101 protein-coding genes, 1 riboswitch and 1 other annotated feature (2 of these 103 cut by a window edge) are annotated in these 115,343 nt (G+C 37.5%); of the genes, 21 read left to right on the top strand and 80 right to left on the bottom strand.

The features are described from left to right. The 6 genes from IGL13_RS06055 to IGL13_RS06030 form a co-directional block, all read right to left on the bottom strand. Window positions 1-658, bottom strand: the 5' end (the start) of a protein-coding gene (locus tag IGL13_RS06055; protein ID WP_194180159.1) for a BglG family transcription antiterminator. The gene continues 824 nt to the left of window position 1, outside the view; 658 of the gene's 1,482 nt are visible here — the first part of the coding sequence; its start codon is at window positions 656-658; the stop codon falls past the left edge of the window. A gap of 240 nt (window positions 659-898) precedes the next feature. Further along, window positions 899-2,896 (bottom strand): N-acetylglucosamine-specific PTS transporter subunit IIBC, encoded by a 1,998-nt coding sequence (nagE, locus tag IGL13_RS06050; protein ID WP_002366661.1) that lies wholly within the window; start codon window positions 2,894-2,896, stop codon window positions 899-901. Between the two features lie 36 nt (window positions 2,897-2,932). Beyond that, the gene (locus IGL13_RS06045; protein WP_002357655.1) at window positions 2,933-3,766 is read right to left on the bottom strand and encodes a PRD domain-containing protein; all 834 of its coding nucleotides are present in this window, start codon (window positions 3,764-3,766) and stop codon (window positions 2,933-2,935) included. 309 nt (window positions 3,767-4,075) lie between these two features. Continuing rightward, the gene (locus tag IGL13_RS06040) at window positions 4,076-5,728 is read right to left on the bottom strand and encodes a peptide ABC transporter substrate-binding protein (protein WP_002378299.1); all 1,653 of its coding nucleotides are present in this window, start codon (window positions 5,726-5,728) and stop codon (window positions 4,076-4,078) included. Between the two features lie 17 nt (window positions 5,729-5,745). Further along, a complete protein-coding gene (locus tag IGL13_RS06035) occupies window positions 5,746-7,122 on the bottom strand; it encodes a transglutaminase-like domain-containing protein (protein WP_002366658.1) in 1,377 nt (458 codons plus the stop codon). 16 nt (window positions 7,123-7,138) lie between these two features. Next, window positions 7,139-8,203 (bottom strand): dipeptide epimerase, encoded by a 1,065-nt coding sequence (locus IGL13_RS06030; protein ID WP_002360381.1) that lies wholly within the window; start codon window positions 8,201-8,203, stop codon window positions 7,139-7,141. Window positions 8,204-8,478: 275 nt separating this feature from the next. On the opposite strand from IGL13_RS06030, the gene IGL13_RS06025 reads away from it, so the two are divergent. Next, window positions 8,479-8,823 (top strand): metal-sulfur cluster assembly factor, encoded by a 345-nt coding sequence (locus IGL13_RS06025; RefSeq protein WP_002357660.1) that lies wholly within the window; start codon window positions 8,479-8,481, stop codon window positions 8,821-8,823. A 97-nt stretch (window positions 8,824-8,920) separates the two neighbouring features. Here the strand turns inward: IGL13_RS06025 and IGL13_RS06020 are convergent, their stop codons facing one another. Together IGL13_RS06020 and IGL13_RS06015 are read right to left on the bottom strand one after the other, a co-directional pair. After that, complete coding sequence (locus tag IGL13_RS06020; RefSeq protein WP_002378300.1) at window positions 8,921-9,460, bottom strand: GNAT family N-acetyltransferase; 540 nt, start codon at window positions 9,458-9,460, stop codon at window positions 8,921-8,923. A 212-nt stretch (window positions 9,461-9,672) separates the two neighbouring features. Further along, entirely contained in the window at window positions 9,673-10,527 is an 855-nt protein-coding gene (locus IGL13_RS06015; protein WP_002378301.1) for a hypothetical protein, read from the bottom strand. A 285-nt stretch (window positions 10,528-10,812) separates the two neighbouring features. Between IGL13_RS06015 and IGL13_RS06010 the strand changes: the two genes are divergently transcribed. Then, on the top strand, window positions 10,813-11,346 hold the full coding sequence (locus IGL13_RS06010) for a hypothetical protein (protein WP_002360384.1): 534 nt from the start codon (window positions 10,813-10,815) through the stop codon (window positions 11,344-11,346). A 15-nt stretch (window positions 11,347-11,361) separates the two neighbouring features. Here the strand turns inward: IGL13_RS06010 and IGL13_RS06005 are convergent, their stop codons facing one another. Both IGL13_RS06005 and lysA read right to left on the bottom strand, forming a co-directional pair. Further along, a complete protein-coding gene (locus IGL13_RS06005) occupies window positions 11,362-12,354 on the bottom strand; it encodes an alpha/beta hydrolase (RefSeq protein ID WP_002401505.1) in 993 nt (330 codons plus the stop codon). A gap of 146 nt (window positions 12,355-12,500) precedes the next feature. After that, the gene (lysA, locus tag IGL13_RS06000) at window positions 12,501-13,811 is read right to left on the bottom strand and encodes a diaminopimelate decarboxylase (protein ID WP_002378303.1); all 1,311 of its coding nucleotides are present in this window, start codon (window positions 13,809-13,811) and stop codon (window positions 12,501-12,503) included. 197 nt (window positions 13,812-14,008) lie between these two features. Between lysA and IGL13_RS05995 the strand changes: the two genes are divergently transcribed. Together IGL13_RS05995 and IGL13_RS05990 are read left to right on the top strand one after the other, a co-directional pair. Continuing rightward, window positions 14,009-15,889, top strand: coding sequence for a fructose-1,6-bisphosphatase (locus IGL13_RS05995; RefSeq protein ID WP_002361779.1), 1,881 nt, complete (start codon window positions 14,009-14,011; stop codon window positions 15,887-15,889). 154 nt (window positions 15,890-16,043) lie between these two features. Next, window positions 16,044-16,931, top strand: coding sequence for a serine hydrolase (locus IGL13_RS05990; protein ID WP_002361778.1), 888 nt, complete (start codon window positions 16,044-16,046; stop codon window positions 16,929-16,931). Between the two features lie 110 nt (window positions 16,932-17,041). On the opposite strand, the gene IGL13_RS05985 is transcribed toward IGL13_RS05990, so the two are convergent. The 12 genes from IGL13_RS05985 to IGL13_RS05930 all read right to left on the bottom strand — a co-directional run bounded on the left by IGL13_RS05985 (window position 17,042) and on the right by IGL13_RS05930 (window position 27,770). Beyond that, complete coding sequence (locus IGL13_RS05985) at window positions 17,042-18,139, bottom strand: hypothetical protein (protein WP_002361777.1); 1,098 nt, start codon at window positions 18,137-18,139, stop codon at window positions 17,042-17,044. After that, entirely contained in the window at window positions 18,140-18,649 is a 510-nt protein-coding gene (locus IGL13_RS05980; protein WP_002378304.1) for an RNA polymerase sigma factor, read from the bottom strand. It abuts the gene before it with no gap. 138 nt (window positions 18,650-18,787) lie between these two features. Beyond that, entirely contained in the window at window positions 18,788-19,177 is a 390-nt protein-coding gene (locus tag IGL13_RS05975; protein WP_002357671.1) for a hypothetical protein, read from the bottom strand. Window positions 19,178-19,251: 74 nt separating this feature from the next. Then, complete coding sequence (locus tag IGL13_RS05970; RefSeq protein ID WP_002357673.1) at window positions 19,252-19,887, bottom strand: V-type ATP synthase subunit D; 636 nt, start codon at window positions 19,885-19,887, stop codon at window positions 19,252-19,254. Between the two features lie 4 nt (window positions 19,888-19,891). Next, window positions 19,892-21,268: a V-type ATP synthase subunit B gene (locus IGL13_RS05965; protein WP_002357674.1), complete on the bottom strand. Its 1,377-nt coding sequence runs from the start codon at window positions 21,266-21,268 to the stop codon at window positions 19,892-19,894. After that, on the bottom strand, window positions 21,261-23,042 hold the full coding sequence (locus IGL13_RS05960; protein WP_002378305.1) for a V-type ATP synthase subunit A: 1,782 nt from the start codon (window positions 23,040-23,042) through the stop codon (window positions 21,261-21,263). Before IGL13_RS05960 ends, IGL13_RS05965 begins: the two co-directional genes overlap by 8 nt. Window positions 23,043-23,059: 17 nt before the next feature. Next, a complete protein-coding gene (locus tag IGL13_RS05955; RefSeq protein WP_002357676.1) occupies window positions 23,060-23,371 on the bottom strand; it encodes a V-type ATP synthase subunit F in 312 nt (103 codons plus the stop codon). Next, window positions 23,361-24,362 carry a V-type ATPase subunit gene (locus IGL13_RS05950; protein WP_002363908.1) on the bottom strand — a complete coding sequence of 334 codons (1,002 nt, stop codon included), beginning with the start codon at window positions 24,360-24,362 and terminating at the stop codon, window positions 23,361-23,363. Before IGL13_RS05950 ends, IGL13_RS05955 begins: the two co-directional genes overlap by 11 nt. A gap of 16 nt (window positions 24,363-24,378) precedes the next feature. After that, window positions 24,379-24,960, bottom strand: a complete 582-nt coding sequence (locus IGL13_RS05945) for a V-type ATP synthase subunit E (RefSeq protein ID WP_002365627.1) — start codon at window positions 24,958-24,960, stop codon at window positions 24,379-24,381. A gap of 16 nt (window positions 24,961-24,976) precedes the next feature. Beyond that, complete coding sequence (locus tag IGL13_RS05940) at window positions 24,977-25,450, bottom strand: V-type ATP synthase subunit K (RefSeq protein WP_002363905.1); 474 nt, start codon at window positions 25,448-25,450, stop codon at window positions 24,977-24,979. Between the two features lie 27 nt (window positions 25,451-25,477). Continuing rightward, window positions 25,478-27,457 carry a V-type ATP synthase subunit I gene (locus IGL13_RS05935; RefSeq protein ID WP_002361772.1) on the bottom strand — a complete coding sequence of 660 codons (1,980 nt, stop codon included), beginning with the start codon at window positions 27,455-27,457 and terminating at the stop codon, window positions 25,478-25,480. Further along, window positions 27,447-27,770: a V-type ATPase subunit F gene (locus IGL13_RS05930; protein WP_002381927.1), complete on the bottom strand. Its 324-nt coding sequence runs from the start codon at window positions 27,768-27,770 to the stop codon at window positions 27,447-27,449. Before IGL13_RS05930 ends, IGL13_RS05935 begins: the two co-directional genes overlap by 11 nt. 116 nt (window positions 27,771-27,886) lie before the next feature. Beyond that, window positions 27,887-27,934, bottom strand: a sequence feature (sodium ion sensor (DUF1646 type); this cis-regulatory element may regulate processes involved in with the transportation of sodium ions). Between the two features lie 208 nt (window positions 27,935-28,142). Here IGL13_RS05930 and nrdI point away from each other — a divergent pair. Together nrdI and IGL13_RS05920 are read left to right on the top strand one after the other, a co-directional pair. After that, window positions 28,143-28,586 carry a class Ib ribonucleoside-diphosphate reductase assembly flavoprotein NrdI gene (gene nrdI / locus IGL13_RS05925; protein WP_002382293.1) on the top strand — a complete coding sequence of 148 codons (444 nt, stop codon included), beginning with the start codon at window positions 28,143-28,145 and terminating at the stop codon, window positions 28,584-28,586. 58 nt (window positions 28,587-28,644) lie between these two features. Next, window positions 28,645-28,824 carry a hypothetical protein gene (locus IGL13_RS05920; RefSeq protein WP_002357684.1) on the top strand — a complete coding sequence of 60 codons (180 nt, stop codon included), beginning with the start codon at window positions 28,645-28,647 and terminating at the stop codon, window positions 28,822-28,824. Between the two features lie 65 nt (window positions 28,825-28,889). On the opposite strand, the gene IGL13_RS05915 is transcribed toward IGL13_RS05920, so the two are convergent. Beyond that, window positions 28,890-30,239, bottom strand: coding sequence for a glucose-6-phosphate isomerase (locus IGL13_RS05915; RefSeq protein ID WP_002357685.1), 1,350 nt, complete (start codon window positions 30,237-30,239; stop codon window positions 28,890-28,892). 181 nt (window positions 30,240-30,420) lie between these two features. Further along, window positions 30,421-31,767: an NADP-specific glutamate dehydrogenase gene (gene gdhA, locus IGL13_RS05910; RefSeq protein ID WP_002378306.1), complete on the bottom strand. Its 1,347-nt coding sequence runs from the start codon at window positions 31,765-31,767 to the stop codon at window positions 30,421-30,423. Window positions 31,768-31,904: 137 nt separating this feature from the next. Between gdhA and IGL13_RS05905 the strand changes: the two genes are divergently transcribed. Then, a complete protein-coding gene (locus IGL13_RS05905) occupies window positions 31,905-33,191 on the top strand; it encodes an NAD(P)/FAD-dependent oxidoreductase (RefSeq protein ID WP_002357691.1) in 1,287 nt (428 codons plus the stop codon). Window positions 33,192-33,231: 40 nt separating this feature from the next. Here IGL13_RS05905 and abc-f read toward each other — a convergent pair whose 3' ends face one another. Then, complete coding sequence (abc-f, locus tag IGL13_RS05900; RefSeq protein ID WP_002378307.1) at window positions 33,232-34,698, bottom strand: ribosomal protection-like ABC-F family protein; 1,467 nt, start codon at window positions 34,696-34,698, stop codon at window positions 33,232-33,234. 245 nt (window positions 34,699-34,943) lie between these two features. Here abc-f and IGL13_RS05895 point away from each other — a divergent pair, with 245 nt between their 5' ends. Continuing rightward, entirely contained in the window at window positions 34,944-35,450 is a 507-nt protein-coding gene (locus IGL13_RS05895) for a hypothetical protein (protein WP_002357693.1), read from the top strand. Window positions 35,451-35,475: 25 nt separating this feature from the next. On the opposite strand, the gene IGL13_RS05890 is transcribed toward IGL13_RS05895, so the two are convergent. Beyond that, window positions 35,476-36,870 (bottom strand): 6-phospho-beta-glucosidase, encoded by a 1,395-nt coding sequence (locus tag IGL13_RS05890; RefSeq protein ID WP_002357694.1) that lies wholly within the window; start codon window positions 36,868-36,870, stop codon window positions 35,476-35,478. A 141-nt stretch (window positions 36,871-37,011) separates the two neighbouring features. On the opposite strand from IGL13_RS05890, the gene IGL13_RS05885 reads away from it, so the two are divergent. Then, window positions 37,012-38,010 (top strand): LacI family DNA-binding transcriptional regulator, encoded by a 999-nt coding sequence (locus tag IGL13_RS05885; protein WP_002378311.1) that lies wholly within the window; start codon window positions 37,012-37,014, stop codon window positions 38,008-38,010. A 35-nt stretch (window positions 38,011-38,045) separates the two neighbouring features. Here the strand turns inward: IGL13_RS05885 and IGL13_RS05880 are convergent, their stop codons facing one another. The 33 genes from IGL13_RS05880 to IGL13_RS05720 all read right to left on the bottom strand — a co-directional run bounded on the left by IGL13_RS05880 (window position 38,046) and on the right by IGL13_RS05720 (window position 74,605). Further along, window positions 38,046-39,308 carry an ABC transporter permease gene (locus IGL13_RS05880; protein WP_002357698.1) on the bottom strand — a complete coding sequence of 421 codons (1,263 nt, stop codon included), beginning with the start codon at window positions 39,306-39,308 and terminating at the stop codon, window positions 38,046-38,048. After that, the gene (locus IGL13_RS05875) at window positions 39,301-40,200 is read right to left on the bottom strand and encodes an ABC transporter ATP-binding protein (protein WP_002357699.1); all 900 of its coding nucleotides are present in this window, start codon (window positions 40,198-40,200) and stop codon (window positions 39,301-39,303) included. The genes IGL13_RS05880 and IGL13_RS05875 overlap by 8 nt, the downstream gene beginning before the upstream one ends. A gap of 104 nt (window positions 40,201-40,304) precedes the next feature. After that, window positions 40,305-40,562 (bottom strand): DUF3884 family protein, encoded by a 258-nt coding sequence (locus IGL13_RS05870; RefSeq protein ID WP_002378312.1) that lies wholly within the window; start codon window positions 40,560-40,562, stop codon window positions 40,305-40,307. 151 nt (window positions 40,563-40,713) lie between these two features. Continuing rightward, window positions 40,714-42,510 carry an excinuclease ABC subunit UvrC gene (uvrC, locus tag IGL13_RS05865; RefSeq protein ID WP_002357701.1) on the bottom strand — a complete coding sequence of 599 codons (1,797 nt, stop codon included), beginning with the start codon at window positions 42,508-42,510 and terminating at the stop codon, window positions 40,714-40,716. A 164-nt stretch (window positions 42,511-42,674) separates the two neighbouring features. Next, window positions 42,675-42,989 (bottom strand): thioredoxin, encoded by a 315-nt coding sequence (gene trxA, locus IGL13_RS05860; protein ID WP_002357703.1) that lies wholly within the window; start codon window positions 42,987-42,989, stop codon window positions 42,675-42,677. 97 nt (window positions 42,990-43,086) lie between these two features. Next, entirely contained in the window at window positions 43,087-45,453 is a 2,367-nt protein-coding gene (locus tag IGL13_RS05855) for an endonuclease MutS2 (RefSeq protein WP_002378313.1), read from the bottom strand. A 110-nt stretch (window positions 45,454-45,563) separates the two neighbouring features. Then, window positions 45,564-46,112 (bottom strand): CvpA family protein, encoded by a 549-nt coding sequence (locus tag IGL13_RS05850; protein ID WP_002357705.1) that lies wholly within the window; start codon window positions 46,110-46,112, stop codon window positions 45,564-45,566. A gap of 19 nt (window positions 46,113-46,131) precedes the next feature. Then, window positions 46,132-46,575 carry a cell division protein ZapA gene (zapA, locus tag IGL13_RS05845; RefSeq protein ID WP_002357706.1) on the bottom strand — a complete coding sequence of 148 codons (444 nt, stop codon included), beginning with the start codon at window positions 46,573-46,575 and terminating at the stop codon, window positions 46,132-46,134. A gap of 268 nt (window positions 46,576-46,843) precedes the next feature. Continuing rightward, window positions 46,844-48,946 (bottom strand): heavy metal translocating P-type ATPase, encoded by a 2,103-nt coding sequence (locus tag IGL13_RS05840; protein WP_002378314.1) that lies wholly within the window; start codon window positions 48,944-48,946, stop codon window positions 46,844-46,846. A 121-nt stretch (window positions 48,947-49,067) separates the two neighbouring features. Next, complete coding sequence (locus tag IGL13_RS05835) at window positions 49,068-50,072, bottom strand: ATP-binding cassette domain-containing protein (RefSeq protein ID WP_002401510.1); 1,005 nt, start codon at window positions 50,070-50,072, stop codon at window positions 49,068-49,070. Beyond that, window positions 50,069-50,740, bottom strand: a complete 672-nt coding sequence (gene modB, locus IGL13_RS05830) for a molybdate ABC transporter permease subunit (RefSeq protein ID WP_002360415.1) — start codon at window positions 50,738-50,740, stop codon at window positions 50,069-50,071. Before modB ends, IGL13_RS05835 begins: the two co-directional genes overlap by 4 nt. Before the next feature lie 8 nt (window positions 50,741-50,748). Beyond that, on the bottom strand, window positions 50,749-51,549 hold the full coding sequence (gene modA, locus IGL13_RS05825; protein WP_002357711.1) for a molybdate ABC transporter substrate-binding protein: 801 nt from the start codon (window positions 51,547-51,549) through the stop codon (window positions 50,749-50,751). Between the two features lie 18 nt (window positions 51,550-51,567). Continuing rightward, complete coding sequence (locus IGL13_RS05820) at window positions 51,568-52,539, bottom strand: molybdopterin-binding protein (RefSeq protein ID WP_002357712.1); 972 nt, start codon at window positions 52,537-52,539, stop codon at window positions 51,568-51,570. A gap of 3 nt (window positions 52,540-52,542) precedes the next feature. After that, complete coding sequence (locus tag IGL13_RS05815) at window positions 52,543-53,025, bottom strand: MogA/MoaB family molybdenum cofactor biosynthesis protein (protein ID WP_002415576.1); 483 nt, start codon at window positions 53,023-53,025, stop codon at window positions 52,543-52,545. Beyond that, a complete protein-coding gene (locus tag IGL13_RS05810) occupies window positions 53,018-53,452 on the bottom strand; it encodes an MOSC domain-containing protein (RefSeq protein WP_002357714.1) in 435 nt (144 codons plus the stop codon). Before IGL13_RS05810 ends, IGL13_RS05815 begins: the two co-directional genes overlap by 8 nt. 2 nt (window positions 53,453-53,454) lie before the next feature. Further along, window positions 53,455-54,429: a GTP 3',8-cyclase MoaA gene (moaA, locus tag IGL13_RS05805; RefSeq protein ID WP_074653131.1), complete on the bottom strand. Its 975-nt coding sequence runs from the start codon at window positions 54,427-54,429 to the stop codon at window positions 53,455-53,457. Further along, on the bottom strand, window positions 54,426-54,935 hold the full coding sequence (gene moaC / locus IGL13_RS05800) for a cyclic pyranopterin monophosphate synthase MoaC (protein WP_002378319.1): 510 nt from the start codon (window positions 54,933-54,935) through the stop codon (window positions 54,426-54,428). The genes moaA and moaC overlap by 4 nt, the downstream gene beginning before the upstream one ends. A 263-nt stretch (window positions 54,936-55,198) precedes the next feature. Further along, window positions 55,199-56,401 carry a molybdopterin molybdotransferase MoeA gene (locus IGL13_RS05795; protein ID WP_002366622.1) on the bottom strand — a complete coding sequence of 401 codons (1,203 nt, stop codon included), beginning with the start codon at window positions 56,399-56,401 and terminating at the stop codon, window positions 55,199-55,201. 17 nt (window positions 56,402-56,418) lie between these two features. Continuing rightward, window positions 56,419-59,139, bottom strand: coding sequence for a formate dehydrogenase subunit alpha (gene fdhF / locus IGL13_RS05790; RefSeq protein WP_002378320.1), 2,721 nt, complete (start codon window positions 59,137-59,139; stop codon window positions 56,419-56,421). 2 nt (window positions 59,140-59,141) lie between these two features. Continuing rightward, entirely contained in the window at window positions 59,142-60,440 is a 1,299-nt protein-coding gene (locus IGL13_RS05785; protein ID WP_002415578.1) for a complex I 51 kDa subunit family protein, read from the bottom strand. Between the two features lie 11 nt (window positions 60,441-60,451). Further along, window positions 60,452-60,940 carry an NAD(P)H-dependent oxidoreductase subunit E gene (locus tag IGL13_RS05780; RefSeq protein ID WP_002357722.1) on the bottom strand — a complete coding sequence of 163 codons (489 nt, stop codon included), beginning with the start codon at window positions 60,938-60,940 and terminating at the stop codon, window positions 60,452-60,454. Further along, window positions 60,928-61,509 carry a hypothetical protein gene (locus IGL13_RS05775; protein ID WP_002378323.1) on the bottom strand — a complete coding sequence of 194 codons (582 nt, stop codon included), beginning with the start codon at window positions 61,507-61,509 and terminating at the stop codon, window positions 60,928-60,930. Before IGL13_RS05775 ends, IGL13_RS05780 begins: the two co-directional genes overlap by 13 nt. Further along, window positions 61,499-62,323 carry a formate/nitrite transporter family protein gene (locus tag IGL13_RS05770; RefSeq protein ID WP_002361749.1) on the bottom strand — a complete coding sequence of 275 codons (825 nt, stop codon included), beginning with the start codon at window positions 62,321-62,323 and terminating at the stop codon, window positions 61,499-61,501. Before IGL13_RS05770 ends, IGL13_RS05775 begins: the two co-directional genes overlap by 11 nt. Window positions 62,324-62,338: 15 nt before the next feature. Continuing rightward, window positions 62,339-62,914: a molybdenum cofactor guanylyltransferase gene (gene mobA, locus IGL13_RS05765; RefSeq protein WP_002361748.1), complete on the bottom strand. Its 576-nt coding sequence runs from the start codon at window positions 62,912-62,914 to the stop codon at window positions 62,339-62,341. A gap of 139 nt (window positions 62,915-63,053) precedes the next feature. Then, window positions 63,054-64,082: a lysylphosphatidylglycerol synthase transmembrane domain-containing protein gene (locus IGL13_RS05760; RefSeq protein ID WP_002360426.1), complete on the bottom strand. Its 1,029-nt coding sequence runs from the start codon at window positions 64,080-64,082 to the stop codon at window positions 63,054-63,056. 19 nt (window positions 64,083-64,101) lie between these two features. Beyond that, window positions 64,102-64,368, bottom strand: a complete 267-nt coding sequence (locus tag IGL13_RS05755) for a DUF1294 domain-containing protein (RefSeq protein ID WP_002357729.1) — start codon at window positions 64,366-64,368, stop codon at window positions 64,102-64,104. A 145-nt stretch (window positions 64,369-64,513) separates the two neighbouring features. Beyond that, window positions 64,514-65,743 (bottom strand): peptidase T, encoded by a 1,230-nt coding sequence (pepT, locus tag IGL13_RS05750; RefSeq protein ID WP_002378325.1) that lies wholly within the window; start codon window positions 65,741-65,743, stop codon window positions 64,514-64,516. Between the two features lie 29 nt (window positions 65,744-65,772). Further along, window positions 65,773-66,891 carry a Nif3-like dinuclear metal center hexameric protein gene (locus IGL13_RS05745; protein WP_002378327.1) on the bottom strand — a complete coding sequence of 373 codons (1,119 nt, stop codon included), beginning with the start codon at window positions 66,889-66,891 and terminating at the stop codon, window positions 65,773-65,775. Next, window positions 66,875-67,591, bottom strand: a complete 717-nt coding sequence (locus tag IGL13_RS05740) for a tRNA (adenine(22)-N(1))-methyltransferase (protein WP_002357733.1) — start codon at window positions 67,589-67,591, stop codon at window positions 66,875-66,877. Before IGL13_RS05740 ends, IGL13_RS05745 begins: the two co-directional genes overlap by 17 nt. A gap of 202 nt (window positions 67,592-67,793) precedes the next feature. After that, entirely contained in the window at window positions 67,794-70,436 is a 2,643-nt protein-coding gene (alaS, locus tag IGL13_RS05735) for an alanine--tRNA ligase (RefSeq protein WP_002366615.1), read from the bottom strand. Window positions 70,437-70,781: 345 nt separating this feature from the next. Then, complete coding sequence (locus IGL13_RS05730; protein WP_002381934.1) at window positions 70,782-71,465, bottom strand: helix-turn-helix domain-containing protein; 684 nt, start codon at window positions 71,463-71,465, stop codon at window positions 70,782-70,784. A 546-nt stretch (window positions 71,466-72,011) separates the two neighbouring features. Next, the gene (locus IGL13_RS05725) at window positions 72,012-73,370 is read right to left on the bottom strand and encodes a DEAD/DEAH box helicase (protein ID WP_002385937.1); all 1,359 of its coding nucleotides are present in this window, start codon (window positions 73,368-73,370) and stop codon (window positions 72,012-72,014) included. A 53-nt stretch (window positions 73,371-73,423) separates the two neighbouring features. Then, window positions 73,424-74,605: a VanZ family protein gene (locus IGL13_RS05720; protein ID WP_002357739.1), complete on the bottom strand. Its 1,182-nt coding sequence runs from the start codon at window positions 74,603-74,605 to the stop codon at window positions 73,424-73,426. A gap of 55 nt (window positions 74,606-74,660) precedes the next feature. Between IGL13_RS05720 and IGL13_RS05715 the strand changes: the two genes are divergently transcribed. Continuing rightward, window positions 74,661-75,059 carry a hypothetical protein gene (locus tag IGL13_RS05715; protein ID WP_002382283.1) on the top strand — a complete coding sequence of 133 codons (399 nt, stop codon included), beginning with the start codon at window positions 74,661-74,663 and terminating at the stop codon, window positions 75,057-75,059. A 60-nt stretch (window positions 75,060-75,119) separates the two neighbouring features. Here IGL13_RS05715 and IGL13_RS05710 read toward each other — a convergent pair whose 3' ends face one another. From IGL13_RS05710 to IGL13_RS05690, 5 genes are all read right to left on the bottom strand, one after another. After that, on the bottom strand, window positions 75,120-75,458 hold the full coding sequence (locus IGL13_RS05710) for a zinc ribbon domain-containing protein YjdM (RefSeq protein WP_002357741.1): 339 nt from the start codon (window positions 75,456-75,458) through the stop codon (window positions 75,120-75,122). A gap of 113 nt (window positions 75,459-75,571) precedes the next feature. After that, on the bottom strand, window positions 75,572-76,525 hold the full coding sequence (locus IGL13_RS05705) for a DHH family phosphoesterase (protein ID WP_002357742.1): 954 nt from the start codon (window positions 76,523-76,525) through the stop codon (window positions 75,572-75,574). Between the two features lie 13 nt (window positions 76,526-76,538). Continuing rightward, on the bottom strand, window positions 76,539-77,858 hold the full coding sequence (locus IGL13_RS05700) for a DRTGG domain-containing protein (RefSeq protein WP_002357743.1): 1,320 nt from the start codon (window positions 77,856-77,858) through the stop codon (window positions 76,539-76,541). Between the two features lie 9 nt (window positions 77,859-77,867). Then, window positions 77,868-78,542, bottom strand: coding sequence for a metal-dependent hydrolase (locus IGL13_RS05695; RefSeq protein ID WP_002377640.1), 675 nt, complete (start codon window positions 78,540-78,542; stop codon window positions 77,868-77,870). A 204-nt stretch (window positions 78,543-78,746) separates the two neighbouring features. After that, a complete protein-coding gene (locus IGL13_RS05690) occupies window positions 78,747-80,180 on the bottom strand; it encodes an MFS transporter (RefSeq protein ID WP_002357746.1) in 1,434 nt (477 codons plus the stop codon). Window positions 80,181-80,371: 191 nt separating this feature from the next. On the opposite strand from IGL13_RS05690, the gene IGL13_RS05685 reads away from it, so the two are divergent. The 5 genes from IGL13_RS05685 to IGL13_RS05665 all read left to right on the top strand — a co-directional run bounded on the left by IGL13_RS05685 (window position 80,372) and on the right by IGL13_RS05665 (window position 85,108). Then, window positions 80,372-80,722 carry a helix-turn-helix domain-containing protein gene (locus tag IGL13_RS05685; RefSeq protein ID WP_002357747.1) on the top strand — a complete coding sequence of 117 codons (351 nt, stop codon included), beginning with the start codon at window positions 80,372-80,374 and terminating at the stop codon, window positions 80,720-80,722. 336 nt (window positions 80,723-81,058) lie between these two features. Beyond that, window positions 81,059-82,180 carry a hypothetical protein gene (locus IGL13_RS05680; protein ID WP_002357749.1) on the top strand — a complete coding sequence of 374 codons (1,122 nt, stop codon included), beginning with the start codon at window positions 81,059-81,061 and terminating at the stop codon, window positions 82,178-82,180. A 297-nt stretch (window positions 82,181-82,477) separates the two neighbouring features. After that, window positions 82,478-82,678, top strand: a complete 201-nt coding sequence (locus IGL13_RS05675; protein ID WP_002357750.1) for a cold-shock protein — start codon at window positions 82,478-82,480, stop codon at window positions 82,676-82,678. A 155-nt stretch (window positions 82,679-82,833) separates the two neighbouring features. Next, window positions 82,834-84,039 carry a YdcF family protein gene (locus IGL13_RS05670; protein WP_002382277.1) on the top strand — a complete coding sequence of 402 codons (1,206 nt, stop codon included), beginning with the start codon at window positions 82,834-82,836 and terminating at the stop codon, window positions 84,037-84,039. Between the two features lie 16 nt (window positions 84,040-84,055). Then, a complete protein-coding gene (locus IGL13_RS05665) occupies window positions 84,056-85,108 on the top strand; it encodes an AI-2E family transporter (protein ID WP_002357754.1) in 1,053 nt (350 codons plus the stop codon). A gap of 19 nt (window positions 85,109-85,127) precedes the next feature. On the opposite strand, the gene IGL13_RS05660 is transcribed toward IGL13_RS05665, so the two are convergent. After that, the gene (locus tag IGL13_RS05660) at window positions 85,128-87,539 is read right to left on the bottom strand and encodes a hydroxymethylglutaryl-CoA reductase, degradative (RefSeq protein WP_002393211.1); all 2,412 of its coding nucleotides are present in this window, start codon (window positions 87,537-87,539) and stop codon (window positions 85,128-85,130) included. Between the two features lie 185 nt (window positions 87,540-87,724). Here IGL13_RS05660 and IGL13_RS05655 point away from each other — a divergent pair, with 185 nt between their 5' ends. Next, window positions 87,725-88,876, top strand: a complete 1,152-nt coding sequence (locus tag IGL13_RS05655; RefSeq protein WP_002371220.1) for a hydroxymethylglutaryl-CoA synthase — start codon at window positions 87,725-87,727, stop codon at window positions 88,874-88,876. A gap of 72 nt (window positions 88,877-88,948) precedes the next feature. On the opposite strand, the gene IGL13_RS05650 is transcribed toward IGL13_RS05655, so the two are convergent. From IGL13_RS05650 to IGL13_RS05630, 5 genes are all read right to left on the bottom strand, one after another. Further along, window positions 88,949-89,731 (bottom strand): hypothetical protein, encoded by a 783-nt coding sequence (locus IGL13_RS05650; RefSeq protein ID WP_002394413.1) that lies wholly within the window; start codon window positions 89,729-89,731, stop codon window positions 88,949-88,951. A gap of 123 nt (window positions 89,732-89,854) precedes the next feature. After that, window positions 89,855-90,457 carry a dihydroxyacetone kinase subunit DhaL gene (gene dhaL, locus IGL13_RS05645; protein ID WP_002360441.1) on the bottom strand — a complete coding sequence of 201 codons (603 nt, stop codon included), beginning with the start codon at window positions 90,455-90,457 and terminating at the stop codon, window positions 89,855-89,857. 12 nt (window positions 90,458-90,469) lie between these two features. Continuing rightward, window positions 90,470-91,453 (bottom strand): dihydroxyacetone kinase subunit DhaK, encoded by a 984-nt coding sequence (gene dhaK, locus IGL13_RS05640; RefSeq protein ID WP_002357760.1) that lies wholly within the window; start codon window positions 91,451-91,453, stop codon window positions 90,470-90,472. Further along, the gene (gene dhaM, locus IGL13_RS05635; RefSeq protein ID WP_002357762.1) at window positions 91,454-91,852 is read right to left on the bottom strand and encodes a dihydroxyacetone kinase phosphoryl donor subunit DhaM; all 399 of its coding nucleotides are present in this window, start codon (window positions 91,850-91,852) and stop codon (window positions 91,454-91,456) included. Between the two features lie 12 nt (window positions 91,853-91,864). Further along, window positions 91,865-93,004, bottom strand: a complete 1,140-nt coding sequence (locus tag IGL13_RS05630) for a glycerol dehydrogenase (protein WP_002363858.1) — start codon at window positions 93,002-93,004, stop codon at window positions 91,865-91,867. A gap of 160 nt (window positions 93,005-93,164) precedes the next feature. Between IGL13_RS05630 and IGL13_RS05625 the strand changes: the two genes are divergently transcribed. Further along, window positions 93,165-94,151: a PocR ligand-binding domain-containing protein gene (locus IGL13_RS05625; protein ID WP_002382271.1), complete on the top strand. Its 987-nt coding sequence runs from the start codon at window positions 93,165-93,167 to the stop codon at window positions 94,149-94,151. A 113-nt stretch (window positions 94,152-94,264) separates the two neighbouring features. Here the strand turns inward: IGL13_RS05625 and lpdA are convergent, their stop codons facing one another. The 9 genes from lpdA to IGL13_RS05580 all read right to left on the bottom strand — a co-directional run bounded on the left by lpdA (window position 94,265) and on the right by IGL13_RS05580 (window position 109,006). After that, window positions 94,265-95,671, bottom strand: coding sequence for a dihydrolipoyl dehydrogenase (gene lpdA, locus IGL13_RS05620; protein WP_002357765.1), 1,407 nt, complete (start codon window positions 95,669-95,671; stop codon window positions 94,265-94,267). A 7-nt stretch (window positions 95,672-95,678) separates the two neighbouring features. Continuing rightward, on the bottom strand, window positions 95,679-97,298 hold the full coding sequence (locus IGL13_RS05615; protein ID WP_002357766.1) for a dihydrolipoyllysine-residue acetyltransferase: 1,620 nt from the start codon (window positions 97,296-97,298) through the stop codon (window positions 95,679-95,681). A 142-nt stretch (window positions 97,299-97,440) separates the two neighbouring features. Further along, window positions 97,441-98,418, bottom strand: a complete 978-nt coding sequence (locus IGL13_RS05610; protein ID WP_002357767.1) for an alpha-ketoacid dehydrogenase subunit beta — start codon at window positions 98,416-98,418, stop codon at window positions 97,441-97,443. A gap of 2 nt (window positions 98,419-98,420) precedes the next feature. Continuing rightward, a complete protein-coding gene (gene pdhA, locus IGL13_RS05605) occupies window positions 98,421-99,536 on the bottom strand; it encodes a pyruvate dehydrogenase (acetyl-transferring) E1 component subunit alpha (RefSeq protein ID WP_002357768.1) in 1,116 nt (371 codons plus the stop codon). A gap of 598 nt (window positions 99,537-100,134) precedes the next feature. Continuing rightward, window positions 100,135-102,747, bottom strand: coding sequence for a magnesium-translocating P-type ATPase (mgtA, locus tag IGL13_RS05600; protein WP_002388982.1), 2,613 nt, complete (start codon window positions 102,745-102,747; stop codon window positions 100,135-100,137). Window positions 102,748-102,970: 223 nt separating this feature from the next. Next, a riboswitch (M-box (ykoK) riboswitch) is annotated at window positions 102,971-103,138 on the bottom strand. A gap of 81 nt (window positions 103,139-103,219) precedes the next feature. After that, the gene (locus tag IGL13_RS05595) at window positions 103,220-103,801 is read right to left on the bottom strand and encodes a TMEM175 family protein (protein WP_002392546.1); all 582 of its coding nucleotides are present in this window, start codon (window positions 103,799-103,801) and stop codon (window positions 103,220-103,222) included. Window positions 103,802-103,971: 170 nt separating this feature from the next. Then, window positions 103,972-105,585, bottom strand: coding sequence for a glycoside hydrolase family 13 protein (locus IGL13_RS05590; RefSeq protein ID WP_002378331.1), 1,614 nt, complete (start codon window positions 105,583-105,585; stop codon window positions 103,972-103,974). 1 nt (window position 105,586) lies between these two features. After that, window positions 105,587-107,212, bottom strand: coding sequence for a glycoside hydrolase family 13 protein (locus IGL13_RS05585; RefSeq protein ID WP_002378332.1), 1,626 nt, complete (start codon window positions 107,210-107,212; stop codon window positions 105,587-105,589). Between the two features lie 27 nt (window positions 107,213-107,239). Beyond that, complete coding sequence (locus IGL13_RS05580) at window positions 107,240-109,006, bottom strand: glycoside hydrolase family 13 protein (RefSeq protein WP_002378333.1); 1,767 nt, start codon at window positions 109,004-109,006, stop codon at window positions 107,240-107,242. Window positions 109,007-109,265: 259 nt separating this feature from the next. Between IGL13_RS05580 and IGL13_RS05575 the strand changes: the two genes are divergently transcribed. The 3 genes from IGL13_RS05575 to IGL13_RS05565 all read left to right on the top strand — a co-directional run bounded on the left by IGL13_RS05575 (window position 109,266) and on the right by IGL13_RS05565 (window position 112,812). Next, complete coding sequence (locus IGL13_RS05575; protein ID WP_002382263.1) at window positions 109,266-110,516, top strand: extracellular solute-binding protein; 1,251 nt, start codon at window positions 109,266-109,268, stop codon at window positions 110,514-110,516. 85 nt (window positions 110,517-110,601) lie between these two features. Further along, window positions 110,602-111,945 (top strand): carbohydrate ABC transporter permease, encoded by a 1,344-nt coding sequence (locus IGL13_RS05570; RefSeq protein WP_002357775.1) that lies wholly within the window; start codon window positions 110,602-110,604, stop codon window positions 111,943-111,945. Window positions 111,946-111,948: 3 nt separating this feature from the next. After that, window positions 111,949-112,812, top strand: a complete 864-nt coding sequence (locus IGL13_RS05565; RefSeq protein ID WP_002378334.1) for a sugar ABC transporter permease — start codon at window positions 111,949-111,951, stop codon at window positions 112,810-112,812. A gap of 37 nt (window positions 112,813-112,849) precedes the next feature. Here IGL13_RS05565 and IGL13_RS05560 read toward each other — a convergent pair whose 3' ends face one another. Further along, window positions 112,850-113,359, bottom strand: coding sequence for a MarR family winged helix-turn-helix transcriptional regulator (locus tag IGL13_RS05560; protein WP_002365578.1), 510 nt, complete (start codon window positions 113,357-113,359; stop codon window positions 112,850-112,852). 124 nt (window positions 113,360-113,483) lie between these two features. Between IGL13_RS05560 and IGL13_RS05555 the strand changes: the two genes are divergently transcribed. Continuing rightward, on the top strand, window positions 113,484-115,343 hold the 5' portion of the coding sequence (locus IGL13_RS05555) for an ATP-binding cassette domain-containing protein (RefSeq protein WP_002360456.1). The gene runs 480 nt beyond the window's last position; 1,860 of the gene's 2,340 nt are visible here — the first part of the coding sequence; it begins with the start codon at window positions 113,484-113,486; its stop codon lies off the right edge, out of view.

Raw genomic sequence — 115,343 nt, 5'->3', positions numbered from 1 at the left:
AGATATAAAGATGCGAAAAGATGTTTACGTTATATGGATGTGGAATAGTAATATCCAGTTTTTTTTCAATGTTCCTGACTTGATCTAACGTAAAAAGGACATCATAATTATTAAAATTTAATGCTTTGTTGTTTCGAAGATCCTCAATATCGATAATGTTCAACAGTTGTATTCTATCGGAAATGGCTTTCCTGATAGCTCTTTCCTCACCGATAATTGCCAACGTTCGATTTTTCCGTTTGAGTGTTAAATCATATTTCTTTAAATCTTCGGATAATTGTTGTTCATCGCTAAATATCACAGAATCGCCAACATAATATCTTGCAAATAATTCATAAACATTTTTAGCTTGTGGAGAAGCTAACAACAATTCCTTCAGAATTCGATTGCGTCTTTCCCTTGGCGAAAAATCACTTTCTTTTTCGACTAAATGTCGATTCTGTTCCATAAATCGTTCATAGTCTAGCTTGTATCCTCGTCCTTTCTCAGATAATATGAGTGAACCTTCTGAAAATTCATCGTTAATTTTTTTTATCAAACGATAAACTGTCTTAGGAGAAGTACTTAGGCAGTTTGCCAATTCTTCTGCAGTCATATAATCTTGTTTTTTTGAGAGAAGTAACAACAATTTTTGTCCACGTTCTTTTTTCGAACTCATAGCAACCCCTCCTTGATATATTTATTATAATCCATATAAAAGAAAACGCTTCCTTGTTTTCTGTCCGTTACATTGGCCATTTTTGTGAGTGGTTGAAGTGTTCAATTATGCGAAACTTTCTAAGGCTATTTATAAATAAAAACCTGTAGAGCAAGAGATTTTTATTACTGGCTCTACAGACACTAACACTTTCAAAGAATACAAAAAAAGGGCTGCCTTGCGGCTAGCCCTTTTTTACTTTTATTTTACGGTAACATTTCCGATTACATCATTCATTGAAGTCGTTTGACCTGCTTTTTGTAAATCGTATTGAGCAACGATATCTTGATTTGTGAAAACAACAATTAAATCTGATTTTTTGCCAGCTTGTTCTAATGCCGCTAAATCAATGGTTGCAATTTTATCGCCTTGTTTTACAACTTGGCCTTCTTCAACATGTAATGTAAATGGTCCACCTTGTAACTCAACAGTATCTAGACCCATGTGTAATAATACTTCAATGCCTGAATCTGTTTGGATACCTAACGCATGTTTTGTTGGGAAAATGCTAGTAATTTTACCAGCAACGGGTGTTGAAACTTCGCCGTCTGTTGGTACGACAGCAAAACCGTCACCCATCATTTTTGCTGAGAAAACATCATCTGGTACTTCAGAAATAGGAATAACTTTCCCATTCGCTACAGAATATAATTCAGTTTCTTTTGTTGAAACTGGTGCTTTTTCTTCAACAACTGGTTTAGAAACAGGTGTTTCTTTGGCTGGTGTTGCTGGCGCTTGGTGGTTATATAATCGTTGCATTTCGTCAGCAACAAATTGTACTTCCGTACCAACGATCACTTGGATATTGGTGTCATCAATGACTTTCACACCTGGAACCCCAGTTGCTTTAATTTTTGCTTGATCCACTTTGCCTGTATCTTTCACTGTTAAGCGTAAACGAGTTGTACAGTTATCAATAGAAGTTACATTAGCATCAGCGCCTAAACCATCATAAATACGACGAGCTAGAGAAGCAAATTTGTTGTCACCTTCTGCAACATCTGGCGTTTCTTCGCCATCGCCTTCTTCACGTCCTGGTGTCATTAAGTTAAACTTAGTGATTGCAAAACGGAAACCGAAGTAGTAAATTGCCGCAAAGACAAGTCCTTGAACCACCAACATCATTGGGTGATTTGCGACTGGGTTTTTCAAACTTAAGAAGAAGTCTACAAAACCTGCACTAAAGGCAAAGCCAGCTGTCCAATGCATAAACGCAGCGAATGCTAAAGAAATACCTGTAAAGACCGCATGTAAAACATATAAAGGCCAAGCAACGAACATAAATGAGAACTCTAAAGGTTCAGTTACGCCTGTAAAGAAAGCCGCAAAACCAGCAGCTAACATTAATGAAGCTGTAACTTTTTTCTTCTCAGGACGTGCACATTGATAAATTGCAAACGCACCTGCTGGTAAACCAAACATCATTACTGGGAAGAAACCAGCTTGATACATCCCTGTTTGTCCTACAATTGCTTTACCAGTATCTAACGCTTGTTGACCAGCTAAAAAGTTCCCAATATCATTGATACCAGCAACATCAAACCAGAAAACAGAATTCAAAGCATGGTGTAAGCCTGTTGGAATTAATAGTCGGTTAAAGAAACCATACAAGCCAGCTCCTACGAAACCTAAGCTAGAGATTCCTTTACCAAAAGCAACTAATCCGTTATAAACAACTGGCCAGAAGAAGAATAAGACAGCTGAGATTGCTAACATCGAAATAGCTGACATAATAGGAACTAAACGTTTTCCACTAAAGAATGATAAAGCCATTGGCAATTTCACACCAGAGAAACGATTATACATTGCCGCGGCAACTAAACCAGCGACAATCCCGACAAAGACATTGTTGTCCATGCTGTTGAAGGCTGGGTTTACTTCAGCAATATCCTTGAAGCCTTTAATGGCTTGGATAGAAGCAGGCGCTAAAACAGTTTTTGGCACTAAATAAGCGACTAAACCAGCTAATGCTGCTGATCCATCTTTATCTTTTGACATTCCTAACGCTAAACCAACCGCAAATAATAATGCTAAGTTGTTTAAGATAGCCAAACCACCATTCATTAGAAAAGTTGTGGCTGGACTAGCGCCGATTGTTCCCACGATCCAGTTGGCAATACCGACTAATAAAGAAGCCGCCGGTAATACAGCAACTGGTAACATTAACGAACGTCCCATTCTTTGCATATACGCTTTCATTATACGTAACTCCTCACATAAACTATTTAATTTTTATTATTTGGTCATTCTTAATCGTTCAATGTGAATCGATAAATAACCAAGTTCTTCATTTGGTACTTGATAATGAAAATTTCTCATTAATAAGACTTGTACTTTTTTTGAGATTTCATAGCTTTCAGCATACTTTTTCTTTACGACTTCCAAAATTTCTTCATCTAAAACAGCATATTGATTTTGTTGGAAGCGATGAATAAACAAACGTAAATGATTCACCAAACGTGAATAACTGAGACTATTTTTATCATCATGAATATCAATAGCCAATTCCTGCTCGATTAAATGAATAATTTCAGAAACGATTGTAACTTCACGGATACTTTTACTATTATCAGTACGCCCGCTGCGAGCACTATGGATATGAATTGCAATATACCCCGCTTCATCATAACTAAATGGAATCTCTAAGGTTTGTGTTAAATATTCTACAGCCCATTGAGCAATAGCAAATTCTTCACTATATAAAATCTCAATTTCACTTAAAAGCTTGTTCCGAACAATAATATTATTTTGAATATTTTCAGCTGCAAAAGCAATGTGATCACTCAACCCAATATTAATATGTTCATTCAACTTTTCACCCAATACCGTTTCAGCATGTTGGATAATTTCTTCACTCGCTAAAAAGTATTTGTCTTCAATTTGTGATAGCAGTACTTGAAGTTTTTTCAGTCCTTCTGGCTCCATCACAAACATCCGCTCCACCAATTGTCGAGATAAGACATCATTTTTAGTCTTATTAAACCCGACGCCTTTACCGACAGCTACTTTCTCCTGTCCTTCGTCAAGAACAAGTACAGCATTTTGATTTAGCACCTTTTTAATTTTCATAAATGACCCTCTTCTGCAGAAGTAATTCTAACATTTTCAGTGAAAACAACAAAAAAAGCATAGAACAATCCCGTTAAACATGTTGCGTAACCATTGTACACCACATTGTATTACGAAATTCTTCCATGCCTAGTATTATCTAGTCACATGAAAACGCTATTCATTTGTTAACAGTGCTTATTCTAACGAGTATCATTATTTTTGTCAACCTTTTTCAATTATTTTTTTATTAATTGTTGACTATTAACAAAAAAGAAGCTCTTATCGGAAAAAAAGTACCTTCAGCTAAAGGTACTTTTGTTCACTAATTTATTCTTTATAGGCATACTTATATGTGCTCGTTGCACCGAAGTTATGATACTGAATACCTTTGACACCTGGTCGTACAAGCTGACTACGGGCCTCTTGGTATAAAGGAATTAAAGCGGCATCTTCTTCCACCAATACTTTTTCAGCTTTAATTAATGTTTGCCAACGAGTTTCAGGATCATTTGCGTATTTAGTTGTTGCTTCTTCAATTAGTTGATCAAACGTTGGGCTAGAATAGTTCATACGGTTACCACTAACTGAGCTTTCTAAGAAAGTCATTGGATCCTGATAATCGGGTCCCCACATGCCAACAGACAATTCATAATCCCCTTTTCTCATTAATTCAATCGCATTATTTAAAGGAACTGTTTTGACATTAATAGTGAGACCTGGCAACGTTTCTTGTAACTGGCCTTGGATAAATTCAGCAACTTTTCGGTCACTATCACCATCTCTTGAAAGAAGTTCAATGGCTACATCTCCGTTTAGCTCTGCTTTTGCTTTATCTAAATACTCTTTGGCTTTTTTGGCGTCTGTTTTGACAAGGGCGCCTGCTTCATGACGAAAATCTTCATTCGTTTCTGGGTTATATACAAATTTTTCTGGAATGTACCCATAAATTTCTTTTGAACCATCTGCCAAAATATTATCGACTAAACTTTTTTTATCCAAAGCATAAGCTAAAGCTTTGCGGACATTCTCATTTGCAAAAATGGATGGTTTTTCGTTTCTTTTTTGGTTTAAACGTAAGGAATAGACTTTTGACCGTTCGATTGCTTCATAGTCTGGGTTGTCTCGATTTTGTTTAGCAAAATCTCCTGTTAAGACAGCCACATCTAATTCACCTGATTCGTACAAATTATAAACGGTATTGGTTTCTTTAAGAACTTCAAAATGAATCGTTTCTGATTTTACTTTTTCTTTATCGTAATAGTCGGGATTACGCACAAAATCCCACGACATCGCTGACTGATCCCAATTTTTCATTAAAAATGGACCATTAGATACAATCATTTCACTAGAAGTGCCATAGGCTTGTCCTTTTTCTTTCACGAATGCTTCGTTTTGTGGGAAAAATGGAGAAAATGCCAATAACGACGTAAAATACGGTACAGGCTTTTCCAAAGTAACCTCCAAAGTATAATCATCAAGCGCTTTGACACCCAATTCCTCTGGTGCTTTTTCCTCTTTTGTAATAGCTGTTCCGTTCAGAATCGTTCCTTCTAACAAGAAAAAGTAATTGGCTTGGTTTTTGGGATTCGCTAATTTACGCCAAGCAAAAACAAAATCATTGGCTGTTACAGCATCACCATTGGACCACTTGCCATCTTCTCTTAGTTTAATGGTATATCGTTTGCCATCTTCAGAAATTTCAGGCATCTCTTTAGCGGCAGCTGGTATTAGTTGATCTTTTTCATCCAATTGATATAACCCTTCAAAGACATTGGACTGTGCGTTAATACTGGCTTCATCTTGTGTAAAAATAGAATCCATTGAACCGATTTCCGAGTTCTCCATTAAATTTAAAACTTTTTTCGAGACACTGGTTTTCTCAGTTGCTTTCTCGTCTATTTTTGTTTCTGCTGTTGTGCCACAACCTACCAAGACCGTACTAACAAATAACATAATCCCCATCATTTTTAACTTTTTCATACTATTCCCCCTATGTGTCAATCAAACGGCAACTCTTCCATGGAAAGCCGTTCTTGCGAAACTATCAAGCATGCGTAGGGCAAGCCCTCATTTTCGTACTCAAATTCTCCCCGCTGGTTGTCAATTGGGTCTGCACGCAATTGCATTTTTGCCGGCTGAAAGTCTGCCTGGATCTCACTATTTGCGACCATTCTAAAAACATCTAAATTGCCGAAATAATGATTCCACCGCTGTCTATCCCCGTCTCGGTAAGCACCTCCGCCAAAAGATAAATCCGCAAAGAGCCAGCCGTACGGTTCTATATAAAATTGTGCCCAATCATGACAGCCTGTATAATGTGTAGAAACATATAATCCCGATTGCCATTTGGCTGGTATCCCTGCAATCCGACAAAGCGTGATAAACAAAATCGCTTGCACGCCGCAGTCACCTTTTAAATTAGTTGCAGCATACTCTGAAATATTGGAAATTGTAAAATATTCACGCATGAAAGAATAATGAATCTTTGTCGTCACAAAGTCATAAATCAAGCGTGCCTTTTTTAAGGGATTACTTTCATCGCCCACAATCTCATCTGCTAAATTTCTTAAATAAGGCGTGAATCGAATATGCGGTAACTGTTCCTCTAAATCAAAGCTTGGTTGCATTTTGTCTACGTTATTTTCTTCTAACTGTTGGTAAACCATCCGATTAACATAACAATATTCAACTGTAAACGTTTGATTTTCTTTTAAAATTGTTTCAAAACACAGTGTTCGTTGAGGCGCATCTTCTGCCGCAATATAGGTTGCTTCAGGTGACGCAGCTAGGATTTCAATTTCTGATTGTTGTTGACACGCTTTGGGCAGCGGCAAATGGACACGAACACGCTCACCTGGACGCTCAAATTCTTTTTTCACCTGAATGGTGGCTTTAATTGTTGTTCTCACTTTTCTACCACCGTTTTTTTGCATTTGTTCGATGTTCTCTTTTAGTTCTTTTTTGCGGAGAATTTCTAATTGATTGCTTTCTGCTTCCCGCAAACGTGCAACATATGCCGCATTTGTTTTAATTAAATTGGCCAAAAATCGAAGTTGGAAATACGGTTCACCGTCAATATAAACCCAGTCCACTAATCCCGTTTCTTTTAAACGAATTAATTCCTCTGTTTGATAATCCTGAAAAGTGTCTCTCATCATTTGATCAGCTTTTGCAAAGCTATGAGGATACTCATTCATACGCATCATTTTAATGACATCTTTTTCAATTATCAAACGTTCTTTTAATGCCTGCGGAAGTTCTTTTGTCAACCAAAAATCAATGGCAATATCCGCACTTGCAAAATCGCCAAATTCTTTCACCCTTTGAATTTCCTCAGGCAAAGGAACACTAAGATACTTTAAATCATACTTCATTTGCTTTACTCCTTTTTTAATGAGAAATGCCTAATCCAGCTGCTTCTCCTAATTCCAATAATGGTTTTGCTTCTAAGGATACGCCCCCAGTTACGGGCGCAGTTTCTAAACCGAATGTCGCATCTAAATCTGCTCGTGTGATATTCTTTTGAGCAGCAGCTAAATGGGCAGCAGCCGTGATGCCAATGGTTGTTTCTTCCGCCATACACCCAATCATGCATTCGATGCCTGCTGTTTCACAAATCTGATTAATTTTCAGCGCTTCATGAATGCCGCCACACTTCATTAATTTTATATTGATAACATCGACTGTGCCTTTTTTAACTAATTCCAACGCATCTTGAGCATCAAAACAGCTTTCATCAGCCATAATTGTCGTATTAACTTGTGAAGTAACGTATTTTAGACCTTCTAAATCGCGTCTTTTAACTGGCTGTTCCACTAATTCAATTTGATAATCTGCTAATTCTTGAATCGCTTTAACTGCATCTTTGGGCGTCCAAGCCTGATTCGCATCTAAGCGGAGCTTGATATCAAAGCCAACTGCTTCACGAATCGCTTTTACTCTTGCGATATCAGCTTCAATTCCTGTTCCGACTTTAATTTTTAATGTATCAAAACCTAGTTTGACTTTTTCGACGGCTTTTTGTGCCATCACATTTGGTTCATCAATACCTAGTGTAATATCCGTTATTACTTGGTTATCATAGCCGCCTAACAATTGATAAAGAGGCAGTTGAGCTTTCTGACCCATCAAATCATAACAAGCAATATCGATTGCTGCTTTTGCCGCTGGAGCGAAAGCAGATATTTTATCCATCACTTCATGAATTTTCTCAATATTAAAGGGGTTTAAGCCAATGATTGCTTGGCCAAATAATTCGATCGTTTCAATCGTGCCAGCCAACGTTTCACCGGTAATAAAAATGCCTGGCCCTCCTTCTCCATATCCAACTAATCCCTCTTCTGTTTCAATTTCCACAATTGCACTATCCGCTGATTCTATCGTCCCCAAAGCGATCGTAAATGTTTCTTTCAGTTTAATTTTCGATGCCCTAACATGTACCTGCTTAATTTTCATAAAATCCTCCCTTTGATATTTCCAATTGACTGAAAATTCAGTTTTTTAAAAATATCCAAAAATTAAATTTAGATTGTTATCGATCATTCTAAACTCATTGTTTTCTAATGTCAACAAAATAATGAGATTTTGATTAAAATAAAATGAATTTAGATTTTTATGAGCTTTTTTAATAAATCAGTAAATTCCATGACATGTGAGATACTTCTCATTTACAAACATTCTTAAAAAAGGTATGATAGTAAAGAGGCAACTTGCAAAGGAGTAGAAGACGAATGAGTGAACAACCTCAACAACGTTCAACCGAAGAAGTTGAAGCAATTAAAGAAGATATTTTAACTGCATTAGAAACAGTGATTGACCCTGAATTAGGCATCGATATTGTTAATTTAGGACTAATTTATGAAGTTGAATTTGCAGAAGAAACTGGTGATACTGTCATCAAAATGACCTTAACCACAATGGGTTGTCCGTTAGCAGATGTTTTAACAGAACAAATCCATGGTGTTTTAAAAGATATTCCTGAAGTAAATAATATCGAAGTAAAATTAGTCTGGTACCCTGCTTGGACAACGGATAAAATGAGCCGTTACGCACGAATTGCTTTGGGTATTCGCTAGTTATTTCGAGGCTAATGATAAAAAACATATGAAAGAACCGATTGGTCCGTTCTTTCATATGTTTTTTTGTTTGTTTAATTTACTTATTTGATAAAAATTACCTAATGCCATCAATACTTGGCTTTTTCCAAATTTTTGCTACTGGATGGAAGTCTAATAAAAACTGTAGCTGCGTTCCACCGAAGCCTGACGCTCCAGCAAACATGATATGAAAAGTGAGCCCTCTATCCATAATCAGATACCCCGTATCCTGCACGCCATTTCTTTCATAAAACTGATAACGTTTTTCTCTTTGGGCTTCATTCGCTGCATTTTTGCCAATTTCTTCACTCTCTAAAAGAACCCCCTTAGGATAACGTGTCTTCAATAACGCTAACACGGTTGAGCCTAATCGTTTGTTTCGGTGGTGCTGATCAATTGCAAAGAAAAAGACATAGGTTGCTTCAGGTGCAATTTGACTATTTAACAAAATCCCCACGTTCTCATCCGCCTCTTGAATAACAAACAAATGAAATTTTCCTGCTTGAGAAGACATCAATAATTGATCAAACGGCAGTCTCTCTTCTTCTGGAAAAGCTTCTATGTAGGTTGCTTCCCAATAGGCTTGATTTTCTTGATTTAATAATGTGAATTGCATAAAAGCTCCTTTCTAAAATGATTGCTTCGTACTAATAACTTTTGTTACTTACATAAGACCTAAAAGTTATTTAAACATGCGACTGGTTATTCCTATACGCAATTATTTTTTGATACTAATCTAGTAGTTTAATTGTTCTCTGTTTCTGAGTCAATAAAAGAGCACAAGATTCGAGACTTTCAACGTTTAGTGAAAAGTCGATTCTTATTTCATTACAACCGATTCACTATTCGCTGCCCTCTTTTTTCTATTCGTTGATTTACTTGAACTAAATATTCATTTATCTCCTCTATATTCTGAGGTAAGATAAACGAGTCTTTTTTCAAATGATTTTTCCATAGCGCTACTGGTTGATACTGTTCATTTAAAAATGGTTGCATCTCATACGTATGAACGTAGCTTTCCCATGAATGAAACGAAGCTAAAAATATCGAAAGTTGTTCTAAAGAATAATCCCAATAATCTTTAAACGATAAGCTTCTTCCGCTGTTAAATCCTAGTGGAACTACTGTAATGTTTCCAATTGAATGGGTAAGTTCGGCAAAACGCTTTAATTGTGGGTCCTGATGAACTCGCTCAAATTTAGTAAAATTGTCGAGAAGGAATTCATTCCATGTATATTTTTTTGGTACAGGATTTGGTAAATAGTCAGGAAAAACTTGGTCAAAATAAGTTAAATATCGGTCCGAAATCACAGCCGATGTCCCGGAATCATGAGGCGGATACTTGCTATTTACTGCAAGCAAATTCTGTTCAGAAGGTTTTTCTAAATAGCTTTCTTGAATTTCCCCAATTACTTCCGCTGGTCTAAAGAAATCGGGATAAACAAGTTGTAACATAATTTTATACGTTGTCCAAAATGAGTTCATAATATCTTTGTGCACGGTCGCCTTCCCAGTTAACTTTAAAAAAACATCCTCCACAACCTCGTACTTTTCAATATGGACATTCGATGTTCTAGCTTTTAAAATATTTTTAACTGGCTGCTGGTGGTCATACTCTTGACCCAAAAGTAACTTCTTTAAATCATCTTTCGCTGAAATTGTCTTAACTGTAATCTCCGCCACTTTGAATAACTCCCATCCTACGATTTTTTCTATATTCTTTTATATTATTATACTAAAAAAACGCTCCCTCCTGCCCTTTTTTAATCAACAAATCAGCAATTAGAAAACACCAACGAAACAGAAGTGCAACACTAGCATGCGAAAAAATGCGATCGCAACTTATTTTTTAGACACTCTGTGTGTTTCGTATAGTCAAGGCTGGTTGCGTGTATTTTTTTCAAGAAAATTGAGAACAGCTATGGTATAGTCAAAACTACGATTATTTCAAACACGGAGCGACAGTTTATGGAAATGTACCAAGTAATTAGATATTTTTTAAATGAAATGGAGAAAAAGATTTGGCATGCCTTGTTAACATTAGTACTTTTTTGTCTTTATATTTCCATTTTTGATGTTCCTTTTACAATTAAAAATACATTCATCGGCAGACTACTTTTCCCGAAAGCTTTTATGAATGCAGGAAGTGCGAATCTGATTTTTTATTTGATTAGTTTTTTTGGTTTTTTATGGTCAATTTTCATTTTTGCTTATCTATTGAATAAGACACGCCTCAAATTATTAAATAAAACCTTTCCTTATCTTTTGGAAATATTAGAAGTCTGTATTTTGCCTTTAGTGATTCTTTTTGCTTACATTTATATTTATTTGCGGGTCCATGGCGAAGGTTTCAGCTATATACGAGAATCTCTTTTACAGCAAGAGTTAACTTATTCAATGAAATGGTTCCTTTGCCTTGGTAGTTTGGCGCCGTTATTTTTCTTTTTAAGCACTTTAAATTTAACTAAACGAGTCAGACAAAAAAAAGACATGGAATCATGAAAATCCATGTCTTTTTTAGTCGGATATTGTTTTTACCGCAGGACAGTTTTCTTCCAAAAATTCAAAAATACTACTGTAATAATTTTCAGGTTCGTAGACACTTGAAGATAAATGTGGTGCTTTAGCAACAATGAGGCCTTTTTTTATCCCCTGAGTTGCCGCTAAATTTTCTTCAAACATTGTCATTGGAACAAAGCGATCACCTGTACCGTGAATAAAAAATGTCGGCAACGTATTTTTGTGTAATTGTCTCACGGAAGAAGCGGTTTTCAATTGAAAGCCATAGTTATTTAATGCTAATTGATTAGCAATCGTTAAAATAGGAAAAGCGGGTAAATGAAAAGATTCATGTAGGACGTATTTAAATTCATCATAGACAGAAGTATAGCCACAATCCACTATTAATCCGCGGACATTCGTTGGTAACTTTTCACCACTTGCCATCATGACAGTAGCCGCTCCCATGGAACCGCCCACTAAAATAATTTCTGCTTCCATATCAATGGCAAGAACTTCACTAATCCAACTTAATAAATCTAACCGATCCAGCCATCCCATCCCAATTTTATTCCCTGAACTTTTCCCGTGCGCACGCAAATCGGGAACTAAAACATTGTAGCCTTCTTCTGCAAAACGTAATGCAGTATATACCATATCGCGTTTTCCGTTTGAACGATAACCATGCACACAAATCGCCCAACGATGGTTATCTGGATAAGGAATAAAGCACCGTGCATACAATGTTTCATCTTTAATTTTCAACCAACGATCTTCAGCAAAAGACTCTGTCCAAAAAGCTTCGCCTTCTTGTTTTTGTTGTTCTTCTATTTTTGTATATCTTGTTTCACGTTCTTGAAAATTATCAGGATTTAATAACCGATGCCCTTTTTTATGATACCAAGGGTTGTCTTTAAGCAACGCAATTTTCAAAAAATAATTGGCAATGTAAACAGAAAAAACAACGCCAATCATTGCAAAAATGATCAGTAACCCGAGGAGCCATTTCATCTGCAAATCACACCCTCTTCTAAAGTATTTCCTTCTTCATTTAATATACTATGGATTTTTCATTTCTGAAAGAAATCACCCTTACATTTTGTTATTTTTTGAAAAAAAAACAGCCGTCTCAAAAAGAGGCGGCTACTTTTAATCTATCAACAATCCAACGTTGTCATATCTTCATATGTCTCACGGCGAGCAACTAATTTTGCTTGTCCATCTTCGACAAAAACCACCGCTGGTCGAGGATTTCGGTTGTAATTACTTGCCATTGAATAACCGTAAGCCCCCGTACTACTGATGGCCAATAAATCCCCTGCTTTAACTTCTGGCAATAAAATATCTCGAAGTAAGACATCGCCTGATTCGCAATATTTACCAACTACTGTGACTTTCTTGACTGAATCATACCCCTCACGATTCGCTAGAAATCCATCATAAACCGCTTGATACAAAGCAGGCCGTATATTATCACCCATGCCACCATCTACGGAAACAAAATGACGAACACCAGGAACCTCTTTTTGCGCGCCAACTGTATATATCGTTGTGCCCGCTTCGGCAATTAAACTGCGGCCTGGTTCAATCCAAAGCTCAGGCAGTGGATACCCTAATTGTTCACAATGACCTTTCAAGGAATAAACAATTTTTTCAACAAATGTTGCTGGTGCTAATGGCTCATCTTGCTGCGTGTACTGCACACCAAAACCACCACCCATATTTAAAACACGTGCTGTAAATTGATGGACTTGCCGCCAGTCTTCTAAAATAGTGAACATTTTTTCAACAGCAGCTAAAAAGCCTTCCACAGCAAAAATTTGCGAGCCAATATGGCAATGGACCCCTTGCACATCAAAAGAGGGATTTGATAAAAGGCGAACGAGCGCTTCTGTTGCCTGGCCACTTGCAACATCAAAACCAAATTTTGAATCTTCTTGGCCTGTCAAAATGTAATCATGTGTTTCTGCATCCACGCCAGGACTCACCCGAAAAAGAACTTTTTGTGTTTGGTTTCGTGTAGCTAATAATTCTTCCAACAAGTCAATTTCGTAAAAATTATCAATGACAATTGTACCTATTTTGTTATCCAAAGCATAACGTAATTCTTCAGGGGTTTTATTATTTCCATGGAACTCAATTTCCGCTGGCTCCATGCCCCCTTTTAAAGCTGTGAATAGTTCTCCACCAGAGACAACATCACAAGCAATATCTTCTTCCTTTAACACTTGATAAATAGCTAAACAACTAAATGCTTTACTTGCATAAACCACTTTATTTTTGATACCTAATTGATTTAACGTTTGTTTAAAACCACGTGCCTGCGCGCGAATATGAGCGACATCATAAACAAATAACGGCGTCCCGAATTTTTGCGCCAACTTTACGGTGTCACAACCACCGACTTCTAAATGATTTTCCCGATTCATTTTTGCTGTACCAAATAACATGTTTTCCCGCCCCTTCATTTTGTTTTATTAAAAATCATAGCATAAAACCCAGTAGCTTCCTATAATTTTCCACATTTTTCTCTGACTTTCTCCTGTTGCTTTTTTTCGCCAAATAGCCTACAATAATTGGCATATGAATAAAAAACCTTTATTATCAAGACTTTAATCTTTTAAACAAAAATTGGTATATACGAAAAAGAAAGAAGGCAGATGACTTGGCTACACTGAACCGCGATCAACAAATTGAAGAAATTATTAATTTGGAAGCAATTTTGAATTTACCGAAAGGAACAGAACATTTTGTCAGTGATTTACATGGTGAATTTGAAGCTTTTGACCATATTTTAAGAAATGGTTCTGGGCGAATCCGAGAAAAAGTTCAATTTTTATTTAAACAAGAATTAAATGCCCATCAGATGGACGAGCTTTGTTTTATTATCTACTATCCAGAAGAAAAATTAACACTTTTAGAAAATGAAAGCGCCCTCTCTTATGAATGGTGGCTATTAACGATTCGCCGTCTGGTTGAAATCGTCCGTTCTTCTTCGATGAAGTACACACGTTCTAAAGTTCGCAAAGCCCTTCCTGAAACCTATGGGTATATTCTCGAAGAGTTGATTTATCAATATGATGAAACAACAACCAAAAACGGTTACTATCAACAAATTATTGAAAAAATTATTTTACTAGGTGAAGCCAAACGTTTCGTGACAGAATTAGCTTATCTAATCCAACGTCTGATTATCGATCACCTACATGTTATTGGGGATATCTATGACCGGGGGCCAGCACCAGATAAAATTATGGACCGATTAATGTCCTATCACTCCTTGGATATTCAACTAGGCAATCACGATATGATTTGGCTGGCTGCTTATAGTGGTTCACTGGCTTGTTTAGCCAATGTAGTACGTATTTGTGCTCGCTATGGAAATTTAGATTTGTTAGAAGAACGTTATGCTATCGATTTAACCGCCTTAAAAAAATTTAGTTTAGAAACGTATAAAGAAAATCCTGCTTTTGCACCCAAGAAAAATCCCTATCGTGCGTTAACTGAAGCGGAAAAACAAGTAGCGATGCGTGTGCAACAAGCCATTGCCATTATTCAAGAAAAACTAGAAGGGCAAATTATTGGTCGACGCCCTGATTTTAACTTGGCACATCGGCTACGCTTAGATAAGATTCAAGGGGAAACTATTACTTTTGACGAATGTCGTTATACATTAATTAACAGCTGTTTCCAAACCGTTTCTGAAGAGCAACCTTACCAATTAACACGTGAGGAAAAACAGATAATTGATGATTTATTAACGCAATTTCAGTCTTCACCGCGGTTAACAAAACACATGCGCTTTCTAATGGAAAAAGCTTCTCTTTACCTTGTGTATAATCAAAATTTATTGATTCATGGCTGTCTGCCTCTGAATGCGGACGGTACTTTTCAAGCTTATACATTTAAAGGCCACTCCTATTCAGGAAAAGCTTTAGTTGACTTCTTTCAGGAAATGTTAGAAGAAGCTTACGCTCAGCCTGCTAGTACAGATGACTATGCAACAGATTGTTTATGGTATCTTTGGTGTGGCGAAGGTTCCTCATTATTTGGTAAACGAGCTATGAAAACCTTTGAGCGTTATTTTCTCGCTGAAAAAGAAACACATTACGAAGAAAAGAATCCTTATTACTCTTTGCGTGATACGGTTGAAGTTTGTGAAAGAATCCTAGATGAATTTGAAGTGACTGGTGAAAATCGACATATCATTAATGGCCATACACCAGTTAAACGAACAAAAGGCGAATCGCCAATCAAAGCAAATGGCACGCTTCTCGTAATTGACGGCGGCTTTTCAAAATCTTATCAGACAATTACTGGGATTGCTGGTTATACATTGTTGTACAACTCGTTTGGTTTACAACTGACCGCGCATAAATCTTTTTCTAGTAAAGAAACAGCCATTTTAAATAATCAAGACATTCATTCCATCAAACAAGTCATCGATCGCCCCTTACAGCGGTTATTGGTGAAAGATACCACTATCGGCAAAGAGCTATTAAAGCAATCGCAAGCACTCCAAAAACAAATGAAACAAAACCAGTAGTGCCGTTAAAAAGACGCTTGCGCTCTTATCCGAAAAATGATTAAATGGAGGAGTTGAGAAAAATATCTATTAGAGAAACGGAAAGGGTTTTACATTGAAGAAACAGCAGCTCTCACTTTACGGCACCATTTTCTTTCTTTGCTTTTTCCTAATTGTGGGCTTCTTCTTCTCAAGTCGTGGCGAAGATTATGCCAAAGAATCTGAACAAAAAGTTACAATTGATTCCGCCAAACATGAGAAGCATACGAAAGACAAGGAAGAAAATAATTCAGCAAATACAGTATTTTTTGATAAAATAAATGACCTGCTCGTCGCTTCTGTCAAAGAATTTGAAGGAACGGTCGGGATTAGTTATTTGGATTTAGAAACTGGCGAACAGCGTTCCGTGAATGGCCAACATGAATTTTATACAGCTAGTACTATTAAAGTGCCCCTGACGATGCTAGTCGCCGACACGGTTGCTTCTGGTCAAAAAAAATGGACAGACCTGATTCCCTATAACGCCGAAGAAGATTATGAAGAAGGAACTGGGATCATTGCCTATAATATCCAACCAGAATATCCATTAAAAACGTTACAAGAATATGCCATCACCTATTCTGATAATATCGCTAAAAATATGCTCTATGATACATTGGGTGGTGATGCAAAAGCAAAACGAGAAATGTATCAGCGTTATTTGCACAAGTCACCTTCGATTGAAGAACCACAATTTTCTTCGGAAGATGCGCTAGTTATTCTACAAAAATTATATACTGAAAAAGCAACAAAACCAGATTACCAAGCGATTTATGATTCTATGAAACAAAGTGTTTTCCATGAAAGAATGGAAACTCCCACAACTCAAGGAAAAGTTGCTCATAAAATTGGTTCCTATGATGAATTTATTCATGATATGGGGATTTTAGAAACACCTCACCCCTTTGCTTTAGCAATTTTTACTAAAGGACCTGATAATGCTAAGAGTGCTGCGTTTATTGCTTCAGTGACAGATAAGCTATGGCAATTACAGGTGTCTGAATATCCTAATGATAACCATTGATAATGAAAATAAAAGCATCTTTTTTTAATGACAACGCTCAATAAAAAAGATGCTTTTTTTAGTAGTTATATTAATTAAAATATTTGTATTTCCCATAACCTTTTTAGCAATTATTTCTGAGTATTTTTTAACTCCAACGAACCTAATTCTTTTCCTGCTGCATCATCTTCATAAGAATTTCTAACGATTACTTTATATAATGACTTATGATCCAAACTACTTAAGTCAAAAGAAATGTTAATTGTAGCATCTTCCCCTTTATTAAAGCCACTACCAATTTGACGTGCAATAGGTATCTCAAGACCGTTTTTATAAACTGAAATTAGAATATCACGACTTTTTTTATTTTTTTCTGGATTTGGAACATCCATAATCAGCGTAGTTTGAAGCGCATCACTTTGGGCCTTAATATTTTTAATTTTTTTCACGTTTTTAATGCTAGGTATCGTTTCTTTCATAATGGGTTGGTAAGGAATTTTAAACGTCCAATCGCCTTGATACTCTAATGCATTCTCAACACTAAAAGATCGGCTACTTGCTTTGATTGCTTCTTTTAATTCATTATCATGCTGTTCTTGATCTTCCCAAGCTAATCGGTAGATATGAAGCGTTAATTGATCTTGACTAACAAGTTTTTGCTTATTGAAAGTTGAAATCACTGAACCATAAAAAACATCCTTCTCGATTCTATATAACGATGTTGAACTTACACCCCCAAATAAATCTTCTTTGCTTCCTTCTCTAAATAACCCTAGTTGAATATCTTGAGAATAATTATTTCTAGCGATTTTTTTCTGTAATAACTCTTTTAATTTCTGATCTTTAATCTTAAATTGATAATCAAACGCCATTTTATTTTTTGTCGATACAAATTTTGTTAATACGATTTCTCGCTCATTTTGTACACTCCGCAATTCTAGTTTTGTTGGAACACCAGAAGATTCTACTGTTTGAACACCTGTATCTTGACTAATCCCCAATACCTCTTCTATGGCACGTCCAATGGGTGTTTTTACTATCAAAGTAAAAGTGGTAGCAATACTAATTAGCCCTATAATTAAATGTTTACGCGATATTTTTTTCTTTGGCTGTCTGTATTGTTTTATTTCTCCCATTAATATCTTAGTTCTTTGTGTGTTTAAACGTTCCACTGTTTCTAAAGGCATCTTTTTTTCATATTTTAATATATCACTTCGTTTTCTATCCATTTACCATGTCTCCTTTAAATATGTCCTTAATTTTTTTCGACCACGAGAAAGACGAATTTTGATGGTATTTGTTGAAACATCAAGTTGCTGAGCGATTTCTTTTATACTAAAGCCAACATAATAGTACATAACTAGCGGAACGCGATAATTATCAGGTAATTTATGTAATCCTTTATCCAAATCATATAAATCATCAAAAGCAGGAACAGAAGAATAAGTATCCATCCAGTGAGTTGTTCTCTGCTTTTCTCTAAAAATATTTTGAACTTGGTTTAACATTATTTTAAAAATCCATGAATTAAACGCATGTTCATTTTTTAATGTTGTTATTTTTTCCCATGCACATAGTTCAGTTTCTTGTAAACAATCAGCAACGTCGACTTCGTTTAATAGCATTTTATATGCAGCATTGTATAAAACTGTTTCATATTTTTGACAAAGGTGAACAAATGCTTGTCCATCTCCTTTTTTTGCTTTCTGAACTAATTTTTTTGTTGAAATTTTATCCATAAAACACCTCTTTTCATTTAACTAACTATTAGACGTTAAGTATCTGTAAAAGGTTTCATATTTTTATAAAAAAAATATCTGGGACAAAAGTCATTTTGACTACTGTCCCAGATACTAAAATTCACAATGAGTAGCTGGCTACTTTACAGACAACAACTTCGTAAAACGTTCTGCCAACATTTGGTGGGCATCAATTTTTTTGGTTCCTTGTGCTTTTGCTGCAAAACTAGCAAAGTTTAAGCCGGCCCCAAATAGTTGTAACGCACCGTTGCCTAAATCTCCCTTTTTAAGAGCTTCAAGCCCATCTTCGATAAATTGGTTACTTTCATCTAAATGACACTCAGGAAGATATTTCACGCCGTGATGATATCGTTTTACATTCAGAATGATTTGCTTCGCGGCTTCTTCTGAAATAGCCGCTCCCAAGTTTAACAGTAGCTCATTGATTGGTTCCACCAAGCGAGCATAGTCACTTTCGTATTTTTGACAATTCAGTGCAATCGCTTTGCGGCGTTCTTCATTTTTCATTTTTTCCACTCCCTTTTTTATTAAAAACGAGCACGAAAGCTACCAACTGGCTTCGCACTCGTTCTTCCTAACCACTAATTTTCTTTGTTCATGCTTTTAATTTTAATTAGACGTGTAATTTCGCCACGTTCATTTTCTTCTAATTTCATTTGAATGTAGTAAATTGTTTCTTCTAATTGCGGAATCGTCATATACTCTAAGGCGTTGACACGACGACGCGTTTTTTCAATTTCTTTTGATAATAATTGGCACGTCTTTTCAACATTTGCAAGTGCTAATAATTTCGGTAAAATGCTTGAAATTTTAGCAAAAGCTTGATCAAGCTCGCTGTTTGAATTCACGTAGCCATAATCTAAGGGTGCTTCTTGAACCGATTCATCGTAATCAAAAATCATTTTAGGAACTGGCACACTTAAGATGTTCTGTTCAATAATTTCTAATTCAACTTTTTCGGCTGGAATTGCCACTAACTCTTCAATAAAGGCTTCGTTCAACGTTGCGTTTGCCAATACAAAATTTGATAACGCATCCGTCACTTCTTGTTCAACCTGAATACGTAACTCATTGTTTTCTTTGACTAGCGCAATAAACCGTCGCATCAATTCATCTTGTTTGTCTTTCAGCAACTTATGACCTCTCGTGGCCGTAGTTAACTGTTTTTTCAATCGGGAAAGTTCCATACGGGTTGGATTAACATTTAATCGAGCCATTTTTCTACTTCCCTTCAGTTAAATATTGATCGAGCATATCCTCTTTAATTCGTTTTAGTTCTGTTCTCGGTAGCATACTTAATAGTTCCCACCCAAGATCTAACGTTTCTTCAATCGAACGGTTTGTATCGAATCCTTGATTGACATATTCTTCTTCAAAACGTTGGGCAAAAGCTGCGTAAATTTTATCGACATCGGAAAGAGCTGATTCTCCTAAAATGACAGCTAATTCTTTGGCTTGTTTCCCTTGTGCATAGGCTGAGAACAATTGATTCATCGTCGCTGCATGATCCCCGCGCGTTTTGCCTTCGCCAGTTCCTTTGTCTTTAAGACGGGAAAGTGATGGCAATACATCAATTGGTGGTTGGATACCGCTCTTATATAGTTCCCGGGACAAGATAATTTGCCCTTCTGTAATATAGCCAGTTAAATCGGGAATTGGATGTGTTTTATCCTCCTCTGGCATTGTTAAAATAGGAATCTGTGTTACGGAACCTTTTGAGCCACGAATTCGGCCTGCTCGTTCATACAACGTTGCTAAGTTCGTGTAAAGATAACCTGGGTAACCACGACGTCCTGGAACTTCACGGCGTGCTGCTGAAATTTCTCGCAACGCTTCGCAATAATTGGTCATATCCGTCATGATAACTAAGACATGCATGCCCTTTTCATAAGCTAAATATTCAGCGGCTGTCAAAGCCATTCTAGGTGTTGCAATCCGTTCAATGGCTGGATCATTCGCTAAGTTCATAAACAAGACTGAACGATCAATTGCGCCTGTTTGACGGAAATCTTCCATAAAATATTCCGCTTCTTCAAAGGTAATCCCAATGGCCGCAAAAACTACGGCAAATTCTTCTTCACTATTTAACACGTTGGCTTGTCTGGCAATTTGTGCCGCTAATTCTTTATGAGGTAAGCCAGATGCTGAAAAAACAGGTAATTTTTGACCACGAACTAAGGTATTTAAATGGTCAATCGCTGAAATCCCTGTTTGGATGAACTCATCGGGATAATCACGAGCAACTGGATTGATAACTTCGCCGTTAATATCTAATTTTTTCTCAGGTAATAATTCTGGTCCATTATCTTTTAAGCGACCTAAGCCGTCAAAAACGCGCCCCATCATATCTGGCGAAACCCCTAATTCTAAAGGATGTCCCAGAAAGCGAACTTTTGAATCACGAATATTGATGTTACTCGTTCCTTCAAAAATTTGGACCATCGCTTTATCTCCATTGATTTCTAAAACTTGCCCTTGGCGAATTTCGCCATTTTGCATGCGTACTTCAATTAATTCTTCGTACTTTACGCCTGCCACTTTTTCAACAATCATCAGAGGACCAACGACTTCATTGATTGTACGATATTCTTTAATCATTCGTCATTCCTCCTTCAGCAATGATTTCTTTTATCGTTGTTTTAATTTCTGCTTGTAAACAATCCAATTTTTCTAATTCTTCTTCTGGTAAATACTTGCTACGAGCAATGCGATCGCGGATTTCAACTGTTCCCGCCATTAACTCAGAGAAATAAGTGCCTAAACTTAAGGCTTTTTGACCTTCTTCACCAAAAGTTAGAATCAATTGCAACATTTTCGCTTGTTTGGTTCGAGAAGTGAACGTATCCACGTCATCAAAAGCATTTTGTTGCAAATAGTCTTCCCGTAATGATTTGGCTGTTTCCAACGTTAAACGGTCTTTATCCGACAAGGAATCAATCCCAACCAAGCGAACAATTTCTTCCAGTTGAGATTCTTCTTGTAAAATCCGCATCCCTTCAGCTACCATAGCGGCCCAGTTTCCTTGCAATTCCAAGTCTAAATATTGCCCTACTTCTGTGGAGTAAAGAGAATAACTTTGCAACCAGTTAATAGAAGGAAAATGACGTTTTTGTGCTAATTGAGAATCTAAGCCCCAGAATACTTTAACAACGCGTAACGTATTTTGTGTGACAGGTTCTGATATGTCCCCACCAGATGGCGAAACCGCACTAATCGCCGTAATGCTTCCTTCACGATGATCTTTTCCTAACGCGATGACTTGTCCTGCTCGTTCATAATATTCAGCTAAGCGACTACCTAAATAGGCTGGATAGCCTTCATCACCAGGCATTTCTTCTAACCGACCACTCATTTCTCGTAACGCTTCTGCCCAACGAGAAGTAGAATCCGCCATAATTGCGACTGAGTAACCCATATCACGGAAATATTCTGCAATGGTAATCCCTGTATAAATCGAGGCTTCCCGTGCCGCTACCGGCATATTTGACGTATTCGCAATTAAAATCGTCCGATTCATCAAAGACTCACCAGTTGTTGGATCAATTAATTCTGGAAATTCATTTAAAACATCTGTCATTTCATTCCCGCGTTCCCCACAACCAACGTAAACGACTAAGTCGACATCGGCCCACTTGGCAATTTGGTGCTGAACGACTGTTTTTCCAGCGCCAAATGGTCCTGGAACTGCTGCCGCTCCGCCTTTCGTAATTGGGAAAAAGGTATCAATTACGCGTTGTCCGGTCACCATCGGTACTTTGGGACTTAGTTTTTCTAAAATGGGACGTCCCCGCCGAACGGGCCATTTTTGCATCATGCTAAAACTTTCCGTTCCTTTAGCCGTTTTCACTGAGTAAACTGTTTCATCAATGGCAAAGTCACCTGCTTTAATTTCGGCAATCGTTCCTGAAACGCCGAAAGGCACCATAATTTTATGTTGAATAATCGGTGTTTCTTGAACCACACCGACGATGTCACCTGCCGACACTTCTTCACCAACTGCCACAGTTGGTTCAAACGTCCATTTTTTCTCACGATCTAACGCATCAATTTTAACGCCACGGCCTAAAAAGTTACTGTGGGTTACTTCTTGAAATGTATCCAATGGTCGTTGAATACCATCAAACATTTCGGCAATTAAACCTGGGGCTAATTCAACAGATAATGGTTCTCCTGTTGAAATAACTGGTTCTCCTGGTCCAATGCCTGTTGTTTCTTCATATACTTGAATCGAAGCGACGTCGCCTCGCATTTCAATAATCTCTCCGATAACGCCTAAATCTCCTACATGACAAATGTCTTGGATACTAGCATCTGACATGTTTTCAGCTAAAATCAAAGGACCTGAAACTTTGACAATTTTTCCAATTTGCACGCTCATTCTCCTTTGCATTATAAAATATTTTGTCCAATTGCTTTTTCAACATTTTTTTCAATCTCACTTAAACCGATTCCGATTGTACCATTATGACTTGGGATTAAAATAATCGCTGGTGTCACTTGTTCTTTGTATCGTTCAATCGTTTCTTCTGCTAAAGTAGAGGCTTCTTCCGTTATGAAAATGACCCCAAACTTATTTTTTGCCATAGTTTCAATGGCTTCTCTAACTTGCATTTCTGAAATGGCATGATGGACCTCAAAGCCAAACAGTTTAAATGGTAAGATTGAATTTTTGTCTCCAATGACACCAATTTTATACCCCATTGACTTTTCGCATCCTTTCTCGAATTTTTTCATTTGAAAACCCACTATGTTTTCCGACCAAAATTAAACGTAGATTTTTCCATTCAACCTCTTTCGCATTCAAAAAGGCTAGTAATGGGAGCGGCCCAAAAGCAACCGTTCGACCGTTTTCATACATTGAGGTCAGGTAATCATCTTTGAGTTTTTCAAAAGCCAATAAATTTAATTCATTGGTTTCTTTATTGATAATCTTTTCTAATAGTTGTCCGTAATTCGTTGTTCTGACAAATGCTGTAAATTCTACAAGTGACTTTTCCGCATAGGTCAACAGCTCTTTCTTTGAGAGACTGCCAGCGCTAGAAAGCACGGTTGATAAAAAGTTACTGTTTTGATGTTGAACAATCCCTCTAGCCATCGTTGATAGATTAGTTAAATCAATAAAAGCGATGACTTCCTTCGTTAACTCTTCATAGCCCAATTCATCCGCTAATTTTCGCTGTTGCTGTAAAAATGCTCGATCATAAAGGATATCAATTGCTTGCGGCAAACCGCCTTCTTCCAGATAGGCAAAAACATCACGGATCACTTCTAATAATGCTGGTTCAAGTTCGGAAGAGTTTTTTGTATGAATGGCACTTTTGACTGTGTTTAGAGAATAACGACCATCTTCTAAATAAAGATAATCAAAATCTTTACCTGTTCGCTCAGCTTTCGTCAAAATTTTCAAGTTATGGAAGGTAAAACGCATCGTATACAACGTTACTACAGCTGGTTCTGGAGCCATTTCATATAACCAGCGATAAAGACTTCCCAGCGCTTCAGAAGAATGGTAGTCAAATTTTTCTTCAAAAGTTTCGGTTAAATAAGGTTGATAAACCGTACTTTTTAACATATTTTTAACGTCTTCAACTGTTTCCGCTTCTAAAAGTTGTTGAAACTGTTGCTCAGAAAGCAGCTCCGTTTCTTTTAAACGAATCAGCGGATTAATTTGATGATACGTTGGTTTTCTCATGCTACGTCCTCCCTTCTTAACTGAAAAGTTTTTCTGCCACTTTAAAGCCTTCTGTTTTTTGAATCTCTTCAACTAATGCTGAAAAGAGAAAATTATAATCCAAACCGTCTTTTGCAACGATAAAGCCACTTTCTTTTGGAACAACTTCCTCTGAAAGCTCCCATTGAACAGTAGCATCAGAAAGGGCGGTCAGCCATTCTTGCGTCACTTTCGTTTGAGAATACTCGCCTAAAAGAATGGTCGCTTTTCCTGTTAATTCAAGTGAACCTAATTGTGCTTTCATGAATTGTTGAAATTCTTCCGCTGACCATTCACTCATCTTTAAGACCACTTCGTCAAATAATTGGTTAAGATATGCTTGTTTTTTATTTAATGCATCCTGACGAATTTCTAGTGTTTGCCGTTGTTGGCGTTGTTTAAATTCTTTTAATAATTGTTGTTGTCGTTTTTCTATTTCATGTTCTTGCTTCAGCAAAATTTCTTGTTGTGCTGCTTGGAATTCTTGATCGATGCGCGTTTGTTCACTGGTGACATAGGCTTCGACTTCTTGCTTTCCTTGTTGCTTAATTTCACTGATGATTTTTTCAATGGCATCCATCCATCTGCCTCCTCAATTATTTGACGTTCAATACAAGTAAGAAGGAAATTACAAACCCTAAGATGGCATAAGTTTCAACCATGGCAGCATAGATAATTCCTTTTGTTGCATGTTCTGGTTTCTTCGCTAAAATTTGGATCCCCGCAGCGGCTACACGACCTTGGGCAATCCCAGAGAACAATCCAGCAAAGGCAATCGGTAAAGCTGCTACAAAATAGTTCAATCCTTGAACCATACTCATATCGTTTCCTAAGTTAATATAAATTAAGAAAGCAATAACGAAACCGTATAGTCCTTGTGTACCTGGTAATAACTGTAAAATTAACGCTTGACCAAATTTTTCTGGCTGCTCCGTCGTTAAAGCTGCTGCTGCTTCCCCAGTAAAGCCAACCCCTTTGGCTGATCCAATCCCAGCAAAAATTGTCGCCATCGCCATTCCTAATACTGCAAAAACAATTCCACCATTATTATTAATTAAGTAATCCATCATCTCTATTTTCCTCCAATAAATAATTTTCTATTTTTTCTCAACATTGACATACTTTTCTTTTGTTTTTAGCGGATTAAACGCCCGGCCACCGCCTGTGTAAAATTTTCCAAAGAACTCAACATATTGCAAACGTGCGCCATGAACATAAGCACCTAATAACGATAAGAATATGTTTAACGCATGTAAAACAATTAACAGCAAGATGCCCACGCTAAAACGGGCAACTGGCGGCATGAACTCTACGAGCATATTAAACGCTGAAGCAATACTTCCCCCAGCAATTCCTAACGCCATCAAACGTGTATAACTAACTAAATCACCGACATAACCTGTCACACCGTATAGTCCATACAGTCCTTTGGCTAAGCCTTTTAATTTGGCCTTCGATTGAATCATTGGAATCACAATAATTGCAATGGCAGAAAGGCTAGCTAAAATCGCACCTGCTGTAAATAAGCCTTCATTTTTAACCACTAATTTACCAACGACTAACAATGCTAAACCAAACAAAATCCCTAACCAAGCGTAACTTTCGTTAATACTATCTAAATAGCGCTTTTGTTTTGATAACTGAATCCCATTAATCATTAAACCGACAACCAATTGGATAAACCCAAAAATAACCGATAAAATAAGAATCGTATTTACATCTTCGGTCGTTGATAAAATCGGAAATGGTGATTTGATCCCAAACATTGTTGGCGGTAATGCTGCACCGAAAAACGAACCGTAAATGAAGCCCCAAATAATTGTTGGAAATGATAAAATCAAGAAAAAGTCGGCAAAACGTTTCATGCCTCTCGGTAAAACAAATGCTTTCAAAGCAATAATAGACAAGAGTAGCATCAGTAAGCCATAGCCAATATCCGCTACCATCATGCCAAAAAAGACTAGATAAAACGGCATCATCGCAGGTGTCGGATCAACTTCTTCATATTTTGGTAAGCTATACATCTCTGTTAACATTTCAAACGGCTGCACCAATTTATTATTCGCTAGTTTAACTGGTATATCCGTCTCAATTTCCGCCTTCGTAGGATTTTCAAAAGTAAGAGCTATTTCGTCCTTAGGAACTTTTTCTTCAATCGCTGTCAAAATATCGGCTTTTTCTTCGACTGGAATCCACGTTTGCAAGATGAAAAATGATGAAGCATTTAACAAATGTTGACGTGCTTGTTCTCTTTGGATAACCGCCAATAAGACTTCTTCAGCCAAGCAAAACGTTTCATAAAAATCATGATAAGAAGCCAGTTGTTGCTTTAAGGCTTTTTCTTCTTTTTGTAAAATTTCATATCGTTCTTTGACTTGTTGATATGCCTCTTTAGGCGGAACATCATAACGGTATTGGAGTGGTTCAAAGCTATATTGGTTTAATAACTCGGTTACACTCTGCTGATGTTCCTTCAGGTAAACGAGTGTAAAGTAACTATGATGCATACTTTGATAAATTTCTTCAAAATAAACCGTTGGCCATTGAGACAAAGCGCTCAAGAAACTGGCTTTATTGGCTAGATTTATCGAACCATGAACGACATAACTACTTTTTAACTGCTGTTTATGCGGTAAAATATCCAGATATTGCCAGCGGCCTAATAATTCTTCTTCAGCTTCTAATCCTTGACGATCCGTTTGAATTTGTTTCAAAGATTCTTGAATATTCTTTAATTCCGTCAAATAGCTTTGTAATGTTTCTTCATCAAAGGTTTGTTCCAACTCTTCCAAAGTATAGACTTTTCTTTTTATCTTTAACCCTTTTCCTGAAGAGCGTGTCAAAAATAAAAGAAGCTCTTGCAATTGTTGTAGCATCGTTTCATATTTACGTAGCTGTTCAGTTGACTGTTCTGCTTGTAAAAAAGAATATTGACTCTTTAAGGCTTGTTCTTCTTCAGGCGAATGAAAAATCCGTTTTACTTCGACAATTTGCAAGCCTTGAATGGCTTGTAGAATTGCTGCTTCTTTTTCGGCAGCGGCAATTATTGTCATTTTTTCCATTTTACTAACTGCCATAAACGTCTTTCACCCTCTCAATAATTGAATCAATGACTTGTTCTTTGTTCGCTTCATAACGTTCGTGAAGCGCTTGTTCAGTGCGCTTTGTTTCATCTAAAAGTTGTTCTTTTTCAAGTTGTAACATCTTTTCTTGCGTTGCTAGTGAATCCGTCAGCACTTTTTCAACAGCTTCTTCACTCTCTTGACGTAGTTCAGCTAAACGTTCTTGCTTCTGTTCTTCATATAAACGACAATTCATCTTAGCTTGTTGCCGATGCTCTTCCACCGCATCTTCCGCTGCCTTGATTTGCTCTAGTACTTCTTGTACCATTGTCTCCACCTCCTTAGTTTTTACACCTTTAGCATATAAGAAAAAGGACTAGCGAAATAGAGATACGCTCAGCCCTTTTGTTTTAGGTATGCAAAAAGGCGCAAACTCAAAAATTGTTCTTCTCACCCCTTGAAGAACTGAATCCTTGAAGCTTTCGCCCAACCATTCTTTATTCAATACTCTACCATCTTAGCAAAGTTTTTCGCAAAATTCAATACTTACCCAAATGAATTAAAATAACAAATTTTCACTTTTATAATAGGTAATAAAAAGGCATTATTTTTTTCGCTTTATAATTATTGATCTTGAATTTTTTTCACATAGATGTGCTATACTTACGTAAACAATTAAATTTATTTGGAGGGATCTCTGATGAATATACGATATATTTCAATCTCTGGTAATACACGCTCATTTGTTCAACGTTTAACAACTTATTCTGAAGAGCAACATCAGCACAACGAAAAAAATCCTACGATTACTTTCAAAGAAATTTCGGAAAATTCTCCGTTAGAAGTAGAAACAGAACCATTTTTTACCTTTGTGCCTACCTATTTAGATGGTGGCGATGGCATCAACAATGGCAATACCGAAATTTTAACAGAAGTCATGCGAGAATATCTTGCTTTTGAAAATAATTATCGTTATTGCTCTGGCGTGGTGGGCAGCGGCAATAAAAACTTTAACCACCAATACTGCCTGACAGCTAAACAGTATGCGGAACAATTTAACTTCCCCTTCTTAGCTGATTATGAATTAAGAGGCACCCAAGCGGATATTGAACGAATTTATGCTATTTTAAAGGAAAACCAATAAGCAAGTTTCATTACTAAAAAGCTCACCTATGATAGACTACATTTTGAGGTGAAGAAAAATGAGAAATACATGGTTAGCAGAACAACTTCAGTCAATCAGTGAAGAACCCAATTCTTTTATTATCGAGGAAACCATCAAATATATTGAACAATTAGAAGATGATAATGAAAGTCTTCAAGTTGCATTGGAAGGAACCATTTGGAGTCCTAAAAAATGGAACGAACCATTGGAAAAATAATTTAAACAGAAGAAAAGAGCCAGAAACGTAAGTGTTTCTGGCTCTTTTCTTCTGTTATTTACAAATTATAGACGCGCATTTAAATCTTTTGCTAATTCTTCAAAACCTGGTTTACCTAATAAAGCGAACATGTTGCGTTTGTAAGCTTCAACACCTGGTTGGTCAAATGGATTAACCCCATTTAAGTAACCTGAGATGCCCACCGCAATTTCGAAGAAGTACATAACATAACCTAATGAATAAGCATCCATTGTTGGCACTTTAACGATCATGTTTGGCACACCACCATCTGTGTGAGCAAGCAACGTACCTTCGAACGCTTTTGTATTGACGAAGTCAATTTCTTTTCCTTGTAAATAGCCTAAGCCATCTAGATCTTCATTTTGTTCTGGAATTGAAATGCTATGGCGTGGATTTTCAATTTTAACCACTGTTTCAAATAAGTTACGCATACCTTCTTGAACATATTGACCCATAGAATGTAAGTCAGTTGAAAAGTCTGCGGCTGCTGGGAAAATACCTTTGCCATCTTTTCCTTCTGATTCACCATATAATTGTTTCCACCATTCAGAGAAATAGTGCATACCAGGCTCATAGTTAATTAACATTTCAGTTGTTTTACCTTTACGATATAAAATGTTACGTAACGCAGCATATTGATAGGCTTGGTTTTCTTTTAAGTCGCTCGTTGCGCCGTATTCTTTACGTGCATCATTTGCACCTTCCATTAAACGATCAATATCCGCACCGCTAACAGCGATTGGTAAAAGACCTACTGGCGTTAAAACAGTGAAACGGCCGCCCACATCATCAGGAATCACAAATGTTTCCCAACCTTCCGCATCAGCTTCAACTTTTACTGCTCCTTTAGCACGGTCAGTTGTCGCATAAATACGTTTATTGGCTTCTTCTTTGCCATATTTATTAATTAATAACTCTTTAAAGACGCGGAAAGCAATCGCTGGTTCTGTCGTCGTTCCAGATTTTGAAATAACGTTGACAGAAAAATCACGATCACCAATCACATTGATTAAATCAGCTAAATAAGTTGAGCTGATGCTATTTCCAGCAAAGAAGATTTGTGGCGCTTTCCGTTCTTCTTTTGATAATAGATTATTAAATGAATGTGTCAAAAATTCAATTGCTGCACGGGCACCTAAATATGAACCACCGATACCAATGACTACTAATACCTCAGAGTCAGATTGAATTTTTGCTGCTGCTTTTTTAATGCGCGCGAATTCTTCTTTGTCATAGTTTTCTGGTAAATCAATCCAGCCAGTAAAATCATTACCAGCTCCTGTACCTTCACGTAATGCTTTGTCCACTGCAGTGACTTGTGTTTGCATGTATTCCAATTCATGGTCAGCAACAAATGGTGCTAATTTGGAATAATCTAATTGAATGTGTGACATTCCTTTTCCTCCTCGAAAGTAAACTTACTACATGTATACTTTACGTGTTTTTAGACATTTTTTCAAGCAAATTCTTTTGGATAGACCAATTGTTTAATTTTAACTATTTAATTAGAGATATTTATTCTCTTAATCAAACAAATCAATAAAAAATGCTAGGAAATCCTAGCATTTTTTGTTATTAAACGAGTCCTTGACTTAGCATCGCTGCCGCTACTTTTTCAAAGCCAGCAATATTCGCACCTAAAACAAAGTTATCTCGTGCCTGATATTCGTTAGCTGTATCACGACAAGTCTCATAAATGTTTTGCATAATTTGATCTAGCATACCGTCAACTTTTTCAAAGGACCAAGCTAAACGTTCAGCATTTTGGCTCATCTCTAATGCAGAAACCGCAACACCACCTGCATTAGCGGCTTTACCTGGACAATAAATTACAGCTGATTTAGCAAAAACGGCGACTGCTTCTAGTGTACAAGGCATATTTGCGCCTTCTGCCACGACTTTCACTCCATTTTTCACTAAAATAGCGGCTTGCTTTTTGTTGATTTCATTTTGAGTTGCACATGGTAACGCAATATCATACGCTGTTTCGAAATCCCAAACAGATTCTTTATCATAATAAGTTGCGCCTTTACGTGTTTCAACATATTTTGAAATGCGTTCACGATTTTTTTCTTTTAGTTCTTTTACTAACGCCACATCAATTCCTTCTGGATCATAAACAAAACCAGACGAATCGGAACATGTGATTACTGTGGCGCCTAGCTCAGTTGCTTTTTCCATAGCATAAATTGCGACATTCCCGCTACCAGAAACAGCGACTTTTTTGCCTTCAAACGTATCGTTTTTATCTGCTAATAAATGTTTAACAAAATAAACCGTTCCATAACCCGTCGCTTCTGTTCTTGCTTGGCTTCCCCAGTATCCTAAAGGTTTGCCAGTCAACACTCCTGCATCATAGTTGCGCAAGCGTTTATACATGCCAAACAAATAACCAATTTCACGAGCGCCTACGCCAATATCGCCTGCTGGAACATCTGTACTTGGACCAATATGTTTTTGAAGTTCGGTCATGAAACTTTGACAAAAGCGCATCACTTCAGCATCTGACTTACCTTTTGGATCAAAATCACTACCGCCTTTGCCGCCACCGATTGGCAAACCAGTTAAACTATTTTTAAAAATTTGTTCAAAGGCCAAAAACTTCATCACACTTAAATTCACACTTGGATGAAACCGCAAACCACCTTTGTATGGTCCAATCGCTGAATTATATTGGACACGATAGCCTCTGTTCACATGCCAGTTGCCTTGGTCATCTTGCCACGGCACACGAAATTGAAAAATACGTTCAGGTTCAATCAAGACACCTAAAACATTTGCTTCAATGTATTGAGGATTTTTTTCTAAAAAACCTTCTACGGTTGGTAAAAACTCATCGACTGCTTGTAAATATTCTGTTTGACCTTGGTCTAATTGGTGAATCTTTTCTTGAATATTTTTAACATATTGTTTTGCGTCCATTTAATCATCCTCTCATTGTTATAGGTTTATTTTAACTGAAAATTCAAAAATTACCATAGTCAAACGTTTATTTTTTCCTTAAATCCAGAAAAAATCCCGTAATTATGGTACACTACCTATTGAATTGGAGGAGAACTATGAAGAAATTTGATGTAATTATTGTCGGTGCTGGGACGAGCGGTATGATGGCCACGATTGCGGCCGCCGAAGCAGGCGCTCAAGTATTATTGATTGAAAAAAATCGCCGTGTTGGGAAAAAATTATTAATGACTGGTGGCGGCCGCTGTAATGTAACCAATAATCGGCCCGCAGAAGAAATCATTTCATTTATTCCTGGGAATGGAAAATTTTTATACAGCGCATTTTCACAATTTGATAACTATGATATCATGAACTTTTTTGAATCCAATGGTATTCACTTAAAAGAAGAAGATCACGGACGCATGTTCCCTGTTACAGATAAATCGAAGTCAATTGTTGATGCGCTATTTAACCGCATTAACGAATTAGGAGTCACTGTTTTTACAAAAACACAGGTCACAAAATTACTACGAAAAGACGATCAAATAATTGGCGTTGAAACCGAACTGGAAAAAATTTATGCACCGTGTGTTGTATTAACAACTGGCGGCCGCACTTATCCTTCCACAGGAGCAACTGGTGATGGCTATAAACTAGCCAAAAAAATGGGGCATACCATCAGCCCGCTCTACCCTACCGAATCACCTATTATTTCTGAAGAACCTTTTATCCTTGATAAAACGTTGCAAGGTCTCTCTTTACAAGATGTTAATTTAACTGTTTTGAACCAAAAAGGAAAACCTTTAGTTAATCATCAAATGGATATGCTGTTTACACATTTTGGCATTTCAGGACCTGCCGCGCTCCGCTGTTCTAGTTTTATTAACCAAGAATTAACTCGCAACGGTAATCAACCTGTCACGGTAGCCTTGGATGTGTTTCCGACAAAATCTTTTGAAGAAGTGCTGAAAAACGTTGATTACATGATTGAGGAACAGCCAAATAAAGTGGCAAAAAATGCCTTTCATTCTTTAATACCAGAACGTCTGCTCACTTTTTATCTAGAGAAACTAGCAATTGAAGAAGTGCCTGCCAAACAACTAACAGAAAAGCAACGTCTTTCCTTTGTGGAACTACTGAAAGACTTTCAGTTCACTGTTACGAAAACATTGCCTTTGGAAAAATCTTTTGTCACAGGCGGTGGGATTTCCCTCAAAGAAGTGACCCCTAAAACAATGGAGAGCAAATTAGTCAATGGCTTATTTTTTGCTGGTGAACTTTTAGATATTAATGGCTATACTGGAGGCTACAATGTTACAGCTGCATTTGTCACTGGACATGTTGCTGGCTCCCATGCCGCAGAAATTGCAGAATACACCTATTTACCAATTGAAGAAGTCTAAACAAAAAGTCGCTAAAATAGCGACTTTTTGTTTACTTTTTTTATTTATCAATAATTTTCCCGTTTTCTAAATAAATAGTGCGGGTGGCTACTTTTTCCACAAACGTTTCATCATGCGAAGTGAAAATTACTGTTCCTTGATAGGCACTTATAAATTCTTCAAGTGCTTGGATTGTCTCTAAATCAAGAAAATTGGTGGGTTCATCCAATAAGATGATATTATTTGGTTCTATAAATAATTGAGCCAAAGTAATTTTTATGGCTTCGCCACCACTTAGAGAAGATATCTTTGTCTGTAAATTTTCTTGTTGAAAACCTAGTCGATATAAAAGTGAACGCACAATCTTTTCAGAATAATTTGTCCGCTTCAATAAATAAGTCAACAGTGGTTCATCATTTTTTAATCGATAATCTAATTGATGATATGTTCCTAACCGGACTTTGGGAGAAAAGTAAATGGCCGGGTGACAAGCTTCAATTTGTTGAAGGAAGGTACTCTTCCCAGCACCATTTTTTCCACAAAGTGCTATTTTTTCGTTTAAAGGAATTTGAACGTTCACTTGGTTAAGAATTGTTCGATTCTCATAAGCGAAAGTTAAATTTTCAATTCTAATTGGATATGGATTGTATAAAGAGAACTGATTATTAGTAGGAAAAATAATTTTTCGCTCTTGTTTTGCTTGCGCAACATCGGGTAATCTGTCAATTCTGGCATTAATCGCTTTCGCTTGTTTTTGGAGTGCTTTTTGTACGGTATCTTTTTGTTTAGAACCAGCTAAACGACTAGGTTTAATTTGCTTTTGTTTTTGTTTTTTTGAAACATGACTAGATTTTTGCGCTTGTGCTTGTTTCTTTGTGTAAGATTCCTGTAATTTTTTCTTTTCCTTTTGATACTGATGATAGACATTATATCGTGTTTGCTGTTCCAATTCTTTTTGACGACAATAGGCATCGTAGTTTCCTAAATATTCTTTGACATGTCCATCCGAAACTTCCCAAATTTTCTCTGCTAATTGATTCAAGAAAAAGCGATCATGACTAACAAACAAAACGGTCCCATAATAATACGTTAAATCTGCCACTAACAACTGACGATGTTCTTTATCTAAATGTGTAGTTGGTTCATCTAAAATAACCCCGGTTGGATACTCTGAAAATAATGTTGCTAAGCGTTTTTGGACTTTTTCGCCACCACTTAGTTTTTGATTTTTCTGATTTAGCAAACAGTTTTTGTCAGTTTTCTCTGGTTCATTCGTTATTTCTTCAGCTACTTGTGCCAAGTAATGAAAGTCGTTCAATCTTTGAACTTTTCCTTTGTCTGATTGAATCTTACCCATAATTAAATTGAGCAGTGTTGATTTTCCTGCGCCGTTTTTACCAATAATCCCAATTTTTTCATTTTCATATACAAATAATTCATCAATTTCTAGAATTGGTTTTCCCGAAAAGTGAATACTTACTTCTTTCAGATGAATACTTAATTTTTTCATTTTGCCCTCTTCTTTCATTTCTGAAACGAAAGAATCTTGGGTACGCAAAAAAGGACAGCCTAATCGCTATCCTTGTAGTTTCGTATAAAAGTACACACGTCACCCATGAATTTTAATTTCAGACTTTTTGATAAGATTTATTCAATTTATTTTGTCAAAAAGTCAATCCAAATTCTGATAGATGCCAACATACAATTATACCTCCTCGTTTAATTACTCCCACATTAACACCTCTGCTTTCTTTTGTCAATTCTGACCCTAAAATGAGAGAATCGGACTTTAGTAGGATACAATTTTACCGAAACTATGGCAAAATAAAGACGGAGGTGAAAACCATGAAGATTACATTGACACGAAAAACATCAGCTTGGGGCGCGTTACGCTATTTTACATTTTATAAAAATGGTGTGCATCAAGGGAAACTTTTTACTAATGTACCTATTGAAATTGAGGCTGATCCTGGGGATGTTTTAACGTTCTATGAAGGCTGGTTCCAGTTTTATCGGCGCATTGAAGTTACTGAAGATACCAAAGAAATCACGATTATCAATTCTAAAAAATTGCAACACGTTTTTTATACCTGTGTCGTCTTATTTTTAATTTTAACGCTATTATTCCTTTCCGCACAGAAACTTTCGACGTTTATTATTGCTGAAATTTTAATTTACTCTGGTATTCAGTGGCTGTTCCGGCAACAAACCTATCATTTTACTGTCAAGAAAAAAACGGAATCCTTTGCTTCCTATTCTAAAAAAAGTATCGCACACTAAACGAATCTTTAGCGTGCGATATTTTTTAATTACTTTTCATTAATTCGGCCACATATGTGACTGTTTCTGGTTGTGTTTCTTCAATTTTATTAATCGCATCTGCAAAATTCGGTAAATGCGCTTTGTGGGCAATTAATAATTCGTCCAACAAGGTCTTCGCCATGACGCCGCCAGGAACTAATGGATTAATAGTGAAAGCATGCAATGCTGCGCCGTAATCACCATTGATGGCTGCTCGAATAACCGTTTCTTCCATAGCTTTCATATTTTGAATAATTCCTCGTGCTGCTGGCGGAAAGGCCCCCCAGTTGTAAGGTTCATGGCCATGAGCTGTCACAGGTCCAGATACTTCTACAACACAATCATACGGTAAATCAGTAATTGTCCCATTATTTTCAGTAGAAACAACCATATCCGTTCGTTTATCATTATAAATTGATGCAATCATTTCACAAGCTGCATCGCTATAGTGTGTGCCGCCCCGTTCTTCTAATTCTTTTGGTTTGTAATCTAGTTTGGGATCTTTATACAATTCAAACAGACGACCTTCCGTTTCTTTAACCACTTGTGCTCTTGTTTCGCCCCGTTCATACTCTTCGATGGAATGCTTCAACATCTCATCTTCAATATAATAATAGCGATGATAACCACATGGTAACATTCCTAAATCTTTTAACTGTTCATAATGGAACGGCGCATCAAAAATATTTTTCAAATGACTTTCTTGCTCTTGCTTAGGTCCGTAAATTAAATCAATGAGTTCTTGTGTTCGCTCTTGTCCTTCTTTGTCCCAAACACGGTGCCAATGGAAATGATTAATTCCAGCAAATTTAAAGAATAAGTCTTCTTCTGGAATTCCCAGCATTTCGGCCGCTTGTTTTCTATGACCAATCGGCACATTACATAAGCCAACTGTTTTTTTCCAACCGCCATGTTTAATTGCAGCTTCCGTAACCATTCCAGCTGGATTAGTAAAATTCACTAACCAAGCATCTGGGCAAAGACGTTTCATATCGTCAATAATAGCTAAAATGACAGGAATTGTTCGAAATGCTTTAAACATTCCTCCCGCGCCATTTGTTTCTTGGCCTAATACCCCATGGGACAAAGGAATCCGTTCATCTTTAATGCGGGCATCTAATAATCCTACACGAAACTGTGTTGAAACAAAATCCGCCCCTTTTAAGGCGGCTTCACGGTCCAATGTTAAATGAACTTCCCAATCTAAACCAGCAGCTTTAATCATGCGCTTCGCCATTGCACCTACGATTTCCAATTTTTCTTTACCAGCTTCAATATCGACTAACCAAATTTCCTTAATTGGCAGTTCATCTTTTCTTTTAATGTATCCTTCAATTAATTCAGGTGTATAACTAGAACCGCCACCAATTGTTGCAATTTTTAATGCTCCTCTTGTCATCCGTCTTCTTCCTCCTTGATTAAATTGTTATCGTTTACATCTTTAGGATAAATTATGGGAATGTTCCCATGTCAAGCACTATTTTCAAAAAAATGTATGCTATACTTCTTATAAGAATACATTCCACTTTGGAGGTAAAAAATGACGTCTATCATTGATGTAGCAAAAGTTGCCGGTGTCTCGAAATCGACTGTTTCTCGCTTAATTTCTGGAAAAGGATATGTGAGTGCCGATAGTCAAGAAAAAATTCTCAAAGCAATGAAAGAATTAAATTATACCCCGAATTATGTGGCGCGGAATTTACGAGCAGGTGCCACAAAAACCATTGGCTTTTTAGCCCCTAGCTATTTAGGTTCCTTAGGTATTTTCTTGAATCGCTTTATTTCAATTGCCAAAAAATACAATTATTCCGTAACCTTATTTTTTACAGATGGCGATCAGCAGAAAGAAATTGATGCCTTGAACCAATTAAAATACAAACAATTAGATGGCTTGTTTTTATTGACACGAACAAATGAATGGTCGGTGATTGAGCCTTACAGCGCGTATGGCCCTTTAGCAACCTGGCATCGTATCGATTCACCTAATATATACTCTTCCTACATTGATCATTACTCTGGTTATTATCGTTCCTTAGAATATTTACAACAACAAGGATACCAAAAAATCGGTCATGTCCTCGGTAATCCCGAAAATTTAAACACGCACGCACGAAAACGTGCAATGAAAGATTTTTATGAAAACACTCAGGCACCTTGGCAAGCTGAGTGGCTGATTAATGATCAGTATACTGACCATTCTGGTCGCAAAATTGCCCATTACTGGCAACAATTAACCGACAAGCCAGAAGCTTTAGCCTTTTATAATGATCACGTAGCAGCTGAGTTTATTTCAGAACTTGAAAATCTAAATTATGCCGTTCCTCGCGATGTCGCTGTCATTGGCTTTGATAATAGTTATGTCAGTGAGTTGATGCATATTACGACTGTTGATTATGCCATTCAGTATCAAGCCGAAAACTCATTTATTTACCTATACAACCAATTAAATCAGACGAACATTCCTGAAAAAAAATTAACCGTTCGTCTAGTTGAACGACGAACGGTGCCTAAAAAAGACCCGGCAGATCAGTCACTTTGACTGATTTACCGGGTCCTTTTAGAGTTAAACAAAAATTATTTATGCTTTTGTTCATTTTTTAAAATAGAAATTGACTGTTTTAAGGATTGAATCATGCCGCCTTCGCTGTATACAAGAACGTTTGATTTGTATAAACGAGCAGAGAAGATTGTTAAAATAATTCCAAAGACTGCCAAAATCACTAATGAGACAATTGCTTCCATTGTTGATGCCGTTTCGGTCGCCAAGCGTACTGGCATGATATATGACGAAATCAGTGGAATAAAGGAAGTTACTTTCACCACGATATTCTGTGGATCATTCGTTCCAAACGTAATGCCAATCATATAACCGATTAAACCAATATACATGATGGGCTGAACTGCTTTTGCTGTATCCTCTGGTTTGGAAACAAGAGAACCACAAAGTGCTGCCAAAACAGCAAAAACGAGAATACCAATAATGAAAAAGCCTAATGTAAAAATAAAGGTTGATGAAAAAATACTTTGTGGTGAAATACCACTTAATAGACTTTTCATAAAATCAAGATTTTTCAATTGAGAATAGCCGAGAACAAACGCCACTCCGTAAATGAAAATTTGTGTTAAAGCTACTAGAATAACCCCAGTTAATTTGCCATAAAAATGGGTTTGCGCTTTTGTACTAGAGAGAATAACTTCCATGATTCTAGTGCCTTTTTCAGAAGCAATCTCTTGGGCAATAATTGAAGAATAACTGCTGATGAAGACAAATAACAAAATTGTTATCCCCATTGCTAACGCCATTTGAATCCCTGTGTTATCTTCTCCTGTTTTTATTTTGCCATTTTCATCAAAACTAATTTTGGCTTTTTTAAATGTTGCTTGTTGATTCAACATGGCAACTTGCTCAGCTGTTAGGTTTAAACGATTGGCATTCGCCATTGTTTGTAATTGGTTTAACATTTGAGGGATTAGCATCTCGGTTGCATTTCCTAAAGAGCGTTCAGAGTAAAGCTGACCAGAAATCTGATTATCTGTAGTGTCCAAAAGTAAATAGGCATCAATTTTCTCGTCTTTTAATTGTTCTTGGGCCTTTTTCTCAGAAGAAACAGCTTTGAAAGAAAAGTCCTCTGTTTTATTCTTTGTCAACTCTTTAACCAACGCTTGGTTTTCCGAAACCAGACCAATGGTAGTATCTCCTGAAAAACCGCTAGCTAGAGAGCCCGCTAAGTAAACAATTCCTACAAGAAGAAATGGCGCTAAAATCATGATTAAGAAAGACAGCGACTTCACATTTTTCTTATAGACATCAGTCGCAATAATCCAAAATTTACTCATCTTGCCCACCTACTTTCATTTTGAAAATTTCTTCCAATGTTGGTGGTTGTTGATTAAACATTGGAATGTAGCCGTTGGCTGTCGCTTTATCAAACAACACTTTGCCCACTTCAGCGTTTTCTAATGTCGCTTCTAAGACGCCATCTTGTCGCAAGTGCGCTTCTTTCACACCTGCTGTAGCAGCAACTTCCTCAACAGATAACGGTGATTCTAAAAATAATTTTGTTCGACCAAATTGTTGTCGAATTTCATGAACCTGACCATCTAAAACCATGCGTCCATTTTTTAACATGACTAAATGGTCACAGATTTTCTCCACATTGTCCATATTATGACTGGAAAAAATGACACAAGAACCTTGATTTTTCAATTCAATAATGCCGTCTTTTAATAATTCTGCATTAACTGGATCCAAGCCACTGAATGGTTCGTCTAAAATAATTAACTTCGGTTCATGAATAAGTGTCGCAATCAATTGAACTTTTTGTTGATTTCCTTTTGATAAAGATTTAACTTTATCTGTTTTTTTGCCTTTAACTTGAAATTTTTCCATCCAAAAGTCAATTTTAGGTTCAATTTCTTTTTTAGTTTTCCCCCGCAATGAAGCGAAATAAATTAGTTGGTCTTCAATCGTAATTTTAGGATATAAACCCCGTTCTTCTGGTAAATAACCAATAATATTGTATTCTTTTTCGTTTAATGGTTGACCATTCCATAAAACTGACCCGCTATCTTGTGTTAAAAAATTTAAAATCAAGCGAAATGTAGTTGTTTTCCCGGCACCATTTTGGCCAATTAATCCTAAAATTTTCCCGTCCGGTATCGTAAAGGATACATGATCAACTGCTTTAAAATCCCCAAAGGTTTTGACTAACTCTTTTACCTCTAACACATAAACGCCCCCTTCACTTTTTCTAAACCGCTGTTTAGTTACTCATATCGTATCTTTCCTGTGTTGGCTTGTCAATGACAATTGTTATGGAAAGATGCTGCACTTTAATCAGACGCTTTATTTTCTGCTAAGCGAAAAAGGCCATCCGTCTCGGCAGAAATATGCACTTCATTTGCGGTCAAGCCTGTGCTTTCATAAAATTTATTTTTAAATTCCTTTGCCGATTTTGATGATTGGCAGGCCCAAATTCGACCTGTACGATTCAGCCACGTCCCCAATTCATTCATTAAACGCTCATCAATCAGTAATTGATTTGGTACTTTTTTAAATTTTATTTGATAAACGGGTGTTAGTATTTTCATGATCAGACGTCCTCTCTTTTAAGTTAGTATTAGTATATCACGAAAGAAATCGTTATCATATTTTCTTGAGAGTTCAACTTTTCATGAAAAAATTGAATAAAAAAACCAGACAAATTAGGAAAAGCACCTAATTTGTCTGGTTCATTTTCATTTATTTTTCTATCTCAGAGGTTGTTTCTTGGTGCAAATGACGATACACATTCTTTGCGACAGTTTCAGGTAACCCAGCTTTTCTTAATTCTTCAACACTGGCTGCCGTAATATTTTTAAGCGATTTAAATTCTTTTAAAAGATTTTTTTTGCGTTTTGGTCCCAAACCTTCAATGTTATCTAATTTGGAAGCAAAACTATTTTTACTACGTAATTGACGATGGAATGTGATGGCGAAACGATGGACTTCATCTTGGATTCGTTGCAACAAGAAAAATTCTTGTGAGTTTCTTTCCAATGGTACAACTTCTAAGTTTGGACCAAATAAAAGTTCACTCGTTTTGTGCTTGTCGTTCTTGGCTAATCCAGCTACAGGAATATCGACTCCTAGTTGATTGGCTAACACATCTTTAGCAACATCGACTTGACCTTTACCACCATCGATTAAAATTAAATCAGGAAAAGGCAAGCCTTCTTTTAAAACTCGTGAATATCTGCGATAAATGACTTCTCTCATAGAAGCGTAATCATCAGGACCTTGGACGGTTTTTATTTTATATTTTCGATACTCATTTTTAGCTGGCCGTCCGTCAATAAACACAACCATCGCAGAAACAGGGTTTGTTCCCATAATATTTGAATTATCAAATGCTTCAATTCGAATGGGCGCAGGTATGTTCATCGCATTGCCTAATTTTTCAACTGCGCCAATTGTTCGTTCTTGTTTCCGTACAATCAAATCGAATTTTTCATTTAGAGCAACTGCAGCATTTTTACTGGCTAATTTAACCAGTTTTTTCTTTTCTCCCCGTTGCGGCTGCAAGACTTTCGTAGCTAATAAAGCTTCGACGCTTTCTTTATCAATGTCATCAGGAATCAAGACTTCTTTTGGCACAAAATGCTCATTCTCTTGATAGAATTGTCCAATAAAAGTTAAAAATGCTTCACTGGCATCATCGTAAAATGGGAAAATCGATACATCACGTTCGATTAATTTTCCTTGTCTGACAAAGAATACTTGGACACACATCCAGCCTTTATCAACAGCATAACCAAACACATCACGATCAATTAAATCTACATTCGTCATTTTTTGGCGGGTCATAACTGTTTCAATCGCTTTAATTTGATCGCGAAATTCTGCAGCTTTTTCAAATTCCATATGTGCAGCTGCATAAGCCATTTTTTCTTGTAAGCGGTCCTGAATTTCTGTATGTCCACCAGAGAGAAACCCTTTAATCTCTTCCACCATATCTTTGTAGACTTGCGGATCCACATCAAAAGCATAGGGACACAGACATTGTCCTAAATGATAATACAAACAAGGTGTTTTTTGCGACGGATTACATTTTCGCAAAGGAAAAAGCCGATCTAACAGTTTCTTTGTTTCATTCGCTGCATTTACATCTGGATATGGCCCGAAATATAACGCTTTATCTTTTAAAACCTTTCGAGTAATCATTAAACGAGGATATTTTTCGTTTGTGATTTTAATAAAAGGATAGGTTTTATCGTCTTTTAACATGATGTTATATTTGGGATTATTTTTATGGATTAAATTAATTTCTAATAAAAGTGCTTCAATATTCGATTCTGTCACAATATATTCAAAATCATCGATTTCACTGACTAATCGTTCTGTCTTAGTATCATGGCTACCACGAAAATAAGACCGGACACGGTTTTTCAAAATTTTGGCTTTCCCAACATAGATAATCGTGCCGTTTTTATCTTTCATTAAATAACAACCAGGTTGATCAGGAAGCAGTGCTAATTTATTTTTTATTCGTTCGTTCATACGATACTTCCTTTCTAACAAAATGCTTCATCTATTATACACCTCTTTTTGTAATTAAACAAAAAAAGCCGCTACTTTATGTACGAAAGAAACAGCCTGAAAAGACAATCGCTAATGATTTCTCTTCAGACTGAATCAGACTATTCGTAATGACTAATCAACGTTTATAAGTGTTTGGCAATCATTGCTTGCAATTGGTCTTTTGTATGAACACCGACTGCTTTTTCAACAACTTCGCCATCTTTTTTCAATAGCAATGTTGGGATGCTCATGATTCCAAAACTTGCTGGTGTTGCAGGATTTTCATCCACATCCATTTTGACGATTTTCACTTCGTCTTCATCATATTCTTCAGATAATTGTTCTAAGATGGGTGCTTGCATACGACAAGGGCCACACCAAGTTGCCCAAAAGTCGATTAAGACTAATCCTTCATCTGTTTCTGTTGCAAAATCTTTATCGGTAATTGCTTGTGTCATTTCACAAACCTCCTACTCTTTACTCTTATTACATGCTTAGTATAACACGTCATCTCTAAGATAGCGAATGTTCTGCTTACTTATTGTAAGTCTTTATTTATTGGAATTTCACGACAGTCGCACCATTACCACCTTGGTTTTGTGGCGCAAATTCATAGCTTTTCACACTACGGTGATTTTTTAAAAATTCCGTTATTCCAGTTCTTAATGCACCTGTTCCTTTGCCGTGAACAATGGTTACTTGTGGATAGCCCGCTAGAATCGCAGCATCAATGTATTGGTCAACTTCTGCCAATGCTTCTTCGTAGCGTTTTCCACGTAAGTCTAGTTGTGTGCCAACATGACTGCTTTCTGCAGAACGAACCGTTGTAACTCTTGGTTTTGCTTCTTTTTGTGGAGCGACAGGCGTCATATCCTCTTCAGATACGTTCATTTTTAAAATGCCTAATTGGACTTGCCATTGTCCTTTGCCGTTGTCTTTTAATAAGGTCCCTCGTTGGCCGTAAGTATTGACAATTACTTCATCGCCAGCTTTTAATTTTTTCTGTTCTTTCGCCTTCTTCAGCACTTTGTTTTTAGCAAGCTTGGTTTCTTCGTGGTGTAATTGAGAAAGTTGTGTTTTCGCATCAATTAACTGATGTTCTTTGACACCACCTTGTTGGCCACTTTCCAATTGCATTTTGCGAATATCAGAAATAATGGTTTCTGCGTTTTCTTCCGCTTCTGCAATAATTTTATTCGCTTCTTTCCGCGCTTTTTGTAATTCTTTTTCTCGTTCTTCAAAAAATACTTGATAGGCTTCTTTCAGTTCTTTATGCAAAGCGGCCGATTCATCGACATAGTGGCGAGCTTCTAAATATTCAGTTTCGGCCATTTTGCGACGGTTTTCCAAGTCTTCAATCATTTCGTTTAAATCTTGACTTTCACCGTCCATTATTTGTTTTGCAGCTTCAATAATACTGTTGTCTAATCCAAGACGTTTCGAAATTTCAAAAGCATTACTTCGGCCAGGCACGCCAATTAATAAACGATAGGTTGGACTCAAAGTATCTACATCAAATTCCATACTGGCATTGATTGTTCCAGCTCGATTATAGCCATACACTTTTAATTCAGGATAATGGGTTGTTGCCATCACATAGGCTCCTTTAGCACCCAATGAATCTAAAATGGCAATCGCTAAAGCGGCTCCTTCTTGCGGATCTGTCCCAGCACCTAATTCATCAAATAGTACTAAACTTTGATGATCGACTTTCTTTAAGACAGACACGATATTCGTCATATGTGAAGAGAAAGTACTTAAACTTTGTTCAATCGATTGTTCATCCCCGATATCCGCAAATACTTCTGTAAAAATCCCCATTTTACTTTCTTCTTCAACTGGAATAGGTAATCCAGCTTGACCCATTAATTGTAAAAGACCTAACGTTTTCAGAGTAATGGTTTTCCCGCCGGTATTAGGCCCTGTAATCACAATTGCTTGATATTCTTCTCCAATCACAATGTCATTGGCTACAGCTTTTTCTGGATCCAATAGCGGGTGCCGGGCTTGTTTAAAAACTACATGATTTGCTTGACTAATTTCTGGAACAACTGCTTTTAGTTCTTTTCCTAGTCGTGCCTTAGCATTAATAAAATCAAGTTTACCGATGACATAAGCATTATGCGTAATTTCACGGCGATAAGGGACCAACTCGGCCGACAGTTCTGCCAAGATGCGAGTAATCTCATTTCTTTCGGCAATTTGTTGTTGTCGCAAGCGATTATTCATTTCTAAAATTTGTTTAGGTTCAATAAATAAGGTTTGACCTGAAGCACTTTGGTCGTGAACCACGCCACCAAAAACATTTTTATATTCTTGTTTGACTGGAATCACGTAGCGTTCATTTCGCATAGTAACAAGGGCATCACTCAGATAACGTGCGTTTTTCCCACGAATAATACTATCTAGTTCTTCTCGAATGGTCTGCTCACTACGACGAATATTTTGCCGAATTGCCTTTAAGGCTGGCGAAGCTTCATCTGTGACGTAGCCATCATCATCAATGGCTTGTTTGAGTTGGCGATTTAATTCAGGCAAAACTTCTAGTTGCTCTCGCCACATATATAAACGTTCAAAATCAACTTCATTTTCACTTAACTCATCAAAAAAACGAGTCAGTTCTGAAGTAGTCGACAAGACACGGCCTACTTGTGCTAATTCTATGCCATTTAAATCCGCACCAATTTCAATCCGTTTCATGTGTGGTTGGATATTTTCTAATTTAGGAATGGGGATTCCACCACGTAATCGTTGAACTTTTAAACCATCCTGTGTTTCATTTAGCCATGATTGAATTTTATTTTCATCAGCAATTGGTAATAATTCCGAAACTTCGTTTGTCCCCTGAGCTGTCACAATAAATTGCAACAACTGTTGTTTTACTTTATCAAACCCTAATGTTGATAGAATACGCTGATTCATTTTTCCACCTACTTTTCTAACTTTTTCATTTGTTGAAAAGACTGAGACATAACATAAGAAGTTTCGCTTTGCTCACTTACTTCTTATCTCTATCTCAGTCCCATTCAGCTTTATTTCGTAATTGGTTCAACCCATAATTCATATGCTTGTTTTGTTAGAATTGGGGTATTTTTTACAATGCCTCGTGCCAAGCCACTTGACCGAAACTGATTTTGGACAATATCTGACGGAATCATTGACGCCGTAGCTAACACTAGAAAAAGACCCACGTATAATACAAGAACACTTAATACGCCACCTAATAGTCCATTTACCTGTTTCAAAACTGGAATAAATGTTAATCCATGTAAAAAGATCGCTAAAAAGCGAACGACTAACCAGCCTGCAAACAGCAATAATAGAAACGCAACCGCTGAATAAAAGGCTTTGTCCAAGTCTAAAGAAATCTCTTGATTAAAAAAGACAAGCTTTGACGTTGGCGTAACCGATGGATATGGAATATACAATTCTAAATGAGAAGCGACCTCTTTGTAATAGGTACGAGCAACAAAATATGAAATTAAGTAACCCACTGAATAGAGCACTTGTAAAATCAAGCCTCGTTTAGCTCCTGTATAAAATCCAAAGGCTAAAAGTAATAAAATAAGTATTGTTAACATCTTGTCATCCTTTCAGGAACTACTCCGAAACACCTTTATTTTGAATCTGCTGTTTTCGATTTTCATTCAAAATTTGTTGGGCTTCCACATGATTATGAATTTCTACATCTTCTTGTCCATTCTTTTTCAAAACATCTCGTGCTTCTTCTTCGATAATTTCCATTCGGCGCACACGATTCTCTAATTCAGCCAAACGAATGGTTTTCTGTTTTAAATCTGCTACTTGTTTTTCCAATTTTAAAGCATATTCTTGTTTTTTTAGTTGATCTGAAATTGCATTAATTGCTAATAAAACAGAAGCTTGTTCCGTATCAGTTTGCGGAGAAAGATGTTTAATTTCCGCCAGTTGTTCGTTGACAATTTTTGTGACTAAATCCATATGTTGTTTTGACTCTTGGCCAATAATTGTATACGTATGGTCTGCAATGATTGCTTTATATCGTGTTTTTTCATTTGATGCCATGTTGAGGTTCCCTCCTGTAAATCAATCCATTCTTGCTTATTGTACCATGAAAAAAAAGCGAAGCGCAATTTTCGTACAAATTCTCTCTTATTATATGCCACAAAGCGAAAAATTTAAAGATTTCTTTACAAGAACTCTGGCAATTTAAGAACGAATAGAAATTGTGTAGGAGAAAAAGCGTGGAACAAAAAGTCAAAGTGATTTTTGTCCCACGCTCAAACTCTGATAATCAGCTAAAAATGTTTGTTTCAGCTGTACTTTTTAAGGCTTAGTTATTATCTTTCATCTTTTCTACACGTAAACAACGCATAGCATTTAAAACAGCGATAATAGTTACACCAACATCAGCAAACACTGCTGCTTGCATTGAAGCCAAGCCTAATGCACCTAGTACCAAAACAATGATTTTAACAGCAATCGCAAAGATAATGTTTTGTTTAACAATTCTCAATGTTTTTCTTGATAATTTAATCGCAGAGGCGATACGACTTGGTTCATCATTCATAATCACCACATCAGCAGCTTCAATTGCCGCGTCACTTCCTAAACCACCCATGGCAATCCCAACATCAGCCCGGGCTAAAACAGGTGCATCATTCATGCCGTCACCAACAAAGGCAACTTTGTTTTTAGGTGAGGATGCTTTTAACAACTCTTCTAAACGATCCACTTTGCCATCTGGTAAAAGTTCTGCATAAACTTTGTCAACACCAACTTCTTTTGCAATAGCTTCTGCAACTTGTTGATTGTCTCCAGTCAGCATAACAGTTTGTTTGACCCCTTCAGCTTTTAATTCTTTTATTGCTGAAATGGCGTCTGGTTTCAATTGATCCGCAATCACTAAGTAGCCTGCAAATTGATTATCAATAGCGACAAAAATTAAAGTTCCCGCTTCCTTCACTTCTGGTGCTTCGATACCAAATTGTTTCATTAACTTCGCATTACCGACTAAAACTGTTTTGCCTTCAATTGTGGCTTTGATACCGTGTCCGGCAACCTCTTCAATTGCTGTTGCTGGAACAGTTTCTTTGCCATAGCTTTCTTTAATAGAAATAGCAATAGGATGAGTGGATAATTGTTCTGCTGTTGCTGTTAAACGTAACAACTCTTCTTCAGGTAAAACAACACTAGTTATGTTTTGAACCACAAAATTTCCTTTTGTTAGCGTACCAGTTTTATCAAAAACAATCGTTTCCGTATTCGCTAAAATTTCTAAATAGTTGCTTCCTTTAATTAAAACACCTAGTTTGCTGGCTCCGCCAATTCCACCGAAGAAACTTAAAGGAACAGAAATGACTAGGGCACATGGACAAGAAATAACCAAGAACGTTAATGCCCGATAAACCCATTCATTAATAGAAGTATCAGGGAAAATAAATGGTGGAATCACTGCCAATAGGATAGCTAAAACAACGACAACTGGTGTATAGTAACGAGCAAATTTAGAAATAAAGTTTTCTGCAGGGGCTTTTTTACTGCTAGCATTTTCAACTAAATCTAAAATTTTGCTAACTGTTGAATCCCCAAATTTTTTCGTAACATTAATGGTCAAGGCCCCATTTTTATTGATAAAACCACCTAAGATTTCATCGCCGACTTTGACCGTTCTTGGAACGGATTCACCAGTCAACGCAGAGGTATCTACCATACTTGATCCATCAATAATTTGACCATCTAATGGAACTTTTTCACCTGGTTTCACTAATATTTGTTGCCCAATTTCAATTGTATCTGGAGCGACCGCTTTTATTTGTCCATTTACTAAAAGATTTGCTGAATCTGGACGAATATCCATTAATTTGGCAATTGATTTTCTGGATTGATCAACCGCAGCACTTTGGAACCATTCGCCGACTTGGTAGAATAACATTACTGCCACAGCTTCGGGATATTCCCCAATAAAGAATGCCCCGATCGTTGCCACAGACATTAAGAAATTTTCATCAAACACTTCCCCACGAAAAATATTCGTTACCGCTCGTTTGACAATGTCGCCACCAATTAAGACATAAACGACTAAATAAGATGCCAAAGCAACCCAATTATTACTTGGTTTAATGATAATAAGTGCTAAAAATAAAACAAATGCAATAATGATACGAATTAAGCGATTCTTATTTGGATTACGTCCCTCTTCTTCTTTGACATCTTTTAAAGAAATAACTTTGACATCTGGTTCTAACTTACCAATCACTGCACGCGCTTCATTTTCGACTTCTAAATCATGTCCTGATTCAACTTCCAGTGTCATTTTTTCAGCCATGAAGTCCACACGCGCTTTTTCTACTCCGTGAATTTTTTGGACAGATTTTTCAATTTTGTCTGCACAACTTGCACAATCAAGTCCTTCTAGTTTATAACTCTTTTGCATTTAAACACCTTCACTCCCTATATAATAGCGATTATTCCGTTTACATGAATAATCTTTCATGAATCTATTATAAATGAAGATGCAATCATATGTCAACCGCTTCACGTAATCTTTTTCTATTTTATAGACATAATGGCATAATTGCTGTAGGTGGAATGGATAACTGAGTAATAACTTTCGGATTGAGTCTATTGCTGCCTTTCCACCAAATTTTGGTTTGTTGGTGTTGAAACCAAGCATTTTGTTCAAAAGGTGCTGACAATGTTTGTAAGTGATGCACTTCGATCTGATTGGTTGCCTGCGGTTCTGTTGTGAAATCATGGGCCCGAATACCTATAGAATGACAAGAAATAGGAACTTCTTGTGTAACCATTAGTGTTTGTTGCCAGCCAATCACTTGGACTCTGTGCGCATCTATGCGTTTGACAGGCCAAATATTTTTACAACCAGTGAGTTTAGCTGCTTCAATCGTTTGAGGTTGATTAAATAATTGATTTGTTGCACCAAAAAGTGTTTGGTTTTTTGTGATTATCACTAAACTCTGACATAACTTATACAGTTCATCTAAACTATGACTCACAATTAAGGCATGTTGATTTAAATTACTTAATCGCTGTTGAAGTTCAATTTGCAGCTCTTCCTTTAAGGGTGCATCTAATGCGGAAAATGGCTCATCTAATAACAGGTAAGCCGGCTGAGCCGCTAGCATTCGCGCAAAAGCCACTCGCTGTCTTTGTCCTCCAGAAAGTTGACTAGGATATTGTTGTTGGACTTTAGTTAAGTGAAAAGATGCAAGCAATTGAGTGACCAATTGTAAATCTTTTGTCACGCACGTCAGATTTTCTACTACCGACAAATGAGGAAACAACGCATACTGTTGAAACAAAAGACCAATTTTTCGTTGTTGCGGCGACAAATTGATCTTTTGTTCAGCATCGAATAAGACTTGATCATTTAAAACAATCTGACCTTTATCCGCAGTCTCAACACCCGCAATACATTTTAATAACATACTCTTGCCACAACCAGAAGCACCTAAAATTCCTGTTGTTTGAGTCTTTGTTTCAAACTGAATTTGCAAAGTATGACTTTTCAATTCTTTTTGAATATCAACAATTAATCTCATTCCGATCTTCTCCAAGCGCGCTGACTAAAAAATTCCGTAAAAAATAAAATAATCAGGCAAAGTAATAACATAATTACAACATATTGATTGGCTAAGCGCCAATCCCCACTTGCTACAGCAGAGTAGATAGCTAAAGGAAGCGTTCTTGTTTTGCCAGCAATATTCCCTGCTAACATTGTCGTCGCTCCAAATTCGCCTAACCCACGGGCAAAGGCTAACACGCCACCGGCCAAGAGACCGTTCATCGACAAAGGTAACGCAATTTTTCTAAAATATCGACTTTCCGAAAACCCGAGTGTCTGGGCCACCGCCAACAATTCACTATCCATTTGTTCAAACGCCGTTAAGGCTGAACGATACATTAAAGGAAATGAAACAGCAACGGCAGCAATAACCGTAGCTGGCCACGAAAAAACAACTTGAATGGCAAAAAAATCAAGTAAAAACTGGCCCACTGGTTGCTGAACACCAAAAATAGTTAAGAGAAAAAAACCAAAAACAGTCGGCGGTAAAACTAATGGCAACGTAAATAAACTATTCAAAAGAATTTTTAATTTACGATTTTTCAAACGAAAAACAATATACGCAACGCCTGTTCCTAAAATAAAAGTAAATAAAATGGCGATTATTGCTGTCTGAAAAGATAAAAGAATTGGTCGAACATCCATTTTCCCACCTACTTTGTTAACTTAAAGCCAATATTTTCAAAATATTTTCTGCATTGTTGACTCTGTAAAAAATTTAAAAAAGCATCTGCTGATTTTTGTTTCTTAGAGGCGGCAACTTTACCAACTGGATAGATGATTGGCTTTTTCAAAGCAGCTTCAGGCATGGCCGCAACAATCGCTACTTTTGAATTGGTTGCTGCATCTGTCGCATAAACCAAGCCAGCTTCTGCACTTGCATTAGCCACCCATTCAAGGACTTCTGTTACATTCGTGCCAAAGCTTGCGTGTTTTTCTACATAAGACCAAGCGCCTAAAGCTTTTAAGCCTTCTTCGGCATATTGACCAGCTGGAACACTCGCAGGATCACCAATTGCTATCATTTGGGCCTTTTTTAAATCAGAAAAATCATGCCACTTTGCTTGATCTTGGTTAGGCACAATAAGAACAAGCTGGTTTTCCAATAAAGGAACGACACTTTTCTTATTAATTAGTTTTTCTGCAACCAATGCATTCATTTGTTTTGTCGAAGCTGAGAAAAATACATCGGCTTTTAGGCCTTTTTCAATTTGCATCTGTAATTTTCCAGAACTATCATAGGTTCCAGTTACCTGAATATCTGGATGCTCTTTTTCAAAGGCTGGAATAATTTTCTTCTCCATGACTGATTCTAAGCTAGCTGCTGCCGCAAGGGTTATTTCTTCTTTTTTTGTTGAAACTGTTTCTTTTTGCGGCTGATTTGTACATGCAGCAATTAGGGCAACTAAACTGAATAAACTAAGCAAGAACACAGTCTTTTTTTGTTTAGACATTTGAACGCCTCTTTTCTTTTATAAATACCCGCCATAACTCAAGTCAATAATTTCAGATTTTTTAATCACTTCTTTGGCCATTAATCTTGGTAACAACAAATCAAAAACCGTTTTTTCTGAAAATAAAACACCACCTGGTAAGCCAATGATCGTCTGCTCTCCTTTATAAGCTAGCAAAAACATTGAGCCTGGTAAGACTGGTGTCCCATGGGTTACGATTTCAGCACCTGTCTGCTTAATTGCTAACGGTGTCAAATCATCAGGATCTACACTCATACCACCTGTACAAACAATCAGATCAAGCCCTTGTGCTAACATCTTTTTGATCGCAACAGTAATTTTTTGCGGCTGATCATCGACAATTTCTTGCTTGACAATCGTAACTAAAGGATACGCGGAGAACTTGGCTTTTAACACAGGGTAAAAAGCATCCTCAACCAATCCTGTGTAAACTTCACTGCCAGTAGTTACAATCCCGACCCGTATTTTTTTGAAAGGTTTCACAGAGATTAGTGGCTCAGACGTGCTGAACTGGCGTGCCTTTTCTAATTGGCTTTTAGAAATTGTTAGTGGAATCACTCGAAAGGCTGCAACTTTTTCATCTTTCTGAACTTCTATATTGGTAACTTTAGTTGACAAGGCGAGACCTTCAATTTCATTTAAAGCAATTAATTTTTCTCGATTGACTTTTAAAAGGCCTCTCGTGCTAGCTTTAGCAACAATTTTTCCTTCATGGACTTCACTCGGCTGACATGAGTCATCTGTTAACAGGTTATACAAAAATGTCGCTGCCTCTTCTTCATGTATTTCTGCTGGATCCAAGGAAACAAACAGATGTTTTTTCCCTAATGATAAAAGAATTGGAATATCTTCTTGAACAACTATATGTCCTTTTTTAAAACACACTTCCTTGGTCTTTCCATAGTCAATTCGCGTAATATCATGACTCAACGGAAGGCCAACTGCCTCTTCTGTTCGAATTGTTTTCATGGTTTATTCCTCATCATGTATGATTTTTTTATTTGTGATTAAATCCAAAGCGTGGGGCAAAACAGGCAACAAAAAATGCAAATGTTCTGTTACACTTTTCGGGCTACCAGGCAAATTAACAATGAGCGTGCGTCCTCTTTGAACAGAAACGCCTCGACTTAACATAGCAAATGGTGTTTTTTCCAAGCTAAGTTGACGCAAGCCCTCACTGATCCCAGGAATGATTCGCTCTGCTACACGTAAGGTAGCTTCTGGGGTCCGATCCCGTTCACTCACCCCTGTGCCGCCTGTCGTTAAAATCAAATCACAGGTCTTAGACCACTCTTGCAATAGCTCTACTAATTGATTTTCTTCATCTGGTAAAATGGTTTGTTTGGTTACCTGGTAGAGCACAGGTAACTGTTCACGAATCAAGGGACCCGATTGGTCGACAGCAAGCCCTTGAAAGCAACGATCACTTAATGTTACAATGCCCACTTTAAACAACGTCTAACTGGTCTCCTTTTTTAATATGACCTTCTGTCACAACGACTGCAAAGATTCCTTCTCTAGGCATGATGCAATCGCCCACTCGCGCGTAAATCTGACAGTGTTTATGGCACTCTTTCCCAATTTGAGTAACCACCAATTCGGAATCGCCTATTTTCATTTTCGTTCCAACAGGTAATTGACGTAAATCAATCCCTGAGACGATTATGTTTTCCCCAAAAGCACCATTGCCAACCCGAGCTCCTTTTTCATTGAAAGCCGTTATTTCTTCAAAAGATAACAAACTGACTTGTCGATGCCAATTACCGCCGTGCGCATCATTTTCTAATCCGAAACCTTTAATTAAGTTGACTTCAGGAATTTCCTTTTTCTGTGTGCCTCTTCGCGGGCTAATATTTATTGCAATAATTTCTCCTGTTTTCATACTTACCCTCCTATTTGTGACATAAATCGTTGTTCTCCTTGTTGTTCCAAGAAAAGATGTTTTTCAGGCTTACAGGCAATGCCACTCTTAATAATCCCTAACAATTCTGCTGTTTGTTCCTTAGCTAAAGCTTCTTTTAACGAGTAGCCGTCTGCAGAATGCAGGCACGTTTTTAAATGGCCGTCTGCAGTAATTCGAATTCGATTGCACGTCTCGCAAAAACAATGCCCTAATGCACTAATAAAACCTATTTTTCCTTTAAAATCTTTTAAGGCGTAATAACTAGCAGGGCCATTGCCCAATGGTTTTTGGTATGGTTGTAACGTTCCATAATGTTTGGTTAAAATGTCTTCTACTTCTTCTTGTTGCTTACCTGGATGCTCCTTCCCTAATCCAATTGGCATCATTTCAATGAAACGAAGATGCACAGTCTCTTTCTTAGCGATTTCAGCCAGTTCTACAATTGTTGCTTCACTTAGCTCTTTCCTAGCTACAGTATTAATTTTGATATTAGGTAATCCCACATCAATCGCTTGTTCTAAGCCCGCCAGAACATTCCTTAACTGACCAACTCTTGTTATTTCTCGAAATTCTTCTGGATCCAAAGTGTCTAAGCTAATATTAATGCCGTCCAAGCCCGCCTCTTTTAATCCTTGAGCCTCACGAGCTAACTTCATGCCATTAGTCGTTAAGGTTACTTTTTCGATGCCTGAGATTTGCTTTATCCTTTTAATTAAAGAGAGTAAATTTGGTCTAACAAGCGGTTCACCACCTGTTAATTTAACTTTTTTGATGCCTTCTTTCGCTAATATCCTCAGTAAAAAAATAATCTCATCATCTGTTAGAAGCTGCTCTTTTTTTAAAAAGCAAAGACCTGTTGCTGGCATGCAATACGTGCAACGTAAGTCACAACGATCTGTTAAAGACAAACGAACATAATCAATTTCACGGTTAAATGCATCTTTCATGCTGTTCACTCATCACTTTCCTTTGATTTAATTGAAGAACGAATGAAATGACCACTACGTCCACCATTTTTCTCTAATAAACCAATGTTTGTCATTGTCATTCCTCGATCAATTGCTTTACACATGTCATAAATTGTTAAGAGTGCTGCTTGCACACCTGTTAGCGCTTCCATTTCAACGCCAGTTGAACCCACTGTTTTTGTAAAGCAACGTACTTCTAAACAAGTTTGATTGCGCCAATCAAACTGAATTTCACACTTTGTCAAAGCAACCAAATGACACAAAGGAATCCATTCAAACGTTCGTTTTGCGGCGGTAATCCCAGCTACTCTTGCTACCTGTAATACTTCACCTTTTTTAATCATTTGGGTCTGAACCGCTTCTGCTGTCGCTTCCAACATGTGAATTTCTCCATAAGCGAGGGCTGTTCTTTCAGTGTCATTTTTTTCCGAAATATCAACCATATGCACTTCTCCTTGTGTATTCAAGTGCGTAAATTCCTTACTTTGAACCATTTCTCCACCTCACATTTGACATTTGTTAACGTTTACACAATACTTCTTTTTCAAGTGTATCACTCTTGCATCAAAAAAACAATCTGGCATCCATAATTTTTTTTAGTGAGAAATCGAAGTAAAAAAACGTTAAGTGACAAAAATTACGTGCTTCGCTTAGCCTGACCAGACTTTTGTCTAAGTCTTAAAACTTGATAAGCAATAAGCCACCAGTCGACTCGACTGATGGCTTACTTTCATACTAATCTTAGGTCAGGTTGTCATCAAGTTTGCCAATAATAGACTTTTACAAGCGCGCCTTTTTTGAGTAGTACACCAGCTGGTTGTTCTAGTAGGCAATTTGTTTCTAAAGTATTTGATAAATTGGATGAAAGATGACTTTTTGTCACTAAATTTACTTTGCCATCTATTTCTTTCGCTCGGTAAAATCGACGTAGTCTACTGGGGGCTAATTCATGCGCTAAAATTACTGTTCGTTCCTTGAGATTTAACTCGACACAATTAAAAAAAGTAGCTAATAATGTCCAGTAAAAAAGATGTAAATTAACCATTGCCGCAAACGGATTGCCTGAAACGCTTAAAATGAGTGTTTCTTGAAATTTACTTCCCATAACTGGGGTTCCAGGTTTCATATTTACAAAATGAAACAACTCTGTTCCTCCGATACGTTTAATTGCTAAAGGTAAATTATCCTTTTCACCTACCGAAACACCACCACAAGTAATTAATACATCAAGTTTTGGTGAAATCTCAATCAGCCTCTTCGCTAATTCTTCAGGGTCATCTGAACAATGGTCTAGGTGGATTACTTCATTACCACTCGCTTTGACAAAAGCTGCTAACATGTAGAGATTACTATTATAAATTTTCCCAACTGACAGTGGTTCTTCCAAAGAAACTAACTCACTACCGGTCGCTAAAATCCCCACCTTCATGCGCTTCAAAACAACAACTTTATCAATCCCTTGCATTGCCAACAAACCAATCATGCGACTATTAATCTGTTGATGTTTTGCTAAAATTTTTTGCTGAAAAGCAATATCTTCTCCAATTTCCGCATAGTTTTGGCCCGCAGTGACAGAGCGAAAAATTTTAACATGGTCTTGCCCAAAATCCGTCCATTCTTGTGGCACTACAGCATCAAAATCGGTTGGAATAAAAGCACCTGTTGTTATTTTAATCGCACAGTTATTCGTCTGATTACAATAAAACATGGAATCCCCTGCCACTAAAGAACCGACGACTTTTAAACAACTTGGGCTTTCAGCAGTCGCACCTCGTGTTTCTACTGCACGAACGGCATACCCATCCATTCCGGCACGAGGAAAATGAGGAATCGCTGTCTCTGCAAAAATGGTTTCTCCGCTAATCCGCCCCAAGGAATCAAGCAGCGCCACTTCTTCTGTTTCACATTGACTCTTCATATGTTGGGTCATTTTCTCTCGTGCTTCTTCCAACTCGATCATGTTTTAACCATCCTTTTTTATTTATTCACTGGTTTAATCGCAACGGCACAAACTTTATATTCAGGAATTGTGGCGATATCATCAAATACAGCATTGGTGATTTCGTTAACATTCCCATCTGGAAAATGGAATGTCATAAAGACTTCTTGCGGAAATACTCGATTTCCGACAGCCGCATAGGTTTCAATTTTGCCACGTCGAGAATGAACTTCAACTTTGTCACCTTCTTGGATTCCCAGAGCTTGTGCATCGACTGCATTTATCTCAATATAAGAGTGATTCGCTATTTGGTTAATCCCTTCCGTTCGTCCTGTCATTGCTCGGGTATTGTAATGGTAAAGCATTCGGCCTGTCGACATTAAATACGGGTACTCTTCATCTGGTAATTCTTGTGCTTGCTTATACGGAATTGCTTTAAATAAACCTTTCCCACGAGCAAAACTGCCCACATGCATAATCGGCGTACCTGGATCTGTCAAGCTACGACAAGGCCATTGTAAGCTCTCCTTCTCTAATCGTTCATAATTAATTCCACCAAACGAAGGCGTCACAGCTGAAATTTCTTTCATAATTTCTTTTGCAGATTCATACGCACAAGGATAGCCCATTCGTGTCATGACTTCACAAAAAATTTCATAGTCTTCTCGCGCTTGTCCTCTTGGTTCAACAGCTTTACGAACTCTTTGCACGCGCCGTTCTGTATTTGTAAATGTCCCGTCTTTTTCTGCATAACTGATGCCTGGTAAAACGACATCTGCATAAGCAGCCGTTTCGGTCATAAATAATTCTTGAACAACTAAAAAGTCTAAACTTTCTAAAGCCTGACGAACATGTCCTGTGTCTGGATCCGTAACAATTGGATCTTCTCCAAAAATATAAAGGCCTTTGACGCTTCCTGCCGTTGCTGCTGGTAAGACTTTAGTAGAAGTTAAACCTGTGTTTCGATTTAACGGCACATGCCAAGCTTTTTCAAATTTGTCGATTACTTCTGGATTATTGACTTTTTGATAGCCTGGGAAATCATAAGGCATACAGCCCATATCGCAAGCACCTTGAACATTATTTTGACCTCGCAAAGGATTGACACCACAGCCTGGTTTTCCAACTTTACCAACCAACATTGCCAAATTAGACATACTCATAACACCCTCAGTTCCTGTCGAATGTTCCGTTACGCCTAAACAATAAATGATTGGTGCTTTCTCTGCTTTTGCATACATGCGTGCTGCTTGAATTAAATCTTCTGGATGAATATGACAAATTTCTGCGACTTTTTCCGGCGTATAATCAGCCACCATTTTTTCTAAATCTAAAAATCCTTCTGTCCGTTCTTCAATAAAATGGCGATCTGCTAAACCTTCTTTCAAAATCACATGCATCATGCCATTAGCAAATGCGACATTCGTTCCCGCCTGAACTTGTAAATGCAGCGCACTATCCTTCACTAAGTTAATTTTCCGCGGATCAACAACAACAACTTGCGTTCCTCTTTGGATGGCTTGGCGAATTTGCGCACCAATAACTGGATGAGCTTCTTCTGGATTGGAACCTACTAATAAAATCATGTCGACATCTTCAGTGATATCAGCAATAGGATTAGTCATCGCACCAGAGCCTAAGGTTTGGGCTAAACCATGGACCGAAGCCGAATGACAAACACGGGCACAGTTATCAACATTATTGGTACCAAAAGCAGCACGCACCATTTTTTGAAAGACATAATTATCTTCATTTGTCGCTCTAGAGCACGAAAAACCAGCAAGAGCATCCGGACCGTTTTCTGCTTTAATTTCGTTAAATTTTGACGAAACAAGCGTTAAGGCTTCTTCCCAAGAAGCAGGTTCAAAAATCCCATTCCGTTTAATTAATGGCTCCGTTAAGCGATCTCCTGACCCAACAAATTTATATGAAGCAAATTTTCCTTTCACACAAAGTAAATTTTTATTAGCTGGTCCATCCAGGGGTTCAACACCCACCAAACGATTATTTTTAACGAGTAAATTCATCTGACAGCCTGTCCCACAATGTGGACAAGTTGTAGGAATTTTCTGGGTTTCCCATTTGCGGTACTCTTTTGTATCTTTTGCTGTTAACGCACCTGTAGGACAGGAAGAGACACAATTGCCACATGATTCACAGATAGATTGATCAAACGCCTGCCCATAACTCGGCATCATTTTTGTTTCAAAGCCACGATTAGCAATACTAAGTACATCTCTTCCCTGCCGCAATTGACAGACACGGGCACAACGACGACACATGATACACTTTTCTGGATCATAAGAGAAAAATGGATTACTGGTATCTTCTTGGTGGCAAGGCATTCTTTTCCCCTCGGTAAAGCTAGTGGCATCAATCCCATAATCTAGCGCATACTGTTGTAATTGACAATCCCCGTTTTTTCCACAAGAAAAACAGTCTAATTTATGATTACTCAATAATAAATCAAGAATAAAACGTCTGGAATCAGCAACTTTTTCAGAATGTGTTGACACAACCATGTCCTCTTGACAATGTGCCGTACAAGCAGTTGTTAAGCCACCACGTCGGCCACCTTCCACCTCAACCACGCACATCCGACAAGAACCATCAGGCGCTAATTCCTTTAAATGACAGAGCGTTGGGATTTCAACACCTAGCCCTTTCGCTGCTTCGAGAATGGTAGTCCCTTTAGGCACAGTTACTTCTTGGTTATCAATAGACAATGTAACTGTTTGCGTATGCAACTTTGTTTTCATTTTTACCAACCTCCTTTGCTGGTGACATAGATTTCTGTTTCAGCAGTCGTTTCAAATTCTTCTGGAAACAAAGCCAATGCACTCTTCATTGGATTTGCGACGGATTGTCCCAAACCACAAGCTGATAATCGCGTGACATGCGTGAGCATCTTTTCCAATCGCGGCAAATCACTAGCTGTTGCCTCGTTCCGATTGAATTTACTCAATAATTCCAAAATCCTAGTTGTTCCCAATCGACAAGGGGTGCATTTACCACAGGACTCATGAGCAAAAAAGGCCGCCACGTGTACTAAATAGTCCACAACATTGACTGAATCATCCATTACTACAATTGCGCCAGAGCCGACAGATAAATCATGCGCCCATAAATCTTCGTAAGAATACAAACAATCCCTTAACGTTGCGACAGCACCAATTGGACCGGATTGTCCACCGAAGTGAATAAATTTTAATGGTCGACCAGTTGCAGAGCCTCCGCCGTATTGCTCGCCATAAATTATTTCTTCTAATGGTGTTCCAAGGTTGACCTCGTATAAGCCCCGATTTTTAATATGTCCAGACAAACAAATTAGCTTTGTGCCGCCACCATCGGCAGTACCCATCTCTAAAAAGGCTTGTCCACCTTCTCGTAAAATTACAGGAACACTTGCAAATGATTCAACATTATTTACTAATGTTGGTTGCAAATATAAACCAACATCTGCTAAGTGTGGTGGTTTAACACGCGGCCGCCCCGTTTTTCCTTCAATTGAATTTAAAAGTGCTGAGTTTTCCCCACAAATATAGGCGCCAGCACCAGAAATAATCGTAATATCATAATTGAATCCTTCAATTCCTAAAATGTTTTCCCCTAAAAAGCCAGCTTGTCGTGCATTATCGAGTGCTTCTTGAAATGTTTTTTGAATTCTGCGATATTCTCCTCGCATATAAATATAACCTGCTTTTGCTGAAAATAAATAGCCAGCAATGATCATTCCTTCAATCACACTCAATGGATCTTCAGATAAAAGTACTTTATCCTTAAAGGTCCCTGGTTCGCCTTCATCAGCATTACAAACAATGTACTTTGTGGTTCCTTTTGCATGATAAAGATGGCGCCATTTTTTTCCTAAAGGATAGGCTGCTCCACCGCGACCTCTTAAGTGAGCAACATCCAGTTCGTTTAAAATTTCTTCATCCGATAGTGAAATTGCTCTTTTTAAACCATCAAATCCATCGTATTTACAATATTCAGCAACATCGGTCGCAGATTGCATTTTTCCCATTCTCTCTAATAACATTGGTTGGTTTCTCTTAAGCATTGACTCACCTCCTACAGTCCTTCATAGCAATCATTTTGTAAATGTTGAATTAATTGATAAATTTTCTCTTCGGTTAGTTGACTAAAAACGGTGTCCTTAATTTTAATTACTGGACCTAAATCACAAGCCCCGATACAAGGAATACTGTGATACATAAATAAGCCATCTGGTGTCGGCTGATTCTCTGGCACTTCTAAAATGGTTTCTAAAACTTCGGCAACCATCGCCCCACCAGTATAATGACACGGTGTGCTGTTACAAATCTTCAAGACATACTTCGCTTGCGGTTCCGTCTTTAAAATGGCATAAAAACTGACGATTTCATAGACTCGCGCTTCCGTTAAATGTAGATGCTCTGCAACTAATTGAGCTGTCTCCTGATCGATATACCCTTCTTCTGAAGCAAATTGTAATTCAATTAAAATATTTAAAATTCGTTGTGGATCAGCATCGTTTTCTAGAATAATCGCTTCTTTTTCAATTAAGCTTAATGCACACATTCCTTTTTATTCCCCCTTTTTAGTGAAACTTGAAGTTGTTCTCCTTGATAATAGATACGCAATTCTTTTGGTATTTCAGCAGATAGTAAACAAAAATCGGCTTTATCTATAACATTTTTTGCTGATTCTTTTTGGCGATTCTGGTTATTCATCATAAGAAATAGTCCTGGCTGCACAACATTACGTAATGAATTTGATTCACAAATGATTAATGCTTGGGCCGGCACAGCTTTCAGAAATTGCTGAATGGCTTCCGCCAAATTTTCTTGAAAAACTTTCAATAGAAAAACTTTTTGACAACCTGCAGCTAATAATTTCATGGTATCTTTATTGCCAATCGTCTCTTGCTCTTCTACTAATTCATAACCAGCTGTAATACTGGTACAAATTCCGCATCCTTTTGTGCCTCGTTGACACACCCCTCGTTGACCACTAATCGTAATAATCTTCAAGCCATAAATTGGATAGACTTCTTGGTACTGTTTAATAAGGGCTTCGGCTAATGTCGTTTTGCCACTATTCCGACCAGTAGATCCAATTTGAATCATATTTGGTACCTCAATTGCCATAGAGCTCCTCCGTCTGAATCGTTTTCTCAACTCTTGGTTTGACAGTTGCTGGTTTTGTCATAAAGATCAATGGTACGGCCATAAAAAGACTGCCACCTACTGCATTGCCTAAAAATACCCATAATGTATTCTGCAAATAATCCCACCAACTGATTGTGGTACTTTGTGAAAAAATTGCCGCTGGAATAATAAACGCATTGGCGACCACGTGTTGAAACCCACAAACAACGAAAACCATGACAGGAAACCATAAGCCAAACATTTTACCTAAATATGATTTTGCCAACGCTCCGAGATAAACCGCTAAACAAACAAAAATATTACAGCCAATCCCTGAAACAAAAGCAACTAGCGGTGGATCAGCAATTTTCGCCTGAGCAACTGCGACTGTTTTATCCAGAAACGCACCTTCAGTTAACCCAACAATATGGCCAAATAAATACGCCACAAGAAATCCGCCTAGACAATTGGTCAATAAAACAACTAGCCAGTTATAACAAAGAGCGCCCACTCGAACCTTTTTCTGTAATACGCCTAATGTCATTACCATCATATTGCCTGTTGCTAACTCACCACCAACAAAAGTAAGCGCTATCAATCCAACTGGAAATAAAGCTCCACCCAGAAAGTTGTTAAAACTTCCCCATTCTGTGGGGGCAGTTCCAGTGATACGAATAAACGCCAAGTAACCTAGTGCAATACAAAAACCAGCCATGATGCCTAAAATACAGAGTCGAACAAACGATAATTTCCCTTTCATTTCTGCCTTATCACCTAAGCTTGCAACTATTTCTTCACTACTGAAAAAATCCATTACGATTCCTCCTTTTTATCGATACCACTGAGACAATTCTTCTTTTCGATTGACATTTTTAAGTTGATTCTCTTTTGATAGTTGCACCGTTTTTACAGATAGATGCTCAAATTCTTGCCGAATCTGATAGTTATTTTGCGCAAGCTGTTTTTGAAATGTTGGTAAACAAGAACATCGATAAAAGCCAAATAATGGTTCTTGACGACCTTCAAAGTCAAAGATTGTTACTTGATTTTGTCCACGCTTAGAGGCTAACTGATACACAAGTTTAGGAGAAAAAGTTGGTATATCACAGGCAATTACAAACACTTCAGCTTTCTGAGTATAGTTCATTGCTGTCACAATCCCACCTAATGGCCCCTTTCCAAGATACATATCTTGAATGATTGTGCATTTTCTAAACGCCTTAGGAAATTTTTGACTATCATTCGTTACTAAAATAACCTCTTCGAACAGTTCCATTAACTTTTCAGCTGTTTGCAAGATCACGTATTGGCCTTGAATTTTCAATAATGCTTTATCAAATCCCATCCGTGAACTTTTCCCGCCGCATAACAGCACTGCTGTACAATCAGCAATAATTTTCGCCACCCCTTTACCATAATTTTTATTAGTTCAAAAAAATATTTTTTAGTCATGTATTAAGTCTATTATAAGACATCCCTCGTACAAGTCAATTCCTTTTAAAAAAAAGAACGAGAAAAAGAGTCGCTCTTTTTCTCGTTCTACCTTATTCATCTGTTTGACGTTTTATTTCTTCAATCTCAATGCGTAATGATTTTCGTTTCTCAATGGCGACATAAACCAAGCCAATCAAAAAGGGTAACACAAAGCTACCAAATCGATACAGTAAAACAGATGCTACAGCATCAACATTGCCGACCAATGGTTTAAACAACAATAAGTAAACAAATTCAAATGGACCAATGCCAGCAGGTGTCGGAATAACTCCTGAAAGAATAACAGCAAAACTGGTAAAGGACATCACTAATAATAAATCAATATTCGGGTGATTTTCTACTAAAACAATGTAAGGAATAATGTACCAAAATAATAATTTAAATACATTCCATGAAAAGATTCGAAGCAACGCTGAGCGATCTTGTGTAATTGTTTGGACAGCTGCCCGCAAGGAATAGATTTGTAAATTACAATTATCCACCCAATCTCTTAGTTTTGGTCGTTTAAACCAACGATTGGCAAACTTAACCAATAAAACTTGCAACTTTAAGCTACTAGATAAAATAAGTAATGCTGCAATTATTACTAATGTTAAAATAACACCTGCTAAAATGAATGGAATCATTTTAGGCGCATTTTCATAAAACAGGGAAAATTGAATAATCAAACCAATAATTGCTAAAAAAATCACGGCTGCTTTGTACATAATCATATGTAATGCCGTTATTCCCACACTTTTAGAAACAGGAATTCCTTTTTTCTTATAAAAATAAATTTCTGAAAGCAAGGTTCCCGTGCCAAATGAAATAATCCGATAAAATGCTACATAACAAGAAGTAAAAAAACCATCCACTGTTGTAAAGTCTTTGTTAAAATAACGAGCTATTTCCTTGATTGAGCGCCCTTCTGCAAATTGATAAACTACTCCAAAAAAAATAACAGCAATCAGCACCAGCCAACTCGTTTCCATCAGTTGAGCAAAAATATCACTTAATGAATTATCCATGACATAAAAGATTACGCCTAAAACGATAATCATTAACAACATATTTAAGCCAATTTTTACTTTTCCTTTCATCGCTTCTCCTTTTTTGTTCTTACTTAAACGTTAGATAGATGCAACTAATCATCGCGATTACGCCAATTGAATAACACAATGCAAAAACTGGTTTTTGAGTTTTATGATGAAATTTCTTTTGTCCCATTAGCCCACCTAGACCGCCACCGACAAGTCCTATCGTCAATAAGCGGCGTTCTGGAATACGCCAGTCCCCACGTTTTGCTTGTTTTTTATCATAACCCATCATACTAAACAATACTAAATTAATGACGAGGAAATAAATGATTACTATCCACTGAAGCATTCTTTCTGGCCTCCTAACTAGTTACTGTACTAGGATACCTTGTTCTGATTCTAATTGCAAAAAAATTTTCAACGACTCATGAAACTACAACAGGAAAGTAAGTTCTCGGTTGCCCGTTTTCTTACTTTCCTATTGAGTGCCTCATTTATTTTGCATTTAATTCAGCAATTTTAATAATCACATTGGTCGCTTTTTCCATGGCTTGTAATGAAACAAATTCAAAACGGCCATGCATATTTTCGCCACCAGCAAAGATATTTGGTGTTGGAATCCCTAAATAAGAAATTTTTGAGCCATCCGTTCCACCGCGAACTGGTTCAATAATTGGTTGAATTGACAATTCTTCCATTGCTTGTTTAGCAATTTCGACAATGGACATATCTTTTTCAATCACTTCTCGCATATTATAGTATTGATCAAATAAATCAACTTTGATTCGTTCTTCATCAAATGGTGCATTCAATGTTTGCTGAATTTCTTTAATTTTAGCTTTACGTGCTTCAAAAATCTCGCGATTGTGATCGCGAATAATATACGTCATTGTAGCTTCTTCTGGCGTTCCAGCAAACGCTGCTAAATGATAAAAGCCTTCTTCACCTGCTGTTTTTTCTGGAACTTCGTCAGCAGGTAAGGCATTATGGAAATCAATTCCTAATTGTAACGCATTAATCATTGTATTTTTTGCTGTTCCTGGATGAACGTTTTTCCCTTGAATTGTAATTTCTGCTTGCGCCGCATTAAACGTTTCAAATTGTAATTCACCTACTGGTCCGCCATCCATTGTATAAGCAAAATCCACGTTAAATTGAGCGACATCAAATTTGTCGGCACCTACACCAATTTCTTCGTCAGGACCGAAAGCCACACGAATGGTGCCATGTTTAATTTCTGGGTGATTAATTAAATATTCCATGGCTGTCATTATTTCCGCAATACCTGATTTATCATCAGCCCCTAATAAAGTGGTACCATCTGTTGTGATAAGTGTTTCACCACGATAATTTTTTAAGTTAGGAAAGTCTTTCGTATTTAAAGTGAATTTGCCTTCTTTATCTAAAGGAATCGTTGATTCTCCGTCATAGTTCTCAACAATTTGCGGAGAAACATTCACTGCATTAAAATCAGCGGTATCCATATGGGCAATAAAGCCGATTGAACGAACGTCTTTCTCCACGTTACTAGGTAACGTAGCAATCACAAAACCATTTGTTTCGTTATAAATAACATCGTTCATCCCTAATTCTTCTAATTCTTTTTTTAAGGTTTGTGCAAAGGCTACTTGTGTTTGTGTTGATGGTGTCGTTGTGCTTGTTGCATCTGAGCGTGTTTCTGTTTTCACATAGCGTAAAAAACGAGGTAATAAATTTTCATACATAAAAGAACACTCCTTTAATCTTCATTTTTTTATTTAAAACGAAATGGGTTGGTATTCGCTTCTGATTCAAAAATGGATACAGCCCACTCATTTTCTTGTTTCCATTGATTCATTAATTCCACAAGTTTTGGCTTACAAAGCGCTTCAATGTAATGACCAGGATCGATGACTGGTAAATCTTCAGCAATCATGTCATGTGCCGTATGATAATACACATCACCAGTAATATAGACATCGGCTTGTTTACGTAATGCATCATGATAGAATTTTTCACCACTTCCACCACAAATGGCTACCCGTTGAATCATTTTAGTATCATCTTTTGCAATGACCCGCAAGCCATCCAATTGGAAAGCTTCCTTGACTTGCTGTACAAAATCAGAGAGTCTCACAGGCTTGTCTAATACTCCAACCCGACCTAAACCAAATTCTTTTGATTGATTTTCAATGGTATAAACATCATACGCCGGTTCTTCATAAGGATGCGCTTGTAACATAGCTGCAAGAACTTGTTCTTGTTTAGTTTCAGGGAAAATCACTTCGATTTTTGCTTCTTGGACGACACTTTCTTGACCAATTTCGCCAATCGTGGGATTTGCTCCTTGTGTTGGTGTAAAACGTCCTGTTCCAATTAAAGAGTAACTTGTTTTAGAATAATCACCTTGAGACCCGGCGCCAGCTAGACCTAAAGCTTCTCTCATTTGCGGAGCTTCATCAATTGGCACAAAAACGGCTAATTTTTTATAAGGAACAGTATGTGTTTTAGTTAAAAAGGTGGTCTGTTTAATTCCCAATAATTCACAAAACCAATCATTTAGCCCATTGTCAATAATATCCATATTAGTATGCGCTGCGTAAACAGCAATATCGTGTTTTAATAAATCAGCGTACATTTTTTCTTGAAAATTATCTGTGGTTAATCGCTTAACTGGGCGGAAAATAGGTGGGTGTTTCGCAATAATTAAATCAACCTGCTTCTCAACTGCTTCTGCAACGACCTCAGGACGAACATCTAAGGTAACCATCACATTTTCAATTGGTTTATCTAACGTACCAATGTGCAAGCCCACAGGATCTCCCGTTTCTGCTAACCATTCGGGACAATAGTCATTGAAGCGTCGAATCAATGTCTTACCGTTCACAGCCATTGGCCAGTACCTCCTCAATTAATTGTTGGTCTTGCTGTAGTTTCGCTTGCTTTTCAATATGTTCTCCACTTGCTTTTGCTAGTTGTGCAAGAACAGTTTTGCGCTGTTTTAATTCTCGTTGCCATTTTTTAGTAAAAACCGGTCCTTGTTTTTTAATTAAAACTGGCCCAAATAGTAATTCTTGGTCCGTATAAGAAACGGATTGCTCTGTTTTTTCGGCTACGATAATTTCATACAATTTACGGTTTTCTTCCACGATTGTTTCATCAATAATACTGTAGTCATTTGCCATTAACCAGCGGCGTAAAGTTGGTTCACCAATATTCGGTTGTAAAACAAGGCGTTCCTTCCCTGTTAAACGATTTTTTTTGCGTCCAGCTTCTAAAATATCTCGGATTAATGTGCCGCCCATTCCACAAATACTAATGACGTCTATTTGATCTTCAGGTTCAATTGCATCTAGCCCGTTCGCTAAACGTACGATAATCTTATCCGTCAAATTGGATTTACTGACTTGGGTTTTGGCAGATTGATAAGGGCCTTCTACCACTTCCCCAGCCACAGCAAAAGACAGTTTATTTTCTAACATTAAAGCAACTGGTAAATAAGCATGGTCTGAACCAATGTCTGCTAAGCGACTTCCTCTAGGGATTAAATCACCAACCGTTGCGAGACGTTTTGATAATTGATTTTCATTCATATTTTTGATTCCTCCGTTGCTTATTATACCATTGTCAATTGAAGATGAAAACTTACACATTCGTGCAATCTACTGTTTTCTCTCCCTAATCACTTATAAAAAAGAACCCCCTTCAAAATCAATTTCATAACTTTGAAGAGGGCTGTCATTATTGCTATAAAGAGCATTCTCCTTATATTAATAATAGGGAAAACATTTTTAATTAGGCATTTGCCAACCAGTTTTCAACTTCTGCTAAGGCATCCGCAATCCCTGCTGGATTTTTCCCACCAGCTTGAGCCATATCAGGACGACCACCGCCGCCACCGCCAACTTTTGGCGCAATTGCTTTGATTAAGTCACCGGCTTTTAAGCCTTTTCCGTTCATGTCTTTTGTCATAGCCGCTAACAAGCTTACTTTTTCATCTTGTGCAGTTGCTAGAACTAGTACATCAGACAATTCTTTTTGTTTCCATTGGTCAGCCAATTGGCGTAATTGATTCATGTCTTTAACATTGACTTGAGCGGCAATATAACGAACACCGTTGACGTCTTTGACATCTTTAAAAATGTCACCAGCTTGTTGGTTCGCTAATTTGCCAGCCAATTGTTCGTTTTCTTTTTGTAGATCACGTAATTGTTGTTGCAATTGCTCTGTTTTCGTAACCACTTCTTTTAATTGAGGTGATTTAACTAGTGTAGCAATCTCTTTCAATTGACGTTCTTCTTCTTGTAAAAGTTGATACGCTTCTTTACTCGTCACTGCCTCAATACGGCGTACTCCTGCACCAATCCCAGATTCAGAAACAATTTTGAAAATCCCGATATCTTCTGTATTAGCAACATGTGTTCCACCACATAATTCGATAGAGTAATCCCCAATATTAACTACACGGACTTCTTTGCCATATTTTTCGCCAAATAACGCCATTGCGCCCATGTTTTTCGCTGTATCAATATCTGTTTCAATTGTGACAACAGGAATAGCTTCCCAAATTTTTTCGTTAACGATGGCTTCCATCCGCGCTAGTTCTTCTGATGTAACTTGCCCAAAATGAGTAAAGTCAAAACGTAGATGTCCTGGTGCAACTAATGAGCCTGCTTGGTTGGCATGCTCCCCTAACACATCTTTTAAAGCACGATGCAATAAATGGGTTGCCGTATGATTTTTCAAAATACGTGTCCGCATCCGTTCGTCCACTTGCAATTGATAAATTTGGCCTTCTGCTAATGGCGCCAAAACTTCTACTTTGTGTAAAAATTGACCGTTTGGTGCTTTTTTCACATCCACCACGTTGGCAACGACTTCCCCTGCGGTATTTTTTACATAGCCGCGGTCAGCAATTTGTCCACCCATTTCAGCATAAAATGGTGTTTCAGCAAAAATTAATTCGGCTGTTCCTGCAGATGCTTCATTTACTAGTGCGTCACCTTGAATAATAACAAATAATTCACTATCATGTGTTAATTCTGTATAGCCAACAAATTTACTTTCTACTTTAATATCTGTTAATAAAGCAGATTGAACACCCATTGAAGTTTCTTTACTGCGGGCAGAACGAGCGCGTTCACGCTGTGCTTCCATTTCTGTTTCAAACCCAGCATGATCGACTTTCAAGCCTTCATCTTCCGCAACTTCTTCCGTTAATTCTACGGGGAAGCCAAAAGTATCATAAAGTTTGAAGATAATTTTTCCATCTAATGTATCGCCTTTTGCATCTTTAACTTCTTTAATAACCTCATTTAACATGCTTAAACCTTCATTGATGGTTTCATGGAAACGTTCTTCCTCTGTCCGAACCACTTTTTCGATGAAGTCTTTTTGTTGTAATACTTCTGGATAGTAGCTTACCATGATTTCGCCAACAACAGGCACTAATTTGTATAAAAAGGCTTCATTAATGCCTAATTTTTTCCCGTGCATTACCGCACGACGTAATAAACGACGTAACACATAGCCACGACCTTCATTTGAAGGAAGCGCACCATCACCAATTGCAAAGGATAAGGCACGAATATGGTCAGCAATCACTTTAAAGGAAACATCCGTTTGTGGTGCATCTCCATATTTCACGTTGGTTCCTAAAGCTTCTACCGCATGAATGATTGGCATAAATAAATCAGTTTCAAAATTTGTTGGTGCATCTTGAATAATAGATACAACACGTTCCAAGCCCATGCCCGTATCAATGTTTTTATGTGGTAATGGTTCGTACGTATCTTCTGGTGTATGGTTAAATTCAGAGAACACTAAGTTCCAAATTTCTAAATAGCGTTCATTTTCGCCACCAGGATAATTTTCTGGATCATCTTCTGGAATATCTAAAAATTCTTCGCCGCGATCATAAAAGATTTCCGTATCCGGACCACTTGGACCAGCACCGATATCCCAGAAGTTATCTTCTACATCAATAATATGATCTTCAGATAAACCAACTTCATCACGCCAAATGCGTTTTGCTTCTGTATCTTTCGGATAAACAGTCACATATAATTTTTCTGGGTCAAAAGCAAGCCATTCAGCACCAGTTAAAAATTCCCAGGCCCAGTGAATCGCTTCATTTTTAAAATAATCTCCAATTGAGAAGTTCCCTAACATTTCAAACATTGTATGATGACGAGCCGTTTTCCCAACATTCTCAATATCATTTGTACGAATAGATTTTTGAGCATTCGTAATTCTTGGATTTTCTGGCACAACAGAGCCATCAAAATATTTTTTCAAGGTCGCAACACCAGAGTTAATCCATAATAATGTTGGATCGTTTACTGGTACTAAAGAAGCGCTTGGTTCTACTGAATGTCCTTTAGACTTAAAGAAGTCTAAATACATTTGACGAACTTGACTACTTGTTAATTCTTTCATTGATTTTCCTACTTTCTATTAATAATTAACTATTTATATTTTGTACCCTCTTAAGTGGCAGATTGTGAACACAAAAAACACCATTGCAGTCAAGGACGATTGCTCGCGGTACCACCTTGATTGCAATGATGTTGGATCATTACCTCTTAAGCTCTATAACGCAGAGTCGCGTTGATATTTCTATCAAGTCCATCTAAAGGGAGCAAGTAAATTTATCTGATGCCCTTCTCTCAGCAATGAACGGCTTTCTGTGATCAAAATAAGATTCCTCATATCCTTTAGCTTATAGTCAAAAGTATAAGAAAGATCTGCTAAAAAGTCAATTGTTTTCGTAGGAATCTTTCCTTACTGAGCTGTTTCAAATAACGTTTGCTCTAAATAAGGCAAAATTTGTTCATTTATTTGATACCCTTTTCCCCAAGAGGTTGTAATAATCTCTTCGTTCATACCTGCATCACTAAATTTTTGTTTCACTCGTTTACATACGAAAGACAGCTGCGATTTTGTAGAAGCATCTGGTTCTTTCTGCCAAAGCAAGCGACAAATTTGATCACGATCCAACCCTTCGTGGGCATGCTGATACAAGATTTTTAAAAAGCGTTGTTCGTTTTTTGTAAAGCGAATCTTTTTTACTTGGTCATCAAGTAGCTCGGCTGTGACTTCGGCAAAACTTTGATCGACCGTGTCAATTTTTTCACGAATATCTTCCAATGAATCTTTGAGGCCTAACCACCGGATAATACCTCTTTCCTGCCAAATCTCTGCTTCACGTTTATTACACATCGATTGTGAACGTCGATAAATCGGCTTCTCTAACGATGAAAGACTTCCTAATAATCTCAAGCAATCGTTCTGAGATAGTGTTTCGCTTAATACAATTGCATCAAAATAATTAAAAAAAGTTAACTCATGTTCTATAGTTTCTTCACAGCAGTTCGTACAAAAGACTTCATAATTTAAATGTTGTAATTGCTGCTGAAATGTTTGCTCAACTAAAATGTTCTTTGTTAATACCAAAATCCTTCTCATTTCTTCTTTCCTCCTAGAACTCTTTCTGCTACCAATAACTAAACGCACCAATCAAAATACGTTACCAAATCGCGTGTTTTCTCCATCGATTGGTTAATAAACACCTTTTTATCTTCATCTCTCTTCGCTCCTTTATTCTTTATTTTGGTGGTTATTTATATTATATTAGAAAATGATTTTTTTTGTGTGTAAAATTTTTTTATCCTCCGTAAAAAAAAATGAATTTCCTTTAATATCAACTAATAAAGCTGATTTTTTAACAAAAAAAGTGCCGAAACTTCCTACTTTTTGCTAAAACACGCCAAAAATTCTGTAATTTTATTATTTTTTTCTCGAGAAAACATCAAAATGTTGATGTTTAACACTAACATTTTGATGTTTTCGACAAAAATCTTTACAATTAATCGGTAATTTTCTCTACTTTTAACGATAACTACTTTTAAAAAAGAGTTATTTTAAAAGTGACTTAAATATTTATCATATAAAAAGTAAGGGACTAAAATCTTTACGATTCTAGTCCCTTACTTTTTATAATCCACAACGTTTTTAGTTAGAAGAATTCTTTTTTGCTTTCCTAGCAGAACGATCTTTTTGACGACGTTCAATTTTACGTTTTTTCTTATTGCTGTCTTCAATTGCCCAATTAATTTTTTTCTTGTATCCTGGTTTAATTTTTTTCTTTTTCTTTTTCACTAAACCAATTAACGTTGGGTCTAATTCTTCTCGAGATTTTTCTCGTTTTGTTCGACGATTACGATCATACGTCTCTACAATCTCACCATTTTTAATTTCTTTTGGTTTGAAAGAAACACCTAACTGCTCAATCTGAGTAATCGCTTCATCATCTGCTGGTGAATATAATGTTATGGCAGTCCCATTCAATCCATTACGTCCTGTGCGGCCAACCCGATGGATAAAGAAGTCCAATTCATGTGGAACTTCTGCATTGATGACATGTGAAACCCCTTCAATATCAATCCCACGTGCGGCTAAATCAGTAGCTACTACATATTGGTAGTCAAGATTTTGAACTTGACGCATCACACGTTTTCTTTCGCGTGGTGTAATGTCTCCATGAATTTTGGCAACTTTTAGGCCCTGATCTTTTAAGTAATCGGTGATTTCATCAACTCTTTGTTTAGTATTTGCAAAAACAATCGCTAAATAAGGATGCCCGATAGTCAATAATTGATAAATTATTTGATTGCTGTTTTTTCCTTTGGTGGAAATCAACCAATTGTCAATTGTTTCTGAAATAACTGCTTTTGGTTTGATATGTTCAATCACTGGATTTTCTAAATATTTTTTTAAAAATGGTCGTAATTTTTCTGGAATGGTTGCAGAAAAAACGAGCATTTGTAATTTTTCTGGCAAACGACCCGCAATTTGATCGACTTCTGCTAAAAAGCCCATATCTAATGTCATGTCTGCTTCATCGACAACAAAGGCAAAAGCCGTATGCACTTTCAAGGCTTGTTCATTCATCATATCTAAAATACGCCCTGGTGTACCAATCACCACATGAGGTTGCTGATGCTTTAATTTATTTAATTGACGTTGTTTATCTGTTCCGCCAACAAAATTTGACACTCGAATTTCTGGTTGACTGAAACGAGCCAGTTGCTGCGCTTCTTGATAAATTTGATTGGCTAATTCACGACTAGGCGCAGTAATCACAATTTGTACTTCGTCGATAGTTGGCTTAACTTTATCCATTAATGGAAGTAAAAAAGTATGCGTCTTTCCACTTCCTGTTTGCGATTGTCCAATGACACTTTTCCCTTTCTTAATGATTGGGATTAATTTTTCTTGGACTTCTGTTGGTTCTTCAAACCCTTTTTCTGCGAGTGCTTCGTTGATAAAAGGTTGAAATTGAAATTGTTTAAATGAAGGCACTTGCCTCACCTCTTCTCGTTAAATTCTTTATGCACTTTGGCATTATAACACAAAAACAACTTTTACTCACCTGCTGATTCCTTTGTTTTCGCAACTTCTAATGTACTGACTGTATAAGTATGGCTGGCTTTTTCATAAAACAAACGCCGTTTTTTACGAATCAAGGTTAACAAAACGTTGATCAAAAACAGTAAATATAAAATTAAACAGAACAAATACAGAAGCAGTGACACCATTTGCAACATCCGATTAGAAGAATTCAATAAATCAGTGGCATTGGCTAGATAAATACTAATTAAACCATACACAAAATACAAATAACCGTAGCGAACAAACAAGGCTTTTAAACGAATTTTTTCATGTCCTGTTTCAACCACCCGAATGCGAACAACTTTTTTCCCTAACGTTTGACCATTTGTCAGTTTCATCATGACGATAAAGACCGCAAACACCATGATAAAGAACCACATCCGATCTGAAAAAATCGGATAATTGGTTGCCCAATTTTTATAAGCTGGAATGAAATTTAGTCCAAAAACGAGCAGGCCTTGCACAAAGCCAATCACCAACCAATCAATCCCCCATGCAAAGAAACGTCTCAACAGGCTAACTGTCTGCCCTTTTTCATAAGAGGTGGCATCAATTTCTTCTCTTGTTGGCAATAAAAAGGTAAAGAGCGGCGTCAACCAATAACCAACTATGCCTCCGACGGTATTATTAATTAAATCATTGACATCCGCCAAGCGATACGAACGTGGATAAATAAAATAAAGGCCAGATAACTGTGTTAATTCAAAAAATAATGACAATAAAAAACTCGCAAGAACTGTTTTTAAAAATGAACATTTGAAATAATACCGTAAATACACACCAAAAGGTAAAACTAATAAAACATTAAACAGTGGTTCTAAAACGGCATGCTGTTTTAATGCTGGCAAATACGTACTAGGATCTTTGAGCGAAAAAACAGTTTCGTTTAAAATCCCTGAAATAAAATGAAAAGGCCGCAGTTCCATTGTCGGTCCTGTGTATTGAGCCACTTCTGCCCGAGATGGCAACGGTAAAATTACCAAGAAATAGGCACATAATAAATAAAAAACAAATGAATACAAAATCATTGCTCGTGTCCAAACAAATGAACCATATTTGCGGTATTCATATATTAATAATGCCCCAGAAATAAAAAATGCTAGAAACGGGAAAATAATGATTGCCCATTTAATTGGTTCGCTATATACTGCCATAAAAATTCCTCCAAGATAAACAATTTCAAGTATGAATGCCTCAATAACACTATACTTGTTTCTAAAAAAATGTACCAACAATAAATTTTATTTTGCAAATCCTCTCCTTTGCAGTATCATTAAGAAAAAGGAGGACGTTCTCATGTTACAGCCATATTTTGCGTTTGGAGTGCCGCTATTTTTACTTGTGCTCTACTTACTCTTTGCACTGATTCACCGTCAAACAACGATTCATTATTTACGGTTTATTTTGTTACTTATTTCAACATTTCTCATGGTTTTTAGTTTCCAAGTATTGCAAGAATCATGGACCATCAACCCTGAAACGTTAAAAGATGCCGCTTATTCTCCGCAATGGTTATGGATTCCTTTAGGTATCGGGTTAATCCTCACACTTTACAACGCTTGGCACGGCCTTCGTACAATGATAAAATACAAGACCGATAAACATTAGTAAGAGTCTAGGACGATGGTTGTGTCCTAGACTCTTACTGTCTCATCATTCAAATGAAATTTAATTTTTCTTAACAAACTCTGATTTTAACTTCATTGGACCAAAGCCATCTACCTTACAATCGATGTTATGATCACCTTCCACTAAACGAATGTTTTTCACTTTTGTGCCTTGTTTAATTGCGCCACTGGCACCTTTAACTTTCAAATCTTTGATTACAGTAACACTGTCACCATCCGCTAAAAGATTGCCATTTGAGTCCTTGACTACTAAGCCTTCTTCTGCAACTTCTTCTGTTGGTGACCATTCATGACCGCATTCAGGACAAATAAATAATCCGCGATCTTCATAGGCATATGCCGACCCACATTCAGGGCAGTTTGGTAATTGCTCTGTCATTAACGTTCTCCTTTGTAAAAAATAATTCTTTTTCATTTTACCTTATTTTCTAGTGAATGAAAAGTAGTCCTAATGATTTATCAACGTCCGATAACTACTTTCTAATTACTTATTTATTTTTGAGCCCACTCTTGGCAAGCTGCTTGGATTTCTTGGTAAATCACTTCAATTTCAGCTGCATCACGGGCATTAGCGCCACTTGCCAAAGGATGGCCGCCGCCATGATGTTTTTTAGCAATTGTATTAATGATTGGTCCTTTGGAACGTAACCGAACGCGATAATAACCTTCCGGCTGTTCAACAAAGATTGCCCATGAGAGAACATCTTCAATTTTTCCTGGCATTGAAACAATGGCTGCCGTTTCAGAATCGACAATATCATAACTGTTTAAAATACTTTGTGGTAAAACGACACGAGCAGCGCCATTTGCGTCGATTTCTAAATTTTGATAAATATAACCCGCTAATTTAGCAACCTTTAAAGGCATTTGGTCTAACTCACGATTTAAGTCTGCGGCATTAAAGTTAAACGTACGCAATTGCGCAGCGACAGCGAGTGTATGCGCCGAAGTGGAAGGATAAAGAAAACGTCCTGTATCCCCCACAATCCCAGCATACAATAAACGAGCTGCATTATCTGTCATCGTTAATTCTGCTAAATGCTGTTGCCAAAAATCAACAATAATTTCACTACAACTACTTGCATTTGTATTCACCCAAACTAAATCTCCATAAGGTTCATCATTCGGATGATGATCGATTTTAATTAATTGATCGCCTAAAGAAAAACGCGCATCACTAATTCGTGGAGCATTTGCAGTATCTGTTACAATGACTAATGCACCTCGATAGACATCGTCAGTAATAACGTCCATTTCAGCTAAAAACTCTAAGCCTTCCACTGGTCCGCCTACTTGATAAATATTTTTTTCAGGAAAGCTCGCTCTTAAGAGTTCTGCTAACCCAACCTGTGAGCCAATTGCATCTGGATCGGGCCTTTGATGTCTATGAATAATAATTGTTTCATATTGTTTAATTGCTGCCATAATTTCTTTTACTACGTCCATTCTTTGTAGCCTCCTACGTTCTCTCCATCACTTGGCAAACAACAATTGCTTTTGCCACAATGACATTTTCTAAATAAACTTCAATATCTAATTTTGCAGAGCGACGACCAATTTCTAAAATCCGTGGACGAATGTCCAATTCACTTTCCAACTGGATTAGCCGCAAATAATGTAGATTCACTTGTTCAATTAATACATTTCTTTTTTGATTCATCAACATTGTTCGTTGTGTCACGTTAGAAATAATTTCACTTAGGACACCAAACGAGATGGTACCAACACTGTTAACCATTTGGGGCGCAACCGAAAAACGAAAACGGGTTGTTTCTTTGCCATTTTCTTCAACAGGCATCACTTCCCCGGAAATTTGATCTGAAATTGTATCTGCAATTTGTGGTTGTCGTTGCACCAATTGCATAGCTTTCATCACATCTTGGCGAGAAACAATCCCAACAAGCGCTAAATCATCTTCCACCACCGGCATGACTTCTAGACCATCCCAAATCATTTGATGACTGACACTCGCTACACTCATCATCTTTTTCACAACATTGGGATCCTTTGTCATGACTTTATCCACGGTTAAATGTTCACTTTTACCAATGACATCTTTGGCTGTGACAATCCCCACTAAACGTAATTTCTTATTTACTACTGGGAAACGAGAATGATGGGTACTTTCAGATAATGCCTGATAATCTGCAATCGTCTGAGTTGTCAATAAATAATTGGTTTTTTCAAGCGCTGTATAAATATCACTGACGAGTAAAATGTCTTTTTTAATCAGCTGATCACTTAAAGCACGGTTAATCATAGTAGCCACAGTAAATGTATCATATGTGGTTCTCAAGACAGGCATACCCAGACGATCTGCTAACTGCGCAATCTCTTCAGATGTTTCAAATCCACCTGTAATTAAAACGGCTGCCCCATTTTCTAAAGCAAGCTTTTGCACACCTTGGCGGTTACCAACAATCATTAAGGATCCGGGAGTAATATATCGCGTCATCGCGGTTTCTGTCATCGCACCAATTACAAATTTATTAAGGACTTTGTCTAGACCAGAGCTACCGCCTAACACATCCCCTTCAATAATCCGGACCACTTCACCAAATGTTAATTTTTCAATATGTTTTTTTAACTTCCGCTCAATTCGTATCGTACCAACACGTTGAATGGTGGAAACAAGCCCAATATTTTCTGCATCTTTGATGGCCCGATACGCTGTTCCTTCACTAACACTTAAACTTTTGGCAATACTTCGAACAGAGATTCGATCGCCAATTGGTAATTCTTCAATATGTTTTAAAATTTGATCATGTTTCGTCGCCATAATTTCCTCCTAAACTAGGATCGTCTCTCCTGGGTTTAATACTTTCCCGCCAACTACTTGCTCTACGAATATTGCTGGATTTTGTTGGATAACAGGAAAGGTATTGTAATGAATTGGAATGGTTATTTTGGGATTTAAGTAAGAGACTGCTTCTAGCGCATCCTCTGGTCCCATCGTGTAATTATCACCAATTGGTAAGAACGCTACATCAATGGATTTGTCTTTTGCAAAAAGGCGCATATCTGAAAACAACGCCGTATCACCAGCGTGATAAATTTTTTTATCTTCTGCTTCTAAAATAATCCCACTTGCTTCGCCCATGTAGGTCATTACGCCGTCTATTTCATAACCGGAACTATGCAAAGCTGGCACAAATTTAACCGAACCAAAAGGAAAGACATAACGCCCACCTAGATTCATTCCATGCGCTTTTACCCCTTGCGACTGTGCATACGTAGCCACTTCAGCTATCGCAATAATCGTTGCCTTGTTGGCTTGAGCAATTGCTAGCATATCGCCAATATGATCGCTGTGTCCGTGGGTGATTAAGATGTAATCAGGGTGTAAATCTTCAAGTGAAACGTCCGCTAAAGGGTTGCCATTAATAAAAGGATCAAATAAAAGGTTCGTGCCGTCGTTTAGACGAATTTCAATACATGAATGTCCATGTCCTATCAGTTCCATTTGTATTCCTCCTACGGTATTTTCTACACACTCTTATGATAATTAATCGTCAAATTCATTCTTAAAAGTAGTACAGTTTAGTACAGTTTACTTTCTTTATTGTAACAGAGAATTAGAAATATACAATCGCATTTGCTTATTTTCTTAGCTAGTAAAGAAACAGACGAGAAAAATCATGAATCTTTCTCGTCTGCTTCTTTTTACTTATTTGGTTGTTTTCCGAAAACGTAAAATCGTTAATATAAAGGCCGCCACACATAATAGAAAGGCGACAAAAAAGGTTTCACGCATTCCCACAATAAATATATCTGGGCGATTAGCCAGATACGTGGTTACTCGTTCACCATAGGCTTCGCTCATACCACGATATAAAATGGTCGTTGACAACGCAATCCCAATGACCATTCCTAAGTTTCTAGCAAAAGAATTCATACTTCCTGCTACACCTAAATCTTGCTTTTCAACACTGCTCATAACCATTGTATTGTTTGGAGACTGGAAAAGTGCATTTCCCAAGCCCATAATGGCTGTTGCAATCACATAATACCAGATAGGCGAATTCATATCTAAAAACATATACATTAACGACGTACAGCACAAAAGCAACAATCCGCCAAATGTTAAAATACCTGGGCCAATTTTATCCGTCAAATAGCCACTCAGAGGAGCCCCAACCACCATTAATAACGGAAATACCATCATTAATAGACCAGCATAACTAGCACTTAGTTTGCGTGCATCCTGCAAATAAAATGGAATGACAACATTTACAAAAAAGTTTGAGGCAAAAATTAAAACGGCGGACAATAAACTTAAAGTAAAAATTTTGTTTTTAAAAATTGCGAACTTAATAAGTGGGCTTTTTCTTTTTCGTTCAACCATTATAAATAATCCTAATGCGATTACTGCAATAATGAACAATAAATAGGATTGTAACGAGCCAAACCCGCTCTCTTGTCCGAGGAAAATCCCGCCGAAGAACGTCATAATCGCAATGGCAATACAAGCAAATCCTGAAAAATCGATTTTTTCTTTTGTTTTTGTAATATCTTTTGGTAGAAACTTTTCACCAATTAAAATTGTAACTAGCCCCACAGGAACATTAATCCAAAAAATATACGACCAAGAAAAGTTTGATAAGATCAATCCACCAATCCCAGGACCAGCAATCGCGCCTAAAGAGACAAAGGCTCCTACTGCACCAAGCGCCCGCCCTCTTTCATTTAAAGGGAATACTTCCGTAATAATTCCTGAATTGGTCGCCATGGTCATGCTAGCACCAATACTTTGAACGACTCGCGCAAATAATAGAAAGCTCAGCGATTGATTAAAGCCACAAAGTAACGAACCAATCGTAAAAATAACCGTGCCAATTCGATAAACTTTTATTTTTCCAAAACTGTCGCCAATTTTTCCAAATAATAATAAACAAGCACAGACAACCATTAAATAAATAGATACGACCCATTCCGCTTGATTCATGGGTACGGACATTTCTTTTGAAATAGTCGGTAAAGCAATATTTACAATGCTGGAATCTAATGTAGACATGAAGGTAAACATAGCCACAGAAACTAAGATCCACCAACGATTTTTCTGCACTTCAGAATCCTCTTGGTAACTTTTAATTTTCTCCATTGATTCATCCCCTCTCGCTCCAAAACAGTTTACTTACTAATAATAACTCTATTTCTTCTTTTTTTCATCGGAAATTTTCTAAAAAATCACTCATGAGATGTTCACCTTCTTATTACACGCTCGCAATTGACAACCATTCGCTTTTACGCTAATTTAAAATTAGCAAACGGAAAACGCAAGGAGGACTTGAAATGACCTTAATTTCTCGCATTAAACAACTAGCTCAGTCAAAGCAATTAACCCTCGCCCAATTAGAAAGAAACGTCGGCATTTCCAATGGACAAATTCGTCGTTGGGATACCTCTTCGCCTAAAGTAGAGAATCTTTTAAAAATAGCAGACTATTTTTCTGTTTCCTTGGACTATTTAATGGGCCGCACCCAACAAACAGAGATCAATCATCAGGCACCTATGACAAGCACACAAAAAGAGTTACATATTCACATTACTACGGAAGAGTTAACAGAAGAAGAAATTACTCAGTTAGAGGAAGAAGCAAATCGTTTCTTGCGGTTCCGTAAATTTGAAATGACAAATTCTTAAAGAACGTTCACTTCTCCTAGTCAATTGATAGCAAAAACTAGAACCTAAACAAAAAAAACCACCACGACCGTCGTCTGTGGTGGAAATGAAGGTTGTTATTTACTCTTGGTAGGAGTAAGTATGAAAAAACCAATTCGGGATAATTGGCATAACGTAAGTATAGTGGTTTGTGCCTTTTTTATCATGAGTTTCAGCTATATTTTTTATAAAACTTTTATTAGAACACCATTAACAGTCCTTTATTTAGATTATTTAAAGCGTTTTCTTTTATTGAACATATTGTTTTAAACATTCGATTTCCTGTGCTACACTTACTTTTAGAAGGGGGATTTTATTATGGCAAATCAAAAAAAAGATAGCTTATCAACATTATTTTCTGAAGAAGTTCATGGACCGTTTGTTACTTTCTTGTTTAACACCCATGTCGCTCATCAAAACGTAGAAAAAGATTCGCTTGTTTTGAAAAATTTTGCAAAAGCGGCAAAAACACGCTTTGAAAAAAAATTTCCTGAGGAAAAATGGGCTGTTTTCCAAGAAAAAATTGACGCACTTCTAGCTGATGCTTCCTTCTGGCGCAACGGCACAGCAAGTGTTTCAATCATCTTATCTCCAGAAAACACCTTTGTTCAACGATTAGATGTGCCCGTTGACGATCAATATTACGTGGACACGATTCCTTATTTACTTGGACTAGTCAAAGACAAACAATTTAACTACCATTATTACCTACTTGCTCTAAATCGCGATTCAATGAAACTTTACAAGGTTGATCATACGACTGTGACTCCTGTTGAATTGCCTAAAGACGCGCCAACAGACGTGGTCACAGCTTTAGGTGATGAATTAACGGGTGGTAATTTAAACTTTTCAACTCAAGGTAGTTCTAACGGTTCTAAAGAAGGTGTCGCTTATCATAGCATCAATACTAAAGATAAAGAAGTTGAAATTGATTGGGTGAACTACTATCAAGCAGTCGATACTTTCTTAAAAGATCAACTGGATAATCCTGAAAAATTACCGCTTTATCTTTATGCTTTACCAGAAAACCAAACACTCTTTAAAAAGATTGCTAAAAATCCTTATTATGATTGCTCAATTTCAGTTGCTGCTTCACCTGCACAAGCAACCATTCAAGATATCCGCAGCGCTAGTGAAAAAATAGCAGCAGAGTTAACAGAAAAAGAAACAGCTTCTTATAACAAATTACTAGATCGTAAATTCTTAGATCAATTTACAGATATTTCGCCAGCGGCAGCTGACGGCAAAATTTCCCATCTTTTTATTGCAACGTCACTCTTTGTTACTGAAAACAATGAAATGTCATCTGAAGAGTATGATCGTCGCAAACTTTTAAACACCATTGCTTACCAAGTCATTCAAAACGGCGGTCAAGTTTTTGTTTTAGACCAAAAAGCTGCACCAGATGAAAAATCTTTAGCGGCTATCCTCCGTTATTAAAAACAGGCAAAAAGCCCATTGTAAGAAAGCGCCTTACAATGGGCTTTTTTTCTGAGACTTATTGAAACAGCACTATAACAGCCTTATCTTCACTTTCTAGTTTTTAAAAAACATCCGATAAAAAAGAAAATAAGGTTATCGCTATACAAAAACCAGTTAGTATGCTATAGTAATAGATGTAGTTTTTGTTCGGTAATATGGGTAGCTGTTTCAAATAAACATCTTCCACATTTTTCACCTTTCAAGTAATTGCAAAATATGAATGTGTTATAACACACATCTAGGAGGATATTTATTATGGAAACAGGTACAGTAAAATGGTTTAACTCAGACAAAGGCTTTGGCTTCATCACTGCAGAAAACGGAAACGATGTATTCGTACATTTCTCAGCTATCCAAGGTGACGGCTTCAAAACTTTAGAAGAAGGTCAAGCAGTAACTTTCGAAATCGAAGAAGGTCAACGTGGCCCTCAAGCAACTAACGTTACTAAAGCTTAATTAAACAATACTGACTCAAAAACCTGACGTTAATCGTCAGGTTTTTTTTATAAAAAAAAGAACAAGAAAACTTTCTGAAACTAAGTGCTTCCTCTATTTTTTTTGAAGAGTTTTCGTTATACTGAAGAGGAAAAATGTTTTAAAGGAGTTTATTTATGCAATTTTATGGTGATTTAACCTTTTTAGGTGTTTATTTATTGGGTCTCTTTTTCATTCCCTCGTGGCGGAAAAAGAAAAAAGAACACGATTGGTTGCCGTGGATGTTTGGCTGGACTGTCTTTATGTTCTTCTCATATGTTTTATATTTAGAAATCATTCGTGGCACAGCCTTCTTTTTAATTCCCATTGCTTTTTTTGGCTTGTTTGCGCTCTTCTACTTCAAAGAAAAAAGGCGTTTACTGAATGGAACATTATTTAATATTTTTCTTGTGGTTCTAGCGACTTATTTAGGGATTACTGCGATTCGTACAAACAACTACTTTCTAATCACCTTAGCAATTATTGCCCTGCTGGCAATTTTTATCGCTTTGGCTTTAGGACTCTATGCCTTAATTATTTTCCTCTATTGGAATGCGGTCGTTGTTATGAGAAAAGAAGGTCGGTCTCTAGGGAACTTGTTGACGTTGTTGCTGGCAATTGGCTTAACATTACTATTAATTTATAATTTCTTTTTTCAATCGTTGTTACCAACGTGGCTCTCCTTACCATTAACTATTGCGCCATTTATTTTGACTTATTTCGCGTTTGTTTTTTATAATTTTTTAACTGTTTCTACATTGTATCAATTTAATCAGCCAAAATATACACAGGATTATATTGTTGTGTTAGGTTCGGGGTTAATCAATGGTGAGATTGTGCCGCCGTTATTGCAAGCCCGCATCAACAAAGCCATTCAATTTTACAAGGCTCAAAATCGCGCAACGTTAAATCCACCAAAAATCGTCATGTCTGGTGGCCAAGGCCCTGATGAATTACTTCCTGAAAGTGTCGCGATGAAAATGTATGCTTTGACACAAGGTATTCCTGATGATGATATTTTAGTAGAAGCTCATTCAAAAAACACACTAGAAAATATGCGTTTTTCCAAAGAAACAATGATTGAGGATTTTGGAAATGCTAATTTCCAAGCCATTTTTACTACAAACAATTATCACCTTTTCCGAGCGGGTCTTTTCGCTCGAATGGCTGGCTTAAAAGCTGATGGCATTGGTGCAAAAACCGCTTTTTATTTTTTACCTAACGCGTTTATCCGAGAGTTCATCGCCATTGTAGTGATGTACAAACGCCGCCATATTATTGTTTGCGGCCTAGCTGCCATCGGTATGGTTATGTTATTCTTAACAGGATTGATTATTCAGTAAAGAAGGAGTTTCCCCTATGAGTTTGTATCAAAAATTTATTCAAAATGAACGTTTGCGACGTTTTTGCGTCCTTGCTTTGATTATTTTTGTGCTTTATTTATCCAGAAGTATGATTACAACAATTCTTTTAACATTTATCTTTACCTATTTAGCTGTTCGTTTGGTCCATTTTGTTCAACGCTATATGAAAATCCCGACGATTGTCATCGTTCTCTTAACCTATGCATTGGTTGTTTTTCTCATCTATTTAGCGATTACTAAATATGTTCCCGTTCTAGTTAACCAAACGACTCAAATGATTAATTCTGTAGTTGATTTTTATCAAAGTCCACATACAGATACAAATCAAGTATTGCAATTTATTGATCAATACTTGGAAAAATCTAACTTACTCTCTCAACTCCAGAATGGCGCTTCAATGATTTTACGCTACATTCAAGATATTGGCGCTGTCGGCTTATCATTTGTCATGTCCTTTATTTTAAGTTTCTTCTTTATGATTGAGAAGAAGCAAATGGCTGATTTTTCTAAGTTATTTTTAAAAAGTGATTTTGATTGGTTTTTTCAGGATATCTATTATTTTGCCAACAAGTTCGTCAACACATTTGGTGTCGTAATGGAAGCTCAGTTTTTCATTGCTGTGGTGAATACAGTCATTACTACCTTGGCCTTGGCGATAATCGGCTTTACTCAGTTACCTAGTTTAGCCATTATGATCTTCATTTTGAGCTTAGTCCCAGTTGCTGGTGTGATTATTTCCTGCATTCCGCTAAGTTTCATCGCTTATTCCCAAGGTGGCTTGAACGATGTGATTTATATCTTAGCTTTAATTACAATCGTCCATTTATTTGAATCTTACGTGCTAAATCCTAAATTCATGTCTAGTAAAACAGAGTTACCAATCTTTTATACGTTTGTCATCTTATTAGTTAGTGAGCGTCTCTTTGGTGTATGGGGACTTATTGTAGGAATCCCTGTGTTCACTTTCTTCTTAGATGTCTTAAAAGTAAAACCAATTCGTGGCCTGAAACGGCTACCTAATGTGAAAAAAAACAGTTCAGCAGAATAATTTCTGCTGAACTGTTTTTTTATTGTTTTCTTAAATCATTTAAAATAGCCAAGGCTCGGTCTTGGTTCATCGTTTTTTGACGTTTTAATTGTTGAGCGACTGCCTCAACTTCTTTACCAGTAGCTCCGACCGTCATCGCTAAAGAACGTGCTTGTAGAGCCATGTGTCCTTTTTGAATTCCTTCAGAGACTAAGGCCCGTAACGCCGCTAAATTTTGTGCCAAACCAACAGCCGCTACTACTCGACTTAGTTCTTTTGCATCCGTCACTGCTAACAAATCAGCAGCTGCTTGAGATTTAGGTAAGACTTTTGTGGCACCGCCAACCGTGGCTAACGCAAGCGGAACTGAAATTTCACCAATTAGTTGTTCGCCATCCAGCGTCCAACTAGTCAAACCTTGGTAGCGACCTTCCTTCACCGCAAAAGCATGACAAGAAGCGCTAACAGCGCGTGTATCATTTCCTGTAGCTAAAACGACAGCTTCAATGCCATTCATGATCCCTTTGTTATGCGTGACTGCCCGATAAGGATCTAATGAAGCATAGCGTGAAGCTAAAACAATTTTTTCAGCAATTTCCCGGCCATTGCTCCCCTTACTTAAACGTGAAACTGGAATAGCCGTTTTCATCGTAACAACCGACTCCGTTGCGTAATTGCTTAAAATACTGAATAAAATCTTTTGCTCCGCAAACCATTCACGGAACAACTCGGCCACACCTTCCAACATAGCATTAACGATATTTGCCCCCATTGCATCCTTAACATCTACTAAAAAGTCGACAGATATAAATGATTCATCAAAAGCACGATACTGCAAATCTCTTAAGCCGCCGCCCCGTTTTACGATAGATGGATAACTTAACTCTGCTTGTTGAAAAATTTCCGCTTCTCTTACTTGTAGTTTATCAATCAATGACTCGGGATCTGCAACATCGTAAAAAACGATTTGTCCACGCATTAAGCGTTGTTGATTCACTGTTTTAAATCCTTGTGCTATTTTTGCACCATTACTCAAAGCCGCAATAACTGAGGGCTCTTCTGTCGCCATTGGTACCAAATAATCAGTTTCGTCCACTGTTAAATGTAAGCCAACGCCCATCGGCACTTCTGTTTCACTGATTTGATTTTCAATCATATGATTGGCAATCTGCGAAGATAAAGCCGTATTTTCAAATTCTTTTTTTGTATCAGCAGAAATCTGGCCTTCATTAAGAAGAGAAGCCAGGCGTTCCTCAGGACTCATTTGATAAAATCGGCTGTTTTTTTTTTGCTGAGGTCTCTCTAGTAGCATAGCGAGTCCTAAGCCACCGCCGATACATAAAGAAGCCACGCCATATTTTTTTTCTTTTTGATTTAATTGATAACTTAAACTTGTTAATAAACGAGCACCTGTGGCACCAATCGCATGACCTAATGAAATACCGCCACCATAAATGTTGACCTTTTCCTCTGGTAAAGCCAGTTCTCTTTGGACCACAATTGAAGTTGCTGCAAATGCTTCGTTGATTTCATACAGATCAATTTCTTCCGTAGTAAGTTGATTCCGCGCTAACAGTTTTTGAATGGCTTTAATCGGCGAAATTCCCATATAGGCTGGATCAATACCGACTTCCACACTGTCTCGAATAATAGCTAAATAAGGAAGACCGTGTGCTTCGGCATATTCTTGTGAAGCAATAATCAAAGCAGAAGCTCCATCATTAATGGTTGATGCATTCCCTGCTGTCACGGTACCGTCTTCTTTAAAAACTGTTTTAAGCGTTCCTAGCTTCTCAACGCTCGAATTAGGGCGAATCCCTTCATCTTTCTCCACAAGCGTTCCTGACACTTCTAAGGGAGCTATTTCGTCAGCGAATATTCCTTCTGCTTGTGCTTGAGCTGCTTTTAATTGTGAATGTACAGAAAATTGATCTTGCTCTTCTCTAGTTACATGATACTTTTCGGCCACATTTTCAGCAGTTAAGCCCATTGCTTGACCACTAAAGGCATCCGTTAACCCATCGTACATCATACTAGAAAAAGGCGCATCGTAGCTTTCTGTTTCGTAATTAAATCGTTGTAATTTAGGTGCTTGGGACATATTCTCAATCCCGCCAGCAATTAAAACTTCCGCTTCCCCTAATTGAATCAATTGTTTCGCCAAAATAACGGCCTTCATTCCTGATCCGCAGACCTCATTAACCGTCATTGCGGGAATTTCATGAGACAAACCGCTGTTTATTGCTATTTGTCGTGCGGGATTTTGGCCATTTCCAGCTTGTAAAACATTTCCAAAGATTACTTGATCAATTTCTTCAGAAATAGTGGAATGTCTTTTTAAAAGTTGTGTTGTAACATGTGTTCCTAAGTCTACGGCACTTACTTGACTTAAGCTGCCTTTATATTTTCCAATTGGTGTTCGTAATGCATCAATAATAACTACTGTTTTCAACTAAATGCACCTCCATCTTGAAATATATCATAAAATCCCAGAATCACAAGTGCCAATTACTGAATGTTAACAGACTTATAAGATATTTTTTAATAATCTATGAAGTTAATACAAAAATTCCCCATTTTGGTTCATTTCGTGCTATTTTATATAATGAATCTATTTATCGTAAAGGAGTTAAAGAAATGACAATTGGGATTGATAAAATTAGTTTTTTTGTGCCCCCTTATTATATTGATATGACGGCACTGGCTGAAGCCAGAAATGTAGACCCTGGAAAATTTCATATTGGTATTGGGCAAGACCAAATGGCGGTGAACCCAATCAGCCAAGATATTGTGACATTTGCAGCCAATGCCGCAGAAGCGATCTTGACCAAAGAAGATAAAGAGGCCATTGATATGGTGATTGTCGGGACTGAGTCCAGTATCGATGAGTCAAAAGCGGCCGCAGTTGTCTTACATCGTTTAATGGGGATTCAACCTTTCGCTCGCTCTTTCGAAATCAAGGAAGCTTGTTACGGAGCAACAGCAGGCTTACAGTTAGCTAAGAATCACGTAGCCTTACATCCAGATAAAAAAGTCTTGGTTGTAGCAGCAGATATTGCAAAATATGGATTAAATTCTGGCGGTGAGCCTACACAAGGAGCTGGGGCGGTTGCAATGTTAGTTGCTAGTGAACCGCGCATCTTGGCTTTAAAAGAGGATAATGTGATGCTGACGCAAGATATCTATGACTTTTGGCGTCCAACAGGCCATCCATATCCTATGGTCGATGGTCCTTTGTCAAACGAAACCTACATCCAATCTTTTGCCCAAGTCTGGGATGAACATAAAAAACGAACCGGTCTTGATTTTGTAGATTATGATGCTTTAGCGTTCCATATTCCTTACACAAAAATGGGCAAAAAAGCCTTATTAGCAAAAATCTCCGACCAAACTGAAGCAGAACAGGAACGAATTTTAGCTCGTTATGAAGAAAGCATCATCTATAGTCGTCGCGTAGGAAACTTGTATACGGGTTCACTTTATCTGGGACTCATTTCCCTTTTAGAAAATGCAACGACTTTAACCGCAGGCAATCAAATTGGGTTATTCAGTTATGGTTCTGGTGCTGTCGCTGAATTTTTCACTGGCGAATTAGTAGCTGGTTATCAAAATCATTTACAAAAAGAAACTCATTTAGCACTGCTAGATAATCGGACAGAACTTTCTATCGCTGAATATGAAGCCATGTTTGCAGAAACTTTAGACACAGACATTGATCAAACGTTAGAAGATGAATTAAAATATAGTATTTCTGCTATTAATAATACCGTTCGTTCTTATCGAAACTAAGTATTTAAATCCCCCGATTCAATCAACAAAAGAGCTAGACATTCAAGTTTTTGCTTAAATGTCTAGCTCTTTTTATGAAAGCCAAACTTCTTTGACCCCGTCTGTCACGGCGATACCATCTGTCAAAGCTAAACGTTGTGAATAAGAAACGTAGCCATAATAAACATCAACACCGCCGCCATTGTTCCAAGTAACAGTGATTTTAACATTTGGAGTAATCGATTTTGTAGCTGGTTGGGTCGTCGGGCGATAACTAGTCGTATCATAACTTAAAATAGTGCCCGAAGCTCCACTTATTTCGGCTTTTCCTGTGTAAATTTCGCCATTCGTATTCGTCTGCGTGACCGCTCCATTCGCTTCAATGATTAACCCCGCTTGCTTTTGATCTCCTCGTGGATAATAAAAAAGATACGTGGTTGCCCATTTAGCAAATTCATCTGGAATTGGTTTAAGTGATTCCGTTGGTGCCGGACTCGACTTCGTTTGCTTTTCAACCGCGACTTCTTCTTGTCTTTTTAAGCCTTCATTATTTTGATTATTTAGTTTCTCAACCGTTTCTTTAACGATCGAATAGTGAGGTTTCCCTAAATCGCTAACAGGGATCGTAGCTAATTTTTCTTCTGATTCTTTATATTGCCCCTCTGCCGTTAACTTTTTAGCTTCTGTAATAATGGCATCATACTTGGTTTGGTCTACAGAAGAGGATGTGCTTTGTCCCGTAGCTTCGACTTGTTTTGTGACACTGGTTTTTTCCGTGGTCACGTCTGACGAATTTCCACAAGCACTTACAAACATTGAGCTAACGATTAATAAACATCCCACAATCACATGCTTTTTCATCTTTAAATCCCCCATTTGTCTATCTTTGTTATTTTTTGTTACTTAAATTATCCCATAGATGAACAAAAGAAACCATTATTTATAAAAAAGTTTAGCAAGCGCTTCAAGAGAGGCACTTGCTAAACTTTTTTCTCACTGTTATTGATTGATTACTTTGACTAGTTCTTCAAATAATAATGCACTAGATGCTGCTCCTGGATCAATATGACCAATTGCTCGTTCCCCTAAATAAGAGGCACGTCCTTTTTTCGCCACCCAATCTTTTGTTGCTTCAGCAAATTGTTCAATTTTTTCTTCATTAAATTGTTCCGTTCCAATTACTTCAGCAACAGGTGCCCAGACATCAACCATCGTTTTATCTCCTGGTTCAGCTTTGCCACGCATCTGAATCCCAGCTAGACCTTGCTGAACAATTTCTTTTAATTGCTCTGGCGAACTGATGGTTTCCAAATCTTTTGTCGCTTTAGTCATATTCATAAACGCAGTACCATATAAAGGACCAGAAGCTCCGCCAACTTTTGAAATTAAAGCCATGGATAGGACTTTAAATGTCTCCGTGATTGTTGTTGGTACTTTTTTGTCAAACGCAATTTTGTATTCAGCCATACCACGAGCCATGTTGTTACCGTGATCCCCATCACCAATCGGCGTGTCTAATTCACTTAAATAGTCTTTTTTTTCTTCGATAACTTTTGAATAATTGTCTAACCATGTTTGAATGTCTTTTACTGTTAATTCCATCTTTTATCACCCTTACCAAGAAATTGTTGTTACATTGCTTTCTAGCGCTGTTTGCCAGTCTTTTGTCGCCAAGTCAATCATCGTTAAAGATAATCCTTGCATGTCAATAGACGTCATATAGTTACCCACTTTATGGAAGGTCACTTGAACACCTTTATCTTCTAATAATGTTAGCACGTCGTTCATAAATACAAATTGTTCCATTAATGGCGTGCCGCCCATGCCATTGACAAGTACCCCCACTGTTTGTGGTTGTTGTTCATAGCTACTTAATGTTTTTTCAACTAATTCTTTCGCTAACTCTTTCGATGGTTGGATTTTTTCACGACGATAGCCTGGTTCTCCGTGAATCCCTACGCCAAATTCAATTTCATCTTCTGGTAAAGTAAAACCTGGTTTGCCAACTTCAGGCACAGTGGCTGCTTTTAAAGCCACTCCAATTGTTTTCGTGGCTGCTACAATCTTTTCTCCTAAAGAAACGAGCTCTTCTAAAGAAGCACCTTGGCGGGCATGATGCCCTAAAATTTTATGGACAAGAACAGTCCCGGCAACGCCTCGTTTTCCAGCGGTATAGGTGCTATCTTCGACAGCAATATCGTCATCGACAACGACCATTTCTACATGAATGTCTTCCATATCAGCCATATCTTTGGCCATTTCAAAGTTCAAAATATCGCCTGTATAATTTTTTACGATTAACAGAACACCGGCCCCTTGGTCTGCCGCTTGGATCCCTGTTAAAATTTGATCTGGTGTTGGTGAAGTAAAGACATCACCTAAAACTGCGGCATTTAACATTCCATCACCAACAAACCCAGCATGTGCAGGCTCATGACCACTTCCGCCACCAGATACTAACCCAACTTGTTTGTTTGAGTCGTTGCGAGCAATCACGCGAGAATCTTCGACTTGATGAACAAGGTTTCCATAGCTTTTCACAATTCCTTGGAGCATTTCTTCGACAATTTTACCAGGTTCATTAATAATTTTTTTCATTTAGTTCCACCCTTTCTTACCAGCATTTTGAGCTTCTGCTAAAATTTGCGTCAAATCATCTGAGACACCTGCAGTAATTGCTGCCGCAAAGGCACCTTCAACCAATGGTGCATCGACTAAATGATAATGTTTCTGTTGGTCTTCTTCTAGCATATCAAAAGCTAATTCTGAACTTAAAACGGCACTGCCTAAATCGGCAAAAATTAAAAATTCTCGGTCAGAGTCCGCTTCGTTAATCGTGTCAATGATTTTCATTGGATCTGAACCTAATGAACCATCTGATGTGCCACCAAGTGAATGAATCGTAATTTCTTCACTGGCATTCATCTGTTCAATCATCTCTTTAATACCATCTGTAATCATTTTGCTATGTGAAACGAGTAAAATATCTGCTTTCATGTGGACACTTCCTTAATCTAATTTATGTCTTGTTTTATATTCTTGTCCGACTTTATCTGCAACAATGATTGCATTCGCTACTTCTTCAACGACAATTGGGAATGGCATTGAATGAATTGATTCTTCTGGAATGCAAGCAATTTTGGCTACTTCCAATGCTTCTTCATAAGTGATTTCATCGACACCAATGTCTGAAAGCGTTAATGGTAAACCTACAGAAGCGCTAAAGTCTAAAACAGCTTCTAATTCGTCTTTTGCTGCATCTTCTAATACAAGTTGTGCAATCGTTGCAAAGGCTACTTTTTCACCATGTAAATAACTGTGCGCACCAGGTAAGACTGTCATACCGTTATGAATCGCATGCGCTGCAGCTAAACCACCACTTTCAAAACCTAATCCTGAAAGTAAGATATTTGTTTCAATGATCTTATTCAATGATTCAGTAACCACATTTGCATCACAAGCTAATTTCGCTTTTAACCCATCTTCCTGGAGGTTTTCCCAGCAAAGTTTTGCCATGGCCAAAGCTGCATATGTGCCGCTAGCAGCAGGCGTTAAGCCTTCTCTTGAACCCATTGGCAAACTAGCATTAACCCGAGAATATGAATTGTGTGTTGCGCGTGCTTCAAAATATGTGGATAAGGCATCCCCCATTCCAGCAACTAAAAATCTAGTTGGCGCTTTGGCAACCACTTTTGTATCAACCATCACGACGCTTGGACTTTGTTTAAAGTAAGCATAATCATCAAATGAGCCATCTTCATGATATAGTACAGCTGAATGCGAAGTTGGTGCATCTTGAGCCGCAATCGTTGGTACAATAATTAAGTTTTCACCTTCTGCTACGACTTTTGAAGCATCGATTGCTTTACCGCCACCTAAACCAATGATACAGTCTGCTTGTTCTTTTTGTCCAACGTTTTGCAAGCGCTTTGTTTCTTCACGCGTTACTTCTCCACTAAAGCCACCCTCTACGAAGGTAATGTCAAACTTTTTCGCTGTTTCTTCCAATTGTGGACGTACACGATCAACGTCAGCAGGATTTGCAATTAGTAACGCTTTTTTTCCAAAAGTTGAAACGAAGTAACCTAAGTTTAGTAATTCATCTTCCCCTTGAACATATTTCGTTGGTAAAATCAATGCTTTTCTCATGTTGATAGCCTCCTATATTTTGTTTACATACATAGTATAAAACGCTTTCATTCAAAAAGCATTGAACTTTTGGTATCGTTTTCTTGCAAAAAATGATAGAATTATTTTGTGAAATAATAAAATATTATGATTTTTAAACTTTAGATTGAAGGATTGCCTTATGACTGTAGAATTAAAAAATATTTTAGATTTAGAAAAGTGGGAAAAATTGCAAGAATCATTGGCCTTAAGCACTCGTTTAGCCATTATTTTAGTCGATTATAAAGGTCGTCCTGTGACGAAACATAGTCAAGTTCAACCCTTTTGCCAACTGGTACGTCACTCCCCTGAGCTCTCGAAACTTTGTGAAAAATGTGATGCTCGTGGTGGCTTGGAAGCTGTTCGCACTGGTCAGCCTTTTATCTACCGTTGTCACTTTAACATCGTTGATATGGCCATCCCCATTATTGTTGATGACCAGTATGTAGGAGCCATTATGGCTGGTGAAGTTTTGCTCGAAGATCACCAAGAAGAGTTAGAACAGGTTTTAACCATGAATGATGCCTTCATTCAAGAATTTTTAGTAACACACCAAGAGCTGTATCAACAATACCCTGTTTTAGAACTAGCAGACTTAGAAAAGAGCGCGACATTAATCGCTGATCTAAGCCAATATATTATTTCTGAAGCCATCAAAAAAGATTATTTAATCAATACGTACAAACAATCCTTACAGATTAGTTCGCGAAAAGAAGAGCTGGAGCCATTGAATATGATCCAAAAAGATATTCAACAAACTTTATTAACTGCTCAATTAACTCCTTCAAGTGCCTATCAAACTAAAAATAAGCAATTACAACCGGTTTTAGATGCCCTTTGGGAAAACAAATCGCTGCGTTTAAATTTACAAGAACTGGCAGACCTTGTTCATTTGACACCGACGTATTTAAGTCGTTTATTAAAAGAGGAGTTTGGTATTCCCTTTAGTCAATTTTATCGACAATTAAAAATCACATGGGCTAAACAGCTTCTTTTGGAGACAGATAAAACGATCGCCCAAATCAGTGAAGATTTAGGGTTTGTTGAAGATAGCTATTTTGTCCGGATCTTTAAACAAGAAACGGGTGAAACACCTCTTAAATACCGTAAAAGAAAGAACAGAGCATAAAAAAAACAACGACTCCGAGAAGTCGTTGTTTTTTTACACCTTTTGCTCTTGCTGTGGCTAATGCAACAAGTGCAAAAGGCGCATTATATCTGTCGTGCGACAAAGTGATACTATTAAATATGAATTGGTAAACCTAAAGCCAATTCAGCTGTATCCATAGTAATTTCGCCCAATGATGGGTGTGGGTGGATTGTTAAAGCAATGTCTTCTGCATTCATGCCAGATTCAATAGCTAAAGCTAATTCAGAAATCATGTCACTTGCACCGACACCGGCAATTTGTGCACCGATGATGACATTGTCTTCTACAGTTGTAACTAAACGCATGAATCCTTCAGTTTTATCTAAAGAGATTGCACGGCCGTTACCAGCAAATGGGAATTTGTAGCCTTTTGCTTCGATTCCCGCTTCTTTTGCTTCTGCAACAGTCATACCAACGCTTGCCAATTCTGGATCAGTAAAGGCAACAGCTGGCATTGCTTTGTAATCAACTGCAACTTTCTTACCAGAAATTGCTTCAGCAGCAATTTTTGCTTCGTAGCTTGCTTTATGCGCTAACGCAGCACCTGGTACGATGTCGCCGATTGCGAAGATGTTTTTCACGTTAGTACGTCCTTGGTTGTCAACTGGGATTAAACCACGTTCGCCAATTTCAACGCCCGCTTGTTCTAAGCCTAAGTCGTCTGTGTTTGGACGACGTCCAACAGTGACCATTACGTAATCTGCTTCAACACTTTCTTCTTTTCCGTTAACTTCATATTTAACAGTGACGCTATCGCCATTGTCAACAGCTTCTTTAGCCATTGCTGAAGTCACGATTGTTACGTTTTTCTTCTTGAAGTCGTCTGTGACAACTTTAACCATATCTTTTTCATAAGTTGGTAAAATTGATGGGCTACCTTCTAAAATTGTTACTTCTGAACCTAAGTTAGCATAAGCGCCACCTAATTCAGCACCGATGACACCGCCACCGATAATAACGAATTTTTTAGGAACTTCTTTTAAGTTTAAACCGCCTGTAGAATCTAACACGCGTCCGCCAAATTTGAATCCTGGGATTTCAATTGGACGAGAACCTGTTGCTACAATAGCATTATTGAATGAGTAAGTTTGTGCTGAGTCTGGGTGAATAACACGCAATGTATTTTCGTCAACGAAGAATGCTTCGCCTTCAATAATTTCTACTTTGTGTTTTTTCAATAACATGCCAACGCCGCCTGTTAATGATTTAACAACTGTGTTATCTTTCCAGTCTTGTGTTTTTGCAAAGTCTAATTCGACTCCTTTAGCTGTTACACCAAAAGTTGAAGAATCTTGTGCTTCTTGGTAATGATGTCCAGCAGCAATTAAAGCTTTTGAAGGAATACATCCAACGTTTAAACAAACGCCTCCGATGTATTCACGTTCGATAATCGCAACTTTTTGACCCATTTCTGCGGCACGAATTGCGGCAACGTATCCTCCAGGACCAGCTCCGATTACGACTGTATCTAGTTCAATGGCGAAATCTCCTACTACCATTTGTTAATCATCCTTCCATTAATAGTAATTCTGGATCAGCTAATAAGCGTTTAATGTTGTTCATTGCTTTTTGAGCAGTTGCGCCGTCAACGATACGGTGGTCAAAGCTTAATGATAATTTCATCATGCGTCCCACAACGATTTCGCCGTCTGCATTAACAACTGGTTCTTGTGCAATTGTACCAACGCCTAAAATAGCAACTTCAGGGTAGTTGATTACTGGTGTAAACCAGCCGCCACCGACTGAACCAATGTTACTAATTGTGATTGTACCATCACGCATATCTTGTGCAGTTAATTTACCTTCGATAGCCAATGCTGCTTTTTCGTTGATTTCATCAGCGATAGCAAACATGCTCTTCGTATTAGCATTTTTAACATTTGGTACATATAAGCCATGATCTGTATCAGTAGCGATACCAATGTTAAAGTAATTTTTGTAAACAATTTCTTGTGCTGCGTCATCGATTGATGCATTCAAGATTGGGAATTTTTGAACAGTTGAAGTCAATGCTTTTACAACGTATGGTAAGAATGTTAATTTTGTACCATTTGCAGCAGCAACATCTTTAAATTTCTTACGGTGATCCCATAATTTAGAAACTTCTACTTCATCATGTAATGTTACGTGAGGAGCAGTGTGTTTGCTGTTAACCATTGCTTTAGCAATTGCTTTACGTGTTGGTGTCATTTTTTCACGTGTTTCCATTTCGCCTAAATCAGAAGTAAAGGCTTTTGGCGCTGCTTTAGGTGCAGCTGCTTCCGCTTTAGGTGCTGCTTCTGTTGCGGCAGCTTCAGTAGCTGGGGCTGCTTGAGAACCACCAGAGACAAAGGCATCAATATCCGCTTTAATGACACGGCCACCTTTACCAGTTGCAGTTACTTGTGTAATATCAACGTCTTTTTCACGCGCATACTGACGAACAGATGGCATTGCTAAAACGCGTTTGTTTGGATCAGCGGCTGCAACTACGCCTGTTGAAGCGGCTGGAGCTGATGCTTCCGCTTTAGGAGCGTCAGTAGCTGGTGCTGCGGCTGCCGGTGCTGCTGAATTATGACCAGGTGCGTCAATTTCAACTAACACGTCACCCACATTGGCAACTGTTCCTTCTGGTACAACGATATTCTTTACAGTACCTGTTACTGGTGATGGAATTTCTTCTACTGATTTGTCATTTTGTACTTCTAATAATGAATCATCTTCATTAATTGTGTCGCCCGCTTTAACGAACCATTTAACGATTTCGCCTTCGGCAATTCCTTCACCGATGTCTGGTAATTTGAATTGGAAAAATCCGCCAGCTGCTTCGGTTGTTGGTACAGCAGCAGGTTGTGCTGGTGTTTGTTCTTGTGCAGGAGCTGCTGGTGCTGCATCGTTATCTTCGTGACCAGGTGCGTCGATTTCAATTAACACGTCACCAACGTTTGCAACTGTTCCTTCTGGTACAACGATATTTTTTACAGTACCTGTTACTGGTGATGGAATTTCTTCCACTGATTTGTCATTTTGTACTTCTAATAACGTATCGTCTTCGTTGATTGTATCGCCAGGTTTTACAAACCATTTAACGATTTCGCCTTCGGCAATCCCTTCACCGATATCCGGTAATTTAAACTGATAAGCCATTTTTTAAGTCTTCCCTTCTTCGTTGGATCTGTCTATTTTCTTAGGAGCAAAACGCGGGGAAACGACTATAGTAGCTGAACATTTCATGCCTATAGCCGTAATCCACCTGTTTAATTCTTCGTTTATCTACTTCGAATAACTATTAAAATTCGACGATTTCTCTAGCTTTTGCTTCGATATCTTTCGCATTTGGTAACCAGATATTTTCTGCTTGTCCGAATGGGAAGATTGTATCTGGAGCAGATACACGTCCGATTGGTGCTTCTAATGATAATACGGCACGTTCAGAAATTTCAGAAACAACCATAGCGCCAACGCCAGCTTGTTTTTGTGCTTCTTGAACGACAACCACACGGCCAGTTTTTTCAACAGAGTTAATAATTGTTTCCACATCTAAAGGAGCCACTGTACGTAAGTCAATGATTTCTGCTGAAATATTGTCTTTCGCTAAGCTATCAGCTGCTTTAATCGCTTCACGAACCATAGCACCGTAAGTGATGATTGATACGTCTGTTCCTTCACGAGTTACAGCCGCTTTATCTAAAGGCACTTCATAAGCTTCGTCTGGCACTTCCTCACGGAATGAACGGTATAATTTCATGTGCTCTAAGTAAACAACTGGATCGTTGCTACGAATAGATGAAATTAATAGTCCTTTTGCATCGTAAGGGTTTGATGGAATAACAACACGAACACCTGGTGATTGTGCGATTAATCCTTCTAAGTTATCTGAGTGAAGTTCTGGTGTATGAACACCACCACCAAATGGGGCACGAACAGTAATTGGCATATTACGAGTTCCACCCATACGGTAACGCGTACGAGCCATTTGACCAACGATTTCGTCAAATACTTCAAAAACGAAACCAAAGAATTGGATTTCAGGAACTGGACGGTAACCTTGCAAGGCAAGACCGAAAGCCAATCCACCGATACCAGATTCAGCTAAAGGTGTATCGAAGACGCGGTCTTCACCAAATTTTTCTTGTAAACCTTCAGTTGCACGGAAAACCCCACCGTTGTTACCAACGTCTTCACCGAAGATTAAGACATTTTCGTCTTTCTCTAATTCAAGAGCTAAGGCATCTGTAATTGCTTGGATCATAGTTTTTTGTGCCATTTTTATTTCGACTCCTTCGCTTCATAAAATGCAATTTGTTCTTTAATTGTTTGAGGTTGAACTTCAAACATATTTTTCAAGAAATCAGAAACTTTTTGTTTTGGCGCTTTATCCGCTTCTGCAATCGCTACTTTGATTTCTTCTTTTGTTTTTTCAATAATTTCTTCTTCTTTTGCTTCAGACCATAAGCCTTTATCTGTTAGATATTTACGGAAACGAGTCAATGGATCTTTTTGTACCCATTCGTCATCCATTTCTTTTGAACGGTAACGTGTTGGATCGTCTCCAGATAAAGTATGTGGACCATAACGATAAGTTAATGTTTCAATTAAAACTGGACCGTTTCCTGCAGCTGACCAATCGCGTGCTTCTTTTGCAATTGCGTAAACTGCTAATGGATCCATACCATCAACTTGAATACCAGGAATTCCTGCTGCAACAGCTTTTTGAGCTAAAGTTTTAGCCGCTGTTTGTTTTTCACGAGGTGTAGAAATCGCAAAACCATTGTTTTGGATAATGAAGACACCGTTTGCTTGGTAAGCACCAGCAAAGTTAATTGCTTCATAGAAGTCCCCTTGTGAAGAACCGCCGTCACCAGTATAAGTGAAGACAACATTTTCTTTTCCACGTTTTTTCAATCCTAAAGCAACACCAGCTGCTTGGATGTATTGAGCACCAATGATAATTTGTGGTGGTAATGCATTTAAATCTTCCGCGTAGTAGTTCCCTGCTACGTGACCACGAGACCATAAGAAAGCTTCTCTTAATGGTAAACCATGTTGTACTAATTGAGGTACATCACGGTAACCTGGTAGTAAGTAGTCTTCTTTTTCCATTGCAAATTGACTTGCCAATTGGCTTGCTTCTTGTCCAGCTGTTGGCGCGAAGAATCCTAAGCGTCCTTGACGGTTTAATGCAGTAGAACGTTGGTCTAACACACGAGACCAAACCATGCGTGTCATTAATTCAACTAATTCCTCATCCGATAAATCAGGTACTAAATCTTCATTCACAATTTTTCCATCTTGATCCAAGATTTGGAAAGTTGGGAAATCAGCGTCGACTTTAGCCATTAGCTCTTTAAAGTCAATAGGTTTTTGTTTCTTAGCCTTTGCCATTTTGTCACACAATCCTCTCTATTACGTTTCTTTAATTTCGATAAAAGTAAAACAGAGTGCGAAACTGTATTACTTTTTATCGACTACACTTAACAAATTATCACTAAATTCGAAAAAGCGCAAGAAAAAAACTCTAATTTCTTCATTTTTTCACAAAAGAGCAAAACCGCATGTTTTTGCGGTTTAGTGATAATTTTCACAAACAAGAAAACGGTTTCTGTTCCACACTTCTTCTGTACTATTTTTCTCCCAACTGTTATATTCTATTTTGAAAATATTATATAACAGTTCTATTAATTCGAGCCCCCTCATCCCCGAGCTGGCTAGTAATCTGATTTCCGAACTTTACGTTTTCATGAAAATTATCTTGAAAAAACCAAAAAATAAAAACCGTCAGCCGAGTAACCTACTCAGCATGCGGTTTTTTATTTTTTAGAGAACAAAGTTTTTTTCGTTAATTTTTATTTTTTTTGGCTCGTTTTTTTGCCAAATACTTTACCTTAGGTTTTATCACGAACATTCATTGCTTAAAATCACCAAATTTTCGCAAAACGAGTAATACAGCTTAGCAAATTCTTTTCTCTTTCAGTAGATTTTACTAAATCCATTCCTTGGTAATTTTAATATATAAACGTTTAGCTACTTCAACAGTTAACATGTACGCAATGATGATTCCAAAGAACCATGGCCAGTAGTTAGCCGGAAGTTTCACAAAGTCAAAAACCTCTCTTATAGGCGTTGCTACAATCAGGAAACCGAGTAAAATTGCGCCTAAACTACTTAACATCACAGGCATTGACGCACGACTTTGAATGAATGGTATTTTCCGCGTCCGGACCATATGAACAACTAACGTTTGACTAACAAGTCCCACCATAAACCAACCTGTTTGGAATAAATGTTGAGTTGCCAAACTATTGGCGCTAAACACAAACCACATGACAAGATACGTTAGAATATCGAAAATACTACTTACCGGGCCAATACATACTGTAAATTTCGCTAGTCCGTTCGTTTCCCACCGAACAGGGCTTAATAACTCTTCTTCATCGACATTATCCCAAGGAATTGTCAACTGAGCCACATCATAAATCAAATTTTGAATCAAGAGTTGTAAGGAAAGCATTGGTAGAAATGGTAAAAAGGCACTGGCTACTAAAATTGAAAAGACATTCCCAAAATTGGAACTGATGGTAATTTTAATATATTTCATCATATTGCTAAATACTTTTCGTCCTTCAATCACACCAGATTCCAGTACATTTAAACTTTTTTCCAGTAAAATAATCGAGCTAGCATCTTTAGTAATATCAGCTGCAGTATCTACTGAAATGCCCACATCAGCTTTTCGTAATGCCGGTGCATCATTAATGCCATCCCCCATAAAACCAACCGTATGACCTTTTGCTTGTAGCAATTCAATAATTTTAGATTTTTGCATCGGATTTAATTTGGCAAATAAATTAGTTTCTTCTACTTGCGCCCGCAACTCTTCATCTGTCATTGCTTCAATTTGAGAACCTAATAACACATGGGAAACTTCAATGCCTACATCTTTACAGACTTTTTTGGCGACAATGTCATTATCGCCCGTTAGCACTTTCACGTTGACACCATGTTCATGTAAGGAGCGAATAGCGCTGACGGCTGACTCTTTTGCTGGATCAAGAAAACCCATAAACCCAATCAATGTCATCTCTTTTTCATCTTCAACTGAATAAACTGCTTCTTTATGGACATCTTTTTTTACAGCTACCGCTAACACACGCATCCCTTGTTTGTTCATTTGAACATTCACTCGGCGTAGTTCTTCTCGTACAGCAGTGCTTAATGGTACAATTTCGCCATTAATTTGCGCATGCGTACACACTTCTTCCATTTCTTCCACGGCGCCTTTCGTAATCATCAATTGATGATCATCTGCATTTACGACAACCGTTAAGCGGCGTCTGGAAAAATCAAAAGGAATTTCATCAATTTTAGTGACATTTTTAAACGGCGTTTTCCATTGATGCTCTTCATAAAAATTAATAACGGCAATATCCATTAAATTTTTCCAACCTGTTTGATAAGAAGAATTTAAGTAGGCTAAATTTAGAACCTCGTCACTCAAATCACCTAATGGATTCAAATGTTGAACCAAAACTACACGATCTTCGGTAATCGTTCCAGTCTTATCTGTACAGAGCACATCCATACCACCCAAATTTTGGATAGCCGCTAATTCTTTAACAATGACTTTATGTTTCGATAAGGATAATGCACCCTTGGCTAAGTTACTCGTAACAATCATTGGCAACATTTCTGGTGTCAAACCAACTGCAACGGCAATCGCGAAGAAAAACGCTTCGCCCCAAGCACCTTTAGTTAAACCATTAATCAAGAAAACGATTGGAAACAAAATCATTACCATTCGTAATAAAAACTTACTGACTTTTGCTAAGCCTAAGTCAAAACTAGTTTTTCCTCGTTGTGTTGTAGCATTTTTAGCAATATCACCAAAAAATGTATGTTGCCCAGTTTTTAAAATAATCGCTTTTCCTTGTCCACTCAAGACATCTGTACCCATAAACACTAGGTCTTGCATATCTAATGCAGAAACCTCTGTTTGTTGACGATCCACACCTGCATCCACAAATTTTTCGACAGGCATGGATTCGCCTGTTAGCGACGATTGATTAACGAATAAATCTTTGGTCCAAATCAACACGGCATCTGCAGGAATCATGTCTCCTGTAGCTAAAGTTACAATGTCTCCTGGAACAATTTCGTCCATTGGAATTTCTTTCGTAATCCCTTCCCGTGTCACTGCAGCGGTATTTTCAATTAATTCTTTTAAATCCAAACTCGCTTTTTGAGAACGATACTCTTGTATAAAAGCAATCAAGACACTGGCTAAAATCATCACGCCCATCACGATAGCGGCTTCGAAATCTTTCGTTAAAGTTGAAACGACCATCAATAAGGCTAAGACATAGACAAACGGATCTTTGAATGCACTTAAAAATAAAATAATTGCTGGGGTTGGCTTTTGTGCAGAAACTTCGTTTGGTCCAAATTCCTCTAATCTTTTTTCGGCATCTTCATTCGAGAGTCCTTTTTCAGATGTCCGTAATTCCATCATTAATTCCCGTTCAGAAAGCAAAGCCAATTTACGTAATTCTTGATCTTTGGTTGCTTTTCTCATATCCATTGTTTTTTTGTTCATCATTTTCTTTTCCTCCAAGGTTGTGGTCACCTGCCGAAAAGAGCGCTAAAATCTTCTCCTTTCATTGGTGACTGTATTTTGTTTCTCTGTTCACTTCCAGGGTCTTCCATGACAGTCATCCTTTCTTTTTCTTATTTATACTTCCAGTGAATAATTGCTTTTTTGCCAAACACACAAAAAAGGACCTACTCAACAATAGAGTACGTCCCAAAATACCATCTTTAAATAAGATTCTCTATCGTTGAGCTTTAGCACTATAGGGCGTAGATAACATGTATCAGCTACATTATGAATAACCTTCACGATTATTCCTGTTCAACCAACTAAGGGTCTCTCGATCCTTTCGCGGCAGCAGCATTTGTCCAAATAGGAGCCTCACCTAACAATTATTCAGTTTTTATCCACTTCTTATAATAGAGGAGTTTGACATTCTTGTCAAAAGATTTATGACTTTTTTGTTATAAATAAAAAATAACTACTTTAAAATTTCCTTTATTTCTGCTTTTCGCTCAGGAATAAACCACATGACTAAAACAATCGTATCAATAATCAGGACAGCGATTGGCGCTACCAGTTTGCCCACAATCAACGCAATAATATTCAACACAATCGAAAGCGTTAATTTTGGATAGTGGCCAAACAAACGTTGTACTTCGGATTTGGGCCCATTTGCCTGAATCAATGCCCGCACCACTAGATAATAAGCAACATCAGCTCCTAATACTACTAAGCCATACAAAGCTTGTGGCGGCCAAGAAAACGGATGTTCACCCACCCAACCAGTAACAAACGGGAAAAACGTCAACGTCAAAATTAATAAATTATTCATCCAAAGGACACGTCCATCAATTTTACGGACACTTTGAAATAAATGATGATGATTGTTCCAATAAATCAATAAAGTAACAAAACTAATTAAATAAATAATGATTTTGTGTCCAGATTGAGTCAGAGCAGACCAATCTGCTTTTTCAGGAATTTTTAATTCTAAAATTAATAACGTTAAAATAATCGCAATCACTGCATCTGTAAATGCTTCTACACGTGTTTTCGGCATCATTTCCCCCTACTTTCATAAAAATTAAATAACTTACTCAAAGTAAGTATAACGCATTTCTGTAAAAATTCAATTATTTACGAAGTCTCTCGGTTGTTGAAGTTCCTAAAAACGAGTGCAAGAGCCCCACTTAAAAGTAAGCCTCTTGCACTCGTTATAGAACAAATCAGTTATTGGAATACGCCTGCCTGATAAGGTGCTAACTGCATCCGTTTCTTCACCGTAAAATCTTGATTCCCTAATAATTGTTGCCACTTTCTGCCTAGTAATTTATTCGGCAAGTCAAATTGGCACTTTTCTCCACTTAAATTGACAATCACTAACGCTGTTGCCTCAGTTGTTTTTCTTAAAAAAGCAAAAACAGACGGATGATTGGGCGCTAATAGTTCAAACTGTCCATCTGTAAAGACTGGATTTTCTTTCCGCAACGCAATTAACTTTTTATAATAATTCAACACGGATTGTGCATCCGTTTCTTGGTCAGCCACATTTATTTCTTTGAAATTGGGATGAATTGCTAACCACGGATGCCCCGAGGTGAATGAACTTGCCTCTTGACTCGTCCACTGCATAGGCGTACGCGAATGGTCCCGCGTCCAATGCGCCACTTCTTTTAATGCTTGTTTCGCATCGTAGCCACTTTCTATAAGCAAACGATAATGGTTATGAGAATCTTTAGCATCTAACTCGTCAATCTGTTGAAACGGATAATTAACCATGCCGATTTCCTGTCCTTGATAAATAAACGGTGTTCCTCGCAAGAGCAAGGCGATTGTTCCAATCGCCTTAGCAGAATGAGAGGTTTCATTGCCTAAAATTGAATTGATTCTGGGATTATCATGATTTTCTACATATAATGCATTCCAGCCTTCTGTCCCTAAATGCTTTTGCCAGCGAGCCATTACTTTTTTATAGCCTAAAATATTTAACCGTTCTTCTCCTGGCTTTCCTTCTCGAACATTGTGCTCTAATTCAAAAATCATATTCAGATAGCCCACATCATTGGTCCATTCCACCGCTTTTTTACTTGAAACGCCACTAGCTTCCCCCACTGTCATGATGTCATACTCAGCAAAAATAGCTTTCAAATCCAGCATATAGTCTTCAATCCCTTTTACATTCATAAATGGAGCCCACGGATTCGTGGTAATTTTAAAATCCCAAGGTTCTTTTTGGATATGACTAATCGCATCCAATCGGAAACCATCAATTCCCAAATCTAACCACCAGCGAATCATCGCATAAATCTCTTCACGAACTTTAGGATTTTCCCAGTTCAAATCAGGTTGCTCTTTTGCAAACACATGAAAATATGCTTGTTTTGTACCCGCGTCATACGTCCAAGTCGAGCCACCAAAAAAGCTTTGCCATTCATTCGGCATACGATCTGGTGTCGCATCGGCCCATAAATAATACTCACGATACGGATTATCTAAACTTTTTTTTGCTTCAATAAACCACGGATGTTGATCACTGGTATGATTGACTACCAGATCAAGAATAATCTTCAAACCTAATTGATGCGCTTGGTCCAAAAGTTCTTGAAAATCTTCCATCGTACCAAATTCTGGCTGAATCCCTTGATAATCCGCAATATCATAACCATTGTCAACGTTTGGCGAAGTGTAAATCGGATTTAACCATAAAAAATCGACCCCTAGTTCTTTTAAATACGGTAATTTCTCAATAATTCCCTGCAAATCACCAATGCCATCCCCGTTGCTATCTTTAAAACTCCGAGGATAAATTTGATAACCGACAGCATTTTTCCACCATTGTTCCATCTTATTGACTCACTTTCACAACAAATGCTTGCCAAGGCGCTAACGAATAGTCTGCTAAAGCAGTGACATCTGTCGGCATATTTTCAATCATTACTTGTTCTACATGAACGTCTGCAGAAAATGGCTGAACTTTGTCAGAAAAGTTCGTTACAACAAGCCAGCGTTCCTCACCATAGGTACGATAAAAACTGATCACTTCCTCCACTGTTTCCAGCAATTCAAAGTCGCCCCAAACAATTAAAGGATGTTCTTTTCTCAAACGAATCATTTCTTGGTACGTATAGAATAGTGAATTTTTATCTGCCAAAGCAGCAGCGACGTTAATCGTTTGATAATTGGAATTAACATCAATCCAAGGTGTACCAGTCGTAAAGCCCGCATTTTTTTCAGCGGTCCACTGCATAGGCCGGCGTGCATTGTCGCGACCTTTAGTATTAATTTTCAGCAAAATTTCTTCTTTAGAATATCCTTTTTCTAGATACTCATGGTACATGTTAATCGTTTCGATGTCCCGCGCTTCACGAATATCTGTAATCGGCGTATTTGTCATACCAATTTCTTCCCCTTGATAAATATAAGGTGTGCCTTTCATCATGTGCAGTAAAATAGCGAATAACTTACTACTTTCCAACCAATATTCCTGATCATTTCCCCAACGTGAAATCATTCTCGGTAAATCATGGTTATTCCAAAACAAAGAATTCCAGCCATCATTTCCTAATTCTGTTTGCCATTTTGCAAAAACCTGTTTCAACTTGGCAACTTCCATTGGCTGAAGGTCCCATTTTTCTTTACCTGGTTGTTGATCCAAGCTCATATGTTCAAACTGAAAAATCATAGATAATTCATGACGCTCTGGACTAGAGTACATTTTTGCAATCTCAGGTGTGGCCCCCCATGTTTCACCTACAGTTAACAGCTCTTTGCCGCCAAATGTCGCGGCGTTCATTTCTTGTAAATAACGATGTAAATGAGGCCCATTCGCGGTGATCTCTTCTCCTGGAATTTTACCCACTAAGTCAATTACATCTAAACGGAAACCGCCAATTCCTTTATCAATCCAAAAATTCATCATCTCGTAAACCGACTGACGCATTTGTTGGTTTTCCCAATTTAAATCTGGTTGTTTTTTACTAAACAAATGCAAATAGTATTGCCCACTCGCTTCATCAAACGTCCACGCCGAACCCGAAAAGGCAGATTTCAATCGGTTAGGCACACCGCCATCTGAAGCAGGATCAGCCCATACATAATAGTCTCGGTAGGGGTTCTCCTTGCTTTTTTTTGCTTCAATAAACCAACGATGTTCATCTGAGGTATGGTTAACCACTAAGTCCATAATAATTTCAATCTTTCGCTTTTTCGCTTCCTCAATTAGACGATCCATATCCGCCATCGTCCCAAACTCTGTCATAATCGCTTCATAATCAGAAATGTCATAACCATTGTCATCATTGGGTGATTGATAAACTGGTGATAACCAAATAGCCCCAATGCCTAACGTTTCCAAATAATCCAATTTTTCAATAATTCCTGGTAAATCTCCAATGCCATCTCCATTGCTATCCTTAAAACTGCGAGGATAAATCTGATAAACCACGACTTCTTGCCACCAATGTTTTTCCATTCTTCTTCACATTCCTTTGCTTAATTATTATGCTTCATATAAAAGAAAACCTTTTGGTAAAACCATTATCTGTTCTGAAGCAATTTCGATAGAAGAACTTAGCAAAACTTCTCGATCAGTTCTATCGATAAATTGTGTCTCTTGGCCAGTATTAAAAATCCCATAGATCGTCTGTTCCTCCAAACGACAAGCGAGTCTAATCAACCCCGTTTCAAAAGAAGTGCCTGTCCAATCGATTGTTCCACCAGAAAAAACAGCTGCATACTTTTTGCGAAGGGCAATCAATGATTTTACAAATTCCTTCAAATCCAAATCTTGCTGATTTTCCTCCCAAACCATACAACGACGACAATCAGGATCCATATCACCCGTCATACCAATTTCATCACCATAGTAAAGACAAGGGACACCTGGTTGAATATACGTAAACGCTAATACTTGGCGCATCAACTCTTTATCCTCTTTCGTTTCATGCAATAAGCGTGGTGTATCGTGGGAATCTAAAACATTAAACTGCATTTGATTCGTTTGTTGGCGATAGAGCATTAACTGGTTGTTCATTTCAGAAAGCATCTTTTCCAAGGACAGTTCTTGCTTGACAAAGTAGCCCATAATCGCATCTGTGTATGCATAATTCATCACTGCATGAAATTCGTCTCCTTGGAGCCAGCTTTGCGACGAGTGCCAAATTTCCCCTAAAATATAAAAATCTTCTTTTGCGTCATCACATGTTTGCCGGAATTTTTTCCAGAACGCATGATCCACTTCGTTTGCCACATCTAAACGCCAGGCGTCAATATCATATTCCTCAATCCAATAACGAGCAATTTCTAAAAGATAGGCTTGCACCTCTGGATTTGCTGTATTTAATTTAGGCATATGCGGAGTGAATGCAAAAGTATCATAAGTAATGTTGCTTGCTTCTTCAAAATCAGCACTTTCTTCATAGCTAGCTGGAAACTCATTTACGTGGAACCAATCGGCATAAATTGAGTCCTGGCCATTTTTTAACACATCTTGCCATTGAGGCGAAGTGTCCCCCATATGATTAAAAACGGCGTCCAACATAATCTTAATGCCCCGTCGATGACACTCTTCGACTAAACGCTTAAAGGTAGCGCCATCACCAAAAGCTGGGTCAATTTTTAAATAATCAATCGTATCATATTTGTGATTAGAAAACGCTTCAAAAATCGGGCAAAAATATAAGCCATTAACACCTAAATCTTCAATGTAATCAAGATGATCTAGCACCCCTTGCAAATCCCCACCAAAAAAATCTTGTCGATCTGGTCTTTTAGATCCCCACGGCAACGTCCCTTCAGGATCATTGGCGGGATCACCATTTGCAAAACGCTCTGGAAATATTTGATACCAAACCGTTTCTTTTACCCATTCAGGTGCTTTAAAACGATCGATTTCATGAAAATACGGCATCCGAAAATAATTATTCGCCATCGCTAAATACTTTTCTTCTAAAGGATAAATGCCGTGTTCGCCATAAAACGCCGTCAAGCCATCCGTCCCTACTAAAGTAAAAGCATATGAAAGGCGTTTAAATTTTGCACTTAATGCAATAAACCAGTAATCATATAACTCCGTAGATACTAACTTCTTCATAGTTAACGACTGTTGGTACCACTTTTCTTTCCCTAAAAGATAAGGATCTCCTTGCACTAATTGGACAGAGGCAATGTCGCCTTTTGCCGTACGCAAACGAATATGCATGGTTTCTTCTGTATAAAGATAAGCAAATTCACTTTCTGGACGATGGTAGATTGCAGCAGTGTTCATTTAATTCTCTCCTTTAATTGTCGCTTTTCGTGTATTTTCTAATACTCGAACACATTTTAGCGCAAACGATTGCATTTGTATACCCTTTTTTATTTTTTTATTTAAAATGCTTAATTAGTGGTATACACCACTTTAAATAAACAGTATGTTATTTATAACAAAAAAACTTTTTTAACTTTCTCGATGAAAAACACTTGATTATTTCCGCAATCGGTTGCATAATAAGACTTGTAAAAAATAATTTTTGGAGGGTTCAAAAATGAAAGCGAATTGGAAAAAGATTTTAATGGGCGGTATCCTTTTAAGTGCTTCCGCGGTTTTACTTACTGCCTGTGGTGGCGCAGAAAAAACGAAAGCTGAAAATGAAAGCGGTTCAGCAAATAAAGCAGCTGGTGACGTAAAATTATGGGTTGATACTGAATATATGGGCGTCTTTAAAAAAGTTGTCGCCGATTTTGAAAAAGAAAACCCCGATATTAAAGTTAACTTAACTGCTGGAAATTCGGCAGATGCTAAAAAAGACATTGCAAAAGATCCTAAAGCTGCCGCAGATGTTTTCATGATGCCGCATGATCAAATTGGTCAAATGGCAGAAGCTGGTCTGATTTACCCTAACACAAAATATGAAAAAGAAGTCAAAGAAAACAATATCGATTCGGCAGTAGCAGGAGTCACTTGGAAAGACAAAGTCTATGCCTACCCTTATGCCGTAGAGTCACAAGTTCTTTATTATAACAAAGATACGTATTCTCCAGAGGAAATCAAAACTTGGAAGTCTTTAACTGAAAAAGGCAAAATCGGTACCAATTTTGGCGAAGATGGCGCAAATTATATCTTCGGTCCTCTATTTATGAGTAACGGCGATTACTTATATGGTGAAAATGGCGAAGATCCAAAAGGTACCAACTTTAATAATCAACAAGGCATTGAGGTATTACAATGGATTGCCGATCAAAAAAATAATCCTGGTGTGATCCAATCAAATACAGAAGCATTGTCTAATCTAGGTTCTGGCAAAACGGATGCCTTCCTTTCTGGCCCTTGGTCTAAAAACGATGTAGAAAAAGCTCTTGGCGACAAAATGGGGGCCGCTGCCTACCCAACCATTGATTTTGGCAATGGAGAAAAACAAATGAAAGCTTTCTTGGGCGTTCGTAGTTTTGCTGTCAACCAACAAACACAAGCACCATTGGCCGCAATGACATTAGCAAACTATTTAACCAGCGAAAAAGCACAAATGACTTACTTTAAAGAAATCGGTTTTGTCCCTTCAAACAAAAAATTACAAACAAACGAAGAAATTACACAAGATACTGTTGCAAAAGCTATCTTAGAAATGGCGCAACCAACCCACTCTGTGGTAATGCCAAAAATCCCAGAAATCGTTTCATTCTGGCCTGCGATGGATGCAGTGATCAATGATACGTACAAAGGCAATATCAAACCTGCGGATTATCAAGCAAAATTAGATAAATTAGTCCAAGACACATCAAAAGAAGCAAAAGAATAAAAAGAGTAAAGAAATGGGACGAGCTTCAATCTGCTGTCCCATTTCCTCTATCTTTTTTATTTAAGTAGAAAGTGAGTGAACGAAGATGTTCAAGAAAAAGAAAGCCCAGACGTCATTTCGAGAGGTCTTTAAAAAAGGCGACTTCGCTACAAAACTATCTTTTTTAGTTATGGGTGCTGCAAACTTCGCCAACAAGCAGTGGTTAAAGGGAATCATCTTTTTAACAGCTGAAATTGGCTTTATCTATTGGTTAATCCGTAATGGTTTCCACGCATTAATGATGCTAGGAACACTAGGGACCCAACAGCAAGGATTAGTATATGATGATTCTTTAGGGATTGAAGTTCTAAAAGAAGGCGATAATTCAATGCTCTTATTATTATTCGGAATTGCAGCAATTTTAGTCTGTTTATCGCTAATCATTTTATATGTAATCAATTTAAAAAGCGCCCGTCACCTATATGAATTAAAGACAGCCGGCAAAAAAATTCCAACAACTATGGATGATTTACGTAGCTTGTTAAACGAACGTTTCCATGCAACTTTAATGACGATCCCCTTACTAGGCGTTCTTTTCTTTACCATCTTGCCGTTGTTGTATATGATTTCAATTGCCTTTACCAACTACGACCATAACCATTTGCCACCGAAAAACCTTTTTACTTGGGTTGGATTGGCAAATCTAGGCAATGTAATCACAGGCGATATGGCTTCAACGTTCTTTCCAGTACTTGGCTGGACCTTGATTTGGGCTGTTTTCGCAACCGCAACTTGTTTCTTTTTTGGAATCATTTTAGCCTTGCTTATCAATACAAAAGGCTTAAAATATAAAGCATTTTGGCGGACTATTTTTGTTATCACGATGGCCGTACCTCCGTTTGTTTCACTTTTAATTATGCGAAACCTCTTAAATGGTTCTGGACCTATCAATGCTCTGTTGTTAAACTGGGGCTTAATCGATTCTTCTATCCCCTTCTTAACAGATCCGAATTGGGCAAAATTAACCATTATTGTTGTCAATATGTGGATTGGTATTCCTGCTACGATGTTAATCTCTACAGGGATTATCCAAAACCTTCCTGAAGATCAAATCGAAGCAGCTAGAATTGACGGTGCCAATAAATGGCAAATTTTTAAAAGTATTACGTTTCCACAAATTCTATTTGTGATGACCCCGGCGCTGATTCAACAGTTTATTGGCAACATCAATAACTTCAATGTCATTTATCTATTAACAGGTGGTGGGCCAGCCAATTCTAACTTCTACGGTGCAGGCTCAACTGACCTTTTAGTTACCTGGCTATACAAATTGACTGTCGATACAATGGATTACAATTTAGCCTCTGTGATTGGTATTTTAATCTTCATTCTCTCCGCAGTCTTCAGTTTAATTGCCTATACACGGACGAATTCATTTAAGGAGGCGTAACTTATGGCTAAAGCAAAAAGTTACCAGAAAAAACAACGCACTGCACTTACCAGCGTTTACATCATTCTAACCATTTTAGCAGTTTTTTGGATGTTCCCCATTGTGTGGATTATCTTAACAAGTTTTCGTGGCGAAGGCGGTGCATTTGTTCCCTATATCATTCCCAAAACATTCACTTTAGAAAATTATAAAGTATTATTAACAAATCAGACTGGCAACTTCCCCTTTGTCCTTTGGTTTTTGAACACCTTGTTCGTCTCCATCGCAAGCTGTCTGTTATCAACTTTTATTACAATCGCAATGGCTTATGCGCTGTCACGGTTGCGTTTCCGCTTAAGAAAACCATTTTTAAAAGTGGCGCTCGTTTTAAATATGTTCCCTGGTTTTATGAGCATGATTGCCGTTTACTATATTTTAAAAGCCTTAAATTTAACTGAAAGTTTATTCGCTTTAATTCTGGTTTACTCTGCAGGCTCGGCGCTAGGTTTTTACATCGCCAAAGGGTTCTTCGATACCATTCCGATGGCTTTAGACGAATCGGCTATGATTGACGGTGCCAACAAGTGGCAAATTTTCACAAAAATTACGTTGCCATTGTCGAAACCAATTATTGTCTATACTTCTTTAACCGCCTTCATGGGCCCTTGGATGGATTTTATTTTCGCAAAAGTTATTATGGGTGATAAAGTTGAAAATTACACCGTTGCAATTGGTCTCTTTTCGATGATGACCAAATCAACAGCCAATTCACTATTCATGGCTTTTACAGCAGGATGTGTGCTAATTGCCATTCCAATTACTATTTTATTTATATTAATGCAACGTTTCTATGTAGAAGGCGTGACTTCTGGCTCTGTCAAAGGCTAGAAAAAACATCGTTTGGTTTATAGCCAAACGATGTTTTTTATTTTTTGGCGTTGTTTTCCTTACACGTTTTTCTTCGTAGCGCTTGATAATTGGACAAAATTTTCATGACCGCCAAAAAGTGTTGATTGACCTCTTGATAATCCTCTAAGGAAAGAACACTAAGCGTTTCAGATAGTTGCTGTTTTACTTGATTTTCTTTTTGCTTAAAGAGCTTCTCGCCTTCTTTTGTCGTATAAACATTAACCACGCGGCGATTTTCTTGATTATGGCGACGTTGAACAATCGCTCGTTCTTCTAACCCCGCAATAGAGCGACTCACTTGAACTTTCGACGTTCCTACTTGGTTGGCTAACTCCGTCATACTAATTCCTTCATTTGTTGCCACAATTAATAAAATTAACATGTCTAACTTGGTTAATTTTAGATCCTCCAAGTCTAGGTCTTTAAAAAGCAATTGGCTCATATATGAAAAAATTTCAGTAAAGACACTAATATCTAAATTTGATGAATGCTTCTCTTTATCCATATGTTCTCCCTCGTTTCCCACCTAGTGTATACTAAATTCACTTGATTATCAAATGGTAATGATTGATTTTTGTTAACTATTATGTTACGTTATACACTAACTTAAGGTTGTGTTGTTGATAAATTGGAAGAAGGATGCGAAAAATATGCTAGAACTCAAAGAGATAAAAAAATATTATACTGTCGGCGGAACGACCACTAAAGCTTTAGATGGCGTCTCTGTCGCTTTTCGAAAACAAGAATTTGTAGCCATTCTGGGTCCCAGCGGCTCTGGTAAAACGACGATGTTGAATGTGATTGGCGGATTGGACAATTACGATTCTGGTGACTTAATCATTAACGGCAAATCAACAAAAAATTTTAAAGAAGCCGACTGGGATGCTTATCGGAATAACTCAATTGGTTTTATTTTTCAAAGTTACAACTTAATTAGTCATCAAGGGATTTTGGATAATGTCGAGCTTGGTATGACACTAAGTGGTATTTCAAAAGCAGAAAGACGCCAAAAAGCCGAAGATGCACTCATCCGTGTCGGTTTGAAGGACCATATCCATAAAAAACCTTCCCAATTATCTGGTGGTCAAATGCAACGGGTTGCCATTGCTCGCGCTTTAGCTAATGATCCCGATATTTTACTTTGTGATGAACCAACTGGTGCATTGGATTCAGAAACCAGTCTGCAAATTATGGCACTTATCCAAGAACTTTCGAAAGAAAAATTAGTTATTATGGTGACCCACAATCCTGAATTAGCTCACGAATACGCTGATCGAATTATTGAATTTTCAGATGGCCAAATTCGTCATGACTCGCGTCCTCATATTGAACATGAAAAAAAAGAACCTTTCGAATTGAAACGCACCAAAATGAAATTCACGACTGCGCTGCGTTTATCTTTTAATAATATCCGCACTAAAAAAGGGCGAACTTTTTTAACCGCCTTTGCTTCAAGTATCGGAATTATCAGTATTGCGATTGTCCTTTCTCTTTCAACAGGATTCCAGAAACAAATTGATAAAACTCAGTCGGAAACGTTAGCGCAATTTCCGATTACCATTTCTAAAATAGCGACAGATCAAGATCCAGAAAGTTTCAATAATCAGGACAAAAAAGGCACCTTCCCGAAAGAAAAAGAAGTGACTGCTAAAATTAGCGATGCGGACCGTGCGCAACACACGAATTTAATTGATCAAAAGTTTATTGACTATGTCAATCACATTGATCCTGAATTAAGTAATAATATCGGCTATACTCGTCTAGTCAATATGAACTTATTAAGAGAAATCAACGGGAAAGCACAAGCTGTCAAATTTTCAAACGATGCACCCGACGGCCAATCAAACGCGATGGCTTCTATGATGGCTGCCCAAACTGGCGTCGGCGTTTCTGCTTTTCCTAAACAACTAGAAAATGGAAAAAACAATTTCTTAAAAGACAATTACTCGTTGCTTGAAGGAAATTATCCAGAAAAAGAAACCGATGTCGTTTTAATCGTCGATAGTAACAATACCACCAATATTAATGCTTTAAAAAATCTTGGCTTTGACGTGAAAGATAATCAAAAGATTGCCTTTTCAGACATTGTTGGCACAAAAATGAAATTAGCCAATAATAATGCATTTTACACCAAATTACCGACAGGCAACTTCATTCCTAACCAAGATTTGCAAGCTGTTTACGATAATCCAGAAAATACCGAATTAACAATTTCAGGGATTTTGCGAATTAAAGATTCTTCAACAATGAATCTATTAGCACCTGGAATTGCTTATAGCGATGCACTTTCAACTAATATGATTGCCAAAAACAAAACCTCTGATATTGTTAAAGCGCAAGAAGCCAGCAACACTAACGTTATGACTAACGAAACATTAGATGCTTCCGCGAAAGAAAACCTGTTGTCTTATTTAGGAGCGAATGAAATCCCTTCAAGTATTATGATTTATCCAAACGATTTCAAATCAAAAGATAAAATTCTTGATTATTTAGATGCTTATAACAAAGGA

This window comes from Enterococcus sp. DIV1937 (genome assembly GCF_050535975.1).
Lineage (GTDB): Bacteria > Bacillota > Bacilli > Lactobacillales > Enterococcaceae > Enterococcus > Enterococcus faecalis.
Note: the sequence above shows the minus strand (reverse complement) of the source record. Positions and strands in the feature narration are given on the sequence as shown.

Bases quoted from the DNA above. Each gene is read 5' to 3' on its own strand.
- IGL13_RS05695 (WP_002377640.1), bottom strand. From the start codon at position 78,542: ATGGAACTGATAGGACATGGACATTCATGTATTGAAATTCGTCTAAAC.
- IGL13_RS05720 (WP_002357739.1), bottom strand. From the start codon at position 74,605: ATGGCAGTATATAGCGAACCAATTAAATGGGCAATCATTATTTTCCCG.
- IGL13_RS06035 (WP_002366658.1), bottom strand. From the start codon at position 7,122: ATGAAGTATGATTTAAAGTATCTTAGTGTTCCTTTGCCTGAGGAAATT.
- dhaK (WP_002357760.1), bottom strand. From the start codon at position 91,453: ATGAAAAAAATTATTAATGAACCTGGTAAAATTGTCGAAGAAATGCTC.
- IGL13_RS05565 (WP_002378334.1), top strand. From the start codon at position 111,949: ATGGCTAAAGCAAAAAGTTACCAGAAAAAACAACGCACTGCACTTACC.
- IGL13_RS05755 (WP_002357729.1), bottom strand. From the start codon at position 64,368: ATGCTTCAGTGGATAGTAATCATTTATTTCCTCGTCATTAATTTAGTA.
- IGL13_RS05590 (WP_002378331.1), bottom strand. From the start codon at position 105,585: ATGGAACAATGGTGGAAAAATGCTGTCGGTTATCAAATTTATCCTCGG.
- IGL13_RS05685 (WP_002357747.1), top strand. From the start codon at position 80,372: ATGACCTTAATTTCTCGCATTAAACAACTAGCTCAGTCAAAGCAATTA.
- IGL13_RS05835 (WP_002401510.1), bottom strand. From the start codon at position 50,072: ATGAGATTAATTGTTGATATTCAAAAAGAATTGAAAAGTCATACTTTG.
- IGL13_RS05855 (WP_002378313.1), bottom strand. From the start codon at position 45,453: ATGAATCAGCGTATTCTATCAACATTAGGGTTTGATAAAGTAAAACAA.
- nrdI (WP_002382293.1), top strand. From the start codon at position 28,143: ATGAATATACGATATATTTCAATCTCTGGTAATACACGCTCATTTGTT.
- IGL13_RS05575 (WP_002382263.1), top strand. From the start codon at position 109,266: ATGAAAGCGAATTGGAAAAAGATTTTAATGGGCGGTATCCTTTTAAGT.
- pepT (WP_002378325.1), bottom strand. From the start codon at position 65,743: ATGTATGAAAATTTATTACCTCGTTTTTTACGCTATGTGAAAACAGAA.
- gdhA (WP_002378306.1), bottom strand. From the start codon at position 31,767: ATGGACGCAAAACAATATGTTAAAAATATTCAAGAAAAGATTCACCAA.
- IGL13_RS05760 (WP_002360426.1), bottom strand. From the start codon at position 64,082: ATGAAAGGAAAAGTAAAAATTGGCTTAAATATGTTGTTAATGATTATC.
- IGL13_RS05650 (WP_002394413.1), bottom strand. From the start codon at position 89,731: ATGGGGGATTTAAAGATGAAAAAGCATGTGATTGTGGGATGTTTATTA.
- IGL13_RS05930 (WP_002381927.1), bottom strand. From the start codon at position 27,770: ATGGTACAAGAAGTACTAGAGCAAATCAAGGCAGCGGAAGATGCGGTG.
- IGL13_RS05610 (WP_002357767.1), bottom strand. From the start codon at position 98,418: ATGGCACAAAAAACTATGATCCAAGCAATTACAGATGCCTTAGCTCTT.
- IGL13_RS05905 (WP_002357691.1), top strand. From the start codon at position 31,905: ATGAAGAAATTTGATGTAATTATTGTCGGTGCTGGGACGAGCGGTATG.
- IGL13_RS05630 (WP_002363858.1), bottom strand. From the start codon at position 93,004: ATGAGAAAAGCATTGATTTTACCAACGAAATATGTTCAAGGGGAAGAT.
- IGL13_RS05780 (WP_002357722.1), bottom strand. From the start codon at position 60,940: ATGTGTGCATTAAGCTTAATTGAAAAAGAAGCGATTATTCTAGAAAAC.
- IGL13_RS05570 (WP_002357775.1), top strand. From the start codon at position 110,602: ATGTTCAAGAAAAAGAAAGCCCAGACGTCATTTCGAGAGGTCTTTAAA.
- IGL13_RS05740 (WP_002357733.1), bottom strand. From the start codon at position 67,591: ATGAATGAAAATCAATTATCAAAACGTCTCGCAACGGTTGGTGATTTA.
- IGL13_RS05680 (WP_002357749.1), top strand. From the start codon at position 81,059: ATGGCAAATCAAAAAAAAGATAGCTTATCAACATTATTTTCTGAAGAA.
- pdhA (WP_002357768.1), bottom strand. From the start codon at position 99,536: ATGGCAAAGGCTAAGAAACAAAAACCTATTGACTTTAAAGAGCTAATG.
- IGL13_RS05625 (WP_002382271.1), top strand. From the start codon at position 93,165: ATGACTGTAGAATTAAAAAATATTTTAGATTTAGAAAAGTGGGAAAAA.
- IGL13_RS06040 (WP_002378299.1), bottom strand. From the start codon at position 5,728: ATGAAAAAGTTAAAAATGATGGGGATTATGTTATTTGTTAGTACGGTC.
- abc-f (WP_002378307.1), bottom strand. From the start codon at position 34,698: ATGAAAGAAGAGGGCAAAATGAAAAAATTAAGTATTCATCTGAAAGAA.
- nagE (WP_002366661.1), bottom strand. From the start codon at position 2,896: ATGAAAGCGTATATGCAAAGAATGGGACGTTCGTTAATGTTACCAGTT.
- IGL13_RS05940 (WP_002363905.1), bottom strand. From the start codon at position 25,450: ATGATGGATTACTTAATTAATAATAATGGTGGAATTGTTTTTGCAGTA.
- IGL13_RS05920 (WP_002357684.1), top strand. From the start codon at position 28,645: ATGAGAAATACATGGTTAGCAGAACAACTTCAGTCAATCAGTGAAGAA.
- IGL13_RS05945 (WP_002365627.1), bottom strand. From the start codon at position 24,960: ATGGATGCCATTGAAAAAATCATCAGTGAAATTAAGCAACAAGGAAAG.
- IGL13_RS05950 (WP_002363908.1), bottom strand. From the start codon at position 24,362: ATGAGAAAACCAACGTATCATCAAATTAATCCGCTGATTCGTTTAAAA.
- fdhF (WP_002378320.1), bottom strand. From the start codon at position 59,139: ATGAAAACAAAGTTGCATACGCAAACAGTTACATTGTCTATTGATAAC.
- IGL13_RS05840 (WP_002378314.1), bottom strand. From the start codon at position 48,946: ATGCAAAAGAGTTATAAACTAGAAGGACTTGATTGTGCAAGTTGTGCA.
- dhaL (WP_002360441.1), bottom strand. From the start codon at position 90,457: ATGGAATTAACAGTAAAAGACATTCAAACATGGTTAGACAATTATTCA.
- lysA (WP_002378303.1), bottom strand. From the start codon at position 13,811: ATGAAGGGGCGGGAAAACATGTTATTTGGTACAGCAAAAATGAATCGG.
- modA (WP_002357711.1), bottom strand. From the start codon at position 51,549: ATGTCTAAACAAAAAAAGACTGTGTTCTTGCTTAGTTTATTCAGTTTA.
- IGL13_RS05975 (WP_002357671.1), bottom strand. From the start codon at position 19,177: ATGAAAAATGAAGAACGCCGCAAAGCGATTGCACTGAATTGTCAAAAA.
- mgtA (WP_002388982.1), bottom strand. From the start codon at position 102,747: ATGATGAACAAAAAAACAATGGATATGAGAAAAGCAACCAAAGATCAA.
- uvrC (WP_002357701.1), bottom strand. From the start codon at position 42,510: ATGAACGAACGAATAAAAAATAAATTAGCACTGCTTCCTGATCAACCT.
- IGL13_RS05690 (WP_002357746.1), bottom strand. From the start codon at position 80,180: ATGGAGAAAATTAAAAGTTACCAAGAGGATTCTGAAGTGCAGAAAAAT.
- zapA (WP_002357706.1), bottom strand. From the start codon at position 46,575: ATGGCATCAAATGAAAAAACACGATATAAAGCAATCATTGCAGACCAT.
- IGL13_RS05935 (WP_002361772.1), bottom strand. From the start codon at position 27,457: ATGGCAGTTAGTAAAATGGAAAAAATGACAATAATTGCCGCTGCCGAA.
- IGL13_RS05730 (WP_002381934.1), bottom strand. From the start codon at position 71,465: ATGAGAAGGATTTTGGTATTAACAAAGAACATTTTAGTTGAGCAAACA.
- IGL13_RS05675 (WP_002357750.1), top strand. From the start codon at position 82,478: ATGGAAACAGGTACAGTAAAATGGTTTAACTCAGACAAAGGCTTTGGC.
- IGL13_RS05810 (WP_002357714.1), bottom strand. From the start codon at position 53,452: ATGAAAACAGGAGAAATTATTGCAATAAATATTAGCCCGCGAAGAGGC.
- IGL13_RS06010 (WP_002360384.1), top strand. From the start codon at position 10,813: ATGGAAATGTACCAAGTAATTAGATATTTTTTAAATGAAATGGAGAAA.
- modB (WP_002360415.1), bottom strand. From the start codon at position 50,740: ATGGATGTTCGACCAATTCTTTTATCTTTTCAGACAGCAATAATCGCC.
- dhaM (WP_002357762.1), bottom strand. From the start codon at position 91,852: ATGAAAGCAGATATTTTACTCGTTTCACATAGCAAAATGATTACAGAT.
- IGL13_RS05970 (WP_002357673.1), bottom strand. From the start codon at position 19,887: ATGGCTCGATTAAATGTTAATCCAACCCGTATGGAACTTTCCCGATTG.
- IGL13_RS05985 (WP_002361777.1), bottom strand. From the start codon at position 18,139: ATGGATAGAAAACGAAGTGATATATTAAAATATGAAAAAAAGATGCCT.
- IGL13_RS06045 (WP_002357655.1), bottom strand. From the start codon at position 3,766: ATGAAAATTAAAAAGGTGCTAAATCAAAATGCTGTACTTGTTCTTGAC.
- IGL13_RS06025 (WP_002357660.1), top strand. From the start codon at position 8,479: ATGAGTGAACAACCTCAACAACGTTCAACCGAAGAAGTTGAAGCAATT.
- IGL13_RS05585 (WP_002378332.1), bottom strand. From the start codon at position 107,212: ATGGAAAAACATTGGTGGCAAGAAGTCGTGGTTTATCAGATTTATCCT.
- IGL13_RS05700 (WP_002357743.1), bottom strand. From the start codon at position 77,858: ATGGCGACGAAACATGATCAAATTTTAAAACATATTGAAGAATTACCA.
- IGL13_RS05665 (WP_002357754.1), top strand. From the start codon at position 84,056: ATGAGTTTGTATCAAAAATTTATTCAAAATGAACGTTTGCGACGTTTT.
- IGL13_RS06005 (WP_002401505.1), bottom strand. From the start codon at position 12,354: ATGAAATGGCTCCTCGGGTTACTGATCATTTTTGCAATGATTGGCGTT.
- IGL13_RS05915 (WP_002357685.1), bottom strand. From the start codon at position 30,239: ATGTCACACATTCAATTAGATTATTCCAAATTAGCACCATTTGTTGCT.
- IGL13_RS05705 (WP_002357742.1), bottom strand. From the start codon at position 76,525: ATGGACGTAGTAAAAGAAATTATGGCAGCAATTAAACAATATGAAACA.
- IGL13_RS05820 (WP_002357712.1), bottom strand. From the start codon at position 52,539: ATGAAAACAATTCGAACAGAAGAGGCAGTTGGCCTTCCGTTGAGTCAT.
- IGL13_RS05850 (WP_002357705.1), bottom strand. From the start codon at position 46,112: ATGTTAACAATACTTATTTTATTACTTTTAGCCTTTGGATTTTATACA.
- alaS (WP_002366615.1), bottom strand. From the start codon at position 70,436: ATGAAAGAATTAACAAGTAGTCAAGTTCGTCAAATGTATTTAGACTTC.
- IGL13_RS05870 (WP_002378312.1), bottom strand. From the start codon at position 40,562: ATGAAAATACTAACACCCGTTTATCAAATAAAATTTAAAAAAGTACCA.
- IGL13_RS05745 (WP_002378327.1), bottom strand. From the start codon at position 66,891: ATGGCTGTGAACGGTAAGACATTGATTCGACGCTTCAATGACTATTGT.
- IGL13_RS06020 (WP_002378300.1), bottom strand. From the start codon at position 9,460: ATGCAATTCACATTATTAAATCAAGAAAATCAAGCCTATTGGGAAGCA.
- moaC (WP_002378319.1), bottom strand. From the start codon at position 54,935: ATGGTTCAAAGTAAGGAATTTACGCACTTGAATACACAAGGAGAAGTG.
- IGL13_RS05885 (WP_002378311.1), top strand. From the start codon at position 37,012: ATGACGTCTATCATTGATGTAGCAAAAGTTGCCGGTGTCTCGAAATCG.
- IGL13_RS05795 (WP_002366622.1), bottom strand. From the start codon at position 56,401: ATGATCGAGTTGGAAGAAGCACGAGAGAAAATGACCCAACATATGAAG.
- IGL13_RS05615 (WP_002357766.1), bottom strand. From the start codon at position 97,298: ATGGCTTATCAGTTTAAATTACCGGATATCGGTGAAGGGATTGCCGAA.
- IGL13_RS06030 (WP_002360381.1), bottom strand. From the start codon at position 8,203: ATGAAAATTAAGCAGGTACATGTTAGGGCATCGAAAATTAAACTGAAA.
- IGL13_RS05785 (WP_002415578.1), bottom strand. From the start codon at position 60,440: ATGCTTAAGAGAAACCAACCAATGTTATTAGAGAGAATGGGAAAAATG.
- IGL13_RS05980 (WP_002378304.1), bottom strand. From the start codon at position 18,649: ATGGATAAAATTTCAACAAAAAAATTAGTTCAGAAAGCAAAAAAAGGA.
- IGL13_RS05655 (WP_002371220.1), top strand. From the start codon at position 87,725: ATGACAATTGGGATTGATAAAATTAGTTTTTTTGTGCCCCCTTATTAT.
- IGL13_RS05770 (WP_002361749.1), bottom strand. From the start codon at position 62,323: ATGGATTTTTTCAGTAGTGAAGAAATAGTTGCAAGCTTAGGTGATAAG.
- IGL13_RS05890 (WP_002357694.1), bottom strand. From the start codon at position 36,870: ATGACAAGAGGAGCATTAAAAATTGCAACAATTGGTGGCGGTTCTAGT.
- IGL13_RS05775 (WP_002378323.1), bottom strand. From the start codon at position 61,509: ATGGCAATTGAGGTACCAAATATGATTCAAATTGGATCTACTGGTCGG.
- IGL13_RS05595 (WP_002392546.1), bottom strand. From the start codon at position 103,801: ATGCCGAAAACACGTGTAGAAGCATTTACAGATGCAGTGATTGCGATT.
- IGL13_RS05580 (WP_002378333.1), bottom strand. From the start codon at position 109,006: ATGAACACTGCTGCAATCTACCATCGTCCAGAAAGTGAATTTGCTTAT.
- lpdA (WP_002357765.1), bottom strand. From the start codon at position 95,671: ATGGTAGTAGGAGATTTCGCCATTGAACTAGATACAGTCGTAATCGGA.
- IGL13_RS05880 (WP_002357698.1), bottom strand. From the start codon at position 39,308: ATGAGTAAATTTTGGATTATTGCGACTGATGTCTATAAGAAAAATGTG.
- IGL13_RS05670 (WP_002382277.1), top strand. From the start codon at position 82,834: ATGCAATTTTATGGTGATTTAACCTTTTTAGGTGTTTATTTATTGGGT.
- IGL13_RS05710 (WP_002357741.1), bottom strand. From the start codon at position 75,458: ATGACAGAGCAATTACCAAACTGCCCTGAATGTGGGTCGGCATATGCC.
- IGL13_RS05895 (WP_002357693.1), top strand. From the start codon at position 34,944: ATGAGAGAATCGGACTTTAGTAGGATACAATTTTACCGAAACTATGGC.
- IGL13_RS05965 (WP_002357674.1), bottom strand. From the start codon at position 21,268: ATGATTAAAGAATATCGTACAATCAATGAAGTCGTTGGTCCTCTGATG.
- IGL13_RS05955 (WP_002357676.1), bottom strand. From the start codon at position 23,371: ATGGGGTATAAAATTGGTGTCATTGGAGACAAAAATTCAATCTTACCA.
- trxA (WP_002357703.1), bottom strand. From the start codon at position 42,989: ATGACACAAGCAATTACCGATAAAGATTTTGCAACAGAAACAGATGAA.